Raw genomic sequence first — 115,343 nt, 5'->3', positions numbered from 1 at the left:
GCCGCCGGTACTTAGCGAGCTGGCACATATTGCGGCCATGAGTGAGACCAAACTAAAAGGGCTTTTTAAGCAAACTTTTGGCGATACCATCTACAATTATTATCAGAAAGCCCGTATGGAAGAAGCGGCCTTCCTGCTAAAACAAGGAAAGCGATCTGTTGCCGAGGTTGGTTACGAATTGGGCTTTACAAACCTCAGTCATTTCAGTCGGCTCTTTGAAAAACATTATGGCCTTACTCCTAAACGCTTTTCTTCTGTCGGATAGGACTGATTTTGCGACTTCTTGCGCTATTATCAGCTGTTGATTAGGCGCAACTTTGCTATGTCAATCAAAACATAGCAAAATGAAAAAGTTATTCCAGCCGTATAATAACGGCACACTGCAATTAAAAAATCATATCGTGATGGCCCCCATGACCCGTAGCCGGGCACTGGGCAATGTTCCCAATGAACTTATGGCCACCTATTACAAACAACGTTCAGGCGCCGGGTTAATTATCACTGAAGGCACTTCACCCAGCCCAGAAGGTTTAGGTTATCCGCGCATACCTGGCATCTTTACACAAGGCCAGGTTCAAGGATGGAAACTTGTTACTAATGCGGTACACGAAGGTGGCTCCAAAATATTTCTGCAATTAATGCACACCGGCAGGATAGCTCATATCTCTAATCTTCCTGAAGGACATAAGGTGGTGGGATTATCCAACATTAAAGCAATAGGCGAGATTTACACCGATACCGGTATGCAGGAATATTCATTACCTGTTGCTCTGGATGAAAAAGGCATCACACGTGTAATACAAGATCATGTTGATGCAGCAAAAAACGCAATAGCCGCCGGCTTTGACGGTATAGAACTGCATGGCGCCCATGGTTACCTGCTTGAACAATCCTTAAATCCGCACGTAAATAATCGGACTGATAATTACGGTGGAACAATAGTAAATCGTAGCCGGTTAACATTGGAGATCGCCAATAAGGTTGCCGAAACCATTGGTGCAAACAAGATCGGCATACGTATTTCGCCATTCCTGACATCTAACGACATGCCTGCATATAATGAAACCGAAGTACACGAAACCTATGTTTATTTGGCTACTGAATTAAATCGCCTGGGTATTGCTTACCTGCACATTTCCGACAACCCGGGTATACCTGAAAAGACACATCAAAGTATCCGTACAGCCTTTTCTAATACCATCATCTATTGTAATGGGCTAACCGCAGAAACCGCAGAAACAAAACTACAATCAGGCTCAGCAGATTTGGTAGCGTTTGGCAGAAGTTTTTTAGCTAACCCTGACTTTATAAGGAGGATAGAAAAAAATGTCCCCCTCAATGAGCCGGATTATAATACACTTTATACTCCCGGCGAGCAAGGTTATACTGACTATCCTGAATTCAATTAATTACTTATTATTAAAACATATAAGATGAAAATCACAACAACAGGCTCATTAGGAAATGTAGCCAAACCATTAGTAAAAAAGTTAATCGCTGCAGGCCATAAGGTAACCGTAATAACCACCAAGTCCGAACGTAGAGAAGAGATTGAAGCGCTGGGCGCAACAGCAGCAGTAGGTTCAATTAGTGACACTGCATTTTTAACCAGAGCATTTAAAAATGCAGACGCGGTGTACACCATGATGCCGCCATCAATGGGCGCAACAAATCTGATACAAAATATTGCAAATGCAGGGCAAGCTTATGCACAGGCAATTAAAAATGCAGGTGTGCGTAGGGTGGTAATGCTGAGCAGCGTTGGTGCAGATGCACCTAAAGGGACCGGCCCGGTACAAGGGGTACATCAGGTAGAGCAAATATTGAGGCAATTGGATGGGGTTAATGTCACCATTGTGAGGTCAGGGTTTTTCTACGTTAATTTTTTAAGAGATATTCCATCAATCAAGAGCCGGGGCATTTTCGGCAACAATTACAGCGGCGATTACCGGTTAGCCCTTACACATCCTGGAGACCTTTCGTCAGCAATTGCGGAAGAGTTGCAGGCTCAAGGAAATGGCTTCGAGGTGAAGTACATTGTAAGTGATGTATCAACCGGAAATGAAATCGCGGCTTTATTTGGCGAGGCAATAAGTAAGCCGGAGTTAGCCTGGACAAATATTCCGGATGAACAGCTTAAACAAGGTATGCTATCTGCCGGCCTACCGCCTGAATTGGTTGGGCTGATCGTGGAAATGGGGCAAGGTGTAAGGGCAGGCATCATTACCGAAGATTTTTTTAAGAAAGGCGCAAAAGTAACCGGCAAAACCAAACTGGAAGAATTTGCAAAAGAGTTTCAAATAGCTTATTCAAGTTAACAGCTATGAAAGGTAATTTTTAAAACTAACCGCCGGGGTGCTGGAAACCATCAACATTCCAATCGGGGTTGCATTGAATATATTCAGCCAAAGTAATAAGGGGAATTTTTAACTGACTTTCAAAGTATGCTGGAACAAGCGATGCGAATAAGTAAAAACCATCTGGGGGCCGTTGCCGATGCATAGGGCGGTAAAATATTTTACTTCGATAGTATAAATATGATTTAACCCCTTGCCTCTACAAAAAAGGTCTTGCAATTGCAAGGCCTTCTTTATTTAATTGACTTTAGTAATGATGATCACGAAACGAAGTCACAATTTTCAGAAAATTTTCGCTTCCTTAATATATGGTTGATCAATAATTTAAGTGTTAAGCTTAAGCTTTAACATTATTTTAATGGCTGCTAAACATCTCAAGCATTATAGCTAATGAATGTTCTGAGTGCATTTTTTCGCCATTTTCAAGTGATTCCTGCGCTGCTATTGCTGCCCGCTTACGCATTTCAACTTCATATGCGGCAATGGCCTCTTGCAATGTTTGATGTGTTCCATCCGTCAAGCATTCACTTAATTTAAGTGCATCAAGCATTGCCATGTTTGCGCCTTCACCCGCAAAGGGAGGCATTACATGCGCGGCATCACCAATCATTGTCAGGTTAGGTAAAGCTGTCCATGTTTGATTTAACGGCATACAATATATCGGACGTGGAATAAATGGTGCTCCGGCATTTTTAAACAGTTCATACCAAATGGTGCTCCATTCAGAATATTCTTGTTTAAACCAAGCCAATATTTGTGATTTATCGGCATAGTTGAGTTCGTTAGTTGCCGACCACTCTTCACCAGCTTTAAAGCTTGCATAAAAGCCGAGATCACCGTTGCCTTTTTGACCCATCAGTAGGTTTTTTTGATTGCCAAATGCCATGATCTTTCCGCCTTTTATTAAGGCATCAATACTTGGTGCTGACTTTTTTGAATTATATACATTGCCCTCAAGCATTGTAATGCCTGAATAAAAAGGTTTGATATCAGTAATGTATGGGCGGATTTTTGAATTCGCGCCATCAGCAGCTATAACAATATCTGCATAGGCAGAAAACCCGTTCTTAAAATGTAGCAGCCAACCCTCACCTTGTTTTTCCATCGAAATAAAGTGGCTATCCCACACAACAGTACCGGATTTCAGCGATTTTAGTAATATCTTTCTTAGTGTGCCGCGATCTATTTCGGGCCGAAAATATTCGTGACCAAAATTTTCCTCGGGTTTGTCATGATCGCTAAAAAATATTTCAGCATGTTCATTCATAATTAGCTTCTTATCAGCGCCGGGAAGAAAATTTTTTCTGAATTCATCTAACAGATTAGCTTTACGTAAAGCTGCTAATCCTGATCCTTCATGCATATCAAGAGGGGAACCCTGCACGCGGGCGTCTTTATTAAAATCCCTTTCGTATAACTTTACATTAACGCCTTTAAGCTGCAAAAGCCTGGCTAATGTTAAGCCGCCCGGGCCGCCGCCTACTATTGCTACTTGTTTATCTGTTAATAACATACCGTATAATATTTAAATACGGTACAAAACTATTTGTGCTTCAATACGGATAATAGTAAAAATCGGTCATTCGTATTTTTAACCAGTTCTTTGGGTACTACGCCCGAAAACTTTTTTACGGCTTTTATAAAATGCGCCTGATCTGTAAAGTTCAATTCAGGGAAAAGTTTTCCATGGGCCAAGTGTTCCAATGATGCCCTGAAGCGGAGGATATTACAATAGGCTTTTAGTGAAAGTCCGTACTGCTGATTAAAATACCGGTTGATCTGTCTGCTGCTCCATGCTGACTTTTCAGCAAGTTCGGCTACGCTCATTTCGCCGTTTGATGAATAGATCAGTTCAAAAAGCTTTTGCTTTCTTCTATCTGTTTCTTTCGGAAGTAGTGATGTAATAGTTTTAACGGCCTTCCGGTAAAATGAATCAAAATTATTAAGGTCATCAGCATTGAAATTCCAAAAATCATCAGGAAGGTTTTTAGCACTGTTGATGATATCTGCAATAGGTTCTTTTAGGATATACTCTACTGCTATGGGTTTAAAGCTGATTACAAAAGCAAGTGTATGAGGAGGGACAAATCTTTGTTCAGGAAGTGTTTCCAGCCCAATCAATAATACTTGTGAAGATTGTGACGCCGGTTTCCAGAAAAACAGATCGATACGCCCGTCGGGTATTACCACAACCTCTTTCTCGGTTTCCAGTTGATTGTGAAACATGCCGATGCTTTCTACATAGTCGGCAATTGTTTTATCCGGTTCAATAAATTTCAGCCTAAAGCCATTGTCCATTGTCTTATATCTATGAGGCTTAAATTAGATACTCAAATGCTTATAATCAAAAAAGCCGCGTAAAGCGGCTTTCTATAAGTAAGTTTTGATTTATTCTTCAACTACCTCGCTGTTCGGACTTGCCGGCTCGGGTTCTTCTGTTTTAAAATAACGTTTTTGAAATATCAGTATCAATATAACACCAACCGATATGGCCGCGTCGGCAAGGTTAAATACTGGCCTGAAGAATATAAATTCTTCGCCTGCCCATATCGGGAACCATTGCGGAAAGTGGCCTTGTAAAAGCGGAAAGTAGAACATGTCCACCACACGGCCGTGAAAGATTGGCGCATATTTAAATATTACGCCATAAAACGTCGAGTCGATAATATTACCTACAGCGCCGGCTAAAATAAGCGCTACGTTCATGATAAGACCGCGGTGGTATTTGTGCCTTATCAGATGAACCAAACCCCAGCCAATAGCAATTACAGCGACTATACGGAATAGCGTTAAAGCCAGTTTACCCAGTTCGCCGCCCAGTTCCATGCCGAAAGCCATGCCATTATTTTCGGTATAGTGAAGCATGCCATATTTGCCTAAAAACCTTATTTCTTCCTGGGGCAACATGTTGGTACGCACCCATATCTTAATGATCTGGTCGACCAGGATAATAAACGCCGCTACAAGGAACGGCTTAACGTACGAAGCCTTCATTTATTAGTTTTGGCGCATTTTGGCTTCCATGCTCAGCGTAGTATGCGGAACAGCGCGTAAACGCTCTTTTTGTATCAGTTTACCGGTTTCACGGCAAACGCCATAGGTTTTGTTTTCAATACGCACCAAAGCGGCGTCAAGCTGCTCAATAAACTTTTTCTGCCTTGCAGCCAGCTGATTGATCTGCTCTTTTTCTAAAGTAGCCGATCCGTCTTCCAAAGTTTTATATGTACCTGCAGTATCGTCGGTACCATTTGCGTTTGGCGAGCTTAATGATGAAGCCAGCGCGTTCAGTTCTTCTTTAGCTGTGCGCAGTTTTTCAAGTATGATCTCTTTAAATTCCTGCAGCTCCGCGTCAGAATATCTTGTTTTTACAGTTTCGTTTGCCATTATACTTTTCTTATAGATATCAATAGTTCAGTGTCGTCTATTACCACTTTTTCGCCTTCCGTTAATGCGCTGTCAAACACTACATTGTCGGCTAAAATTTCGGCGCAAATATAGGATAAATTATTTTCTATAGCTTTTACGATTAGTTGACTATCAGTTTTATAGCTAACGCTGATCTTGTCAGTTACCTCAAAGCCTTTGTCTTTACGGATATTTTGTACGCGGTTGATAAACTCACGTGATAATCCTTCCTGTTTTAACTCTTCGGTAACGGTAACATCTAAAGCCACGGTTAGTTTGCCTAAATTTGCAACTTGCCATCCCGGAACGTCCTCGGCTATAATTTCAACGTCGGATATTACTACCTCAAAACGTGAATCGCCTATTTCAAATACCGTACTGCCTGTTTCCTCTAACTGGCTAAGCACCTGCTGGTCCATATTGGTTATTGCCTCGGCAACAGCCTTCATGTTTTTGCCGGCTTTTGGTCCCAATGCCTTAAAGTTTGGTTTCACTTTTTTCTTGATGAAACCGGCAGCGTCTGTAATGTACTCAATATTTTTGATATTCGTTTCAGACAGTATCAATTCCTTCACCAGTTCAACCTGATGTTCAAAGTCTTTGTTCAATACCGGTAACAATATCTTGCTTAATGGCTGACGCACATTGATGCTCACTTTTTTACGAAGCGACAGCACCAGCGACGATATATCCTGTGCCAGTTGCATACGCTCTTCAAGCGATTTGTCAACCAAATCAGTATGGTATTCAGGGAAGAAGCTCAGGTGTACAGATTCAAACTCCTCTTTATTGGTAACGCTGTTTAAATCTTTATACAAACGCTCTGCAAAGAAAGGCGCTACCGGTGATATCAGTTTCGACAGGGTTACCAGGCAGGTATAAAGCGTTTGGTAGGCCGAAAGTTTATCTTCTGAGTTCTCTGATTTCCAGAAACGGCGGCGGCCTAAACGGATATACCAATTGCTGAAATGCTCGTCAACAAACTCCTGTATTGCACGTGTAGCTTTTGTTGGCTCAAAATCCGCATAAAACTCATCAACTTCTTTGGTTAATGTATTTAATAAAGATATGATCCAGCGGTCAAGCTCAGGACGGTTCTCAATTGCTATTTCTGCCTCGCTGTAAGTGAACCTATCGATATTGGCATACAGCGCGAAAAACGAGTAAGTATTATATAGTGTACCGAAGAATTTACGGCGCACCTCGTCCAGCCCTTCAATATTAAATTTTAGGTTATCCCATGGCGAGGCGTTGCTGATCATGTACCAGCGGGTAGCATCGGCACTGTATTGCTCAATGGTTTCGAACGGATCGGTAGCATTGCCCAAACGTTTCGACATTTTGTTGCCGTTCTTATCAAGCACCAAGCCGTTTGATACCACGTTTTTAAACGATATACCGCCGTTGCCAATGGCTTCGTTTATTGATTTTATCTCGTCGCTGGTTTCGCTAAGCAAAACAGCTATTGCATGCAGGGTAAAGAACCATCCGCGTGTTTGGTCAACACCTTCGGCAATAAAATCTGCCGGATAGGCATTTTTAAATTCTTCCTTGTTTTCAAACGGAAAATGCCATTGCGCGTAAGGCATGGCGCCGCTGTCAAACCAAACGTCAATCAGGTCGGGTTCGCGTAGCATGCGGTTGCCACTAGTTGATGTCAGTATCACATCATCCACATATGGGCGGTGTAAATCGTCAATATCAAAACCGGCAGGCATGTGTCCCGCGGCTATCGATATTTCTATTTCTTTTTTCAGGTCAGCAATAGAGCCTATGCATTTCTCTTCGCTGCCGTTCTCCTCGCGCCATATAGGCAGCGGAGTGCCCCAATAGCGTGAACGCGACAGGTTCCAGTCAACCAAATTTTCCAGCCAGTTACCAAAACGACCGGTACCGGTTGCTTCAGGTTTCCAGTTAATGGTTTTGTTAAGAGCTACCAGCTTGTCTTTTACAGCGGTGGTTTTTATAAACCAGCTATCAAGCGGGTAGTATAATATCGGCTCATCGGTACGCCACGAGTGCGGGTAACTGTGCTCATATTTACGTACATCAAACGCTTTGTTATCCTCTTTCAGTTTGATAGCGATAAGCACATCGGTAGGTTTAAAACCTGCTGCTTCACGTTCCTCTTTGGTGTAGTATTCTTCTTTTACGTAAAGTCCCGCAAAATCGGTAACCTCATCAACAAAGCGGCCTTGCTTGTTTACCAAAGGCACATCTTTGCCGGCTTCGTCTTTCACCATTACGGCCGTTACACCGCTTTCTTTGGCAACCCTAAAGTCGTCCGCGCCAAAAGTAGGCGCAATGTGTACTATACCGGTACCATCTTCGGTAGTCACAAAATCGCCTGCAATTACACGGAAACCATTTTGCTCCAAATCGGCATTGGTTACGTATGGCAGTAGCTGGTGGTATTTTATGCCAACCAATTGTGCGCCTTTAAACTCCCCGGCAACTGTCCATGGTATCAGTTTATCGCCGCCTTTGTAATCAGTAAATGAAATATTTTCTGCTTCAGCCTTAAAATGTTTTTTAACAAGGTCTTTAGCCAAAACTACACTTACAGGAGTATAGGTATATTGATTAAAAGTGTTTATTTGTACGTAATCAACGTTTTCTCCAACGGCTAACGCGCTGTTTGATGGCAGTGTCCAGGGGGTAGTCGTCCAGGCGAGTATGGTTAGGTCGCCGGTAGCGTTGGCAAACAATTGTTGAGCAACCTCATGCTGCTGCTCTTTTTTTACATGGAACTGTGCAATAATAGTAGTATCCTTCACCATTTTATAGGTGCCCGGCTGGTTCAGCTCGTGCGAACTAAGCCCCGTGCCCGATTTTGGTGAATATGGCTGTATGGTATATCCTTTATATAAAAAGCCTTTCTGATAAAGTTGTTTCAGTATCCACCAAAGGCTTTCTATGTATTCGTTCTCATAAGTAATGTACGGGTTTTCAAGGTCGACCCAGTAACCCATTTTTTCGGTAAGGTCGTTCCATACATCAGTATAGCGCATCACCTCGCTGCGGCAGGCATCGTTATAATCTTTTACAGAAATCTTTTTGCCGATGTCGTCTTTAGTAATACCCAGCGATTTTTCAACCGCCAGTTCAATAGGCAGTCCGTGGGTATCCCAGCCGCCTTTACGTTTAACGCGGTAACCTTTTAATGTTTTATAACGGCAAAAAATATCCTTAATAGCGCGCGCCATTACGTGGTGTATGCCGGGCATGCCATTGGCGCTTGGCGGCCCTTCGTAAAAAGTGTACGGGTTACTTGCCGGACGGCTTGTAATACTTTTTTCAAAAATGTTGTTCTGTTTCCAGAACTCCAGTACCTCTTTGCCTGTTTTAGATAAATTTAACTGCTTATATTCGTTGTACATCAGTGTATTCCGCCTCAATTTTTAGAGTTCGCAAAAATACGGATTTTTACTTTAGAATGGGTATGTTAAGGCATTAAAATGCACCTCAAAAGCCAGCAAGACACATGAAGAAGATACTTCGCAGTTTCGGTTACGCGTTCAAAGGCGTACGATATGCTTACACAACACAGCTTAATTTTAAGGTTCATGCTGCAGGGGTTGTAATTGCGGTAGCATGTGGTATATGGTTGCATGTGAGCGTTTACGGCTGCTAATTGCTATAATGCTGGTTATAACTGCCGAAATGATAAATACCGCTATGGAGATACTTACTGACCTGGTTTCCCCTGAATGGAATGAAAAAGCAGGCCGTGTAAAAGACCTAAGCGCCGGCGCGGTTGTAATTGCCGCTATTTTTGCATTAATAACGGGTTGTATCTTATTTTTACCCAGGATATACCAGTTACTTACCCATGGTGCATAAAACCCGCGGAATTATATTTAAAACTACCGACTATAGCGAAAGCAGCGTAATTGTACAGGTATTCACCGAAAAGTTTGGTATGCAATCGTATATTATAAACGGAGTGAAAAAGCCGAAGGCCAAAATACCGCGTAATATGCTGCAGCCGCTGCATTTGGTTGATATGGTAGTGTATCATAAAAACGCCGGATCGGTACAGCGCATATCTGAGTTGAAAAATTCGCCTGTATTGCAAACTATTCCTTATGATGTGATAAAAAGCTGCATCGCTATATTTTTGAATGAGGTGCTGTACAAAGCGGTGCGGCAGCAATCGGCTGATGAACAATTGTTTGATTTTGTATTTAACGCGATTGAATGGCTCGATCATCAAAACGACGGCCTGGCAAATTTTCACCTATTGTTTTTACTTCAGCTAACGCGATACCTTGGTTTTTATCCTGATAAAGCCGGCGCTAAAGACGCAGCCTATTTTGATATGAAAAATGGTGTGTTCAGCAATTATAAGCCCGATGGGGTGTTGTACCTGTCGCCGCCACACACTCAAAATTTAATTAAACTGCTGCAAAGTGGTTTTGGCGCTTCTGCACAAATCAGGCTATCAAACGACGAGCGCCGGTACATGATCAATAAACTGCTTGAGTATTACGCGCTGCACATTGAGGGATTTGGCAGTATTCGCTCACACGAGGTGCTTGAAGATGTTTTGAATTAATGGCAGCGCGGAAATCACCGCGCTACCGTGAGCCATTATACCTGGTGGCCTAATATCTGTTTTTTAATATAGTCAATAGTTGATGGCGGTATAGGTGCACCCTCTGTTTGCGTGATACTTCCATCGTTATTTATAACCAGCTCGGCATGTAAAGTTTTATCAATGGTTACATGCAGCTTATTCTGTTCTTTCTCTACGTAGCAGGTAAGTTCCCTTTCAGAATAGGAAATCGTAAATTCATATTTGCCGTCTTTTTCGGCTGGTGTGATATCAGTCATAACGTTGTTGTTTTTAGGCATAACACGTGAAACAAAAGTTATGTTTAAAATTCAGGGAGAATTATTGTATATAGATGGTATTAAACAAAAAAAGAGAAAGCGTCTGCCTTCTCTTTTCTATATTAACTGACCTCATAAAATTTATCATAAAGAACGACTTGTTTTAGGACGATAAATTGTACTCTGCAAATATATATTCCCACTTTTAAAAAAACTAATTTTTTAACCTATTTTAACATAAAATTTAATAAAAATTATTTGAAATCACTGTTTTTGGTTAAAAATTTATTGAAACGGGAATTTTGTAGTGTTTTTGAGTCGTTTTTTTGATGATTTGCTAAAATTCGGTGTCGAAACTTTTAAATAGTCATTGATATTTTTAAAAAAGCAAGTCATTTTAAGGTGAAATACATTCACATTATTTCACAACTTACCTCTCTCATGTGTTCAATGCAAATTCAATATAAAAGATAAATCTTAACTAAAATTTAATAATGGTTAAATAAAATGTCGCTATTGTTAAATTTTAAAAACAAATTGACAAGTGGTTGAGTAATTAATAGGTAATTATTATTGATCAAAATGATATGACCTATGAAAGCGATAATTTCAACACGCATGCACGCCTGGCTTGATTACATTGGCGGCATACTCATCACTTTTTCACCATGGATATTCGGCTTTGCCGATTTAGGCGGCGCACCTGTTTTTATACCGGTTTGTATAGGAGCTATGCAGCTAACAATGGCAATATTCAGCAAACATGAGCTTGGGTTATTTAAAGTATTCCCTATGCAACTGCATTTGGTGATTGACATGTTTGCCGGATTTATACTGATTGTATTGCCGTTTGTATATGGCTTTTACCATATGGTATACCTGCCGCATGTTTTACTGGGCGCTTTGTCATTCTTCGCCGGGTTGCTCACAAGGCATTCACCTGCATACGGACTGGAAATGACAGACCCGCGAGGCTTTAACCGTTAATTTTCACATCTAAAACTAAATACATCTATGAAAAAAGTATTGTTAATAACATGCATGTGCGCCGGTATGGCATTTGCATCATGCGGAGGAAATAAGACAGAGGGTACCACGGACAGCACGCCAATGGATACCTCAAACATGGGTAGCGATACAGCAACTGATGTGCCGCAAACCGGGACAGGTACGGATACATCAGGTGTTGGCGCCGGACGAGGTGCTGCTGGTGATTCAGCAAGTGCCGACAGCGCCCAGCAATAACAAATAATGGAGCCGACTCTAAAAGTAGAGACGGCTCCATTATTTGTTATTGATTATTTTCGTGCAGCAATTCGTGATGAAGACATACCACACCAGAGCTAAAAACATGCGTTTGTAAAAGCTTTAACAGCTGTTTTTCTTTTAAGTCCCTGAATACAGGAATACCTTCGCCCAGCAATACCGGATTAACAAAAAGCCAGCAGTCATCAATCAGGTTTTCTGCAAAAAGGGCGTGCGCTGTTGTGGGGCTTCCAAATAACAAAATTTCCCCTGTTGTCTCATTCTTTAATTTACGAATGGCAGTAGCGTAGTCCTTTCCAATTACAGTAGTATTTTTGAGCGCTGTTTCGTCTAATGTGTTTGACAACACCACCTTACGCGCGCTCGCGTACCAAGCGGCATGTTCCCTGTCATGTTTACTTGCCCCGGGCTGGTCGGCTGCTGTTGGCCAGTAGCTTTCCATCATTTCAAAAGTGACTCGGCCATATAATGCGGTATTGGTTTTCGTAATTCTTTTCCCTATATAATCAAAAATCTCCTCATCTACGTGTACCCAGTTTAATTCGCCTTGCGTACCGGCAGCAAAACCATCAAGCGAGGAATGCATAAACAAAACAATATTTCCCATATCGGTTATAATTTGGACTCAACGTACTTTTTGAAATTATTCATGATAGCCTGCCATCCGGCCTGCTGCATTTCAACAGGGTTTTGCGTTTCAGCATCAAATTGCTCTACAATTATAGTTTGATTGCCTTCTTCTGTAAAAAATATCTGCACTTGGCGGCCATCTGCCATATGATATTCAATGTATTCATGATCTTTTACCAGGTCATAAATACCCTCAAAATCAAACCCCATACTTCCATCCTTTGCTTCCATACGTGAAGAAAACTTGCCGCCTGTACGCAGGTCGTTTTCTGCCTTAGGTGTATACCAATCTTCAGAAGCACTATTCCATTTGGTAATGTGCTCTGGTTCTGACCAATATTGCCCGGCTTTGGCTACAGGTACATTAACTGTAGTTTGCACAGTGATAACAGTTGCTTTATTTTCCATTTGACGTTATTTTTATGATCAATTGTTTGTAATGTAAATTTGAGAAATATGCGATAAATCAGGATTGGGTAAAACAGACAAATAGCGGGGCATTTACGACCAATTTACTTTGACGGGAGTGTTAAGACGAAATAATAAAGGCCGCTTTAGTTATTTAAGCGGCCCCTATACTTTTATTACAGGTAGGTTAAACACCTAAATCCTGCATAATTGTATTGATTTTTGCATCAAGCTGCGCGTCGGTTTCATTATAAGATTCTTTGCTTTCAAGTTTGCCGTTAACGCTGCAATAAAATTTGATCTTGGGTTCGGTACCTGAAGGGCGCGCCGAAATAATGCTGCCATCCTCAGTAATAAATTGCAATACGTCTGAAACAGGTAGTTCAATAGGTTTAGTAGTATTGCTGTTTAGGTCAGTTTCTACGCTTTTCTCGTAATCTTTTAGGGTAACTACCTTTGAGCCGCCAAGTGTTGCAGGCGGATTGGTACGGAACCTTTCCATCATGGCCTTTATCTCTTCAGCACCGCTTTTTCCTTTTTTAGTGATAGAGATCAGTTTTTCTTTATAAAAGCCATACTGGATGTAAGTTTCTAATAACGCTTCAAACAGGCTGCTGCCTTTATCTTTATAGTAAGCGGTCATTTCGGCAATAAACGCCGCTGAAACTACCGCATCTTTATCACGAACAAACTCGCCAACTAAGTAACCGTAGCTTTCTTCGCCGCCGCCAATAAAGGTTTGTTTGCCTTCAAACTCTGTCATTAGCTCACCTATATATTTAAAGCCGGTAAGCGTGTTATAGTAAGTAACATTTTTTGCTTTGGCAATGGCTTCAATAAGGTTCGAAGTAACGATAGTTTTAACAATGTACTCTTTACCGGTAAGCTTGCCACTTTCTTCCCAAGCCGATAGCAAGTAATTGATGAGCATACTGCCAGTTTGGTTACCGTTGAATAGAATAAATTCGCCATCGGTGTTTTTTACAGCAATACCTACACGGTCGGCGTCAGGGTCGGTGGCTAATACCAAATCAGCATCGGTTTCCTGCGCCTTTTTAAGGGCAAGGGTTAATGCTTCTTTCTCTTCAGGATTCGGATAAACCACTGTAGGGAAGTTGCCATCAGGTGTCGATTGTTCATCAACCAGTATCACGTTTTCAAAACCAAACAGTTCGAGCGCTTTTGGTACAAGGGTAATACCGGTTCCGTGTATAGGCGAATAAACTATTTTCAGGTCTTTTTGACGCTGGATAGCATCTTTTGATACCGAAAGTGTAACGATCTTATTTAAATACTGTTGATCAATCTCCTCACCTATAAGTTCAACGTTTTCTTCAACGCGGTCAAATTTTACTTCGTCAATGCTTTTTATGGCTGCTACTTCATCCATTACAGCCTTATCATGCGGGGCAACAAACTGTCCGCCGTCGGCGCCGTAAGCTTTATAACCGTTGTATTCTTTCGGGTTATGCGATGCGGTAAGCATTACACCGCTTTTGCATCCTAACTGGCGTATGGCAAACGAAAGCTCAGGTGTAGGACGAAGCGCTTTAAAGAAATATACATGAATACCATTTGCTGAAAAAACGTCCGCAGTAATACTTGCAAACAGGTCTGAATTATTACGGCTGTCATGCGCTATAGCTACTTTTATCTTTTCGCCCGGGTAGGTTTTTTTAAGATAATTTGCCAAACCCTGAGTTGCCGAACCAATAGTATACTTATTAACGCGGTTCGAGCCCGGGCCCATGGTGCCGCGTAAACCGCCGGTGCCAAACTCAAGGTCTTTATAAAACGAATCGGTTAACTCGGTATAGGCTTTGTCATCAAGTAGTTTTTGTATTTCCTGTTTTACCTGATCGTCATAATTGCCATTGAGCCAAACATTAACTTTTTCGAGAATTGAAGGATCTATTTCTTGCATGATGTTGATTTGATTGTGTTCAATATTAAACAAATTTCTCTTAAATAGTTATCACATTTATGTTATTAATTAGGCATTATTTGCTAATATCCAATCATTACTTAACCCCATGTTTGTAACATGGTTGTGGCAGGTGCATAAGTGTATAGTTAAATAACAGTTATATGTATATTGCGTTTGTTTTCATTTCATTCCATGTGTTATGAAACACGCGGCAATCGATTGTAATCGAAGTCTTAAACCATTTATTACCAGTATGAAACCGAAAAAAAGTGAAGGTCAGCCTTCTTCCCGAAGAAGTATGATAAAAAAAATCGCAGCCACATCAGCAGCCGCTTTTTTAAGCGAGAGCCTGTTTGCCAATATTTCAACAGCCGAAGCATTGCTTGATGACAAGCTAAAAGGCCGTATCAATCACTCGGTATGCAGATGGTGTTATTCGGGTATTTCACTTGATGACCTGTGCATTGCTGCGAAGAAGATCGGGCTTACAGCAATTGATCTGATAGCACCTGCGGAGTTTCCTATTCTGCAAAAGCATGGCCTGAAATGCGCCATTGCCGAAGGTGCAGGCAAGGGCATTGGCGAAGGATTTAATAATCCGGCCTTGCACGATGAATTAGTAAAAAGCTACGAGGAAGTGATACCAAAAGTTGCAGCAGCCGGTTATAAACAGATCATTTGTTTCTCAGGCAACCGCAACGGACTTCCTGATGACCAGGGTATAAAAAACTGCGCCATCGGTTTAAAAAGATTGATACCAACCGCCGAAAAGTATAAAGTAACTTTAGTAATGGAGTTACTGAACAGCAAGGTTAATCATCCTGATTATCAATGCGATCATACCGAATGGGGAGTAGCGCTATGCAAAGAGATAGGTTCAGAGTGGTTTAAGTTGTTGTATGATATTTATCACATGCAGATTATGGAAGGCGACGTAATTGCTACGATCCGTAAGCACCATAAATATATATCGCACTATCACACAGGAGGGGTACCGGGCCGTAACGAGATAGACGAAACACAGGAGCTTTACTACCCAGCAATTATGCAGGCAATATTGGATACCGGTTACAAAGGCTATGTAGCTCAGGAGTTTATTCCAAAACGCCCTGATAAAATAGCATCGCTTAAGCAAGGCGTTACTATTTGTGATGTTTAATTTTAATGCAACTAACACCAATAATCGCAAATGAGGACTGAATTATACCGTAAATTCTTTTATTTACTATTAATAACAGCCGGCATATCCGTAATTTTTTATGCCTGTAAAACAGTAAAGCCGCAAACGGCAGCAGTTAAAACACCACGGGTACTGGTATTCAGCAAAACAAAAGGCTGGTACCATGGCTCGATACCAAGTGGTATAGCTGCACTGCAAAAGCTTGGTAGGGAAAATAACTTTATAGTAGATACTACCAAGAATGCCGCTTATTTCAACGATGACAGCCTGAAAAATTACAGCGCTGTAATTTTCATGAGTACTACCATGAATGTGCTTAATAGCAAGCAACAGGTAGCTTTTGAACGTTATATAGAAGCAGGCGGCGGCTACGTGGGTGTACATGCCGCGGCAGATACAGAATACGACTGGCCATGGTATAACAAACTGGTGGGCGCATATTTTAGCAGCCACCCAAATTATCCTAATGTGCGTAAGGCTACAATAGACGTTATCGATACAACGCATATCTCAACTAAAGGCTTACCAAAAAGGTGGGAACGTACCGACGAATGGTACAATTACCGTAACATACAGCCCGACCTGAAGGTATTGGCTACACTTGATGAAGATACTTATGAAGGCGGTACTAACGGCAACGTACATCCGATAGCCTGGTATCATGAGTATGATGGCGGTCGTGCATTTTACACTGGTGGTGGCCATACCGACGAAAGCTTTAGCGAGCCATTATTTTTACAGCATTTACTGGGCGGTATACGCTATGCAATTGGTTCAAATGTCGGCCTTGATTATTCAAAGTCGTATGCGGTTGAAAAACCGGAAGATAACCGCTTTACTAAAACCGTACTGTCAAATGACCTTAACGAACCGATGGAACTTTCTGTAGCGCCTGACGGCCGTGTGTTTTTTATTGAACGGGCAGGAAATTTCTATGTGTACGATCCATCAACCCAAAAAACTACTTTGGTGTACAAATTTCCGGTTAAGGCGGTTGATAAATACTTGAACGGTTTATTGGGAATGAGCATTGACCCTGATTTTGCTACAAATAACTTTCTTTACTTTTTTAATACTGCCGAAGCCGGCGGTAAATACAAGCAGCATATATCGCGGTTTGTTATAAGCAAAGACAATCAGCTCGACCTGAAATCAGAAAAAGTTATCATCGAAATACCTATTGACCTGGAGGTTAGTGCCCATACCGGCGGCTCAATATCATGGGACAAGTATAAAAACATGTATATCTCTACGGGTGATAATACTGTTCCTTTTGAGTCGGAAGGTTATGCCCCGATAGACAGGCGTCCTGACAGATTGACCTTTGATGCTGAGCGCTCAGCAGGTAATACTAATGATCTTCGCGGCAAAATACTTCGTATACATCCTGAAGCCAATGGTACTTACACTATTCCGGACGGGAACCTTTTTGCTAAAGGCACTGCGAACACACGCCCCGAAATTTACGTAATGGGCTGCCGTAACCCTTACCGCATGTCGGTTGATACGGCTACTTCTTACGTGTACTGGGGTGAGGTTGGTCCTGACGCGGGTACGGATGGAGCCCAGGGCCCGAGTGGGTACGATGAATTTAATCAGGCTAAAAAGCCGGGGAACTATGGCTGGCCATACTTTGTAGGCGATAGCAAACCTTATAAAGAATTCGACTTTGCAACAAGAACGATAGGCAACAATTTTGATCCTGCAGGCCCGGCAAATTTATCGCCATACAGTACAGGGTTGAAAAAGCTTCCGCCTGTGCAAAAGCCAATGGTTTGGTATCCTTATGCCATGTCGGCAGAGTTTCCATTTCTTGGACAGGGGGGCAGGTGCGCAATGGGTGGCCCGGTTTATCATTATAACGCTAACCTGCCATCGGCATCAAAACTGCCTGCTTATTATGACAAGGCGCTTTTTGTGTACGATTGGATGCGTAACTGGGTATATGCCCTGCGCCTGGATGAAAACTACAACTACAAACGCATGGAACCGTTTATGGAAACAAACGGCGATTTCAGAAGGCCGGTTGATATTGAGATCGGTCCGGATGGGGTAATGTACATGCTGGAATATGGTACTGTGTACGGTATTGATAATGTTGATGCCCGTTTAGTACGGATTGATTACAACGGTGGCAACCGCGCGCCAATAGCCAGGATAAATGCCCAGGACACTATCGGTATAGCGCCATATAAATCAGCGTTTTATCAAAATAGTTTCGATTATGACGACGAGGACAAACTAACTTATGAGTGGCGTATCAATAACGAGGTGTCATCTGCGGAGCAAAACTTTACCCATACTTTTGATAAGAATGGTGTTTATCACGTTACCCTGAAAGTTACCGATGAGGCAGGTAAAAGCAGTATTGATTCGGTACGGGTAGTGGTAGGAAACACCCGTCCGCAAATAGCCATCACTACAACCGAAAATGGTACCTTCTTTTCACCCAAAGCACGAAAGCTAAATTACAAGGTAGATGTAAAGGATGCGGAGGATAAAGCTGTTGACAAAAAGCAGCTTGCCATTATGCTTAATTACATCGCCAAGGTTGAAAGTAACAAAGCGCTTATAGGCCACCAAAACATTACGCCTACCTATAATTATGGTAAAGAGCTAATTGCTAACAGCGATTGCAAGGCCTGTCACCAAATTAATGCCATGTCGGTAGGGCCGGCTTTTATGGCGGTATCTAAAAAATACGCAGGTAAAAAAGAGGAGATTAATCGCCTGGCCGATAAGATCATTAAAGGTGGCGGTGGTGTATGGGGCGAACATGCCATGAGCGCGCACCCGCAGTTAACCAAGCAAAACGCTACCGAAATGGTGAATTACATTTTGTCGTTGAGTACCAAACGTAATGATGTGATATTACCGCAGCAAGGTGTAGCTACGCTGGATAAACATGCCGGCAACCCTGATGAAGGCAGGTATATCATATCGGCTACCTATACTGATAAGGGAGGTGTTAACGCACCTGCGCTTACCGGAACAAGCAGTTTAATATTGCGCCCGGTAAAAGTGCATGCCGAAGATGCCGACGTTTACAGCAGTGTAAATATGCAGGATGGTGTTGTAGGATTAACCGGCAACAGGTCGTACTTTGTGCTCAAAAATGTCGATTTAAAAAATATAAGCGAATTAACCTGCCGTTACGCGTCACGAAGCGAAAATGGTACTCTGGAAGTGCATATTGATGCACTAAAAGGTCCGCTGGTAAGCAGCCTGAACTTCACTGCTACAGGCGGCTTTGATAAATTCGCCGAAATAACCGCGCCGGTAAATATCCCGCAAGACCGGCACGACCTGTATTTTGTTTACCCTAAAAAGAACAGCCTCAATAAAAACCTTGTGGTTATTGACTGGGTGAAGTTTGGCTTGCAATAATTGAATTAAGTACTAAAAGCCGGAACGGATGTACTTCTGTTCCGGCTTTGTTTTTTATAAGGTTTACCATTTAACCACTACCTTACCTACAGTGCGGCCGCTTTCTATCTGCTGGTGAGCCTTAGCTATCTCACTAAAGTTAAATACTTGTGATACATGTGCTTTCAATACACCGCTTTCAAGTAGTTTGGCTATTTTATTCATGTCTTCACCGTTTGAACTTACCAGAAAGAAATAACCGTTTATACCTAAAGCTTTTGCTTTTTCGGTTACGGTTTCATTTAATCCGGAAGGGATACTGATCAATGTGCCGCCTTTTTTTATTAAAGGTAACGAGCGGTCGATATTATCACCACCTACAGCATCCAGGCAAAAATCTACATCGTGTACCTTTTCTTCCAGTTCATTGCCGTGGTAATCTGCATGCTCATCAGCGCCCAGGCTAAGCACAAAATTTTTGTTTTTAGGCGAGGATGTGCCAATAACATAAGCGCCCACATTTTTGGCTAACTGAACGGCGAAATGACCAACGCCACCGGCAGCGGCGTGTATCAGTACTTTATCGCCCGGCTTAACCTTAGCCTTTTGGTATATCGCCTGGTAAGCAGTTAACGCGGCTAATGTTGCTGCAGCAGCTTCTTCAAAACTGATATTGGCCGGCTTGAGCGCAAACTGATCGGCAGGAGCCGCTACATACTCTGCATATGCTTTACCATGGCCTGGAAAGTTTACCATGCCAAATACCTCATCGCCTTCTTTAAAATTGCTTACACCGGTACCAACTTTAGTAACAACGCCGGCAATATCCCAACCTATTATTAATGGTTGGATATCTTTTAAACGACCATAAACGCCTTTACCCGCTCGTGTTTTTACATCAACAGGGTTTATGCTAACTGCCTTAATCTGCACTAAAATCTCGCTTTCAGAAATTTCGGGTATTGGCAGTTCTTCAATCATTAAATTACCCGTATCGCCGGGTGTATGTAATTCAATAGCTTTCATTGTGAATTTTTTTTTGTCAAAAATATACTTATAAATAGATGTAAGTGTTGTAAATGTTTGCCATAATGCGGTATTTTAGTGCTATGACAAGAGAGCACTTGTACGAGCCATATTCGGTAAGCTTTGAAACGCTCGATACTTTTCCAAAACGGGAGCATCGGCATACATTTTTTGAACTGGTTCACATCATTGAAGGTACGGGCAGGCAATGCATCAATAAACATACGTTTGATTACATCGCGGGCCACATGTTTTTGCTAACGCCGCAGGACTGCCATATGTTTGAAATTGAAACAACTACGCGATTCTTTTTTCTGAGGTTTAATAACATCTATATCCGGTCGGAGAACCTGCAAACCGAATCTATACGTCACCTTGAATATATCTTACAAAATGCCAGTCACGAACCGGGCTGCATTTTAAGAAATCAAACAGATAAAACATTGGTTAAACCGGTTGTTGACGCTTTGCTGCGTGAAACATCCGGCCGTGATTTGTTCGATAAAGAGATTACCCGTCAACTAGTTAATACACTTATTGTAGTAGTAGCCCGTAACATCGCCAAATACCTGCCACAACATATTGATATGGCAAGCGATAAAAAGATAGTTAATATACTAAACTATCTGCAGCAGCATATCTATCAGCCTGAAATGCTCCGTGCGGAAAATGTGAGCAAGCATTTCGGCTTATCCGAACATTATTTGGGTAAGTTTTTCAAAAAACATGTCGGACAAACGCTGCAATCATACATTAACACCTGCCGGATATCGTTAATTGAACATCGCCTTAAGCATAGCGACAAGCGTATGAACGAGATTGTCAGCGAATTGGGCTTTACCGACGAAAGCCATCTTAATAAATTTTTTCGCAGCCATAAAGGCATTAGTCCGAAGGCATATCGAGATAGTTTTAAAAACGCAGCATAATTTAAATCAGCACTTGTCTGTTTTAAATGTATTACATAATCTTGTGAAAATTTAATTAACTGTAAATGAGACGGATTTTGGCCGGATGCAAATTTTTACAAAAAAGTATGTGTGTGCCGGCGGGATACAGGCTCTTTGTGGTTAACCATTATTAGTACCGTATTTATTTTATTGTGCTGAAACTTTCGTACCGATGCAGTATTACGCGTTTATCGCCGCCCTGAAACGGCTAAAGCGTTATGCATTTCTATGTTTTTTTTAAACGACCTTACATTAACTATGAAACTTTTTACCACCTGCTTACTGTCAACTTTATTATGCGTCGGTGCTTACGCACAAACTGACGTTAACACTAACCCGGTTGACCTTGTTAATCCGCTAATGGGTACCGATTCGGAACCTGCGCTTTCAAATGGTAATACTTACCCGGCGGTGGCTGTGCCATGGGGAATGAATTTCTGGACAGCACAAACCGGAGCTATGGGCGACGGTTGGGCTTATACTTATAATGGTAAAAAAATAAGGGGCTTTAAGCAAACACACCAGCCATCACCATGGATGAATGATTATGGTCAGTTTTCGATAATGCCCATCACCGGCAGCATTAAAGTTGACCAAAACAGCCGTGCAAGCTGGTTTTCGCACAAAGCTGAGGTAGCAAAACCATATTATTACAGCGTTTACCTTGCCGATCATGATGTAACTACCGAGATTACACCTACCGAGCGCGGCGCCCAGTTCAGGTTTACCTATCCGGAAACAGACAGCGCTTATATTGTAGTGGATGCATTCGACAAGGGGTCATATATCAAGGTAATACCTGCAGAAGGTAAAATAATAGGCTATTCAACACGATACTCACGCGGGCCGCTGAAAAACTTCAAGAACTACTTTGTTATTTATGCTGATAAGCAGATTACGCTTTCGCAAACCTACAGCGGTAATCAATTGCAAAACGGACTTGAGTTTACCGGTGACCATGCCCTTGCGGTTATCGGATTCAAAACAAAAAAGGGTGAAAAGGTAAACCTGAAAGTAGCTTCATCATTTATCAGTGTTGAGCAAGCGGAATTGAATCTGAAAAGAGAACTTTCTGCCGACAGTTTCGACGTTACCTGCCAGAAAGCAAAAACAATATGGAACAATACGCTTGGCCGTATAAAGGTTGAAAGCGATGATATTGATCAGCTGCGTACATTTTACTCATGCTACTACCGTATGGTGTTCTTCCCGAACAAGTTGTATGAGTTTGATGCAAATAACAAAATAGTACACTACAGTCCTTACACAGGTGAAACCCTGCCAGGATACATGTTTGCAGGCACCGGTTTTTGGGATACCTTCAGGGCGCTTTATCCGTTCCTTAATCTGGTTTACCCGTCGATAAATAAAGAAATGCAGGAAGGGCTTATCAACGACTATAAAGAAGGCGGCTGGCTGCCCGAATGGTCGAGCCCGGGTTATGCCGATATCATGATCGGTAATAATTCAGCTTCTGTGGTGGCAGATGCCTATATAAAAAGTCTGCGAGGATATGATATTAACAAATTGTACGAAGCGCTGATACATGGCGCTAACAACGAAGGCCCTATGCAGGCGGTAGGCAGGGCCGGGGTAAAATATTACAACAAGCTTGGTTATGTTCCTTACGATGTTGATATAAAAGAAAATGCCGCCCGTACGCTGGAGTACGCATATGATGACTTTGCCATATACCAACTGGCTAAAGCATTGAACCGTCCGAAAAGTGAGATAGAGCTATACCGCAAACGTAGCCAGAACTACCGTAACCTGTTTGATAAAAGCATCGGCTTTATGCGTGGTAAAAATCAGGACGGCAAATTTCAGTCGCCGTTTAATCCATACAAATGGGGCGACGCCTTTACCGAAGGGAACAGCTGGCATTATACCTGGAGCGTTTTTCATGATATCAAAGGCCTGATAAACTTGTATGGCGGCAACAATAACTTTGTTACCAAGCTTGATTCGGTATTTACCCTGCCGCCAATTTTTGATTACAGCTATTATGGCAGCGTAATACATGAAATACGCGAAATGCAGATAGTGAACATGGGCCAATATGCGCACGGTAACCAGCCTATACAGCACATGACCTACCTGTACAACTATGCCGGCCAACCGTGGAAAACACAGTATCATGTACGTGATATCATGACCAAGCTTTACAAAGCAACGCCTGATGGCTACTGCGGTGATGAGGATAACGGGCAAACATCAGCATGGTATGTATTCTCGGCAATGGGCTTTTATCCGGTGTGCCCGGCAACTGATGAGTATGTAATTGGGTCGCCATTATTTAAAAAAGTAACAGTTTCGTTAGAGAACGGAAAAACCATAGTTATCAACGCAGCCAACAATTCGGCAGATAACGTGTATATAAGCAATATCAATTTTAATGGTAAAGCCCATAATGGTAATTGGTTTAACCATTCAGCCTTATTAAAAGGTAGTGTAATAGATTTTAATATGTCGGCGCAGCCAAATACAAAAAGGGGCATACAGCCTCAGGACGCGCCATTTTCATTGTCGAAATAATATAATAGCAGGTATTAAAGGCGCAATATTGTGTGTTTAATTAAATATATATTATATAATTTTACTTGAGCTGATTATGCCATCTACCCAATTATCAGACCAGGAACTGTGGGAAGCCATTGTAAATGACGACCATGCAGCATTCACTATGCTGTTTGACAGGTATTGGTCAAAAGTTTACACAACGGCTTACCACTACCTGAAAGACAGGGAAGCCAGTACTGAGATTGCTCATGATATTTTCCTGAGCATATGGCTCAAGCGTGATCATCTTGAGATTGATTGTTTTGAAGCTTATCTGCGTACGGCTTCAAGATATCATGTATATAAATATATCAAGGCGCATAAAAATACTCCTGTAGAATATGTTGAAGATTGCGCCAGTTACAGCACAAACCGCGCTTACAATACCGGCGAAACAAATATCCGCTACCTTGAGTTGGAAAGCCGTCTTGATGATTACCTGAAAATTTTACCTAAGCGCTGCCGCGATATTTTTATACTTAGCCGCAGGCAGCAATTATCAAACGACCAGATAGCCGGTTTGCTTGGCATTTCAAAAAGAACGGTAGAGAACCAGCTTACACATGCGCTGCATCATATTCGCGCGTCACTCAAAGACATGTCGGCCATTATTGTACTAATAATGGTGCTCATTAAAAGTTAATTCAACAACCGCATTCCTGATAATTTTAAGTAAAAGTAAATTTTTATGTGTGTGCCTTGCTTTTTAAGGCTCTTACTGATATAAACCTCCCGTAAACCCCTTGCATGGATAAAGACAGATACATATCGCTTTATGAAAAATGGCTTGCCGGCGAATGCTCTGAACAGGAGAAAGAGCAATTGCTGCACTACCGCGATAATTTCGGTTATAAAGAATATCCCTGGGAAGAAGGTATGGGCGATCCGCACGAGATAAAGGCACAAATACACTACATGCTGCAAAGAAGCACCCGCAGGAGCGGTTATGGACTTTTGGGTGCCATTATAAAATGGTCGGTTGCTGCATCAATAGTTGTAGGTTTGTTAACGGTACTCTACAAATTTAGTCAGGGCCCGATTCAGGATGAACAAAATAAGATTGTTGTTAAGAAAAACCTTGTTAAGCCGGGCACAAACAAGGCTACCCTAACATTGGCAGATGGAACAGTAATAGCGCTTGACAATAGCGCCCGCGGCTTAATTACCAATCATGACGGAATTAACGTGCAGCAGCGGGTAAAAGGGCAGCTGATATATGAAACAGCTGCCAATACCGATGATAATGCTTCTGTATTGAATACCATATCAACACCATTTGGCGGCCAGTATCAGATCATTTTACAGGACGGTACAAAAGTATGGCTTAATGCCGCATCCTCATTGAAGTTTCCTGCCGTTTTTAACGGTAACGACCGCCAGGTTGAAATAACCGGTGAAGTATATTTTGAAGTTGCCAAAAATCCTGCTAAACCTTTCCGGGTAAAGTTCAACGGAAATACCATTACTGTTTTAGGTACTCACTTTGATGTTATGGCTTATCCTGACGAGGCTGGAAGTAAAGTTACATTGGTTGAAGGCGCCGTAAACCTTGCTAATACCACAGGTACCACGCAGCTTAAACCGGGCATGCAGGCAATGATTCAAAATCATAACAGTACCATTACTACCCATAATGTTGACGTTGAAGAAGCGATAGCCTGGAAAAAGGGTTATTTTCTGTTTAATAATGAAAATATACAAAGCATTATGCGCAAAATTTCAAGGTGGTACAATGTTGATATCAGCTACGAAGGCAATATGCGCGGTAAAGAATTTTCAGGAAGTGTATCAAGGTTTAAAAATGTAAACGAAGTGCTTGATATGCTTGAACTAACAGAAAGCATTCGTTTTAAAATTGAAGGAAGGAGGATAAAAGTTATGCCGTGAATTTACGCTACTAAATTCGGGGTGTAAAGATATCCGGAGGCGTTGCAGCGCCCCCGGAAGAATGTCGGGGCACCCATGGATATCAGCTCATTTTACTAACTACCAATTTGTAAAACCCAAACAATCAAATGTATGCAATTATACCTAAATTTTAAATGGGGGCAGAAACTCTGTATCCCGTTAAAATTCTTACTGGCTATGAAAATTACTTTTGTTATTTTATTAGTAACCTTTATGCAGGTTAGTGCGGCAAGCTTTGCGCAAAAAATAACACTGTCAGAAAAGAACGCGCCTTTTGAAAAGATATTAAATGAAATAAGAAGGCAAAGCGGATACAACTTTTTATACAACACGCCCTTATTGGCCGAAGCTAAACCGGTAACTATTAAGGTTACCGATGTTGAGCTTAATGAAGTTTTAAAGTTGGCCTTTAAAGGCCAGCCGTTAGATTATACCGTAAAAAACAACACCATTGTTATAAAGCATAAAACTGAAGCTCCGGCACCTGTTGTAACAAAACAGGAGCAGGCAGTAACCGTAAAAGGCCGTGTGGTTGATGAGCAAAATTTGCCTTTACCTGGTGTAAGTGTTTTGATAAAAGGCACAAGCAACGGTACCACAACCGATGTTAACGGTAATTTCAGCATTGATGTACCAACCGGCACCGAAACACTTGTTTTCAGGTTTGTGGGTTATACTACCAAAGAAGTTCCAGTAAATAATCAAACAACGCTTAATGTACAACTAACTGCCCAGGCACAGGCGCTTAACGAGGTTGTGGTTGTTGGTTACGGTACACAGTCAAGAGTTACTGTTACAGGTGCGGTTTCTCAAATCAAAAATGACGAGATAGTAACTACTAAAAACGAAAACATACAAAATGCCATAACCGGTAAAATAGCCGGTGTGCGTGTTGTGCAGGGTACATCAGAACCGGGTACTTTTAACAATACCTTTGATATACGTGGCCTTGGTAATCCGTTGGTGGTTATTGATGGTGTGCCGCGTGATAACATTACACGTTTAGATCCTAACGATGTTGAAACCATTTCTGTATTGAAAGACGCGTCGGCAGCTGTGTATGGTGTGCGTGCTGCAAACGGTGTTGTGCTGGTTACCACAAAAAGAGGTAAAAAAGGCACTACAGAGTTTAACTATACAGGTAACGTTACGTGGCAGGTACCTTCAGGATTACCACAAGGACAGGATGCTATCGCTTACATGACATTGCGTAATGAAGCCGCAAAACATAATATCGACCCGCGCGATATTCCGTTTTCTGATGCATCTTTTGAACCGTACCTTAATGGTACAAGAACCAGTACCGATTGGTATTCGCCTGTTATAAAAGATGCTGCCTTACAGCAGCAGCACAACCTAAGTGCACAGGGTGGTAATGATGCGATAAATTACTTTGTAAGCCTTGGTTACACCAGCCAGGATGGTTTTCTTCGTACAGGAGACCTTAACTATAAACGTTATAACCTGCGCTCAAACATCACCAGCAAGGTAACAAAAGACCTTACGCTTGATTTCAATATCAACGGGATTCTGGATGTAAAAAATCAGCCGTATAACGATGCCTGGTGGATAATCAGGTCATTCTGGAGGCAAAATCCACTTGATAACATTTATGCTAATAACAATCCTGACTACCTGTTTAATCCATCGGTTGACGGTACTAACCCTATAGCCTTAGCAAGCGCTGATGTTACCGGTTATAAAAAGTTTACCAACAGGTGGTTCCAGTCGTCTATCGGTTTAACATACAATATGCCTTTCATCCCTGGCTTAAAGGCTAAAGGCTTATTCAGTTATGATTATAACACTGCTGAAGGTGATGTATATCGTAAAGCATATACGCAGTACACTTACAATTCAGCTACTGACTTTTATGAACCGCATTCGCAAGGTTCGCCAAGCCAGGTTTACCGTGATTACTATTCAAGGCCGATGATGTTAACGCAATTATCGTTAAACTACGACCGCGTTTTTGCAAAAGACCACAGTATAACAGCATTATTGTTACTGGAAAGCACAAACCGCCAAAGCAATAACTTCAACGCACAACGTGATCTTTCATTACCGGTACCATATCTTTTTGCCGGTAATAGCGAGGGGCAGATAGGTTCAATGGCGTCGCTTATTAGGGATTTATACAATTTTAATACAAACGGTTTAGTAGGTAGGGTAAACTATGCTTATAAAGGCAAGTATTTGGCCGAGTTTAGTTTCAGAAATGATGGTTCATCAATTAACTCACCTTTATCTCAATACGGTTTTTTCCCAGGAGGGTCAATAGGCTGGCGATTATCCGAAGAAGGCTTCTTCAAAAATAATCAGGCACTTTCTTTTATCGAAAATCTGAAATTGCGTGCATCGTATGGTTTATTAGGTGACGATACTGGCCAGGCATATCAGTGGATAACCGGGTTTACCTACCCCGCTGCAGGTGAATACAACCGCAGGCCGGGCGGTTATGTTTTTGATGGTAATTATGTAAACGCTATTGAAAATGCAGGTTTAAGTAACATGTATTACACTTGGTGGAAATCAAAAATGTTTAACGTAGGTATTGACTTTGAAGCATGGCGCGGCCTGTTTGGCTTTACTCTTGATTATTTCAGGCGTGAGCGTACAGGTATGGATGCAACACGTGCGTTAAGTTTACCAGATGTTGTAGGTGTTGCATTACCTATTGAAAACCTGAACAGCGATTTAGCTCGTGGTTTTGATCTTGAAATAAACCACCGTAATAAAATTGGTGCATTCAACTATTTTGTGAAGGGCATCCTGTCATATACCCGCATTAAAAATCTTTATAGAGAGCGTGCAAAAGAAGGTAACTCATACTTAAACTGGCGTAACAATGACAATCAAAGATACAGCAACATATTTTGGGGTTATGGTTCGGCAGGGCAATACCAAAACTATGGTTCAATAGCCAATAGCCCGGTAGCCATCGGCCCGAACACTGTAGTAGGTGATTATGCTTACCAGGATTGGAACGGCGACGGTATCATCAGCGATCTGGATTACCATCCGATTGGTTACACCGGCGCGCCGCTTATGAACTTCGGTTTAACGCTGGGCGGTTCATATAAAGGGTTCGACTTTAATGTATTGTTACAAGGCGCTACAATGGCCAATGTATCATACATTGAGCAATTACGTGAAGCGCAATGGGGTGGCGGCAGCGGCTTGTCGCAATTTACTGACAGGTGGCACCCGGCCGATCCGAACGCATATCCTTATGACCCAAACACCGTGTGGATACCAGGGCATTTTGCCTACACCGGTTCTACACCTGATGTTAACTCTGAATTTAACCTGCAGGACGCTACTTACCTAAGGCTTAAGAGCGCTGAGATAGGTTATACATTTCCAACAAAGTGGATGTCAACTATCGGTATTAAAGGCGCCCGTTTATATGTTAACGGCTATAACCTGCTTACTTTATCCGACATAAAGTATGTGGATCCTGAGCACCCTTCAGATACCTATGGTTATATATACCCGCTTAACAAAACATACTCAATTGGTTTGAATGTTAAATTTTAATCCGAAGGAATCATGAAACTAAAAAAATATATACTGTTTGCGGTGTTAACTATTTGTTTTACGGCTTGCCGGAAACTTGACCTGCCGCCGCCAAACGTAGTGCAAGACCCAGACGTTTTTACAACCGAACCGGGTATACGTGCTTACATGGCACGTGTTTATAGTGGTTTACCTGTTGAAGATTTCAGGTATTCGCCGCGCGGAATGAACGATTTCTGGCTGGTTAACCCTATGCCTGCAAATACAGGCGAAGCGTTAAGCCGTGACCTGAACGGTGCTACCTCTGAGAACTTTGAATATTTCCAGATGGCATATCCTCAAATTCGTGATATCAATTACTTTATACAAACGCTACCGCAGTATGCAAATAACTATACCGAAGACCAGGTTAAGAACTGGCTTGGTGAGGCGCATTTTTTACGCGCCTTTACTTACTACGCGCTGGTAAAACGCTATGGAGGCGTTCCACTTGTTGATAGAGTGCTTAACTATCCTGATGAAACAATTGAAGATCTTCAGTTACCACGTGAATCAGAAGAAGCTATCTGGGATTTCATTGCAACTGACCTTGACTTCGCTATTGAAAATATGGGTGAAGAAAACCAGGTTGGCCGTGCTAACAAGTGGGTAGCAGCCGCCTTAAAATCACGCGCTATGTTGCATGCCGGTTCAATAGCTAAATACAACCAGGTAAGTTTGTTTGATGGTCAGAAACGCGTATGCGGTGTGCCTGCAGCAAAGGCAAATACCTATTTTAAAGCTGCATATGATGCTGCAAAAATGCTTGATGGCAAATATTCATTGTATAAAGAAAGCTGGTCGGCTACTGATAAAGAAGCGCAGTATCAAAACTTTGTCGACCTGTTTTTTGATGAGGATAGCCCGGAAAACATTTTTGTGCGTCAATATCACTACCCTGAGTCGGCGCATGGTTATGACGCTTATAACGTTCCGCGCCAGTTAATGGGTGCTAACGGTTACTCGGCCGAGGTAAATCCTACGCTTAACTTTGTAGAACTGTTTGACGGCTTCCCTAAAAATGCAAACGGCACTATTAAAACGCTTGACAATAATGGCGACTATGTGTTATATGATAATACTATGGAAATTTTTGCCGATGCCGAGCCAAGGCTTAGGGCATCAGTAGTATTACCGGGCGATATCATGAAAGGCCAAAGCATTGAGATACGCCGTGGCATTTATACCGGTGCTGTTGCCGGTGGTATAAGCAAGCTTGTTCCTGAAAGCTCCACGTCTCCATATCCAACAACTAATATTGTATCGGCATCAAATCTTGCCGAAAACCTGGCAAACCCATACACTCTTCCTAATGGTGATAAAATGACACCTGCAGGTTTAAGCGGTTATTTTACAGCCGACGGTACAGGTGCGGTATCAGGTTTTTCTGTTCGTAAATACATTGACCCGGACAGGGCAACTGCCGATGTGCTTGAAAACCGATCAGACCAAACCTGGATCGAAATCCGTTACGCTGAGGTATTGCTTAATCTGGCAGAAGCCGCTTATGAGCTTGATGCAGCCGGTCAAAATGATAACAACTATCTGCAGGACGCCTTCACAGCTATAAACCAGATACGCGAAAGGGCGGGTGCTACACTGCTGGCTACTGCTGCCGATTTAAACAATGTTGACATTGTGCGTAACGAGCGCCGGAAGGAGCTTGCGTTTGAAAATAAGATATGGTGGGATTTAAAACGCTGGAGAATTCTTGATAAAGAACAAAACGGAACAGTTTACCGTGTACTGATGCCGTTTTATGCTGCTCAGGCTGGGAAATACTTCCTTGATGCAAGGCTTGATCAGCGTAACAGCCGCTATACCTTTGATGTTAGGTGGTATTATCAGCAAATACCTAACTCAGTTATTTCGAGAGATCCTAAAATCATTCAAAATCCGGGTTATTAATTAAGATGATGAATATGAAAAAATTAATATATGCAGGATTAGCTTTGGCTTTATTTGCTGTAACATCCTGCTCAAAAGACTATGACAATTATCCTGAGCCTGAAGAAACCCTAACGGGCAGTGTAGTTGATTCAGAAACCGGTGAAGGGATACAAACCGAAGCCGGTGGTAATGGTACACGCATACGTTTAGATGAATTAAGCTACAGCGATAATCCGACACCGTATTACTTTTACTCGATGCAGGACGGTACTTTTAACAATAACAAAATATTTAAAGGACATTATCGCGTATCGGTAGAGGGGCCGTTTGTGCCACTCCTGCAAACTGATGCTTCAGGAAACGTTACTGTTGATAATCGTAAAGAACTTGACATAAACGGTACAACAAATGTGCAGTTTGAAGTTGAGCCTTTTTTAAATGTTGAGTGGGTGGGCGAACCGGTATACAACGCTGCCGATAGTACTGTTACTGTACAGGCACGTTTTACCCGTGGTACTTCAAATCCCAACTTTCAGCAGAATATTACTGATGTTTATTTATATGTGAATTTCCTGCCTTATGTTGGTAATAACTACCGTGTTGACAGGTTGTCAACTCAGGTTAGTTACTCGGGCGATACTGCGCCTGTTGGTGAAACCATTACACTTACATCAAGTAATAAACTTGACCAACACCGCGATTACTATTTACGTGTAGGCGCAAGAATATCATACGGACAAAACTGGTATAATTATACAACCGTAAAAAAACTTACCATTCCGTAAGCTATAATTGTAAGGATAGCCAGGCCGGCTATCCTTACTTTGATCTTTTCCATCTATATTAAAAATTCCTACCATGAAAAAAGCGATATTACTTTTTCATAGCCTTTTTATTGCCTTAACCGTAGCAGCGCAGGAAAAAACGGCCTTTCAAACCAGCAGCAAATGGATACCTGAAATCGACGTACGATCGGACATCGCTATTGTTTATGGCGCCGACGACCGTGGCGGGCTGACGTTTGAAGAGCGTGTCAAAACCTGGCGCGACAAGGGATACAAAACCCATTTTATGACGGGTATTGCCTGGGGTCAGTACCAGGATTACTTTTTAGGTAAATGGGATGGCAAAAACCACCTTGGCGAAGGGCAGGTGCAAATGAACGGCGATACTATCTGGCATGGAAGATATATACCTTATATAGTGCCTGTACCATCGTTTGTTGAGTACATGAAAACTGCTGTTATCAAAAAAGTAATTGATGCAGGAATTACATCCATTTACCTGGAAGAACCTGAATTTTGGGCACGTGCCGGTTACAGTACTGCTTTTAAGGATGAATGGCAAAAGTTTTATGGCTTTCCATGGCGTCCTCAGGATGCTTCACCGGAGAATACTTATCTGTCCAGTAAGCTGAAGTATCAGTTGTATTATAACGCTATAAAGGAAGTTTCTACTTATGGTAAGGAATACGGTAAAAGCAAAGGGTTGGATGTGAAATTTTACATACCTACACACTCGCTGGTTAACTATTCATCATGGAAAATAGTAAGTCCTGAAGCCAGCCTGGCGTCGTTGCCAAGTATTGATGGGTACATAGCGCAGGTGTGGACTGGCACTTCGCGCGAACCGGTGTATTATAACGGTAAACCGGCAGAACGTGTATTTGAGAACGCTTTTCTGGAGTACGGATCAATGGTATCAATGACAGCGCCTACCAACCGTAAAGTATTCTTTTTGACTGACCCGATTGAGGACTGGCCTCGCGATTGGGGCGATTATAAACAGAACTACGAGGCAACGTTTACAGCCAAGCTGCTGTACCCAATGGTTGCTGATTACGAGGTAATGCCGTGGCCCGAGCGTATCTACACCCGTCCGTACAAATTGGCTAACAGCGACAGCGCGGTGCTTATTCCGAAGTATTACTCAACCCAAATGCAGGTGATGGTAAACGCGCTTAACAGCATGCCGGTATCCGCCAACCGTGTTTCGGGGGTAAATGGTATAGGTGTGCTGATGGGTAATTCGCTGATGTTTCAACGTTTTCCAACTCATTACGGTTATGATGATCCGCAGTTCTCAAATTTCTACGGGCAAACTATGCCGTTGTTGAAACGCGGCGTACCGGTACAAACCGTGCACATGGAAAATTTGGCCTATCCTAATACTTTAAAGGATATAAAGGTGCTGGTAATGAGTTATTCAAACATGAAGCCGATGTCGCCCGAGGCGCATGAGCACCTGGCTAAATGGGTAAAAAACGGCGGTGTGCTTGTATATTGCGGCCGCGATGATGACCCGTATCAAAGCGTTATGGAATGGTGGAACACAAAAGGCAATAATTTCAAAGCGCCGTCTGAACACCTGTTTAAACTTCTTGGTATCAAGCCTGATTCTGCGCATACTAAATTCAGTGTAGGCAAAGGTACTGTGCACATCATCAAAAGGAACCCTAAAGAATTTGTGATGGATTCGCAGTACACTCCTGCGTACATTGGTATTATCAAACAAGCATACGAGAATGATGCAAAAGCGGGCGAACTGCAGTTTAAAAACAGCCTGACAGTTGAGCGCGGCCCTTATGATATTATATCGGTTATGGATGAAAGCGTTAGCCGCAAGCCATATGTGGTAAAAGGCCCGGTTATCGATCTGTTCGACCCGCAGTTACCGGTACTTGCGCAAAAAACGGTAAATCCCGGCAGGCAGGCATTTCTGTATGCGGTTAATCGCGTTGACAATAAGAAAAAGCCGCAGGTGCTGGCATCGGCATCACGCATTTATGATGAAAAAGCAACAGGAAATAGTTATCAATTTACTGCAAAAAGCCCGTTGAAAACCATTAACAGCGCACGTGTACTTCTTCCGGCGAAGCCGAAGAACATTTCTGTTACAACCGCAAACGGACAAAAAATAACCGATGTAAAAACATCATGGGATGTTTCTTCATCAACAGCATACTTGAGTTTTGACAATAGCCCTGACGGCATTTTAGTGAACATAATGTGGTAATAAAACAAATTTTGACCCTACATCTACCTATGAAAATTAAAATTGTAATTACCACTTTTTTGCTTTGCACGCGGGCTATTGTTTTTGCTCAGTCGCCTGATTTGGTGAAATATGTAAACACCCTGCAAGGCACAAACTCTAAGTTTGAGCTTACACGGGGCAATACATACCCAACAACTGCGCTTCCTTTTGGCATGCATACCTGGACGCCGCAAACCGGAAAGAACGGCGATGGCTGGAAGTATCAGTATGAAAAAGATTCAATACGCGGTTTTCAGCAGGCGCATCAATGCAGCTCATGGTCAAACGATTATTGCGTGTTCTCTTTAATGCCGGTAAGCGGCAATTTAGTTGTGAACGAGGATGAGCGTGCTGCCAAATTCAGTCATGCCAACGAGGTGGCTAAACCAAACTATTACAGTGTGAAGCTTAACAACGGCATATCAACCGAAATTTCACCAACCGAGCGCGGCGCACATTTACGCTTTACTTTCCCGAAAGGAAAAAACAGCTACCTGGTACTTGACGGATACACCGGCGTTGCTCAGGTAACCATTATACCTGCCGAACGAAAAATAACCGGGTATGTTCACAATGGCCGGGGCCTTACCGACAGCCTGAAAAGCTATTTTGAGATAGTGTTTGATAAACCATTTATCTCATGGGGGACGTGGAAAAACAGCGGCAACAAGGTAATGGTGTCAACACAAAACATAATGGGCCGCAAAGTTGGTGCGTATATCCAGTTCAAAGCAGGCGAGAAGGTGCAAGCCCGGGTGGCATCATCTTATATTAGTCCGGAACAAGCATCATTAACATTGAAAAAAGAGCTTGGTAGTTTCAAAAATCTTGAAGACACCAAAGCCGCTGCCGCAAAAGTTTGGAATACACATTTAGGCCGCATTTTAGTTGAAGGTGGTACCGAACAGAACAAAGCCACTTTTTATTCGTGCTTTTTCAGGGCGAGCCTGTTCTCGCGCCAGTTTTTTGAGTATGATGCCAATGGCCAGCCTTATTATTATAGTCCGTACGATGGGCAGGTGCATAAAGGATACATGTATACCGATACCGGCTTTTGGGATACTTTCAGGGCGCAGTTTCCGCTTAATGTGCTGATGTACCCAAAAATGCATGGACAGTATATGCAGGCCATGCTTGATGCGCAGCAGCAATGCGGCTGGCTGCCGTCATGGTCTTTCCCGGGGGAAGGTGGCAGCATGATAGGCAATCATGCCATATCATTGCTCACCGATGCCTGGGTGAAAGGTGTACGCACTTTTGACCCTGAACAGGCACTTAAGGCATACTTGCACGAGGCTACGGATAAAGGCCCGTGGGGACCGGCTAATGGCCGCCATGGCTGGAAAGAATATTATCAACTCGGTTATGTGCCATATCCGCAATACCCTGAAGCTACGGCTAAAACGCTGGAGTATGCGTATGATGATTTTTGCGGTTACCAGTTGGCAAAGCTTACCGGAAATACTTTTTACCAAAAGATATTTGAGCGGCAAATGTATAATTACCGTAACGTGTTCGACCCATCATCACGTTTTATGCGTGGTAGGGATAAAAGCGGGCAGTGGTCGCCAAATTTCGACCCTATTGAGTGGGGCGGGCCATTTACTGAAGGTAACGCCTGGCACTGGCAGTGGTCGGTTTTCCAGGATATAAACGGATTAATAGGACTGATGGGTGGTGAAAAAGCATTTGTAACAAGACTTGATTCCGTATTCAGCTCGCCAAATACTTACAAGGTTGGCACCTACGGCCGCCCGATACACGAAATGACCGAAATGGTAATGATCAATATGGGGCAATATGCCCATGGTAATCAGCCTATACAGCATATGCCATACCTTTATAATTATGCAGGGCAGCCATGGAAAAGCCAGTACCACGTGCGTGAGGTAATGAGCAAATTATATAATGCCACCGAGAATGGTTACCCGGGCGATGAAGACCAGGGGCAAACATCATCTTGGTATGTGCTGAGCGCGCTTGGTATATACAGCGTATGCCCTGGTACCGATCAGTATGTTATTGGCAGCCCGATGTTTACTAAAGCCACCATCTCGCTTGAAAATGGTAAAAAGTTTATCATTGAAGCAAAAAATAACCGCCGGGAAAATGTGTATATCCAATCAGGAAAACTGAACGGAAGCACTTACCAACACAATTATATTACCTATGCCGATATTATGAATGGCGGTACTTTAAGCTATGAGATGGGAAGTAAACCAAATGAAAACAGAGGCATAACGCAGGAAGACAGGCCTTTCTCACTTTCAAAGCCATAAGATATCTTTTCTCAACCTATATTAACATCTTCACACAAAACAGGGGCTTTATGCCCCTGTTTTGGTTTAATGAAAATGCAGGACCACTTACTCTAATTAAATTAAAAATTTAATTTTTTTCTATTAGCTAAAACCTGTAGGCGTAGTGGTTGTTAAAATTACACATTGCGGGTGACAGCCGTTTTTGATGATCCTTTAAACGCTTTCTGCGTTTCTTTTTTAGTTGCCGGTCCGCTACTCACCCCGGAATAATGCTGATTTGCTTTGCAACAGCTAAGATTATCAATGTTTAAATAAAAGTTAATAAGAAATTATAACAATGGAACCATCAAAAGAAAATGTTGCTCCGGGTCAGCAAAATTACCCAACAGGCAACCCTGACGAGGATAATAAGCTTGCACATCCTGAGGAAGAAATAACCAGAGGTGCACGCCAGGAAGATCAACTGGATAAAATGAAAGAGGCAGCACCTGAAGGTGACGAGGGTAAAGAGCATGGAGCTGAACCTAATGTTTATCAGTACAAAAGGCAGGAAACAAACGATAGCGATGAATAATATAACAATGCATGCAGTTGCAAATCGAGTTACTGCAAACAGATCGGTAATAAAGTATAAAATGCATTCACGCAAGCGAAAGCGGAGATGGACAACTTATGCATACCAAAGGCCTGCAAAATTACAGAGCTTTATTTATAGCGTGATAGTTTTGCTTGTTTTAATGCTGATTATTCAGCGCCTAAATGGATAATGATAATTAATTGAATTAATCCCCCAAGCTATCAGTAGCAAATGAAAAAAGAAGAGATCCATTTAGAAGATATATGGCGCATATTGTTTGGGCAGGCGCCACCAATATTCCTTCTGGAAGTAGTGTTTCGAACGGTTATTACCTATGTATTGCTGTTGTTTATTGTAAGCTGGCTTGGTAAACGCATGAGCGGGCAGCTCACTATCATGGAAATGGCTGTGTTACTTACCCTCGGTGCCATTGTATCGGTACCCATGCAAACACCCGACAGGGGTATTTTACAGGGCCTGATACTTTTGCTGTGTGCTGTAGGTTTCCAAAGGGGAATCAGTTTAATTGGATTTAATAACCATAAGATAGAAAACATCACACAGGGTAAGCCGACTACTTTAGTAAAAGACGGCGTTATGGACCTGGAAAAGATGGCAAACGAGCGTATTTCACGCCAGCAAATATTTGCCCAGTTACGTGGCCAAAACATCTTTAACCTTGGTATGGTTGACCGTGTGTACCTCGAAGCGGCCGGCATGCTTAGTATATATACCGCAAGCAAACCTCGTCCGGGCCTGCCTCTTTATCCACCTGATGATTCACCTTTTTATAACGGGGAGTTATTAGCGACCGAAAATACCGAGGGTATAAAAGTATGCGTAAGCTGTGGCAAAGTGTTAAAAAGTACTGAAGCTGGCAGATGCCCGAATTGTGAACACGATGAATTTACCCATGCAGTTTGCTAATTATTTATGAAACCTGAAGAGATAAAAATAGGCGACTGGATGCGCTGGCTTGTGGGCCAGGTGCCGGGTGATTTTTACATAGAGCTTTTTATAAGGGCGGTGTTTATTTACCTGCTGTTAATGATAGCAATGCGCGTACTGGGCAAGCGCATGTCATCGCAAATTGGCCGCAATGATATGGTTGCAATGGTTACCCTTGCGGCAACTATTGGTATACCATTGCAGGCGCCAGACAGAGGGCTTTTACCCGCTGTGGTTATAACCATTTTGGTGGTTTGGATAAGCCGGTGGATAGCTAAAAAGGCATTTTACGACCAAAAATTTGAAAGGTTTTCGCAGGGTAATATTTCGGTATTGGTAAAAAACGCCGTGATGGATATACCTGAAATGAAACGGGTACGCCTTACAAAGGAACGCCTTGTTGCTGAACTGCGCTTTAATGGTGTAAAACAATTGGGGCAGGTAAAGCGTCTGTATATGGAAGCTAACGGCAAGTTTACCATTATAAGAGAAGAGGAGCCTAAACCCGGACTTTTTATAATACCGCGTTTAGACCATGAACTTTATGAGCGGTTTGAACGGTCGGACTCGCTACTGGCTTGTGAAAATTGCGGTTTTACCAAAGAAAAACCTTTTGAACCTGAACAAACAGCCTGTCCAAGCTGCGGCTATAAAATATGGACGCCGGCAGTAATGCAGGATAGCTGATAAAATTAAATCTATAATCTATCATATAATATGTCGAACGGAACTTCTATTTGGGCACTTGCTGCCGCTAACCAATTAACTGATATTAGCAAGGAGCCTTTACATCAGTACACAACTCAGAAATTCGAGTTTGAAATTGTTGATTTAGATGACTCGCTTTGGGTAATAGCCAGATTTGGTAAAAACGCTAAAATGGCTTTCCGCACAGCATACTCTCCCGAAGGTTTTACCGATATTGATGTAAAGCCGGGAGATGATAACGGAGTCGATATTTCACTTAAGTCGCCGGCGGGGAATTTTGAAGTTAATGTTAAATGGCCCGAAAGCGCTCAGGCGGTTGTGCGTTATACCGTATCCTTTACTCCGGCTAATGAGCTTTTCGTGCCATTTAGTCCCAGAGATGTGATCATTTTAAGTGATAGTGAGGATCCTGATAAAACTGATGGTGAAATTCATATTTCACAAACCGGCGGGCGCTCAGGGCTTATTTATGCATCATTTAAAAAACCAAAAGCCGGTTCGTTCCTCTATTTTCAGAACCTGACAGCTTTGGAAGATTATAATCAGGACACGCAAACATCGGCTGCAGGTATTGTAGGCGGACAATGGCCCGAAATTGGTTTAAGTTTGCCGCCTGCGGTTGAAAAGCCCCTGCAAGGCGGTAAAACGTACATTTTCTCAGATGCTTTTGTTGCTCTGAGTGAACATATACCCACCGACCAGTTTGAGATATCAAAAGGCTTTTTGAATTTACTGGCCGAGATATATCTGCTATTGCCGCGCCCCGAAACTGAATATCATAATTATCAGGAGATATTAAAAAATGCCCTTATAGATATTCAGAATAATAAAGGTTGCTGGTCGTACCACAGCGGGCACCCATACTTGAATGCATACGTATGCGATTATGCAAACCCACCCGAAATTATGGTTCAACTTGCGGTACTGCTGCCTATACAAGACTATATGCGCTGGAGCGGCGAAACCTGCGGGATGGAAGAGGAAGTAAAGGCCGGCCTTCCTGCCTTTTATAACGAACAGTTGGGTACTGTAATGCGCTGGCTGCCTGCACAGGAGCAAATGCTCGACTACTCAGAAGAGCATAAAAAGCCGTTGGTAATGGATTCATGGTACCTGCACCACCCATTGTTGAACCTTGCGAGGATGGCATCAGCCGGCGATGATCTGGCAAAAGATCTTCTGCTGAAATCAATTGACTATGCTATAAAAGTAGCGCATCACTTTAACTACGTATGGCCTGTATTTTATAAAATGGATACGCTGGAGGTAATTAAAGCGGAAACAGCGGAAGGTAAAGGCGGCGAAAAAGATGTGGCTGGTTTATATGCGCATGTTATGCTGCAGGTTTGGGAAATTACCGGCGACAAAAAATACTTTAAGGAAGCTGAGAAGGCCGCGCAATCAATGGTGCAGCATGGCTTTGATGTTTTCTATCAGGCCAATAATACTGTGTTCTCAGCTAAGGCCATGATATTATTGTATAAGGAAACCAAAAATGAACTATACCTCAATTTAAGCTATTTGTTCCTGGCTAACGTGTTTAAAAATATAGCACTGTGGGAATGTAATTATGGCTACGGCAAAAATTTCCCGAGCTTTTTTGAACTGTTCCCGTTAAATGATGCGCCATATGTGGCGGTTTATGAGGAGCAGGAAGCCTACTCTGGTGTACATGAATACCTATCATTCACTGAAGGGGTAGAAATATTAGCATCAGTAAGGCTGCTGCTTGCCGAGTTTGTAAAGTATGTGGTACACCGCGCGGTGTATTATTATCCGCCATTACTGCCTGAGGAGATGCTGGTTAAGGAACCAACTACTGGAGAGATAGATCCGAAATTGTGGGTGGCGCTCGAGGATATACACGATGGTTGGGAGCAATCGGGTACAGTTGGACAAGAAGTGTATGGCGCCGGCTTGGCATTTGGTATAGTACCACGTCAATATATTCGGGTACCTGATGAAGACTTTATGGTTTTTATTGATTATCCGTTTTCAAATAAAACAGTTAAAAAGAATGCCGTACAATTCCAGGTGCTTGGCGATAGTGCGCTGGCCTGCCGCTTATGTATTATTAAAATAGGTGAGAAAAAAGCACCGGAATTTAAGGTATTAGCAGGAGATGGGAAAAAAGGAGAAGAAATAGAACAAATGGGAAAAGCCGGTCAGCTCGAATACAGGGTTCAAGGCAATCAGCAAATAACAATTACGTGGACTAAAAAATGAAATCATGAATGTAAACTCATTTCAACAGAGGATTGAACGTATCAACGGATTATCAGTTGTAATTACCGGCGGTACAACAGGGATTGGGCGCGCCACGGCAATTTTGCTGGCCTCGCTTGGGGCAAATGTACTTATTGCAGGGCGCAATGAGCAGCATCTTGAAGATACGCTTGAAAGTGTAAAAGGCGAAGAGTTAAAAGGACAGCTAAATGGTATTATAGCTGACCTAGCAACTGAAGAAGGTATCAGCAAGTTATTTACGGAGGCCGACAGCCAATTAGGAAGGCTGGATGTAATGATAAACAATGCCGCGCTTGCCTTTCAGGGTGTAGCCGATGGCAGCTACACTGACTGGGAAGAGATAGTGCACACAAATGTACTGGGCTACATCGCCTGTTCGCGCATGGCGCTTGATCGTATGAAAGAAAATGGCAAAGGGCATATTGTAAACATAGGCTCGATGAGTGCCGATGTACGTGAAAAAGATAGCTCGGTTTATGTTGCAACAAAATCGGCAATTCAGGGTTTTTCAGAAAGCTTCCGTAAGGAAGTAAATGAATTGGGAATTAAGGTTAGCCTGATAGAGCCGGGGGCTGTAGGAACGGATATGCAGCCGGTATCAGTAGAAGACCAACGGAAAAATGAAGAAAAAGGCGAAATGATGATTGCTGAAGATATTGCAGAAGCAGTTTTATATACTTTAATACAGGCCGACAGGTGTGATGTGGTGGAGCTGAAGTTACGGCCGCATTTGCAGCTGATATAAATGGGTAAATTAAAAGACGAGTATAATTTTTTTTGCAGTCAACCCCGGCCAATGCGTATGCTGTTGCTTACCAATATGGTATACGCTTTTGCATTGCCGGTTATTGAATTATTTATAGGCGCTTACATCATTCGAAAATCAAATGATGTAAGCCTTGTTATGGTGTATCAGCTTGCCCAGGGTACAGGTATACCCATAACTTTCATGATGAACGGTTACCTGCTTCGGCGGTTCCCAATATCTCGATTGTATGCTTTGGGCATGATAATCAGCGGTATTGATATGGGTGTAATGATGCTCTTCAATAACCTTAATCTCTTTGGGGTAGGGCTTATCGGCCTGATCATGGGACTGTCGTACGGCTTCTTTTGGGCCAACCGTGTTTTCCTGGCGCTTAACAGTACCCGGGATGATAACCGCAACTATTATTACGGGCTCGAAACTTTCTTTTTTACCGTAGCATCTATCATTATGCCGCTTGTGGCCGGTTATTTTATTGCTTCAACGCAAAAACTTGGCTGGTTTGGTGGCCACGCTACTACCGCCTATCACTTTCTTACCGTGTTGGTGATTCTGCTTACTATAACCGCTTCAGTTATTGTACATAAAGGCAGGTTCCAAAATCCCGTTAACGCGAAATTTCTGTACTGGAAATTTCATCATTTATGGGATAAAATGCTTGCACTGGCAGCTTTGAAAGGTGTAGCGCAGGGCTTTATAATTGCTGCCCCGGTAATGCTTATTATGAAACTTGTTGGTGAAGAAGGGTCGGTAGGGTCAATACAGTCAACAGGCTCATTACTTTCTGCAGTTATGCTTTATATACTTGGCCGTAAAGCAAACCCATCTCACAGGGTAAAAATATTTGCCGCAGGCTTATTATTGTTTGTGGTGGGCGCGGCTGTCAATATGTTCAGGTTCGATGCTTTAGGCGCCATTATATTTGTTGGCTGCCTGGTATTTGCACGTCCGCTGCTTGATCTGGCTTATTTCCCGATACAGTTAGGGGTAATTGAATGCGTAGCCTCCAAGGAAAAGCGTAACCAGTTTGCCTATATCTTCAGTCATGAAGTTGGCATTTATGTTGGCCGCTTGTTTGGCTGTTTGCTGTTTATCATGGTAGCGCGTTATATAAGTGAAGACGCCGCTTTGCGCTATGCGCTTATTGCGGTAGCATTGGTACAGGCATTATCCATATTTGTTGCCCGTGCTATTATTAACGATAACGAATGGTGTGAAATGTCTAAAAAACAACCACTCGCACCAACTGCCCTTAAAGAACCTGTTGAGCTTTCGTAAAAGCTCAACAGATATATTGTTATAATGCGGTTACTGAGATGTTATCGGCACTGGCAAGGGCATTATAAGCTCGTAAACCAATACTGCCGGTTTTGTATTCACTATCTTTAGCGCTGATAACCGCTTTCTTTTCGTCGTTTATAAAAACATCAAATTTATCATTTACCGCTTTTATGGTAACCTTATAGCTTTTATTCATTTCAAGTGGATATTTTGCAGAACTGATAACTACCCACTTACTATTTGACGCTTTGCCGAATTGAATTGTACCTGTTTCGGCATTTAGTCCGACGTAATATCCTTTATAAGCATCACTACCTATAGCTGCCTCGGTGACCCTAAAAACAAGACCGGCATCGCCTGTAGAGTTTACACTAACATCAGCAGTATAAGTTAAATTGGAGAACCGGGTTCCGGTCGCGATCACCTTGGTACCGCGTCCTGATTTCCCATCTTCGTTTGCAGCGGTGTGGATAGCTTTATCCTTACAAAACCATCCGCCGCCATAAAATACAAGGCTTTGCGGCATCGAGTTATTATCAAAAGTTTCCTTGTAAGATGAGGTTATATACTGTGGCTTACCGATAGTAGGGAAGATGGTAACGCGCAAGTTTTCTGAACCAAAGGGAACAAGCGTAACTTCTTCCGTTTTTTCCGCAGAAGCAACCGGACTAAACGGTACATCAAGCGCGGCTATTTTATTATCGTCAATCGTCCACGAGGGAATGCGCTTTGCTTTAAGTTTGAGGATAACCGGTGTAACATTCTGCACAAACGGGTTTTCAGGCATCGGGCCTTTTACAACTATGATATTTTTTTCAAGAGATGTTTTATCTAACAACAAACCGTAGTTCCAAGCTGATGCTGGAGATATTTCAGTTTCAAAAAATCCTTTAACCGGAAACTCTTTAACGTTTTTTACGGATTCCTGAATCTTTAAGGCATATACCAAAGGTCCACGCTCAATGCTCACCGCATTGTTAACCTGCGGCTTAACGGCCAAATGCATCGGGAAGTTTAGTACTATCTTGTCGTTACTATTCCATTTGCGGTTTACAACAAGCATTTGGCCCGGTTTAACTCCCGCAATCTCTTTTCCATTAACCAAAACCTGCGGTTTTGTGCACCATCCGGGTATCCGTAAATGCAATGGAAACAACGCCGGTTGTTGAAGCGTTAGCTTAAGCCTTATCTGCTCTTCAAACGGATAATTAGTGTCTTCTTGTATTTTGATCCGGGTATTTTGTACTGGTGCTGTTACCTCCATCGGCGCGTAAATACTTACCGCCAAACCACCGTCGGGCGTAGCCGACCAACTATTCTTAACAAAATATGGCCAGCCCATATGCATGTTATACCTGCAGCACGGGTAACCCGAGTAAGGGCTGGGCACTATTCCGTTCGCATAATCCTGGTTAAAACCATGCGGCCCGGGTAATGCCTGTACCTGATTAGGTAGAGTGTAATAGGTATGGTTTTTAAAGTCTTTGCTAAACTGTGCCGGTAACGCGTTAAAAGCAATCTTTTCAAGCTGATCCCCTAATGAAGCATCAGGTGTTATCCTGAAAGCAGTTTCCAGGCTTTGCATCCATTCAACCACCGTACAAGTTTCAACTCCCTGTACAGAGCTTCTGCCTGCCAAAAATTCGGTACCCGAACTTAAGCCTTGTGGCAGGCCATGATCACGCATAATATTATTGATACCATTCTGCATGGCATTGGCGTAGTATGGTGAAGTATCTATCTGCGAATACACAACCGGGAACTTCAGCGCTTGTGCAACACTCACCATATGCCGAGGATGAAAATCGCGCCCGAAGTAAAAGAACTCATTGTTATTGTGAATATCCGCCCATGGATACGCTTGCGACTGCAGCTTTTTAACTAGATCAACTAAATATGCATCCCCTGTCTTATTATAAAGCCATAAGGCAATTTCCATATTATCACCAGCGCGTGCCTTACCCCAGTCTCTTAAAGGATCTGCATCAAGATTAGCCAGTTCATACTTTAAATATTTTGACAGGAAAGGAATAACCCGGGCATCATTTGTAGCCTCGTAATAGCTTTGCAAAGCATACATAAACGGCATTCTTGGCCACCAATCTTTCATTTTCGGTGAGCCAAATAAACCGTTTTCCTGCTGATGATTCAGCGTATAGTCTATCCACTTTTGCGCTTTTGCCTTTAGTTCTGCATCATCGAGTGTATAAGCCAAGGCAACCAACCCTTTTAAATAGTAAGGCGCTTTTTCCCAGCTGTTACCGGTGCCGCCAAGCCAGTCGGCATCTGGACCAAGGTCATCCTTACCAGGGTAAAGTTCTTCAGCATGACCGGTTGCGCCACTTTTTTGAAGTTCAAGCTGCTTTAATAACCAGCCTTTGGCTTTTATACTGCCCAGCGGTAGCTGTATATAAACATCCTGTTTCAACGGTGCGCGGTTAAAGTTTAGCCGGCTTTGGCAAAGGCTTGGTAAAGTAATTGATTGCGCAACAAAAAATAAAATTATAAAAGAGCTTGTTTTTTTAGGTTTCATAGGCAAACGTAGAAATAATGGTTTTTGCAGATAGTTGTAATGATCTTTTTCGGGATAACCCAAAAGCTCATTGAGGCTAAAGATACCGAATTAATGTTAAGAATACAGTAATTCAGAATCTGCGGGTTAATTTATTTATAAGAGATGGTATGAAACGCTTTAATTACAAAATATTATGACTATTACCCCTAAAATGCGCCAATTTTATCTGGAACATTTCAGCCATTTTATTAGCCCGCCATTTTGCTTCAGTCGCTTTATCGCCTATGAAAAGTTCATCAACGGTTTGGTTAAACAATTGCAGCCATGCTTCAAAGTGGATAGCATCAACAGGTAGTTGCGCGTGCGGCGGGAAAGGCCTGCCAAAATAGGTATATTCTTCAAGCAGAATGGTTTGCCAAAAGCTGTACATTTTTTCCAGATGTTGAGGCCATTTATCCTTTATGCGCTCATTAAAAACAGGCGATAGTACCGGGTGCAGTTGTACCTTGGTATAAAAAGTATCTACCAGATTTTTGACGTCCTCAAGGCTGATGATGTCTGTTTGCTTATCCATAGCTGCTTAAGCAAATTTCGCAAAATTATTCAGATGATTGCTACCAGTACTTTCGTTTCCAAATCATGTACCAATGTTTATTGGCCGGATAATTACGATGAGGAGTAGCATTGTTAAATATTATGGCCACCAGTAGTAATATCAGTACACCGGTAAGTACCGGCGTAAAAATATACAAGTAACCCAACGCCTGTATTTTAGGCGAGCCAATATTGGCTATTAATGCGGTTGCACCACCGGGCGGATGAAGCGTTTTAGTTATCTGCATCAACACTATTGATAACGAAACTGATATCGCAGCAGATAGCCAAAGCTCAGTTGGGAGTAGTTTGTGAATAGTTACGCCTACAAACGCACATATTAAATGCCCGCCGATAAGGTTGCGGGGTTGTGCCAGCGGACTATTGATGATTCCATATATTAAAACGGAAGAGGCACCGAATGATCCGATCAGAAAAAGATTATCATTGACGGTATAATGTACAGAGTTTACAAAGCCAATAATTCCTATACCGAAAAAAGAACCTAAAAATGTCCAGAGATGCTCGCGCCGATCAACCAGTGTTTCTTTATAAACTACAACTTTTGCCAGCCGCCAGACCTTTTTTAATCGTTGTTTCATTAAAGCCGCAAAAATAGGATTTGCTTAGCGAAAACAAAAGGTATTCATTTCCTGTCAGAATGCCCCAGGCTTTTATCCGGATTCACAATGTCACGCACCAATTGCTTTAGTTCTTTAACCTCCGGAAAGCGCCCGTTTTGTTTTCTGTCGAAAATAATCCGGTCATCAATATAAACGCCGTAGCTTCCTGCCGTCTCGCTTGGTTTTAACAACACACCATAAATATCATCGGTAAAGGTAGTCAGCAACTCCTGAGCCATGTAAGCAGCCCGTAACATCCATCCGCATTTAGGGCAATATTCAATTATTATTGTTGATTTACCGGTTTGCATAAATATTAATGATTGTTATTATCAACGTAAATTGTTTGCAAGTTGGCATATTCAACAGTAAGATTTCTGCTATGTTTATCTTTAGGCCGTGTACAGTGCGCAACGCCCTTTGGTATGGTCACTACAGTTCCAGGAGTAAGTTCGATTAACTCATCCCTGGTCTCAATAATTACTGTTCCTTCTATACCAATAAAAGTTTCGTCAGAGTCGGGATGATAATGCCATGGATAAGGCGCTGTCATGATACTTATACGCACCACATGGTCATTTACATTACTGATTACCCTGTTCAGATATGATTGCTCATCCGGTTTTAAAAGCTTTATGAAATCGGTTTTTTCCATGTATGTTTATCAAATACTAAAGTACAAATGCATTTTTGATAAGATAAACAAGGCCAGAAATAAAAAACGGTATTAACTGGCGGAATGTATAAGGCTATGTCGCTTATATTTAAATCTCATATTCAGCGATTTATTTATATCAATCATCTGTTAGCCGTTATGTTAACCGAATGATTTGCATATAAGAAATTTTTGATAGAATACAGAATTCGTTGGCGTCAACAAATCCCTAAGTTTTATTTCTGTCATCAGGGCTCAAGTTTTTTGAAATCTACCATTCCTTTCAAACGAATATCACTGCCTCATTAGGATATCATTTATTGAAGAAGGAAAGCTCCGGCAGTTACGCAGCTTTCCTGAATCGTACACTTTACTTTCGATTTTTTTTAGTGCATAAAACGATAACTGCACTAGTCACCAAAAGACCTGTTAATGCATTTTTGATAAATCCGGCCCGGTTGTATTTCCATTCGGCAGACCAGCCGCGTTCTTCAAAAAAGTTGGGTATCGTACCATGTTTTAAATCATCGATAATGCCTTCTACCGAATTTACACGGTCTGCTAGTATCAATCCCATCCAGTGAGCGGTCGTAGCTTCACTATATTTGTAAGCCCAGCGCCTGATGCTGCCGCTAAGTCCTTTCGGCGGCGTTGAGGTACCAAAAACCCTGGTGATACCGGGACGTTCAATGGAATGTAACACCTCCATTTTAACCCTTTGCTGCGGAGGCTTTTCATAATTTATCCGTTGGTAATCAGCACCGTTCCAGATTTTCATTGGATAAGTAGGGTCATTTTCGGGATCTGCGTCTATGCCCCAACCAGGAATATGATCTTTTGGCATCTCGGCGATCTTTCTGTCGATGCCGGATATTTGATCCGGCTCTTTTTTATTCTTAGTTTCCATAAGTGTATTTTTAAGCCAGGTTGGCTCTGGGTGGAATTAATAATGGTTTAATGCAGTTGTCTCTCTTGGCTGAGAATATATGATAGGCATCCGATATTTCCTCCAATGGCAAACGGTGCGTAATGATGCCTTTAGGATTTAGTCGTCCTGACATCACATGATCAATCAGTTTCGGCAGCAATCTTTTGACGGATGCCTGATTGGTGCGCAGGGTAATGCCTTTATTCATAATACTACCCATAGGTACCATGTTAAACGGCGGGCCATATACGCCTATAACCGAAACAATGCCGCCTTTTTTTACAGAATTCACCGCCCAATGCAATGCGGTAGCTGAGCCTGCCTGTAAGAGCAGTTTCTTACCCGTAATGGTCTGCAGGGCACTGCCCGACGCATCACAGCCTACTGCATCAATACAAACATCGGCTCCGAACCAGTCTGTTTGTTTTTTCAGAAATACCACCGGATCATCCATTTCCTTAAAATTGTAAGCTTCACAGTAGGCGTAGTTTTTAACAAACTCCAGCCGGTAATCCAAATGGTCAATTACAATTACCCGTCCGGCGCCAAACAGCCAGGCACACCTTGCTGCCATGATGCCCACAGGACCAGCACCAAACACAACCACGGTATCACCTTTACGGATACCGCCCATTTCGGCGGCCTGGTAACCTGTTGGTACAACATCTGTCAGTAAAACAGCATCTTCAATGTCCATGCCTTCCGGGATAACAGTCGGGCTCACATCTGCAAACGGTACACGAACGTATTCTGCCTGCCCGCCATCATATCCGCCTGCAATATGCGCATAACCGAAAAAGCCACCTACTGCCGTAGCCTCGGGGTTAGACTCATGACAGTTGCCATACAGTTCCTGTTTGCAGAATGGGCAGGTGCCGCAGGCAATGTTGAACGGTACCAGTACGCGGTCCCCAACCTTAAGCTTTTGTACGCCTGAACCCACTTCTTCTACCACGCCGGTAAACTCGTGGCCAAATGTCATTCCTACGCGGGTATCCGGCACCATCCCGTGATACAAGTGCAGATCCGACCCGCAGATAAGCGACCTCGTGACGCGCACAATGGCGTCATAAGGATGTTCAATTTGCGGGACGGGTTTGTCACGGTCGGCCCTGATCCTGAAAGGGCCCCTATAATTCATAGCTAACATGATTACCTCCTTCTTTTAATTAAAAACATTTATAAAGTGCTGCCTTTTAGCTCAATACGATATGAAAATCAACATAACTTATCCGGCAGGAGCAAATACCGAACGCATGTTATTATTTGTTTTTTCCTTGAACATCATGTACCCTTCCTGTCCCATATCCAATGACAATTTATGGGTGAGCAAATAAGCCGGGTCTACCTCGCCCTTGGCTACGATGTCCAGCAGTTTAGGAATGTATCTTTGGCCGAATTGCTGGCCCATACGGAAAGTCAAGCCTTTGTTCATCGCCGCTCCCATTGGGAATTTATCAATGAATCCACCGTATACTCCGATAATAGATACCGTTCCGCCTTTGCGGCAGGCCATGATTGCCTGACGGAGTACGGCTGGCCTGTCGTTTTGCAGCCTGGCATACTGCTTGGCATAATCATAGATCCTCTCAATCCCTGTGCTATTAGCCTCCATACCAACGCAATCTATACAGCGGTCAGGGCCACGGCCACCGGTCATTTCTTTTAACGCCTGCAATACATCCACTTCTCTAAAGTTGAGTACTTCGGCGTTGGCCCTGGAACGTGCTTGTTCCAGCCGGTAAGGGTACTGGTCAATAGCAATCACCCGGCCGGCTCCCAGCAACCAGGCACTATGCATGGCCATCAAGCCAACACCGCCGGCACCCCATACCACTACAGTGTCACCAGGTTCAATGCCTGCGAAGTCGGCTGCCATATATCCGGTAGGGAAAGCATCAGAAGTAAACAAGGCGGATTCGTTACTTACCCCGTCAGGTACCTTGAAACAGGTATTTTCGGCAAAGGGAATACGTGTGTATTCTGCATGACTGCCGGCATATCCTCCTAAAGCATGAGAATAACCGAAAATGCCTGCTACCGGATAACCATATGCTTTTTCGGTCCATTCAGGTTCAGCATTGGAGTTATCACACAGCGAATACTCCTCTCGCTGACAGTATTCACAGCCGCCACACGCTAAAACAGAGCACACTACTACCCGGTCACCTTTCTTAAATTTTTTCACTTCCGGGCCTACCTCTACTATTTCACCCATAAACTCATGCCCGATAATATCGCCTGAACGCATGGCGGGTATATAGCCACCCAGCAGATGCAGATCAGAGCCGCATACCGATGATAAAAGAACACGTACAATGGCATCCCGAGGATTCAGAATAGTGGGGTCGGGCACGCGTTCGGTGCTTACTTTATTGATTCCTTCCCAGCAAATTGCTTTCATAACTCAGTTTTTTAATAGTATAAAACAGATTTAGTAGTTCTCGTCTTTGCGGCCGGAGGGCTGGCCAATAATGGTTGGAATTTCTCCTGCTTCCAGCAGTCGCTTGAAACGGCGCAGATCCTGTTTGACCAGTTCTTTAAATGCCGGGTTAAGTAATTTCGCCGCCAGCTCACCGGCAACCCCAAACGGCGGATGGTAAGATATGGTAGCTTGCACGACGGTCCCGCGGTTAGCCGGTGCATCCGTAAAACGTACTTCACCGGAGTTTTCAACTTCAGAGTTGGGCTCGGAACGCCAGACTATCCGGTTATTTTCTTCTTCCTGCTCAATTTTCGCATCCCACGCTACTGTACTAAGTGTTTCTTTGGAGATTATGTTCTTGGGAACCTTTGCTACCCAGTGTGAGCGCTTGTCGTCTATCTGTTTTACCGATTTTAGGTACTCCATGAATTTAGGCAGGTTTTCAAGCTGGCGCCAAAATTGATATACCTCGTTACGTGGCTTAAGTATAGTAACGCTTGAAGTGACTTCAAACCCTTCGAAATCAGCATGAGCCGTATCTATTTGCAAAGCCTTATTAACCGGGCAAAAACCTGAAACTCCTCTTAACAGGAGGTAAGCGCCTGCTGTAGTTAGGCTTTTTCCAAGAGAAGAATCTTTTTTCTTCCAACCGTAATACGCGAGTGCAGTACCACCCAAAAGCGAAAAAATTCTGCCCGGGGTTCCTACATTGGTAAAGTTTTCCGTTGGCTCTTGGTTTTCGGATCTTTTTGAGCTTGGAGGAGTAAAAGTTTTCGATGTATTTGCCATAATAGTAAAATTTGATTTCAGACTAGTTTAGAAGGCGAATGAAAAGGCATAGCAATAGCTCAGGCATGCATATATATTTAATAACCATTGTGATACCTGTGTAAGTCAAGAATAAGGGTTGATGAAGTAACCCATACGGTAAACAGGCTGTAATTTTTTGGTAAACATATATTCCTCCCTTTTAACATTATCACATTGTTAATTTCAATGACCTACCTGACCTCTCAATACAAGATTCAGATTCTGTAAAATATGGAATATCGGCCTGATACCGGAAGGATATGAAAGCTAAAAAGCTCGGTCGATACGTAACGGAAAAGAATTCAATTACAACATATATGAGTGCAACATATAAAATTTCTTTTTGTTTAATTTTTTTTCAATTAGCGAAACCCAGCGCAATATAGTTCTGAAAGTTGGGTTAAAAATGTTTTAGTAAGTCCATACCAATCCGTAACAGCACTACTGTACTACTGAAGTAGTGAATAATATTGAATAACAAAGGCGAAAAGGTTCCGGAAAGATTGTAAGGTGAACTGCGTTATTGAAGGCAGCATACTGTTTTCTTAGCCTTTTTATTCAGCCCCAACAGCACTTAGTAAAATCAGCACACTGCCTCTTAGCACATAATCCGCAAAGCCGTTTACTTTTGGCAATACGGGGTTTATGTTGATATCCCTTATTGTTAGGGTAATTTAATCTTATAGACTTTGTAAGGCTGGCTGCGTTTATTAACGCCATCATTATAGGCCGGCTGCTTGTTTATCTGCGAAGTGGTTACATAAATATAGCCCTCTTTAGATACGGAGTAGGTATCGGGCCAAATCAGATCGGCACTTTTGATCCATGTACGGGGTTTGTGATCCGGACCAACCTGCAACAACTCATAGGTGGTTGGGTCGCCCAGATATAGAGTGCCTTTCCAGTCGAACTCCATGCCATCCGTATGGGCTACGTCGCCCAGTTCTTCCACCGCACCGGCCAGTTGCTGACCGGTCAGGGTAGTATCTAAGAGAGCACTTGTCCTTATCCGGTTAAGCTTCTTGTCTGTGATTGTTTTGTAATAAAGATAACTGCCGTTATGGGTTAGCGCGATTCCGTCTGATTGGAATGTCACCGGCTGACCTTGCTTCTTCAATTCGTGACCATCAATGATGAATTTGGCATAAGGATCTGGATGCACCGAACGATGATTTTGCAGAACCTGCCGTGACTTGCCGGTAGTGAGATCCAGGATGACAATTCCTCCTGTACCGGAATTAGTCAGGTAAGCCATCTGCTTTTGGGTATCAACGCGGATGTCATTGAGATAGCTGTGGTTGTCGATCGTCTGCGGAAAGTTATATACCCGGTCTATTTTATTGGTCTGCAGATTGAACTTAACCACTTTAGCAGCATTGTTAACATCAACCACTTTTTCCAGTTTTGGCGCCGCCGGATCAACTATATACAGAAAGTCGTTATCATCAATATAAGCTGTCTGCACGCAAACCCATTTGTTTCGGCCGTCCTCGCCGGGCATCCATTCGTTCATTGCTTCATCCGGGAAAGGCTTTGCAGAGCCATCCTTCATAACTTCAACAACAGCATATTTATACGGACCTTCCCATCGCGGGTACGTAACAAACAGCCTGCCTTTTGCTGATATGGCTACACCGGTAAACTGGTAGGTATTATCGCTGTAAACCTGTTCCAGTTTGGGTTGGGCAATAGCGGCAACCGTAGTTGCCACCAGTGAAAAAATTAATGTTATTTTTTTCATATGTTAATGCTTAAAGCCTTTAAATTATGAACGCAGTGAATGCAAAATAGTTGCTTAATAGTAAAATAATTTACACCAATTATTAACTATCTTTAAGGTGGGTTATATTTATTAAAAGAGAGATTTCGATTCCTGGTTCAATACAACTAATGTGTCATCGGTACAGACAGTTCTATGGCAACGGATATCAATCAAAGAAATAACTTCCACCTTCATTAATACGAATAAAGTTTTCCGTTACCTAATTTATAAAAATGCGAACGGAGCTTTAATTTGTATAATTATGCAGATTGAATGTGCAGTGAACTTATTCAGGAGTATCAACGATAACCCGCAGGCCACTGGTTATAGTAACATTAAATGTAGTGCAGCCGTATAACGTTGCGGTTGTCTTAAGGAAAATGTTGACTGCGGGGATTTAGGGATTTATACTATGGTGTGTCTTGAAGAAATAGAACTATTATACAATTCCATACCTACACCGTGTATTATCTTAAAGCCGGATAAACCAGCCTACACAATAGCCGCTGTAAATAAGGCATTTCTTCAAGCAACATTTACCGGTCGGTTTATGCTGATAGGAAAACCTTTTTTTGAGGCTTTTCCTGCAAATGCCGATGACGACGGTAGCAGGACATTGAACATTGTTAACGCGTTCGATCATGTTTTACGGTCTAAAAAAACTTGTCTGATCAACCGGCACCGCTACGACTCGCCGAGTTCAAGTAACACGGATGAATATGTACGGTACTGGAACATCGAAACCTATCCGTTGCTGGACATCGACGGAAATGTCTCTTATATTGTTCAAAGTTCGACCGACGTGACAGCCCTTGTGGAGGCAGAGCAAAAATTGGAAGCAAGCAACGAAAAGGTCAAGATTGAACTTGGGGAACGTGAACAAGCCCAGCATGCCCTCCGCTTAAGTAATGAACGGCATTATTATGTCAATAAGGCGACTGACGATGCCATATATGACTGGGACATGGAGAATGACCATATTCATTGGGGTGAGGCATTCTATAGACTATTCGGATATCCGAACGAAGAAGAATTCCCGCTCAGCAAATGGGCAGCTATGGTACATCCTGAAGATATCCTCGCCCTGGAGGATAGCCTGAACGCGGCAATAGTTAAACCTGCAAACAACAACTGGATGGCTTCCTACCGTTTAAAAAAACGGGACGGACATTACTTGCATGTTGAAGAAAACGGCTATATTTTAAGAGATGAACAAGGGACAGCCATAAGGATGATTGGCGTACTTAGGGATATTTCCGGACGGAAAGTAGCGGAAACGGAGTTAAAATCACTGAAAGATACCTACAGCGATTTGTTTCAGCTAAGCCCCTTGCCAATGTGGGTTTACGATACTGCCTCATTGATGTTTCTGGATGTAAATGAAGCGGCAGTTGACCATTACGGTTATTCTAAGGAAGAGTTCCTGTCCATGTCCATTCTGGATATCCGGCCAAAGGAGGATGCGGAGCATTTGGTAAACATTATCAGGAGTGAAACAAAACCTCGGGTTAAGCACATGACCCAAGCGCGTCATTTGAAAAAGTCTGGTGAACTCATCATTGTTAGCACCAAGGGTAATTCCATACGGTACGGTGCATACGATGCAAGGATGGTTGTAGTTGCCGACATTACTGAAAAGATCAAAGCTGAACAGGAACTGCTGAAGAGTGAACGACGCTTTAAAAAATTAATACAGGAAGGAGCAGACCTTATTGCCATAGTGGATGCAGAGGGCAACTATATTTATGTAAGCAGTACTGCAAAGCCCATTTTAGGTATGGAGCCCAGAGCCTTTGTTGGCAAAAATGCTTTTGCTTTTGTGCATGAAGAGGATAGACAGGCCGTTATGCAACAATTTGAGGCGTTAAACCACATGAAACGTCTTGAACTAAAACCGTTCAGATTTATTGACAGCAACAACAGAACGCACTGGATAGAAACCGTTGTTACAGATATGCGTGACGACGATGCTATTGAAGGTATTGTTTGCAACTCAAGGGTGGTTACTGAACGTGTAGAAAAAGAAATGAAATTAAAAGAGCACCTTGATCGCTACAATGCTGTTTCAAAAGCAACGAGCGATTCGATATGGGACGTAGATATGTCTACGGGACGAATTTTATGGAATCATGGGATAAAAGGCATTTTTGGCTACGATGATGTTCATTATGATTTACAATGGTGGCGTGACCGCGTTCATCCGGATGATGTGGATAGGGTAGTACAAACCGTTGATCAACATATGAACGATAAAACACCCAGGTGGACGAGCGAGTATCGGTTCCGCTGCGCCGACGGCAATTATAAATATGTCTTAGACCGCGGCTTCCTGATATTTGATGAACGCCATCACCAGCCAGTACGAATGATCGGCGCTATGCAGGACGTAAGCGAAAGGATGGCCTACACAAAAGCAATCGAAGAACACAATATCCGGCTGAGGGAAATTGCATGGACACAGTCACATCTGGTGCGCGCTCCGCTTGCACGGATTTTAGGGTTGGTGCAACTGCTAAAAGACCCGAAAATTGATGATTGTTCAAGGCAAATTATGCTGTCATATTTAAACACCTCCGCTGCAGACCTTGATAAAATCATTGAAAGCATTATCAAACAAAGTTATGACGCGCTGAACAACTGTTAACTTCCTCTCGAAAATTAAGCAAGCTGCTATCTAGGTTAGCCGGATTGCGCTTATAATCTGAAACTGTGTTAATCAAAAGCAGCGTAACAATAAGAGTATGAAGCACATCATAGCTTCTAAATATAACCAACTTTGTAGTACGCGATTATTTTTTTGTAACAGAATAGTTACATTCCACACAAGCAATGTAAATGGCTGTACCTGAGCAAAGTAAAAAACCAATTATTTATAAAAAGTTAATATTTTTTTTACTTAAACAACAAATTATCCTTATTAGACATTTCAAGGGGCTATTTTTTTAAGTTTGTATCTGACCTTATGAGAAAATTAAAAGTTGCTATTTTGGGAACTCGCGGGATCCCTAATCACTATGGTGGGTTTGAACAATGTGCTGAATATCTTGCTCGCGGTTTTAATAAAAGAGGTTATGAGGTAATTGTTTATAATTCACATAACCATCCTTATAAAGAAAGCACCTGGAATGGGGTGCAGATAATACATTGCTATGATCCGGAATTTAAAATAGGTACGGCCGGACAATTTGTGTACGATTTGAATTGCATTTTAGATGTAAGAAAGCGTAGGGATGTTGATGTTATATTACAACTGGGGTATACAAGCAGTTCGGTTTGGGGCAGACTACTGAAGAACCACGGCGCCGTAATAACTAATATGGATGGCCTTGAATGGCTGCGTACCAAATATTCCAAATCTGTAAAAAGATTTTTAAAATACGCCGAGTATCTTGGTGTGAAGTTTGCCGATCATTTAATAGCCGATTCGGTAGGCATACAGGAGTACCTGAAAGAAAATTACAATGCAGTATCAACGTATATTCCATATGGCGCATATAATTTCAAAGCGCCTAATCCCAAAATTCTTGATCAGTATGAACTGCAGCCATACAGCTTTGACATATTGATTGCAAGGCTTGAACCGGAAAATAGCATCGAAACCATATTAGCCGGAAAAGCCTCGTCAAATACTAACCGTAAACTATTGGTTATAGGTAATCATAATACACCATACGGCGAATACCTTAAATCGAAATTTAATGATAAAAGTATAATATACCTTGGTAGCATTTATGATATTAATAAACTTAATAACTTAAGGTACTACTCAAACATATATTTTCATGGGCACACGGTAGGTGGCACAAATCCGTCGCTATTAGAAGCAATGGCATCAAACAGCTTAATTTGCGCTAATGATAACCCGTTTAACAAGTATATTTTAAAGGAGAATGGCTTGTACTTTACCGACGCAGCCGATGTAACCCGGGTGTTGGATTCTCATGTAAAAACCGACGAGAAATTTAAGCCCTTGCTTGCCAATAACCGCGACAATATTGGTGAGTATTATTCATGGGATACAATTGTAGACCAATACGCAGAGCTATGCGAAAAGGCTTTCGATTTGAAAAAAAACAGGCTTAAATAATAAACTTTTCAAGTTTTTATACAATAAAGTCGGGTTTTGTTTATATTGAGAACATCTACCCGCGATATTTTTAATGGAGAATTTTACAAAAGCTCATTGGATATTTTATGCTTATGTGCTGATACTATTTTGTAGTGCGGCAGCTGAAAAACTGGGCCATTTCTATCCTTCTTTAGTATTTCCTTCATTTTCAAATGCGCCTGATATCAGGCACAAAGCCGAATTTCCTGTAGCCGGTATTTTCGGCATTACCAGCAATGGTAGTAAAGTTAAGCTTGACGAAGAGCAACTCTTTTACAATCTATATCCAAAGCATAAATATTATGTATTGAAAACTATCGCTTCAAAAATTAATAATAATGAATACAGTGAGAAAGAAATCGCCGATTTAAAAAAATATCTTACTAAATGTCTAAACCGCCAGGGGCTAAATAATTTCAAATCACTGATTATAGTTCAGGGCAACCGTACATACAATATGATCAGTTCCAAAGTAGATCATGATTTTAGCAATCCTGTTTACACAAATATAGTCTTGTTTTGAAGCCATGCGGTTACAATTAGTTGATGTAAAGGGTTACCATATTGCGCCGCAATACCTTTCGCTGTACCGTATTTTATATTGCGTTTGTGTAGTTGTATTTGTAGGGCTTCCATCTTATACCTGGTTGAGCAGCGATCTAAATTTTCTTTTTAACCCACCTCAGTATAGCCTTGCGGGTTTGTTCAACGGTTTTCCATCAGCTTTATTTTTCAAGATTTTAACGCTACTTAATCTGATATTTTTTGCCATGATGTTTTTAGGCATGTATTGCCGCGTAACATCAATAGCGTTTGCTGTTACAGCTATTTTAGGCCATAACTATTGCTACTCATTTGGTAAAATAGATCATTTATTAATGTGGCTTATCGCGCCTATATTTTTATCGCTTGCAGGATGGGGCGATTACCTGGCAATAAACCGTGTTAAAAACAAAAACGGGCTGACTGATAGTGACAATTCATTATACATTATTATGTTAGCCGCGGCTATAGCCTTTTCTATGTTTACCTCGGGCTTTCAAAAGTTTTTGGGTGGCTGGCAAAACTGGGAGGCCGAAGCTGTACGGTTTCACTTAATTAAAAAATACTACTCCTTAGGAGATCTTAATGTAGTTGCCGATTACCTTATGACTGTTAAAAACCATTTGGTATGGAAACTTTTTGATTACTCGGCTTTAATTCTGGAAATAGGTTTTCTTTTCAGCATTATGCGAAGGAACTGGTTTCAATTATTTTTAGCAGGTGGCACAGTTTTCCATATTCTGGTGCTGCTTATGTTCAATATAGCTTTTTATTCAAACATCATAGTATACCTGGTGTTTATAAACTGGAATGCAATATTCAAGCTATTTAATTATGACTTTGTTGCCAATAGTGCTAAGCGAATAAAATTTATATTGTGCTTAACAGCAGCAAGCATTTGTGTTGTATTGTACTGGGTATACCTGTTTTTTACAGCAGGTGAAATAATGAAATTCCCAAATGCCATAGATATACTGACAGGCCAGCAGGCATTGCAAGCACCATCTAAAACATCAATGTACCTGCTATTTTTAAGCTCATTAATTGTATTGGTTTTCTGCCTTTTTGTAACTTTAATAAACAGACTCAGAGCAAGGCGAGTTTATAACAGATGAAAATTATTATTTCCCGATCCATCCGAACATTAGCAATAATATTATTATGTTTTCCTTTAAGCGGGGGATGCCAGCAATCAGTTATAAATATTTCGTTAGATGCGGTTAATTCAGCCACCTCACCTTTTAAGCTTACAACCGGAGGTAATATTTCTCATTATGGTAATAGGATAAACAAGTGGGGCGCGGGTACCTTCAATGCTGTGAAAGATGTAGGCATTAATGAGATCAGAACTCATGATATAAAATCTATGGATTGGGATCTTATATTCAAAGATTGGAATGCAGACCCACTTAACGCCCAAAACTATGATTTTACTGCGGCCGACTCAGTAATGCAAGGCTTGGTTACCCAAAATTTTGTGCCATTTTTGCGATTAGGCGTAAGCTTTGCTGCATCAAAAAGCAGACGTTTGCCCGGCACTAACCCGCCCGATGCAAAAAAATGGGCAATTATAGCCGAACGTATTGTAGCCCACTATGTTGACGGATGGGCATCGGGGTTTAAATACCCGGTTAAATACGTTGAAATATGGAATGAGCCCGATCTTAATTTTTATACAGGCACACCCGATAAATTCAGAGATCTTTTTCGGGAAAGCTTAATTTATATAAAGAAATGCCACCCAAACCTGAAAGTAGGTGGCTGCGGCATTGCAAACTTTGCTCTGCATAATAATTATGGCGATTTGCTGATAGCTTATTTAGCCGACCCTAATAGCGATGGAAACTTTTCGGACAGGACGCCATTAGATTTTTATTCGTGGCATGTTTATGAGCAAAAGAAGGGCAGCGATGTTTTTGTAAAATTTGCGGGGCTGGTTAAAAACAGTTTAACTAAATATGGATATATCAATACCGAAAGTTTATGTACCGAATGGAACAGTGCATTACCGTCGCCTTATTTAAAAACAGTTGATGCCGGAGTTGACGTTGGCGCTACTCTTATTGCTGCCGAAAACTTTGGTGTAACACGTATTTATTTCTATCCGCTGATTGAAACATGGGGAATGTTCAACATAGCAAACATGGGCACCGCTCAGTTCGCAAAAAACAAGGTCAATCTTAAATGGAACAGTATGGCCTGGGCACACAAGGCCTACAGCGACCTCAGGAGTCAAGCACCATTGCGTTTACCCCTTGTTATTAACAACAACAATGTAATGGCTATAGCAGGCAAAACAGCCAATAATAAAACTATCAGGATGATGCTATGCAGCAAGCAGCAAAAAAAACAACTGCAAGTAAATATCAAAGCCTTGCCGGCTACTAATTACGATGTTACCTGGAAAGTACTTACATCTGATGGAATAAACACTACAAAAACTCAGTCGGTAAAAAGCACCGCAGATGGCAGTATCTCACTCAGTTATAACCGCAGTTCGGTGGGTTTAATGTTAATTGAGCTGCAGGCAAATTAACCCCAACCGTTTATAGTGCAGGTTATTTATTCTTGCTTATTACCTTGGTTAAAACGTCAAGGGTTTCGGTAGTTTTATACTCCCATGAATGAAACTCAGGTAGTTCGATTTCCTTATTTTGTTTTAGCGCATTATTAATGTTATCAGAAAAATTCTGCTTGTTTGTTGATATATAAATGAGTGACGACATATCGGCCATTCCGGCTCCTGATGTACCTACTACATTTAAACCACTTGCCAAATACTCGTACATTTTAATGCTATCAGCGCCATGCTCTAAATGATCTGTTACATAAGGGATAATTCCCAAGTTAAAATTAGTTATGTAAGAAACATACTGATCATATGGTTTATCACCCAGATAGTAAACGTTTTTAGCTTTATTTATTTGTTTAAATACAGACTTATCCAGTATTTGCCCCACTATTACAAAGGATTTATCAGGATGCTGGGTTACAGCATAATTAAAAAAATCATAGTTAAACAAATGGGTGATCTTTCCACCAAAGCCTATAATTGGCGATGGGATGTTTTTAAGATCAGAAGGAACAGGGTATTTTTTGGCGAACCGCTCTATATCAACGCCATTCTTAATTAAAACACACTCCTTAGGCGCATAATGCTTTTGATAGTAATCAATATTTTTAACCGAATTAGTAGTCCATACTTCAGCATACTTTGCTAATTCGGCATAAGCATTAAAAAACAGGCCCTCAAACTTCTTATTCTGCGGGAATAATATAAAGTTATCCCATGCATCAAACACACTTGGTAATGATAGTTTTTTAACAAATAAGCTGGCAAAGATATTCTGGTTATAAACCACATCTACAGTTATACCTAAAAAAGCTATAGCCTTATTATAGGCCTCAATAAATTCTTTATTCTCAAAGCTGTTAAAAAACCACTTTTTACCATTCAAAACAGGACCCAAAAAATCACCTGAGAAAAAGTCAAAAACATACATATTGTTTTTAATCTTATACAAAGCACCCGATTTGTATGAGAATACTTTTTCGCCGGAGATCTTCTTGTTCTTTTTCTTAATTAAAAGTTCGAATATTGTGATAGGCCTGTTAACAATTATTAAATTATTTACAGCTTTATTACCAGCCAGGTGGGAGATAATATGCGAATCGCGGGTTCTAAACCCCTCTGTCTCAATTTTCCTCCAGTCGTGGTATGGTATACAAACTATATTCATATTCTTTTAGATTAGATATTAAATAAGGCGAATCCTTTAAAATAAAAAAGGCAAATACAATGTTAAAGGCAAGGTCGCTTAGTGTATTGGTGAAGAATGAATAAATAACTATTAGTACCAGGAAGATTATCCTGTAATTTTTTAATTTATAGTTAGCAAGGTATAATGATACGTAATAAAAGATCACACCTATTACACCTAAAATGCCTAAGTCGTTATAAAACCATATATACTGACTAAAATTGGCAAAGGTTCTGAATTCGCCTTTTACAGGATCAAAATAATCGTAAGGGCCTTTACCTATAACACTAATATCCTGGGCCAGATAAAACATAACAATATCGCCCCTCTCAGCTTCGCTTAAATCTCTCTTCTCGGCATCAAATTCGTCATCCTTATTTATGGCCTTTCGCTCAAGATGTTCATACTTATCGCCTACTATTTCCTGCAGGAATGATATTGTAGTGACGGCCCCATATAGTAACAGTAAAACCAATGCCGACAATATTATACGTTTAACATTCAGCCTGCCTAAAAAGTAAAAGCCATACACCATAATTAATAGCAAAAAGGATATGTATGAATTTGATAAAGCAATAGTAACGCTGTAATATATAATCAAGAATGTTTTTTGCACTTTAGATACATATAGTTCAGTATCATACAGCAAATAAATTATCATGCATAATAAAAAGAAACATAAGCCATGGTCGTTTTTAAAAAAAAATGTACCAAAGCCCACATCAACAACGCTAAGCGTTTTGGCCGCCATGTAGGTAAGTTGCAATGCAAAGATTCGCTGAAATAGCAGCACCGGTAATTGAATCAATCCAACCAGTATAAAAAAGCGGAATAATTTTCGGCGATTTATGCGGTTTATTACTCTTGCAGCTATAAACCGGTATATAAAAAATGGTACCAGTATAAAATTAAACATATACATAATGGTTAAAACAGGAGATACTGAGTTAACCAAGGCAGATATTAAGGTTAAGATTATCAAATAGAATACGGGCAAATGATTAGCCGGCACTTTCACTTTATTTCCAACCAACATTGCTATAATAACCAACCCTATGGCCATTGTGGATATGGTATTGCTTATAATACCTAAAAACTGCATGGCTCCTCCCACAAGAAAAACAAATGCCAATATCCAGTAAAATATGGTTAAGTATCTGAGCATTTTTATTCCCGGTTAGGCCTTTTCCCGAATGATATTTTTATTTCTTCAGCAGAACGGATAAGATTCAGTTTATACCTTATCAGAAATAGTTTTGCCCGCTCAGTCACATTTAGGTCACTGCCATGCAATAACGTGTTTACGGGTGGAATGATATACTTAAGTAACCTTTTAAGAGCTAAACCTCTGTTATTACCTATCCAGCCGGCACGCCTTATCTCTTTTTTATACAGTTCGGCCATTTGGTGCCTTGCCGGGTGCATAATGATAACATCTTCTGCAAAGCTGATCTTATAACCCGCAGCTTCCGCCCTTTTTGACCATTCAAAATCTCCGCCCGATAATAGGTTTTCATCAAACAGTCCTACCGAATCAAAAATATGTTTATATGCAAACATATTACCTGTTACGCTAACACCTTCTGCTGCCGATTTTTCTTGCTTAAACGCATATACTTTTTCATAAATTTCAGCGAACGTAAGTTTGTCTGTTTGATAGAACAGCTTAATGTTTCCGGCTATCCTGGTAATGTCGGTATTAACTGTAAAAAAACGTATGGCGTTACTTATCCATGATGCATGGGGTATACAGTCTGAGTCGGTAAAAGCAAGCACATCACCCTTAGCAATCTTCACAGCAGCATTACGTGCAGCGTACGACCCAGGCTTATACTCATCAATGGCCACACAATTAGCAGGCATAAGGTAATTATCAGGAATTTTATCTCCGGGATTGTTATTGATTATGATGATCTCAAATTGATTGTTGGGGTAATCCTGCTCATTTAATGCCGTAAGACATTTACTCAATCTACTCCAATCCCGGTAAGTCGGAATGATAACAGACACAAATGGTAAGCTGTTGGCCATTCTATCTTAGAATTTTTAAACGTGTAAAACTATACAAGTGGTTTTCCTGCATATCACTTTTTAAACTTTGTGATATGTATTAGTTTTTCTTTTTAAAAAACCTATCCCAAAATCCTGGCGTCTCATCGTCAGTATAATACCCGTAGCCATAACCGTACCCATAGCCGTAGCCGTAACTCGAGTATTTTGAAATTTGTATACCATTGACAACTATGGCAATTTTTGCCATTTTTTTGTTTACATGGATATCCTGTGGTATTTGAAGCTGCTTTAAAAGCGTAGTCTTATGCCGTACAACATATATAGTCAGATCGGCGTAATCACTTAAGATTTGCGCATCTGAAACTATACCTATCGGCGGGGCATCAATAATAACATAATCAAACATTTCCTGATATCTTTTGATCAGTCTGTCTGCTTTCTCATTTATTATTGTTTCGGTAGGATTTGGTGGAATTGGCCCTGAACTTACTACAAACAGGTTCTCGTTGATATTACTATTTATTAATATTTCTTCAGGGGTTATATTATTCGAAACAATGTAATTAGTAAAACCTGTACCGCTTGGTAAATTCATCTTCTGCATTAGCGTAGGTTTTCTTAAATCCATCTCCATTAACAGCACCTTTTTACCTGAAAAGGCCAGGGCCGCCGCTAAGTTTACAGCCAGAAATGACTTTCCTTCGCCCGACATACCTGAGGTAAGCATAAGTGTGTGCTTCTTGTCAGACGGCAGCAGGAAATTAAGATTAGTCCGCAACGACCGAAACTGCTCTGATATAGCTGATCTCGAATCTTTTTGGACAATAACGGCTGCTGAATCTTTAGCCTGGCTTATTTCACCTATAACAGGCACATCAGTATGTTTTTGTATATCCTCTTTAGAGTCTATTTTATTATTTAAGAGCGATAATACATATATCCAAACTACCGGCAGGATGAAAGCTGCCAGTATAGCTAATGAAAAAACAACCAGCTTTTTGGGATAAAAAGGCCAATAGTCGGATTTTGGCGGTTCAACCACCCGGGTATTGGGGATGTTTGACTTTTTTGATATCGCTGTTTCTTCCCGTTTTTGAAGCAGATATAAATACAGTTGCTGCTTTATTTGCTGCTGTCTTGACAGGTCAAGGTATATTCTTTCTTGCGAAGGTACCCGCTCTATTAACGACTCATATTGCGAACTATTGGCTCTAAGATTCTTTCTGCTTATCTCCATAGTACGGCGGATGTTAACCAAATTGTTCAGCACGTCCTGTCGCAAAGTAACCAACTGTTGGTTTATATTTTGCACAATGGGATGATCTTCGGTTGTCGCCAAAAGTTGCCTGTCGCGCTGTATAACTAAAGAATTGTAACGCTCTATCAGCCCAACAAAAACTGGGTCTTGCGGTAACACCGACGGTGGTACAATCTTCTCGTTTTTAGATTTATCTTTTAAATAACCTTCCAGAGCTTCGAGTATACTTATCTGGTTTTCAATAGTTGACAGCTCTTTAGCTGATTCACTGCGGCTATTTACCAAAAGCTCCGACTGTTTATCTATGTTGGCAAGTTTACTATTCTGTCTAAACTGTTGTATGTTGCCTTCTATTCCGCCAAGTTCATCTCCAACCAACACAAGTCTGTTATCAATAAATGATATGGTGCTGTCAGCTACACGGTTTTTGTCTTCAATAGTTTGACGGGCGTATTGAAGCAGTAACCTGTTCAATATATCTTCTCCCATTTTAGGGATAGGGTGCTGTAAATTAAGTTGTATTGTTGTTGATGTTTTACTTGTTCTTGAAGCTTCAAGCTTATCTTTTAAAGATGCAACCTCCTGATCAACAGACATAACCAAAAATCTATATTTTCTGGTTATAGGCGTACGTGCAGCCTGTGTTATTTTAATAACCCCTACACCATCAACAGCGAAACCCTGGCCGTATTTAACATTCTTTTCAATATGATCTCCTGATAACTCATCGGTATAAGAAATAGTAACCGAACGTGCATCGGCAGGGGCTATATCAAAAAAGGTAGTAAGCACCGTGTCTGCCTGCTGCACCAAGTCAACTTTAAACGGCGCCGAATATATTTGCACAGATTTTAGCGCCATAACATCGTAGTACTGAATGTTCAGGTTCATTTGCTTAACTACTTCCCCTAAAAGGTATTTAGTAGTTAATATTCCTACCTCATTATCAACATTACTTGGCACACTTAAAAGGTCAGTTAAACTTCCCAGCCCTCCGGCATCGCCCATTTTGCTGTTTTTGTCATCCTCAACAACAATTTGCGCATTTATATTATATAAAGGTGTAGCAACCTCGGTATAAACATATGCTGCAAGCAAACAAATTACAAAACTTATAAAAAGCACCCAACCATTTTGTAATAACTTATTGGCAAGTGCCTGTACATCAAACCCTTCATCCCCTTTAGGTGAAACGGTATTAGCCAACACCTTATCTCTGTTAATTTCCATCAAGTTTTTTAAGTTTATAGAACGCGAATAAGTACTACCAACAAAGCTGAAAATAATGAAGCTGCTATAGTTATGTTTCTGGTTTTAGCCGCGTCTGTTGATGTAATTTTAGCTTCATTTGGTTCAATGTATATTACATCATTTTGTTTGAGATAAAAATAAGGTGAGTTAAACGTTGAAGATGAGTTCAAATCAATCCGCGCGTAAGTTTTTTGTCCATCTATTTCCCTTATAAGCAACACGTTTTCACGTTTACCGTAAATAGTAAGATCACCTGCCAAACCGATAGCATCAAGTAACGAAACTTTTTCGTTTGGTAATGTGTATGTGGCAGGTTTAGCTACTTCGCCAATAACCGTTATTTTGAAATTTGCAAATCTTACCTGTACAGCCGGATTTTTGTAATAAACAGAGGCTTTTACACGTATCAATTCACGTGCTTCACTTGTGGTTAGTCCTGCAACCATTAACTTACCAAGCAATGGCACCTCTATATTTCCTTCTTTATCAACAAGATATCCAGATATTTGCTGTGAGCCAATAGGCGAGGCTGAGCTTGAACCTATTGATTGAACTAAGGCACTCTGGTTAACTATGGCAGTGTTACTGGGGTCAATGGTTTGAATAACAATGCTTATTATATCATCTTTTTGAATAACAGGATCTTTAAACGGAACGGTGCTTATTGCACCATATTTTACAGAATCAGGCAGGTCCTGGAAATATTTGACTTTCTTGTTGACTGTGCATGAGCACATTGTCAAAATAATAAAACCTATCAATAAAACGCAACTATTTTGTTTAATAAGACTTGTATTTATGTTATTCATGCAGGGGTAAAAAGTAAATTCAAAATTAAATAAATAGATTCATAACTTGAATATATTTTCTTGTACAACACGCCTTTAACCCTTGTTTTTGTATAACACATTAACACTGTTTGAGTTGTGTTTTAGTTAAAATTGATTATTAAACGATATTTAAATACGATTTAATTACTTATAAAGTAAATTAACAAGTGCCTAAACACTAGATTAATGTGAACAGAAAACCTGTATAACTGCATTGTTAGCTGCGTATAAACAACCGCGTTGTTGATCTTTTTTATACTTTTGAACGCGAAATGTATTAGCAATCAGGAGCACCGACGGTGACTATCAATGTGTCGGCCAATACCGTTTCTGAAGCTGGTATAAATTAACATCAATGAAAAACATCATTTTCTTTAAACCCGGTGCACAAATTGAAAACACCGGTGATCTACTTATCAATAAATCTGAAATAGACGTATTACGGCATTACGGCGACATAATTGTTGATGACTCAAACACACCTGAGTGGTTTATTAATGCGATATCAAATACCCTGGTTGATAAGAAGCTCTCTGAAGTTTCTAAAAGCTCATTAAACTCAACATTTTTAAAAAATCTTTTATCCGGTAATAAAGGCGGCATAAAAACACGCTTTTATTATGTTATTGCCCCCGGTCACCGATCAGCAAAAGGGTTTAAATCAGCCCAACGATCTTTATTTGCCGGTTTAAAGAACCTTACCTTTAAGCTTTTAGGCGGGCGGGTAATGCGTATGGGTTTTTCCATTGGTCCGTTTGATAAATTAAATGGGTGGGCTGATTCGTTAATATCAGGCACTTATTATTATTTCGGACTCCGGGATAATAAGGCGATAACACTGGCGCAGCAGTTAAACTTCAGCAAACCGCAATACTTTCCTGACCTTGCATGGTGCTACACTCCCTATCCTGAAAATTCAGACATAGCCCGTAAGGACAGTGGTTACGTAGTGTTAAGCTTCCGTTCAAACGAATACGGCACATCGCATAATGAAAATTATTTGGTGCCAATAGTGAATAAAATTAAAGATCTGTTAAGGTCAGTAGAGGGTGTAAAAAAAATTGTATTAGCCTATCAAGTTCAATATGACCGCGATGCAGCAGTATACATGCAGCAGCAACTTAATGATAATTTTGAAACCGAATTGGTTGACCACAAACTTCTTTTACCTGAAGCCGAGGCGCTATACCGCAACGCCACATTTGTTTTAAGCAACAGGCTGCACGTATTGATGCTGGCATTTCAGTGTAACACCGTGGCAATACCATTGATTAAACTTGAAGACAACAAGAAGATAGTAGGCATCTATACCGACAACGGTTTGGGGGATATAATTCTGGATGCCGAGCAAGAATCATTAATATTACACGCATCATTAAACAGTACACTTGCATCAAAAGAAAGATTTATCGAAATATTCAAATATGCATCAGAACGTAACACCCAACTAATCAGACAAAAGCTTGATACCATTTTCAACGCTTAATGCATTGAAGAATATAAACTCCGGTAACCAAATGAACACTTCAAAAGCATTGCAAAAGAATTTGCTGTCTAACTTAAGCCTGCTAATATTAAATGGCGTTATTGGCTTCTGGCTACCGCATTACCTTATTAGCAAGCTTAGCGTTAGTATATATGGGCTTATACCGCTGGCAACTACTATTATTGGTTATTCGGCACTTATAACAGTTGGCATTAACGGTGCTTTGTCTCGCTTTATGGCCCTTAACCTTGCCGATGAAGACGAGCAGGGGGCCAGCCATACCTTTAATACCGCATTTACGGCAATGGGTGCGCTTATGCTAATTTTGCTTCCATTGCTTATTGCATTTTCATTTAACGTATCCTCATTTATATCCATACCGGCCGAAGCTGAGGCCGACTCGGTGTGGCTATTCCTGGGGGCAAGCATAGCGTTTATTATAACTTCGTTTACGGCAATATTCAGTAGTTCGGCATATGTTGCCAACCGGCTCGATTTAGTTAATCAGGCAACTGTATTAAATACTTTAGTACGGGTTATCATAGTTGTCTTTGTATTTCTTTTCATAACAACCTCTATTTCCTGGTATGGCTTTGCTTTATTTGCAGGCGGCCTTGCAGGCAGTATATACAGTTATTACCTATTTAGAAAATTTACACCATTTATCCGTATAAACCTCAGGCAATTTCAATGGAGCGGTTTATCAAGCCTGTTGTCAATGGGGGGGTGGCTTATAGTTATTCAATTAGGCAGCATTTTGTTTCTACAGATAGACCTACTTGTAATTAATAAACTGCTGGGTGCCGATGAGGCAGGAAAATATAGTGTTATACTACAATGGAGTAACATGATCAGACAGTTTTCGATGTCTGTTGCGGGTGCACTCGCGCCTCTTGTACTTACACTATACTCTAAAAAAGAGTATGAGCAAACTATCAAGATATCAAAACTATCTAACAAGGTATTAACGTTGTTTATTGCATGCGTTGTAGGGGTACTTTGCGTTGTTTCGGAAGATCTGCTGCGCTTATGGGTAGGCAGCCAGTTTGCCAGTATGAAATGGTTGTTTATTGTGGTTTTACTTCCACTACCAATAAATTTAGGGGTACAGCCGTTGTTTTCTCTTAACCGGGCTTTTAATAAAGTAAAGGTACCGGGCTTATTTACTTTAGGGATGGGACTGTTAAACTTACCCCTTGCAATATCACTGGTAAAATACACTACTCTTGGTTTATGGGGCGTTGCCATAGCCAGTGGCATTGTATTAACGCTTAAAAACTTTGTTTTTATGCCTTTATATGTTGCATCAAATATGAAGATACCTCGCTTAACCTTCTTTAAGGCTTCATTAAGTTCATTGCTTATTACCGGCATTGCGTTGGTGTTAACAGTAGTTTACCCGAAAATATTTAGTATAACCAACTGGCCTGCTTTAATTACGCATAGCGCGGTATTGTTTGCACTGTTTGCATGCATTGCTTACGTATTGCTGAGTACAGAAGAAAGAAGCGCTGTATTTACAAAACTGCTTAAAAGACAACGTAAATGATATCGCTTTCGAGGCGTGAACTATGATATAATCTTCGAACCAATCAGTACCTGCGCTTAATCAAAATCGTAGCGTTCACTTAATTTGATCATACGGTTTAACCCATCTCTCGCTACCCAAAAGTACTCATAATATTATTTTCATCTGGTTGGAATGGCTCTTTTCGGAGGAGAGGCAAATGTGTCATCATAGAATTACCGCCGTATTGTGGATTGGTAAACTGGCTTCCCCGACCTGGTGCGGTCCGTCAGTGCTATAGCCCAAGGTCGGTGGCTGAATAGGGCCTTGCAACTTGCCGGAGATGTGGTATCCTGGTCATTGTTCTTGCTGCAGGCGGTGATCAAAACACACACCGCTATCATTTTATCCTCTGGCTTCAGGGCTGGTCCCTTTGATAAAACCGGTTTGAGCATCCCATTTAGCAAGATGCACTCGTCTTTTAAGCGAAATCTCGGCGCGTTTTCCTAAATAAGCGATCCTTTCATACAGCGGTACCATACCCGCCACATCTGTTTCCATTTGTCAGCCCAGATAAGGACTGAGAACCTTTGGGTTGTTTTCATAACACATTAATTTTAAATTACTTAATCACATTAACTTTGAGTTCAGATGAGCTGTTTTAAGCTAAAAAATCAATGCAAGTGCTTTAAAATCAAACTATTACAAGCTAATTCGATGGCCTAAATTGCTAAATCAAATAGGTCACCGAATAGGTCACCGAATGAGTCATAAATGGTGGTATGAAATGAGCGTGATTGACATAAAAAAACCGCTTAAATCATTGATTTAAGCGGTTATAAACGGTTTTGATACCTTTTTAGCGGAATGGACGGGACCGTTAATTGTTCCGCAATGGCTTTATTATCAATAATTTGATGTTTCTGAAAATTGAAAGGTAACCGATTAGGTAACCGAACAATTTGATTTGTTTTAATTGAGTTTGAAAGAACTTAAACAAATATACAAACGTTATATAAAATACCAAAAGGGTTGAACCTCTTTTAAAGGATCATAAATCCGTTGTTGGAAACTCTATATTGACGTATTCAATGGGGTTTTTAAACTTTTAATGCCTACCAGCCGTTAATTAATAAACGGATATTACTTGGAGGAAAGAATCAGGCTTTTTAGGGAAAAGATACTTGCATGGTTTGCTAATCATAAGCGGGTTTTTCCCTGGCGCCAAGACAATTTAAGTCCTTATGAATTGATAATAGCCGAAATCCTGTTACAAAGGACGAAGGCCGAAACCGTCTCGACATTTTATACTCAATTTCTTGCGGAATTTCCAAACTGGCAGGCTTTAGTAAATGCTGATTCAATAACAATCGAAAATTATTTAATTCCCATTGGGTTATATAGGCAAAGGGCGCAAAGATTAAAAAAACTGGCAATTTATTTAGTTGACAACAATGGAGTACTTCCATTAGATCGTACCGAATTAGAAAATGTGCCATTCATGGGGCAATACATAGCCAATGCTGTAGAGCTATTAGTTTTTAATAAACGAAAACCCTTGCTAGATGTTAATATGGCTAGGGTGCTTGAACGGTATTTTGGCCCCCGTAAATTAAGCGATATTAGGTACGACCCTTACCTGCAACAATTGGCAAAGGACTTTGTTGATCATCCTGATTCAAAGTTTTTAAACTGGGCAATACTAGATTTTGCAGCGCTGGTTTGTAAAGCCAGGAAACCATCCTGCTTGAGCTGCTTGCTTAATAGCACCTGTAAATTTTTTAGTGATGTTGTGCAAATTCATGATGCTGGAATACATTTTGAATGATAAATTAATTATAAATGTATGTCGTTTTAGTGCCTTTTACATGACACTCACTTTTTTTATTTATCCAACCATCTGATTAACAGTAGTTTGTATTTTAGCGTCTTTCTGAAATGTTAATTATATTAGCGATAGGGTGAACTGCCTTATTATGCAAACAGAAAAAGACCTTTATTACATAGATTTATTTGCGGGATGCGGGGGGTTATCGCTTGGCCTACACCATGCCGGCTGGAAAGGTCTTTTCGCAATCGAAAAAAGCCCTTTCGCTTTTAAAACTCTCGAACACAACCTAATTAACAAGAAAAAACATTTCTCTTGGCCGGTTTGGTTGCCGCAACAGCCACACGACATCAATAAAATTTTAAAATACCACTCAGCCGACCTGATTAAACTTCGGGGAACTGTTGATATGATAACTGGCGGACCACCATGCCAGGGGTTTTCGACAGCCGGTAGACGTGTAGAAAGTGATAACAGGAATAAGCTAATTAATTCTTACATCCGCTTTGTCGAGCTTGTTCAACCCACGGTATTATTTTTTGAAAACGTGAAAGGGTTCACTTTAGAGTTCGATAAAAATAGCACCAGGGGCAAAAAATATTCTGACTATGTAATAAATAAGTTGGATGGCCTCGACTATGATGTACATGCCGAACTGGTTAACTTTTCTGATTACGGGATACCACAGAAAAGATGCCGATTCATATTGGTAGGTGTTAAGAGAAATAAAAATGGCAATACACCTGTAAAAGCGGAATCGTTTTTTCACAAAATAAAAAAAAACCGGCAAGAATTTCTTGTAAATAAGGGACTGGAGATTTCTGTTTCTCTTGAATCGGCAATCTCTGATTTATTATTTGCCAATGGTACCCGCCAATTAGAAATATTTAAAAGCTTTAAATTTGGCAAGTATTCGTCCCCAACAAATAAATATCAAGAGTATTTAAGAAAAGACATTCCTATTGGTAACGAGATACCGGATAGCCACAGATTTGCAAATCATTCTCCGGCTATTATTGATAGGTTAAATTTGATACTTGGCAATGCTCCAAAAGGGAAATCGCTCGATAAAGAATTCAAGAAAAAATACGGCTTAAAAAAGCATACCTTAATACCACTTAACGGTGCTGACCAAGCTCCAACTATTACTACCCTTCCAGACGATTATGTCCATTATTGTGAGCCGCGAATACTCACCGTTCGGGAATACGCGCGCTTACAAAGTTTTCCCGATTCATATGAAATACAAGGGAAATACACGACCGGCGGTAAAGCAAGGGTGCTAGAGGTACCCCGGTACACACAAATAGGCAATGCCATTCCCCCTCTTTTTGGTGAACAAAGTGGCGTAGTTTTACGCAAAATTTTGTTGGGATGAATGAAGAATTCTTTAGAATAAGTTCAGGTTTAAAAAATCTGATCGGCTCGGAATTAATTACTGATAATTTCGTTGCGGTATTTGAGCTGGTCAAAAATTCCTTTGATGCAAAAGCACATGAAGTCGTTATTCGTTTCGAAAATTTAGAATCTGATAACGGCAAAATTGTGATCCTGGACAATGGCAAAGGAATGGATTATGATGATCTTTTAAATAAGTGGCTATTCGTTGCATACTCTGCAAAAAAAGACAAGTCAGAAGATGCAGACGATTACCGGAACCGTATAGACCTAGAGCGTTTCTATGCAGGCGCAAAGGGCGTTGGGCGTTTTTCTTGTGACCGTTTAGGCCGGTATCTCAACCTAATCTCTATCAAGAATGAGCCCAATGCCAAAATAGAAAATTTAAATATTGACTGGCACCTTTTTGAAAATGACCAAAAAGAGGAGTTTATCAATATTCCCATTCAACACCAAGTTTTAACTACCTGTCCATATCCGATTTCACACGGTACCATATTGGAAATAAGCGGCATTCATAAAGACGAGTGGACCAGGGATAATTTAAAACGTTTAAAAGACAAATTATCCAAGCTTGTTCGCCCAGACTTAAATAAAACCGTAAAAGAAAAAAACTTCAAAATAAAGCTAGAGGTTCCTGGAGAATTGGGGCGTGACCGGGAAGAAAAGATCAAACGAGAGAAAAAAGGCGAAAGCGAAGGTTCTATTTATTACAACACTGTCAACGGTGAAATAGAAAATTTCATATTTGAGGCACTGAATATTCGCACTACAAAAATTACAAGTTCGGTTTCGGTTAATGGTGACAAGGTAATTACAACATTAAACGACAGGGAAACATTTATCTACGAGATTGAAGAAGTTAATAGGTTTAATGAACTTAAGAACACTTCAATAACACTCTATTTTCTCAATAAGTCATCGAAAGACGTATTCAAGCGAAGGATGGGAATTAGGGCGGTTGATTATGGAAGTGTATTCGTTTATAAAAATGGATTTCGGATTTATCCTTATGGCGAAAGAGGTGACGACTCACTTGGTATTGATAATCGTGCCGTACAGGGGTATAACAGGTATATAGGTTTGAGAAACCTCATTGGTCAGCTGGATATACAGGGAAATGATTCTGACCTTAAGGAAGCAACCAGTAGGGATGCCGGGCTTGTGAAAACAAAAGCGTATTACCAACTGGCTGATGCCAGCCCATACGCAGACAGTTTGTTGATTGATACTTTAAAAAGGCTAGAAAAGTATGTTGTCGAGGTTACAGAATGGGGCCTTAATGATGATAATTATGATGTTAAAGATAGTGAGAAAGCAAAGGAAAACTTGGTTAAGCTCATATCTAATATTGTAGATGATAAATCGCTTTTGAGAATAGACTATAATAAGGACATTATAAACATTCTTAATCAGCAAGAAGAAAAGAGTGCTAAAAAACTTGTTGCCAATTTCAAAAGGGTTGCTGCCGAGTCACAAGACCAACAATTGTTAAATGACGCTAAGGCTTTAGAAGCGCGAATTAATAGGCAATCAAATGCATTAAACTCCGCGAGTACTGAATTAAAGGAAGTCAAGGAGAAAGGGAGAAAACTTCAGGAAGAGCTTGAACTGCAAATTGCAGAGACGCTATTTGCAAAAGCTGATAGGGGGACCGATAAAACCGACCTTTTAAGCGTTCAGCATCATATTTATAGGCATTCCGCACAGCACATTACAGGCTACATTGACCAACTTGTTAAATTAATTAACGAAGGGGCATCTAAAGATGATCTTTTGAAAATGGCCAGTCGCATATCTTTTGAGAACAAGAAAATTATTACGCTTTCAAGATTTGTAACTAAAGCACAATTCGATACCACCGTAACTAAGATAGAAGCGGACATCGTTAGCTTTATTAACGAATATGTCGTAAACGTTTACCAGCAGTATAAGCATTTGATAATGAATAACCAGAACCTTAAAATCACTGCGAGTGCACCAAAAGGACTTAAGTTTACGATGTCTTTCAGGCCAATAGAGGTGATAATAATTTTAGACAACCTGCTTAGTAATGCCTTTAAAGCAAATGCCAAAAATGTTTCGGTATCTTGGAGCCAGTTGTCAAATAACGAAGTCGAAGTTCGCATAAAAGATGATGGTGTCGGTATTCCTGATGCTAATTTATCTAGGGTATTTGATCCACGCTTTACAACAACTAACGGGTCTGGACTCGGTCTATACCACACGAAAGATGTGGTCGAAAAGATGAAAGGAACAATATCCGTTAGCAACAACCTAAAAGGAGCTGAATTCACAATTAGATTTAAAAAATGAAGTTACATTACCGGATCTTATGGATTGACGACCAGATAGAAGACTATATCGACTTGGGGATTAAATCTGAATTTGAAGCCTATCTAAGTAGTTTGGGCTTTAAACCAACCGTTCAAACATTTGAGAACGGCAAGAAAGCGGAAGAAGCAATTCAGACGGTAAACTTTGATTTGATATTGTCGGACTATAACATCCAGGGTGGGGATGACCAGGGTGATGTTCTTATACAAAAAATTAGGGACGGCGGTGTATTTACCGAGGTGTTATTTTATTCCGCTCAAAGTAATTTCGAGGAAATTGCAAAAAGTCTCTATCGAGATCGAGTATCGTTTTTTAGCTTAATTAATGATGAAGGTATGCGCGAGTTTCGTGAGCGAGTCTTTAGGTTAATAAGGCTTACTATCGCAAAACTGCAAGAGTTGAATAGTATTCGTGGTTTAGTAATGGCCGAGACAAGCGAGCTAGACAATACAGTTGTTGATATTTTGACTACATTCTTCTCTGAGCAAAGCGATGAGGCTGCTTCCTTGCGCACTTATATTATAAAGGCGATTAAGGAGTCTACCAAGGGAAATCAGGATCGTGCAGCAAAATTGGATGATTTTGAAAGCGCTACAATTTTAAAGGAGCGCATTTTCGATGCCGACAAAAAAGCTAGGGCTATTGGTAAATTACTTAATATAAAAAAATTAGATCAGCAAGACCCGTTTAAAAACTTCTATGATAACTATAAAACTGACGTAATCGATAAGCGTAATGATCTAGCCCATGCCAAAAGCGATACAATAGACGGCGTTGAATACTTAATACTATCAAGAAAGGACGGCGAACATCCTGAAAAATTTGATCAGGAAAAATGTATTGAGATTCGTAAAAATTTGCAAAAACATGCAGATATTTTAAAAAAGATTAGGGAAGTCACATTGCCGCTTCCAAGCTAATAAATTTACAATAAGGCAACTGGAGCCTTATCTCACTGGACTTGCATTTAAGTATTTTAGAATTTAGCCATTGAGCAGTAATGAAAACTCAACATTTTAGCATCATATGCTATAAATAAAAATGATGAACCTTTTGGTAATTGCATATAACCTTGTATTGCCTCATTAAAATAGTTACCTAAAAATTGCAGTTCACGTAAATTCTTAATTGTAAATATCATTAAACGACATTCGGCATTTGTTACTAAAAGCTTTTGAAAGTCATATTTAATTCCGCTAAAAGGTGTTTTTCCATCACCCGTCCTCCTTGGATTCCATTCACATTCTACCGCAAGTGGTAATGATCGAACTGTATAGGGGTTATCAGCATCTAAATACCAATGTATGTCAAATAGCCACTCTCGGTTTACGAATTCAACGCCAATCTCTTTTAAATCTTGTTCGTTCAAACCATTAGCGTAAACCTTATATCCTAAATGATGTCCTAATTTAATTAATTCTTTCTTTATAAAACGAGTTCGTTCCGGCCGTGTAAGACATTTGAAATATGACTCCATCGAATCCCCTAAGTGATAAACAATGATATCGGTGTTTAAAGTTAGGACTCCAGAATAGGCAACAGAATTATAATTTTTCCAAGTAATAGTCATTTTTTAGCAATCAGGCGTTTAATTATAAAAATTTATTTTGTAAAGTTTCATTCCCTGATTAAATCACTTGTTAAATATGAAATTCTGTAACAACTTCAGACATAAGAGCTTCTGTTAATTGATTTATTGACTCTAATTTTTTTATGGTTATTTGGTGGTTTACCCCAATGGCGTGTAATAAACGATATTCATGGACAAGTTTATTTCTAAGGTCATAAAAAAGTTCTGTTAAAGTCATTAAAGAATTTTTTATTAAATCAGTGTAATCCGGGTGATTTGTGTGAACGAAAAATTCTAAAATTTCTGTTTTAACTGCTTGCTCTAAAATATGCGATGGTTGTGCATAAACATTAAATAAAGATTGAATCAAGCTTTTTTGCTTTTGCATATCATTCAATATTTCCTTCAATCTAAAGCTGTTTAAGTTATTCAATTGGCTGCAAACCTTGTTTGAAATTTCGTAAGGAAATATTTTCGACATGTAAATCTCAACAACTTGATACAGCATCAAAAACCTTGCTACCGGGTCGTTTTTCTTTTGAACTAACCTCTTAAATAAGTGCGTGACAAAGGATTCTCCTGAAAGTACCGCATTTGCCTCCTTTAATCTTAATACATAAACACCGTCTGGACGAACAACTGGTTTGATTTTTAGATATTGGTCTTCTAAATATGAGTGGGTATTTGTTATTTCAATAAGATTTTCTTTGCCAAATACAACGAATCCAGAATGAAATAAATTTCCTAGATAATTATCTATGTTGAAGTTTGGGATTCCCGCACAGTATTGATCGCACAAAACCAAAATCATCGTATCGTTGTCGAAAAAGTCGGTGATTTTATAAGCACCTGAATTTATTTCTACATCTTTAGTTTGTAACAGACTATTGTTGGAAAAAATATATTCAAGAGCAAAATATGCATAACAATATGTATGCTGATTTAAATCCAAAGTACCGGCGTCAAACAAAGCGTCAAGCCTAAAAAAGTAACCAACCTTTCCAGCATTTGCCGCGAGACCATCAATGCGAACATCAATTATTTCGGATTGTAAATGAAATGCATTTTTAAATAAATGAACAGTTGCAGTATAGCCCTGAGGAAGTCGCTGTTGGGGATAAGGGGAAGTTAAGGGAATTGTCAGCCCGTTATAGGTAGGACTTGTGAGCTCAAACGTAACAGAAGTTGGTAAATTAACAATATTAGATACCGTGAAATTATGTGTCAAGTTAATTGAATTGGCCTCGCTAAGTACTAACATATTCTACTTATATTCTTTTTCTACTCTTAAGTTATCATATGCGAATAATGCAGCTTTTGAGAAATTGAGATACTCATCAGCTTCAGGATTTAACAAGGACCGAAAAAAATATTTAAAATAATAACGCTGGTCATTACCTATTTTCTTTGACTTTTCCTTAATTAAATCGAACTGTTTTAATAGCTGACGGAAGGCCGTGTCCCAGTCGTCGCCGTCTGTAGAAATTGCAGAAACCGCCACTCGAACATCTGATAAGCTAATATTCTTCGCTTGTTTCAGAAATCCGACAGCAGCTCCAAAACCAGTAATAGCTTGCGATTTTTTAAATATATCCAACGGAGTTTTTCCAAATGGTTGTGAATTTAGGCGAAAGGCAGATTCTTCCTTATCAATAGTAAATGCCCATTGGTTAGATTTCGTAAGTATAGTCTCCAAAAATACTTTATGGGTTAAAAGAAACTCTTTAAATAAATCTTTGTCATCACGTTCTAATTTAAGAGCATCTAGACTTCGTATATTATCTAGAATTTCAACACGTTCAATGATAGCTTCGTTTTTTTCTATATAAGAGTTTAATCCGTCAAGTATAGTTTTAAAATTGAAAGATGTAGTATTGTTCTCGACAAGGTTTTCGTCTTTGTCTTTGACGATGTTTATGCCTTCAATGCCAATCCTAGAATAATCAATATATAAAATCTCCATTAAATGGCGAGTTGACATAGTAGTTTGGCCAGTATTTAGTGTAATCATTCTATAAAGTAGTCCGATACGATTTAACCCAAGATATATTTCCGCGCGTATCCTATGGGCATAAAAGTTTTCCAATACACTACCTGCTTGTTTTTTTAGGTCTTCTGCAAGCCCCATCATCACGAAAGTTCTTTGTAATCCATCGATAATTAGGATATCCTTAATCTGAACAGCTTTATTTATCAACCTTTCCGCGCCAATGAAATCGTCCTCGTCGTTGATTGTCCCAGCTTTTTCATCAGGTATAGCTAACACAATAGAGGGAATCAGACAGCTTCTTAGCAAATCTTCTTGTAGAATTTCTTTAATTTTTGATCGGATTACTCTTTTACGTTGAAATTCATTTTTGTCAATTATATCTTCTGCAAAAGAAAGATATTCACCAATAGAGATTTCCACAAGAGCATTGTAAGCTGTTATTCTTTGGTCATATAGAATAGATCGTATTTTCATTTGTTAAAATTGAATTTCAATCTAAAGATAATTAGTTTGAAGACAGTGTATGATAAATAATTTGAACATAGTGATTTAAGCAAGCCATGTTTTCGCCATGCGAAAACTAAGCTTGTCGGGACACCCGAACCCGAAATACTTCACTTTGTTCAGCACTCAGAAACGGCGGTTAGGCGACATCAATTGACGTGTGCTAGAAACGTAAACTGAGTCGCCTGTGGTAAAACCGCCTCTGCTGTCGTAACCCTCCGGGAACAATAAGGCCTTTGGTACGAACCCGAGCAGAATGGTGGCGCAGTGATTTAAAATACTGCCGCCATCAATCGCAGGGGGTTGCAACTCTTTGAAGTTGACGATCAAGTTTCAAAAAGCGGATCGGGACGATTAATGATTAACTGATCTCACCGTCACCGATTACCGCTTAGAGGGGCGTGCCAACCTCGGTATCTTTCATTGATGCTTTACAACTGTTCTATGATAAATCAACCATACAGCTGAGTAAACCTTTAACATCATTCTATGAACTTTCCTTATTTCTTTATAGTGAAGTTCATCGTTACCGCCCTTAACATAAAGTGCAGCATAAAGCCATTCATGCAGTTGATCCCTGTATTGATCTATGCCTGTTTTTTTAAAGACATCTCGCATTGTCTTTAAAGGGTTCAGCAATTCCTTTTTTGTTAAATTTTTAGGGTACCAGTCTAATTCAAGTTTTTCCTTTTCAACTTCGGTTGCGGTAATAACGATATTGCCGGTTGTATCAGCATGGTAAAGCAAGTAGCAACTTTCTAATAGCCGAATATTCAAATCATAAGTAAATAGCAGGCTTCCCGCGCCGTGATTTTTATCACAATAACTTTTGTCGTGCGTCACAAAATATCGCCACTTTTTCAGCTTTTTTTTGTGACCGTAGACCCAATCAACGACAAAGATCTCATTTATAACTAATAGCGGATTTACCACCTCTCGGTATTTAAGTTGCTTAATACTGCTTTCCCAAGGTAAACGATCCGCTTTTTTCATTTCAGATTCTCATTTAGCTCCTTAACTCGTTTCTGATACAAATTAAATAGCTGCGAAGCGTGTACCGAACCATCAATAGTTGTATTTTACAATGATGCGGTTGTTTCGTACATTTACGTTTTAAAATACATTTGAGTTATGGCAGAAGCAGCTTTACATATCGGTAGGAAAATTGGACGTATCCGAGAATTGCGAGGCATGAAGCAGGAAGCTTTAGCAGCGGAGTTAGGTATCAGTCAACAAGCAATTTCCAAGATCGAGCAAAGTGCTGATGTTGATGATAGTGCTTTAAAAAAAATAGCCAAGGTATTAGGTATAACTAAGGAGGCTATTAAGAACTTTAATGAAGAGGGTGTAATAAACTATTTCAATACATTTAATGATAATAGTTTCAATAACGGCGCTTACAATGCGTTCGGCTGCACATTCAATCCATTAGAAAAATTAATGGAGGCTATAGATAACAACAAAAAGCTTTACGAAGAAAAGGTTGCTTTACTTGAGCGCTTGTTAGCCAGCGAAAAAGAAAAAAACGAGCTACTAAAGGGCAAATAGGTTCATAGGGGATATGGCGGACAAGCGGAATCGTCATCGGCCTTTAACCGGTCATTATTGCTGAATAACCGGTGCAAAAGCTTCTCCACCCGGTCAACTGACATTTCCAATGGCGCTTCCAGGTCGGTATCCTCCAATGACCTGTACCAGTTATGCAGTTCCTGTAACTCTTCGGGTGTTAACATCTGGAGCCGCCACTTTTGAGCCAGTAAAAGAATGTGGGTTTTATAGTTCTCTAATTCCATATATTCAGGTAGCTTAAAAGTACTTAAACTGTTCCAGCCTGTCAACGACGATCACCACCAGGATCTCCATTACCTTCGGTTTGTTCTTGGTTTATGCTGCCTGTGGCGGTTGCGACCATGAATCGCTTCGTCGTCGATGTCATCGCTTATTTGAATGTCAATATCATTAAAGCCGCTATCGCCATCAGGAATGGTAAGAGAATAAGGAATACCAGCATCCTGATCTGTTTCCAGTGATCTTTCTCTATCTGGCTGATCTTCTGTTCCAGTTTGGTCAGCTGCTGTTGGTTCAGTACCGTTATATCCAGTACCTTTTGAACCGCCTGTATAAAGTTCATTACTTCTTTCTCCGTTGCTTCCTGCTGCGGTGAGTTCTCCGTAGATTTTTCTTGTCCTGCTGTTTGCTTCGCTAACTGCTTTGCTGTCTCTAATTTGCTCATAATCTAATTTCTTGATGATCTCTGCCCACTTGAAGCTGTTGCCTAATGTCTGACCCTTTATTTTGAAGCCCTGATGAAAGTAAGTGATGCCGGTAATGCGTCCGGTGGATGCCTGGTTAAACAGAAAGCTGATGCCCGCTCGTTCGCCCATTTTAATAAAGTCGGCGAGGGAGAGGCCGCGGTGTTTTAAAAGGTTCTTCAACATCTCCTGCATAACCATCTTTTCGGATGGCTTACCCGTTCGTAACACCATTTCAATTTCGTCCTTCTTAGCGGCTCTTTCAGGCGTTCTCTGGCTTGATTGCACCGTGGTCAGCCCGAATTGTTGTTCGATGTGCCGTAGGATCGCTTCACTCTTCTTGTAATTGTTGCTATCCGATACGACCTCGCCGTCAAACGTTATCCTGTTTGCCAGTAAATGGATGTGCGGATGCTCTGCATCATGGTGCCTGAAGATAAAATACTGGTTATTGGTAAAGCCATTGGCTTGCAGGTAACGGTTTGCTATTTCCAGCAGCTTATCATTAGACAGCACATCATCTTTATGAAAATTAAGGCTGGTATGATAAACGTACCTGTTAAGGTTTGGCCGCTGCTCCCTTACCATCGCGATCTCGCGTTTGATCATATCTTTTTCAAGGCTGCTGAAGTTCGTTTCCAGTAATTCCGCGCGCTGGTTTGAATCAGGGTGGTAAAGCTTTTTCAGATTGTAGGTCAACGCTCCCATAAAGCTTTTACCAATTTTCTGGCTCGCTATCATCGAGTAATAGTTTAATGATGGTTTCCTGCTGCCTTTGCAGCACTGCGATCAAACTCAATATCCCGGTGGGCATGATGTTGGCATTTGCTTTTCTGGCCAGCTGGTTAAGGTTGACACCTATCTTTTTCAATTCGAAATACGTGTTGCTGTCAATCTTCGGCATTTTAGGGTGAGGAAAACGGCCTTTGAAAAATCTTTCCCTCATCAGTGTACCCGGCGCTTTACCACACAGCGCAGCTACGCTTTCCAGCTTTCTTAGTTCGGCAGGTGTAAGCCTGACCGTAAAGTTGATCGAGCGGCGGTTGTCTTCACTAAGTGATGGTCTTGCCATTGCGGACGGTTAATTGATGAATCAGACATGAGTACCGCAGTCACAAAATTAGCACCGCCCGAAAACCGTCAAGGGTATATAAACAGCGCAATCTTTCATTTTTTGGAGGTGCGCTGCCCTTGACCGTTTTAAGGCTTGCTGCTACCAGCTGTTTAAGTGGTACAATGGTCTGGTGTGTATTAAGTGTTGGTTGGTTTTAATTGGGCGGTTAACGGCCACCCTTTGTTCTTTCTTTTGCCGGATCAAATATCTTCATGATATCCTCGTACTTGTAGTAGATAATCCCGCCTACCTTGGTGAAGGGCAGGGTGCCGTTCACCCGGAGGTTTTGTAAAGTCCCCGGCGAAATCTTCAACAGGTTTTTAACCTGGTAGCTCTTCAATAACTTCTTTTGTTCTTCGCCTGTTCCATTGGTTTTTCTGATCTCGCTGATCAATCTTTCCTCTAATTCGATCAGGTCTTGTTTGGTCACAATCTCTATTCCTGCCATGATTAATAAATTTTGCTTGAATACCTTTTTGATTACTTCATTATGGCAGCAAAAGAACTTATTTGGCAAAGTCAAAAACAGTGAAAGGGGGTGAAGATTTTTCTTCACCCCCTCCTTATAGCTATTACAATTTTCAACTTTTGACTGTAGCTATTTTAATGCACGATCAATCTGTTTATACTAAACAGAAGTGTCGTTAACTAATTTTGAGCGTAAAGCTTTCATATCTGTACTCACCTTTTGTTCCCGCACACGTGCATAGATTTGCGTTGTGGTAATTTTTGTATGACCAAGCATCCTGCTTACAGATTCGATCGGAACACCGTTGCCAAGCGTTATTGTTGTGGCAAAAGTGTGCCTTGCCATATGGGTAGTCAAATTTTTGCTTATGCCACATAGGTCAGCAATTTCTTTTAAGTAAGCATTCATTTTTTGATTGCTTTTCATTGGTAAGATGCGCCCGGAGTAGATACATTCTTCGTGGTTCTTGTATTTTCTAATTATATCGATAGCTTGTGGCAGCAAAGGAACGTTGGCGGCAATCTCCGTCTTAGTTCTGCTTGTTTTGACCCACATTTCACCATCCTTACCGGCAACAATATTGGCCAAAGACAACTTTGATGCGTCTATGAAGGCATATCCTGTGTAACAGCTGAAAAGGAAACAATCCCTGACCTCTTCCAGTCGTTTTACAGTGAAAGTTTTTTCAGCCAACCTTTTAACCTCGTCCTCAGTAAGCTCTTCCCTCTCAACTTTTCGGGTCGTGCACTTGAAGGCGGCAAACGGATTTGACTCCAGCCAGTGATTGTCGACAGCGATAGAAACTATTCTTTTAAGCCTTTTGATGTAAGCCATAACAGTGTTATGATTGATATTGCATTCGATCTTCAAATACTTCTCAAAACCTGTTACAAAGCCATATTCAAGAGTGTCGAGGTAAATATCATTCTTTTTGTACTTATGATGTATAAATTCAGCCACCTTGCCACGTATTGTCTTATACTTCGTTAGGGTTGCCTTTACATAGTCTTTGCCAATCAGTCGTTCAATATCCTTATTGTGATCGTCGAAAACTTGCAGAAGTGTTCGCCGCTCATCAGGCACACCAGTAAATTTATTTTTAATCTCTTCGGCAGATATATAATCGCTGTTCTTTTGCAATTCGCTGTAGATCCTGAAGATTTCTTCCGAGACTTGATGGATGTGATTGTTGACAGTACGTACTTCATTGCCGCTTCCTTTCATGAAGCCGGTCTTAGCATCCCATTTTTGTGGATTAACTTTCTTTTTTAGTGAGATCTCCGCTCGCTTGCCCATTACCGTAACTCTTGCGTACAGTGGAATAAGGCCATTAACATCTGACTTAGCTTTGTTCGCCCAGATCAGGATCGAAAAGCTGTTGGAATTTTTCATAAAACACCCCTTTTTTAGGTAACCGAATTAATAATTTTTGAACTGTTTTGATGCTGTTTGCATCTACTTAATTCATTAAAAATCAATTAATTAAATCTGTATTCGGTTACCTAAATTAGGTGATTCAAACAGGTAACCGAATAGGTAACCGAGAGAATCATAAAACTTAGTCTGAAACGAGCGCTTTTGACATAAAAAAAGCGCCTAAATCGTTGATTTAAGCGCTTTCGGTGGGTTTTGACACCCTTTTAGCGGAATGGACGGGACTCGAACCCGCGACCCCATGCGTGACAGGCATGTATTCTAACCAGCTGAACTACCACTCCGTTTTTGGGTCTGCAAATATAGCTACCTTTTTGTATTAGGCAATACATTTTTTAAAAAAATATCGCTTTAAGCAGTGATATAAACTTAAGTGCTTATAAATGTGCTGGTTTATTTTTAATAAATCGTTACAAACACCATGTATATTAATTTTAATTTGGCCGGCAGTATTTTTCAGGCCGATTTATAAACTATATTGTAGCACTATGATTGACAATTTAATTCAGACCTTTCGTTGGTTTGGCCCTTCTGATCCTGTTACGTTAAAGGCCATCAGGCAAACTGGAGCAATCGGTATTGTTACGGCCTTATATCATGTGCCCGTTGGCGAAGTGTGGCAGCTTGAAGAGATACAGCAGCGTAAAACAATGATAGAAGACGCCGGCCTTACCTGGAACGTGGTAGAAAGCGTTAACGTGCACGAAAGCATTAAAATGGCAGGTGCAGAGCGTGATGGGTATATTCAAAATTATGTCTATACGCTTCAAAACTTATCCGCCGCGGGTATTAATGTGGTGTGCTACAATTTTATGCCGGTGCTCGACTGGACACGCACAGACCTTGACTACCGCCTGCCTAATCATGCCTCAGCTTTGCGATTTGACACGAGGGCGCTTGCAGCTTTTGATCTGTTTATCCTGGAGCGTACAAGCGCCAATGGTGATTACAATGCGCAACAGCAGGAGGCAGCAAAAAAATATCTTGATCAACTAAGCAGTGAGGAGATAAATCAACTTACCAACAACATATTGGCCGGACTGCCCGGAACAAATAAAATTTATACCATTCCTGAATTCAAAGAGTATTTAAAAAGTTATGCGGATACCAATGCTAACGCATTGCGTAATAACCTTGAGTATTTTTTGAAAGCGGTGATCCCTGAAGCGGAGCAGGCAGGAGTGAAAATGTGCATTCACCCTGATGATCCACCATATCCGATTTTAGGCTTGCCACGCGTAGTTTCTACTGAGAGTGATTTGAGTAATCTAATTAATGTTTGTCCATCTTCGTCAAATGGCTTAACATTCTGCACCGGTTCGCTTGGTGCACGTCCTGATAACGACCTGCCCGGTATGGTTGAAAGGCTCGGTAAACATATTCACTTTTTACACCTCCGGAATGTTAAGCTTGAAGCAGACGGCAGCTTTTATGAGGCCGATCACTTAGGAGGCAGTACAGACATGTATGCTGTAATGCGAAACATCATCTTGGAACAAAAAAAACGTACAGATGCCGGTCGTGATGATGTGGCCATACCCATGCGGCCTGATCATGGACATAAACTGCTCGACGATTTTAACTATAACACCTATCATGGGTATTCGGCAATTGGCCGCTTAAAAGGACTTGCTGAGCTACGTGGTTTGGAAATGGGTATAAAAAGAGCGTTATTTGACAGGTAACCAATTAAGTCGCCGCTACTGATGAAAAGCTTTCTGGATGATAATTTTTTACTGCAAACCAAAACTGCGCAAAGGCTTTATCATGAGTTTGCGGCGGGAATGCCGATTATCGATTATCATTCGCACTTACCACCCGACCAGATAGCTGGTGACATACACTTTAATAATCTTACCCACCTATGGCTTGGCGACGACCATTATAAGTGGCGGGCAATGCGTGCCAATGGGGTTAATGAAGACTATATAACCGGAAGTAAGGGCGATTACGAAAAGTTTGAAAAGTGGGCCGAGACGATTCCTTACACATTGCGAAACCCGCTTTACCACTGGACACATCTTGAACTGCGGCGGTATTTTGATGTTTATGACCTCTTATCCGCGGCTACGGCAAAAAAAATATATGATGATTGCACCGCGAAACTGCAATCTCCTGAGTTTAGTGTTCGGAAGTTAATAACAAAGAGTAGGGTAGAGGTTATTTGTACTACTGATGATCCGCTTGACAGTCTTGATCGTCACAGGCAAATCCGTGAAAGCGGGTTTGATGTTAAAGTTCTCCCCACTTTCAGGCCCGATAATGCATTAAATGCAGATAACCTCAAAATTTTAAATGCGTATATCGATAAGCTTGAAGAAGTTACCGGCATCTCAGTAACTAATTATGATGATTATCTCAAAGCCCTTAAATCGCGGCACGATTATTTTGCAGCAAATGGCTGTAAAGTTGCCGACCACGGATTGGAGCACTTATACGCCGAAGATTATTCAGAAGAAGAAATACGGCTGATTTTTAAAAAGATCAAGGAACGAAAAGGCATTTCTGCCATTGAAGCAGCCAAATTCAAATCGGCACTGTTGTATGAGTTTGCCCTTTGGAATCATGAAAAAGGCTGGGTGCAGCAGTATCATTTAGGCGCATTGCGTAATAATAACAGTCGTGCCCTCCGGCAGCTTGGCCCTGATACCGGCTGGGATTCTATAGGCGATTTTTCACAGGGAAGAAATTTATCAAAATTTTTAAACAAGCTTGATAGTACCAATCATCTTGCAAAAACCATATTATATAATTTGAATCCGGCAGATAATGAACTGTTTGCAGCCATGACGGGAAATTTCAATGATGGCTCGATAGCGGGGAAAGTTCAGTTTGGTTCGGCATGGTGGTTTCTGGATCAGAAGGACGGCATGACACGCCAGCTTAACGCCTTGTCGAACATCGGCCTGCTTAGTCGGATGGTGGGTATGCTTACCGATTCGCGCAGCTTCCTGTCATTTCCACGGCACGAATACTTCCGCAGGATACTATGTAACTTATTAGGTAATGACATCGAAAACGGCGAACTGCCTGATGATATTAACTGGACGGGAAAAATTGTGCAGAATATTTGTTATGACAACGCTATAAACTACTTTCAATTCGATTAAATGAACGGTAAAGTATTAACCTTTGGAGAATTGCTGCTCAGGCTAACGCCTGATGCAAATGGCGAATGGATGTATCATAATAGTCTGCCTGTATTTGTTGGCGGTGCCGAATTAAATGTAGCCACAGCCTTAGCTTTATGGGGACTGCCTGCCTCATATTGTACAGCTTTGCCTGATAACGGAATGAGCGAACAGGTTATCACCTATTTAAAAGAAAGAAACATTGATACAACGCCGGCGCATTTAGGCGAGGGGCGTATCGGCTTATATTTTCTTACCAAAGGAAAAGATTTAAAGAACGACGCGCTGATATACGATCGTGCAGATTCGGCCTTTGCCAAACTTAAACCAGGTACCATAAACTGGGATGAGCTACTTGAGGGTGTAAGCTGGTTTCATTTCAGTGCTATTTCTCCGGCGGTTAGCCAAAACGCGGCTAATGTATGCCTTGAAGCGCTAAAAGCTGCTTCAGCAAAGGGAATTACTATCTCTGTCGATTTAAATTACCGCGCAAAATTATGGCAGTACGGACGCTCTCCGCAGGAGATCATGACGCAGTTGCTTCCTTATTGTAATGTAGTAATGGGTAACATCTGGGCTGCTGAAACTATGCTGGGTATTCAAGTAATGCCGGATGTGCACGAAAGCGGGCAAAAAAGCATTTACCTGAAAGAAGCGCAGAAAAGCTCAGAAGCAATTATGGCTCGTTATCCTTCATGTAAGCAGGTAGCCAATACTTTCAGGTTTGGCAGTGAGGGTGAAATAACTTATTACACCGCTTTGCATACAGGTAACAAGTTTTTGACTTCGCATGAATACTGGGTAAATGATGTAATCAGCAAGGTAGGTAGCGGCGATTGCTTCATGGCCGGACTCATTTATGGTTTTTACAACGAGTGGCATCCTGCAGAAGTACTTGAATATGCTACTGCCTCTGCAATAACAAAATTATATGTTGTAAGTGATGCTACCGATAAAAGTGTTAACGAAATAAAAAAAGCCATCAGTTATGAGTAAGAAAGAGCAGGTACTCGACGGTATTATAGCACAAGGCATGCTGCCGTTGTTTTTTTATGAAGATGAGCAGGTTAGCTTAGAGGTAGTCAGGACACTATACAAGGCCGGTGTACGGGTAATTGAGTATACCAATAGGGGTGAAGCTGCTCTCGACAATTTTACAGTAATAAAAAAAGCACAGCAGATTGAATTGCCTGGCTTATACATAGGTGCCGGTACGGTAAAAACAGTTACCGAAGCCGAAGCTTTTATGGCGGCAGGCGCCGATTTTATTGTATCGCCTATAATAAATGCTGAAGTGGGTAAAACAGTGCACAGGCATAACCTGCTTTGGGTACCTGGTTGTATGACTCCCACCGAGATATTCAACGCTCAGCAAAACGATGCGGCACTTATCAAGATATTCCCTGCTTCAATACTGGGATTGAAGTTTCTGAATGCTATAAAAGAGCTGTTTCCGGGTCAGTGCTTCGTACCAACCGGCGGTGTGGAGCTTACTACCGAAAGTATTTCTGCCTGGTTTAATGCCGGGGTTTGCGCTGTAGGTTTTGGCAGTCAGCTAATTAGTAAAGAGGTGTTGGATAATAAATTATACGATCAACTATATAATGATACCATACTTGCTACCGAAATAATACAAAGCTGCAAATAACCTGAATTGTCATGACGCAACCTAAAATCGGCAACTATAGATGGGTAGTGGTTGCCCTGCTTTTTTTTGCTACTACCATTAATTACCTCGACAGGCAGGTACTAAGTTTCCTTAAGCCTACGCTGGAAAAAGAATTTGGTTGGGATAATACCACATATGGTTACATAAATAGTGTTTTTACCATGCTTTATGCCGCCGGTCTGCTGCTTTCGGGCAGAATAATTGACAGGGTTGGCACCAAAATAGGCTACATTTTTTCGATAACTATATGGAGTATCGCCGCTATGCTGCATTCTCTTGCCAAAGGCTCAATAGGTTTTATGGCAGCCCGCGGACTTTTAGGTTTGGGCGAAGCAGGTAACTTTCCTGCCGCTATACGCAGCATTGCCGAGTGGTTCCCTAAAAAAGAGCGGGCTTTTGCAACCGGTGTGATGAATTCAGGTACAAACATAGGCGCTGTAGTAGCTCCTGTGATTATACCGTTACTATTGGGCTTGTATGGTTGGCAGTCGGCTTTTATTGTAACAGGCGCCATTGGTTTTATTTGGTTAATATTCTGGGTGAAATTTTATGATATCCCATCAAGAAAGAAAAATATTGATCCAGCTGAATATGCTTTAATAAATAACGATGCCGCTACCGAAATAGCAGCAGATGCCAAAATAAGCTGGGGAAAACTTTTTGGCTATAAGCAAACATGGGCATTCTTCACCGGTAAGTTTTTAACCGACCCAATATGGTACTTCTTTTTAACATGGCTGCCTGATTATTTTGCAAAAACTTTCCAGCTCGACCTTAAAAAGCCAACTGTACCATTGATCGTTATTTACACAGCTACAACCATAGGCAGTGTTGGCGGGGGATATTTGTCATCCTACCTGATTAAAAAAGGCTGGAAACCGCTTAGAGCGCGTAAAATTTCTATGCTGATATTTGCCCTATGCGTATTGCCAATCATCACTGCAAGGTACACTACTAACATTTGGCAGGCTGTGGCGCTGATAAGTTTGGCAGCGGCTGCTCATCAGGCCTGGAGCGCCAACCTGTACACTTCTGTGTCTGATCACTTTCCTAAAAGTTCGGTTAGCTCTGTTATTGGTATAGGGGGAATGGCCGGTTGTTTAAGCGGGATGGCTTTTCCCATTATTATAGGCCATATTTTAGATTACTATATCGCACTTGGTAACGTTACCTCAGGCTATAACCTGGTGTTTACTTTTTGCGGTTTGGCATATATTCTTGCATGGTTAATTACGCATTTTCTGTTGCGCAAATCGAAGCCGTCACTTACTATCAGAAGCTAATCATATATTTTCAATAAAATCCTGAACACTTGCAGGTGGTATTTGTTAGATTTTGAAAAAACTACAATGAATACCTCAGCCATACAATTAATTCCACTGCAAACGCAAGGCGAGCACAATGATGTTGAGCGTACTATTACATGTGCCACGGCCGAAGAAGCACATAATCTGTATCAATTGGTAAAAGACAGATTGAAAAACATAAGTGGATGGCATGAATTTGTAGGGCATTTGGGGTCAGAATTCGGCATAACTGATACCCAAGGCAACGAAACCTATAAAATTGCTGAAGAAGGTGACCTGTTCTATATAGATATGCCCGGGCCCGGTAGTATTGCCGGTGGTGGATATGATTGGGTGAGGATTGAAATATTAGCTGAACACAGCAGTGAAGATACAGAATATATTGTGATAACAGTGCGCCCGGTAGATAACCCTAAAAACCAGGAAGCCGGTACGGCGCATTTCTTTGGACATGTGTCAACCAATACCTTTATTGCGGAACGTTACCAAAATCACGTTAGCGCAGGTGTATTTGGCCGTAACGAAACTCCTAATACTGAAGGTAACCTTATAGATAAAGTACGCAATGTAGCTGTAGGCCTTGCCGCGCGACACGGCTTATCGGGCCCTCACTGGAAAGTATTTGCCGAAAATATTTTGAAGAAAGAATAACAAAAAAGGCTTGCCGTTTGGCAAGCCTTTAACATTTAGCTTTTAAGCTATTAGTTCAATTTGCGTTTCACTTCAACATTTTCGTAGGCTTCTACAATGTCGCCAACTTCAATGTTATTGAAATTTTGAATGTTCAAACCACACTCGTAGCCTTGGTTCACTTCTTTAACATCATCTTTAAAGCGTTTTAATGATGCCAGTTCACCGGTGTAAATAACTACGCCATCACGGATGATACGTATCTTGCTGTTACGGGTGATCTTACCATCAAGCACCATACAACCGGCAATAGTACCAACTTTACTGATCTTAAAGGTTTCGCGTATCTCAACATTAGCAACAATCTTCTCTTCAAAGGTAGGCGCAAGCATGCCTTCCATCGCAGCTTTAATTTCATTGATAGCATCGTATATGATCGAGTACAACCTGATGTCTATCTGTTCCTGCTCGGCCAGTTTACGCGCTCCGCTTGACGGGCGTACCTGGAAACCGATGATAATCGCGTCAGAAGCGGTTGCAAGCAACACATCTGATTCAGAGATCTGACCTACACCTTTTGAAATGATGTTAACCTGTATCTGCTCGGTAGATAGTTTCAGCAACGAGTCAGAAAGCGCCTCAATTGAACCGTCCACGTCACCTTTAACAATAATGTTAAGCTCTTTAAAGTTACCAACTGCCAAACGGCGGCCAATCTCATCAAGCGTAATATGTTTTTGAGTACGCAAGCCCTGTTCGCGTTGCAGCTGCAGGCGTTTGTTAGCTATTTCACGGGCTTCAACTTCACTGTCAAGCGCGTTAAAACGGTCGCCTGCTGTTGGGGCGCCCTGCATACCCAGCACCTGTACCGGTGTAGACGGGCCTGCCTTATCAACACGCTGACCACGTTCGTTGCTTAACGCTTTTACACGTCCGCTATAACAACCTGCAAGTATCGGGTCGCCTACTTTAAGCGTACCGGCCTGTACAAGCACCGTAGTTACAATACCGCGGCCTTTATCTAAAGCGGCCTCAATAACCGTACCTACGGCACGTTTATTCGGGTTGGCTTTTAGTTCAAGCAACTCAGCCTCAAGCAATACTTTTTCAAGTAATTTATCAATGTTCAGGCCTGATTTTGCAGAAATTTCCTGCGATTGATATTTACCGCCCCACTCTTCAACCAGGATGTTCATACCGGCCAATTGCTCACGCACTTTATCCGCATTAGCGCCCGGCTTATCAATTTTGTTAAAAGCGAAGATGATAGGCGCGCCAGCAGCCTGCGCGTGGTTTATAGCCTCGCGGGTTTGCGGCATAACGCTATCGTCAGCAGCGATAACAATAATTACGATATCGGTTACCTGAGCACCACGTGCACGCATGGCGGTAAACGCCTCGTGACCCGGTGTATCCAGGAAGGTAATTTTTCCTTTATCTTCAGGAAGGGTTACTTCATACGCGCCAATGTGCTGGGTTATACCGCCGGCCTCACCTGCAATAACGTTTGATTTACGTATAAAGTCGAGCAATGATGTTTTACCGTGGTCAACGTGGCCCATTATGGTCACAATTGGCGAACGCGGTACCAGATCTGCTTCGTTATCTTCTTCCTCAAGGTTTGCTTCTTCGTCTTCAGGTTTTACAAATTCAACCTGATAACCAAATTCTTCAGCCACTATTGAAAGTGTTTCAGCATCAAGCCTCTGGTTGATAGATACGAACATGCCCAGGCTCATACAGGTAGAAATGATCTGCGTTACCTGTACGTCCATCATCGAGGCAAGCTCGTTTGCGGTAACAAACTCGGTAACTTTAAGCACTCTTGATTGTGCCTCCTGTTCCATTGCCAGTTCTTCCGCACTTGCAGCAACATCATCACGTTTCTGACGGCGGAATTTTGCGCGCTGGGCAAATTTGCCCGACTTACCTGCGCCGCTTAAGCGTGCAAGTGTAGCCTTAATTTGATCCTGTATATCTTTTTCTGAAGGTTCTTCCTTCGGAGTTTGCGGAGCGTTACGGTTGTTGCCAAACCTGTTATCAGGTCGGCCACCGCCTTGACCGGGACGATTATTCCTGAAATCAGGCCGCCCGCCCTGGCCGCCTTGCTGGCCGCCACCTTGTTGCTGGCCGCCCTGGCCACCGCCTTGCTGCGGGTTAGGGCCACCTTCCTTGCGTTTGCGCTTGCGGCGCTGATCAGCACTGTTGGCGTTTGATGACGAGGCGACCGGATTACGGCGCGGCTCTTCTACCGGCAATTGTATCTTGCCTACAATATTTGGTCCGCTAAGGCGGTTTGCTCTTGCACGGATAACTTCATTTTCCTCGTGCGGAGCTGCTGACTCTGCCGGTGGTTGTGGCGCTGCAGCCGGTTTTTCAACAGGCTTTTCGGCTATCGGCGCTGCAGGTTGTTGTGGCGTTGGTTCCGGCGCAGGAACTGGTGCCGCAGCAGGCTTTTCAGCTACCGGTGCAGCAGGTTCGGGTTTTGGTTCCGGTTTCTTCTCTTCAACAGATTTTGCCTGCTGTGGTTTGTTAAGGCTGTCAAGGTCTATCTTGCCAACAACCTTTACGCCCGGTAAATCACCACTGCGTTCTTCCTGCTTGTTTTCAGCAGCAGGTTCAGCAGGGCGCTGCTTTGGCTGTGCAGAAGAAGCGAACTGACCCGCATTTTTGATCAGAATTTCTTCATTCTCAAAATCGCGTGAACGCCTTGGCTCGGCCGGCTTCTCAGCCGCCGGAGCCTGCCCAACTTCATCTTTGCGTATCTTTCCGATACTGATTTGTTTTGCTTCTTCCTTAATGATCTTATCAGCGGCAAATTCTTTCAGCAAAGTAGTGTACATGTCGTTATCCAGCTTTGCCATAGGTTGCTTTTCAACTTTATACCCTTTGCTAGCAAGGAAATCGACAATGGTACCCATACCAATGTTGAGCTCTTTTACCGCTTTTATTAATTTTATGCTTTTGTCTTCTGACATTTATTATTACTTTCTCTGCTATGCTTTTTGCAAAAATACGATTTTAATTCCGGTTAATTGATTTTATTCAAATTCGGCCTGTAAAATCGATAGTACTTCCTTAATAGTCTCCTCCTCAAGGTCGGTACGTTTTACAAGTTCGTTAACGCTAAGGGCCAATACCGATTTAGCGGTATCTAAACCAACGCGCTTGAATTCATCAAGAATCCAGCTGTCAATCTCGTCTGAAAATTCTTCAATATCCACATCCTCATCCAGTTCATCAGCTTCACGGTAAACATCAATTTCATAACCGGTTAATTTACCGGCCAGTTTAATGTTGTGTCCGCCACGACCGATTGCCAATGATACCTGATCAGGTTTCAGATACACCGCCGCTGTTTTCTTTTCATCATCAAGCTTGATCGACATGATTTTGGCAGGCGACAGCGCACGCTGAATATATAACTGGATATTGTTGGTAAAGTTTATTACGTCGATGTTTTCATTCTTCAATTCACGAACGATACCATGAATACGTGAACCTTTCATACCAACGCAGGCACCTACAGGGTCAATACGGTCGTCGTATGATTCAACCGCTACTTTAGCCCTTTCACCCGGTTCGCGGACGATCTTTTTGATGGTGATCAAACCGTCAAAAATCTCCGGTACTTCCTGCTCGAACAGGCGCTGTAAAAACTCAGGAGCAGTACGCGAAATAATGATCTTCGGGTTGCTGTTCATCATATCAACTTTTGATACCACCGCTTTGACATTATCACCTTTTTTGAAGTAGTCGGCAGGTATCTGCTCGGTTTTTGGCAGTAAAAGCTCGTTGCCTTCATCATCAAGTACCAAAGTTTCTTTTTTCCAAACCTGGTAAACCTCACCGGTTACAATTTCGCCTACGCGGTCTTTATATTTCTTGAATATCTCGTCTTTTTCAAGCTCTAATATTTTTGATACAAGTGTTTGGCGTGCAGCTAATATAGCGCGGCGGCCAAAGCTTTCAAGCGTTATCTGCTCAACGTGCTCGTCGCCAACTTCATAATCTTCATCTATTGTTTTCGCTTCGGCTAATTCAATCTCCAGGTCATCATCTTCACTAAAACCGTCTTCAACAACCTGGCGTGTGCGCCATATTTCAAGGTCACCGTTATCGGTGTTCACAATAACGTCGCAATTTTCGTCGGTGCCATATTTTTTTCTGATCATGCTGCGGAATACGTCTTCCAGCACGCTCATCATGGTAGGGCGGTCAATGTTTTTGAAATCTTTGAATTCCTGAAAAGAATCAATTAAATTAATATTGCTCATTTCTTTACTTAAATGATATTACAACTTTTGTTTCTGTTATCTGATTTAACGGGATAACGCTTTCTACAACCTGCGCCTTTTTCCCTTTTTCTCTTATAGTTTCTTCAATAGTTATGGCATCGTTGCCTACTGCCAGTAATTTGCCTTCTCTTTTGTTACCCTCACCGGTTTTGATGGACAGCGTACGGCCAACATTTTTAGTGTACTGCCGCGGCAAACTCAATGGGGTATCAATACCCGGTGATGATACTTCAAGGTTGTATGCCGTTTCAATAACGTTCTCTTCTTCCAGATGAAAGCCTACGTGGCGGCTTATAGCTACCACATTGTCAATACCGATACCGTTGTCGCCATCAACCAGTACTACCAGTTTACCACCCGGATTATATTTTACACTTACCAGGAACAGGTCGGGTTTGTCGGCAATTTTTTCCTCAACCAGTTCGGTAACCCTTTGCTCAACATTCATGTATTCTGTCTTCCGTTTTGATTGGTAACTAAAAGAGGGGGCAAATGGCCCCCTCTTTTTTATTAATAATGCAAATATAAGTATTTTTATTTGTTATTCAAGTACTTCAGGGTGTAAAAATCACGTCGGTATACTGGTGCATGCCCGGACGCGTGCTGTTTGATTTCAGCATATCCCAAACAGAACCGCCCTTGTTTATACGGTAAAAGCGAAGAAAATACTTTTGATCTTTTACAAAAGCGGTATCAGGTTTAAACAGCACAATACTTCCTGAAACTGTATAAGTGCCTCGCTGTTCGGGCTGGTCATCTTTCAGTGTGGTATCGGCAGGCAATTTGTAAACAGGCATCAGGGTGTACCACCTTTCCACTATGGTGTCGTGACTTAGGCGGTATAACATTTCGTCTTCCAAGCCGCTTATTTGCAGCGTGCCATTCACCGGTATTACATTTACCTGTGACCCTTCATTCCTTCTGGCGCAGCCGAAGCAAAATAGCAGCAGTATGAACAGTAGCTGTTTCACGTCAATTGATCACTTTACCGGTTATGTCAACCCGGCGGGCAAAGGGGTTTAAAAACTTATTAGCAAGGGCAGCAAACTCGTAACGGGTAACAGGCCTGTTAAGGTCAAACTCGGTAGTAAACTTATACTGCGTTTTCCACCCTTTTTGTACTGATATGGTGAAAACTTCCGGATCATTAAGCGTGATCTCGCTGATAAACGACAGCAGATTGCCAACGGTAAATTTTTCGCCGGGTTTAGTTTTGTTAAACCATAAGAACGCACGGGTGTAAAGTTCAGTCAATACGGGTTTTATTTCATCGGTGTTAACAGTTGAATCGGGTTGAAAAATAATACTTACCTTTTTACCCTCATTTTTTTGAAAACATTTTAACAGGCCTGTTGCCGTTACCTGCTGCACAGCCCGCCAGTAAGGATCGGAAAACGGGACGTCACTCACAGGGAAAATGTATCCTTTGAAATCCAAAATCTCCCCCTGCACTATGCGCGGGTGTAGGTTTTTTGTAGTTGTCTTAAAAAATGCCAAAAACGCTGCCGTCGCGCCTGCACCCTGGCCAAGTGTCATCTGCACGGCAGGGTCAGCAAGGTTGATATTTGCTTCACGTTCAATTGACAACGCCTTTTCGGTTACAATCAGGTTTTCGACATCCTTTGCCACAATTGCGCCCAGCGGAATACCAAAGGCAGGTGTTTGCGCGTCGGTAACGGCTATAGTAGTACGATATAATTTTGATGAACGGTCGTATGGTTTAGCCACATCTTCGTTAATAACACGCAGTAAACCATTCACTGCCTTGTATTCCCGTACGTATGGAATATAAGGCAGATGATCAGGCGTTGGGTATTCTTCAACGCTAAAATTTTTGTAACCCAATGCCGTTTGCAGGTAATAAATCAATCCAAGTGTGTGTAGCCTTGCCTTTCGGAACGTGGCAACCCGGTTTTGAGTGCTTAAGTCAGCAAATGTTACCGGATATTCATTGGCTTTCCAGTTAATCAGGTACTTGTCATTCACTATCCGGCTCTCTTTAAGCAGCTGTTTTACCTCATCAGCCTTAAGCGAGCTGTACAATGATGCATCATAACCTTCGGGCTTTTTAATGGTACGGTCGGCAGCGCGGCCGTTATCTTTAACAATAGCAGCAAAAGTAATGGGCTGCAATTGACGATTGTCATTTAAACTATCAGTACTAAATTTAGCCCCTGCCAGTGTGGCCATGTCGGCCAGTTCAGTGCCGTCAACTAATACCTTTGCTTTTATAGTGACTTTTTCCTTGTCAACTGTTATCTCTGCTTCCCAGCCTGTGCCGTCTTTTTTTAAGGTCAGAATGGGAGTGTTTAACTTAACTGTAAGGTTTTTCACCGTATCAGTCATCTTTTTTAATATAGCCGCGCCGGTATAAGGCTCAAACCGCAGTACGGCATTTTGAGTGGTGTCGTATCCTGGCGTCTTTTTATAAAAGTTAGTTATATTTTGGCGGAACTCAGCCAGTATGCCTGTGTTAAAATCGCGATTTGCGTTTAGTATGCAAATACCGCCTGAGGTCATGCTGCCGCCCAGCCAGGGGCCTTGTTCAATCAATAATGTTTTTAATTTGCTGCGCGAACTTTGTATAGCTGCCGCCACGCCGCTTGCACCGCCGCCAATAACCAGCACATCGGTTTTAATGGTTTCAGCAAAGCTGATGGTACTTTTAAGAATAACTAACAGCAGCAGTAATTTTTTTATCATCGGTTTTTATAACAATCAACAAAACGCTATTTTGGGCAAAAGCTTATAGCTGCAAAATAATATAAAATATCTGATATGCTTACCGACGAACAAATGCGTTACCCTATCGGCAAATTTGAGGTGCCGGTATCGTACACTGTTGATGACATGCGCAAATGGATCAATAACATACGTATGCTGCCGGGACTGGTTCGCCAGGCGGTTATCGGGCTCAGCGAAGAAGAACTGGATACGCCATACCGCACGGGCGGCTGGTCGTTAAGGCAGGTGGTGCATCACCTGGCCGATAGTCACATGAATTCCATAATGCGCTTCAAACTTGCACTTACTGAAGACAATCCGGTAATAAAGCCATACCAAGAAGCATATTGGGCCTTACAGCCCGACTATCGCCTGCCGGTTGAACCTTCGCTGAAAATGCTTGAGGGCATACACCAGCACATGGTAGCCCTGTTTGAAAGCTTTACTGAAAAGGAGTGGGAGCGTACCTTTTTTCATCCCGAAAACAATGCCAGCCAAACATTGAAACGTACGCTGGCTACTTATTCGTGGCATGGTAAACATCATTTAGCGCATATCACGGAGACTAAGAAAAGGTTTGCCTTATAAACGAAAACGTCATGCTGAACTTGTTTCAGCATCTCATCAAACAATAAAAGCTTTGCATGTGGGATGCCGAAACAAGTTCGGCATGAAGGCAATGTAAATCACTCGTTTTACAAACCAAAAATATTGTACTCCAACCTCACCAAATACATATTCTTACTATTGCGTAGCATATCATTGTACAATGGTGTGCGATAGGAGAGATCTACCCTGAAAACACTGTTAAATATAAACTGTAGTGCAGGGGCGATATCCAGATAACTTTGCCCGTAACCGGGATTTGTTTTGCCCAGCAGTTCGGCGTATATGTTAACGTTTACCTGCTCGTAATTAGTATATGTTTTCGGGAAAAGCAGATACCCTGCTGACAGGCTGTAACCTACGCCATCCCTGGCATTGCCAGCCGGAACTTCATACCCGCCACTGTTATTATATGCATGTAAGTAACTTGCTGAACCTGATAAAGCCAGCTTATGCAGCAATTGGGTAAATACTACGCCCGTCTGCACCGCGCTGTTATCGCCTTCAAGTGATATCTCCTGGTTTAATACAGGGTTTTTTATGGCCGATACCTTGGCAAATACCGCTCCCCTGAAATGCCGCTGCACGGTGTCAACCGAGAGGAAACGATATTTGGCATATACGCTGCCACCTTCAAAGCGCTGGTTGGGCTGGTAAAAGTTTGACACGTATGCCGAGCCATGTACCATAAGGTACTTGCTTGCGCCGTACATCAGTTCAAGCGTGGTGCGGTTTTTATATGGATTAAAGAATCCCTGGTTTTCCAGCCTTATGCCCAGCGACCGCGCCGCCATATTGCTGGCCGGTTCGGTGTTGACATACAGTTCCTGGGCTTGTATGGTATAGCCTATCGCCGCCAATAGGGCGGTTAATAATAGTTTTTTCATGTGGATGGGATAGCTGTCATTTCGATTCGCCGAAGGCGGAGAAATCTTCTGCGCCTTGCATAACAGACTTGCAAGGCATAGAAGATATCTCACTATCATTCGATATGACAGTGGGTGGTGAAAACATTTATATCACTACACAGTACACCTTTTTAGCACCAGGTGATGCTGGTTTCATGCCGCTGTATTTTTTTGCTACCGTCGCAGGCGCAAAACCTTTGTCAACAAAAGTGAGGGCCACCGGCCCGTTAAGGGATTTGTTGCCTGCGTTAACCAAATGGAAACTATACCCTGAATAATTAAACATGTCGTTATTCAGCGTGGTATTGTTAAAATTATAAGTGGCTTTCAGGATGTTTACCGAGAAGCCCGCGGTCTGTACCTTATTGTTCAGCTTTTCAAAGTTTACCGGTACGTTGTTTTTAAAGGTGATGTTAAAAATGTTGCGGTTAAGATCGGGTTTGATATCGCTGATGAAATCAAGCGTGCGCAGCGACTTTTCAGTAGCTTTCGAGCACATGGAGCAGGTAAGGCCGCTTACCTGTAATTCAGCTTTAATAAACTGCGCGTTTGCCTTAGTGAAGGCGAATGTAAATGCCGCTATGGCTAAAAATATTTTTAGGCTTTTCATATCGTTATTATCAAAAAATTCAAATAAATAAATGAACCGGTACGCCAAAGTGTACGGTTATAACTCATTAATTAAATGATTTGACTTAACGCCGCAGGTTGCGGTTTTGAATGAAGATAGGCGTTTTGGATGCAGGGTCGGGCTGCTGAGGCGGCGGACGGCTTTCAAACTTTTCAAGAAGCGCACGCTGTGCCGAAAAAAGAAAGTCTTCAAAAGGCAACGCAGGCAAATCAATAGCAAACAGCTTACCGAACAGCGATTGTACTTCCTGGCCCTGGTGTGCGTCTTTTACTTTTACGTCAACTTGCTTGTCTTTGCAGCATTTCATTTTTTGCGGTTCGCCGGCATAGCATTTTTTGGCTGCCGAGGCGATTTTTACCGATGCTATCTTGTTTCCGCAATAATGAATGTTCAGGGCAAAACCACATACTGTACTCAAATACAGTAGTATAATGGTTAATATCCCTGATTTTTTTAGCATGCTCAAATTTAAATCATTAATAAATTAATTACAAGGCATTTAACACATAATAACAAAATCACCCTGAGGGGGTGATTTTCGCATATTTTTAAATAACAAAGCCCCGCTTTTGGCAGGGCTTCACTAATATATAAAACTATTAATCCACTTGCGCTTAGTTGCTTGCCTGTTGCTTAGCTTCCTGTTTCATGGCCTCGTTAGCCACAATAACAATCTCTACACGACGGTTTTGTAAACGGCCATCGGCGGTAGTGTTATCGGCAATTGGCTCCGACTCACCCTTACCCACTGTGCTTAAGCGTGAAGCCGCAACACCTTGTGCAACAATGTATGATTTTACTGAGGCAGCCCTTCTTTCAGATAAACCCTGGTTGTAAGTATCAGAACCGGTATTGTCTGTATGGCCTACAATTGAAATATTGGTTTGCGGGTTGTTTTGCAGCGAAGTTGCTAAGTTTTGCAGGTTGGTTTGCGCTGCCGCTTTCAGATCGGTTTTATCAACATCGAACAATATACCTGAATCAAATTTTACAATGATACCCTCACCTTCGCGGGTTACGGTAGCGCCCGGAACGGTTTGTTTAATTTCGGCAGCTTGTCTGTCCATTTTACGTCCGATAAAAGCACCGGCTGTACCACCAACAGCACCGCCAATAACAGCGCCCAAAGCAGTGTTACCAGCTGCTTTACCAATAAAAGCTCCTATTGTGCCACCGGCACCTGCGCCTATAACCGCGCCTTTTTGTGTTTTTGTCATTGAGTCGCAACCCGAGGCCAATACACCTAAAGTTGCTATAGCTATACTGTAAGTAGCTATTTTCATTTTTAAAGTTTTCATCGCGTTAGTATGTAATATATGATACTGGTTGTAATTTGTTTAGGATATTGACAAAGCAGGTGCCAAAAAGGTTTAAAATATTTTTATGACTATAAAAAATACCCTCGCAATAATTTTTTAATATGTACGAAAATATTTAGTTGATTTTCGTCAATCAGCGAAAAAACTGCACAACTAGGTGAGCAATTTTCAGGACAAAAAGTCACAACTTATGGTTTTAAGGCGTCGGCGGGAATAATGAGACGGAACGTACTGCCGGTATTTTTTACTGATTCTACTTCAATTTGTATCTGGTGAAAATCCGCAATTGATTTTACGATGGGAAGCCCAAGGCCAAAGCTATCCTGCTTAAGTGAGCGTTTAAATTTTTTGAAGCGGTTGAATATGTAAGGAAGCTCTTCATCAGAAATACCAATACCCGTATCACGCACACTGATCGTTAGACCCTCGGGTGCAGATTTCTGGCTGATAAATATTTCGCCACCTTCCTTATTGTACTTTATAGCGTTGTTGATGAGATTGAAGAACAGATTAAACAGCAGAAATTTATTTACTCTGTACAGCACCGTATCGGCAGGCACATCAATATGGCAGGTGATTTCTTTTTCCTCCAACCTGATGGAAATCTCATCATAAACTTCCGTTAATAGTTCACTTAAGCTTACCTCATCTTCCTTAATAAACTGATCGTTTTCAATTTGTGATATTAGCAGAAGCGTTTTTGTAATGCTTTTAAGACGGTTTAATATCCGCTGCATTTCCAGCAGTTTTATCTTTAGGTCGTCGGATATATCTTCCTCATCAAACATGTTCTCGATCTTCGATTGCAGAATGGATATCGGTGTCATTAACTCATGCGAGGCATTGCTGATAAACTCCCGTTCTTTTTGAAATTTATCGGCAATGGTTTCAATCATGCGGTGTATGCTGATGTCGAGATAACGGAAGTCGGTAGTAGTGGTGCGCACCCGCTTAAACTTACCGAATGACGGGAAGCGGCTGCCAACCAGCTTGGTTTTGATGATCTGCCGTAAAGGGCGTAGCACATAGTTGCTGTATAATTGATCAGCAAGTATGGTAAGCAATATCATGCTCACCAGCACCTGGAAGGCGATGCTTTGCAGCGGGCCGCTGGTATCGTCAAGCGTATCAACGCTTTTACCCACTTCAAGCAGGTAATTTTTATTTTTTACTTTAAACGTATGGCTTAATATGCGGTATTGTATGGTGTCGCCCTCAACAATACGCCGCTCGTTCATAATTGTATCCAAAAATACCGAGGGCTCAACCTCATCAAGGCTGACGTATTCTTCCTTAAGCAGGGTGTAGCTGCCGTAACTTTCGCCATCAGTAATGTAGTTGCCAATACCCAGCGAGCGTATTATCTGCAACACCTTTTCTTTTTGCTTAACCAGCTTGCTGTCGGTATAATTAAGGTTGATTTTGCTGATTAATAGCGGAAGCAGCAACACAAAAAGCACCACTATCACCAGTTTCGAAATGGTGTTAAACAGGGTGAGTTTGGTATTGAGCTTCAAGTCAGCTTATGCGTTTACAGTTATTTTATAGCCCAGGCCGCGCACGGTTTCCAGCCAGTTTGGCGCGGCGTAGGCATTAAGTTTTTTTCGAATGTTTTTGATATGCGCGTCTATATAGTTCGAATCGTAATCATCATTCACCACGCTGCCCCAAATGTGCTCGCTAAGCTGTGTGCGGGTTAGCGTACGGTTTTTATGCAGCAGCATATAAGCAATCAGGTCGAACTCTTTTTTGGTGATGGTATTTACAATAGCTCCGTTAAAACTGATGGTACGCTCGGTAAGGTTAATCAGGAAATCGCCTAAGGTAATCGTATTTTGCTTCAGTCCAAATTTACGGCGAAGTATAGCCTGCATGCGGCTTTGTAGTTCGGGCAGCGAAAAAGGCTTAGGCAGGTAATCATCGGCACCAAGATCGAGGCCTTTTATACGGTCGGTAACCTCGGCGCGGGCTGTCAAAATAATACATGCCGCCTCAGGGTTACTGCTTTTTGCTTCGCGAAGCAAGTCGAGACCCTCATAATCGGGCAGGCCCAGATCGATCAGGATGAAATCGTACAGGTTAACGGCAATTTTTTCAGAAGCCGAGCGGCCGGTATAGCATACCTCGCAAACGTAATTATAATTGGTAAGAAATATATCTATTTCCCTGGCCAGCGACCGTTCATCTTCTATAATCAATACGTTCATCGGCTTTAGTAAAAAAGGTAATAAAACGTCAGGTTAAAAAATGAGGCATGCTTGTTTTGAAGTACATTTTCAACGTTTACAGGTATTGAATAACGGTATGAAGCTTCGAGTGTAAAATGCGGCATATTGTAAGCAACAGGCACTTTAAAATAATAATTAAGCACTGTAAATCTGCGATTGTTACGATCCATGCGGGCACTGTAAATGTAATCGCCCATTTTACGGATATCCCTGTCTTCGGTGTAAGTATTTACAAAATTCTGTGTGCCAAAAATCACGTTCGCTGACGGATTTATAGTAAGGTAATCATCATCAGTAAAGATGCTCCACGATGGCTCGATCAGTTTCGACTGGCTGAAGGTGACAAAGAAATCGTTTGATTTTCCAAAAAGAAAATCCATTACAACACTTGATTTAGTCACCTTCCAGTCGAACGAGTTTTTGAAGTTAATATCGTTTGACGAAGCCGACTTAATGATCTTGGCATCGTTATTAAAAATGAACCTGGTATAGCTGATAGCGCCTGAAAACTTCTTGCTGAACTTATAAAAGTAACCACCGCCAACATCAACTTCATCAAAAACAGGGTCGTAGCCTAATACTTTTAATCCCGAACCATATATAAAGAGGCCGCTTTTATCATTATATACAACATCAGTAGTTACAAACGGATATTTAACCGGGCCAACACGACCAAAAAATATCGCATCGTTACCATAGCTAACGCCTACTGATAATGAGCGCTTGCGAATAATGGTATCGGTATCGGCAGTTGTTTTCAGGCGTTCGGCATAAAACAAGCGGGGTGGTACCGCAGCAAATGCGGCAGCATGTGAAAAAAGTATGATAAACAGGCCTAAGTATCTCATTTAATAAAGTAAAGTTAAAACTATCCGCCGTTTCTCCGAATGATCTCGGGTGGGCGCTCCATGCCTTCGGGCCGTTGATGACGGCGTTTTTTGGCCGGTTCGCCTACCTTTTCTGGCTTGTATTGCTTTTTAGCTTTGGCGATCTCTTTTATCTTGTTTGCCTCGTCTTCTTCACGCTGTTTTTGGAAGCGTTTATTAATAATAGTATCGCGCTGTGTTTGCGAATATCGGGGCAAACCTAAGGTATATCTGTTTAAAAACGCATAACGTTCACTTTTTTTAACAGATGCAACAGACAAAAGGGGCACCAATGCCAGCAATAAAAATATATAGCAGAGCCACTTTATCATTCAGAATTGAGGAAGTAAATATAGTTTCAAATATCGTCTTTTATATAACATACGCTATAAACAACAAACGCCACAAAATAAACTTTATGGCGGTTAATTGTTAATTATGGTTGGGTTGAATGCGCTAAATGAAATCGCGCGGATCAAATTGCCGCACTTATTCCTTTTGAAGTAAATGAACGGCCGCTATCGTCAATTATTACACAGCCAATTTGATTTAACTTGTTAATTAAATACAAGGCATTATTAACACCAAGGCTCAGGATAGGGGCAGCAAGCGCGTCGGCAAGCTCAGCTGTAGGGCTTAACACGCTTGCGCTGTGTACAGCGCTAACTTCAAATCCGCCGTTTGAATGTATTGCGCCCGGCAACTTATTGTCGGCAATACAAGCATTTGTGTTTACTGATGTCGCTAAAGCCATGTTGCTGATGTTCAGCCGGGCATACGGCATGCTTTTTTGTTCAGGGTCGGCCGCGGCAACAATCCATGGCTGTTCATCAGGCTGAAGGCCCCAGGCCAGCAGGTCGCCGCCGGCGTTAATAACACCACTGCTAACCCCGTCCATTTGCAGGATGTATTTGGCCCTGTCGGCAGCATAACCTTTGCTGTGCGAAGCGAAACTGATACGCATGCCCTCTTTTTGCAGGTATACGGTTAATTTATTCACGTCGAGCACAACATCTTTATAGCTAACTGCTTTGTTTCCTGCTGTATAAGTAATATCAAAAGCGCCGTAAGTTAATGCTGATAATTCAATCGCGCGCTCAACCAGGCGGAACAATTCGCCGCTTACCTTTACGGGTTCAACACCGGCGTTACGGTTAATCTGGTTAATGCTGCTGTCGTCGCCAAAAGCGCTAAGTAGTTTTTCAACACGGTTAATTTCTTTTATAGCATTGTCTATACGTTGCTGCGCCCAAACAGGGTTTTCGCCAACAACACTTATCTCAAACCGCGTGCCCATTGACATGGCTGAGTGCCTGTAAACGGGTAGTTTTTCTGTTAGGGTTTTAATAGCCAGCATACGCTAAAAGTTATTGTATCAACAAAGTGTGGTTTGGCAACGGGCACAAAATGGCACACAAATACCAAATTCTGAAAGCTAAAGTAGGCGGGGTTCATGAAAATAAAATGAAATGGATTGGGGTGATTTCACGGTATTTATGCTCGTAGCGATGCGGAAAATGCATATATTAGCCTCAACCTCATAAAATTTTACATGAAAAGGCATACTGCATTATTAGGCATTGGCGTATTATTGTGCGGCTACGGCCACGCGCAAAACATGACGACGATTAAAACACTACCATATCCCCAAACAAAAAAAGGAACCGTTACTGATATTTATTTTGGCACCACCGTGGCCGACCCATACCGTTGGCTGGAAGACGACCGTGCCGACGATACTAAAGCATGGGTACAGGAGCAAAATAAGGTAACGCAGAATTATCTTGGCCAAATACCTTTTCGTGAAGCCATACGCGAACGCCTTACCAAATTGTGGAATTACGAGCGTTATGGCGCGCCATTCAATGAAGGCGAGTACACGTATTTTTATAAGAACGACGGCCTTCAAAGCCAGTCGGTACTTTGGCGGCAGAAAGGCGAGAATGGCAAACCGGAAGTGTTTCTTGATCCAAATAAGTTTTCTGCCGATGGAACAACCTCGTTGCAGGGTATAAACTTTACAAAAGACGGCAGCCTTGCGGCATACCAGATATCAGAAGGCGGTTCAGACTGGCGGAAAGTGATCATTATAAAAACAGCCGACAAAAGTGTGGTAGGCGATACCTTGATAGATGTGAAATTTTCAGGACTTGCCTGGCACGGTAACGACGGCTTTTACTATAGCAGTTATGATAAGCCGAAAGAAGGAAGCCAGCTAGCAGGGTTAACACAATATCATAAACTGTACTACCACAAATTGGGTACGCCGCAGAGCAGCGATAAACTGGTATTTGGCGGAGAAAAAACACCGCGCAGGTATATCGGTGCAGGCTTAACTGAAGATGAGCGTTTCCTGATCATCAGCGCGTCTACCACTACAACAGGTAATGAGCTGTACATTCAGGACCTGAGCAAGTCCGGAAGCCCGATTGTTACCGTTGTAGGTAACTTTGATAATGAGCATAACGTAATTGACAATGTTGGTGATAAGCTATATATCCTTACCAACCTTAACGCGCCGAATAACAGGATAGTAACTGTCGATTTCAATAATGGCAAACCATCAGCATATAAAGACCTTATACCTGAAACAGATAATGTTTTAAGCGCCGGTACAGGCGGCGGAAAGATATTTGCCGAATACCTGAAAGATGCAACCTCACTGGTACAGCAATATGATATGAATGGCAAGCTGGAGCGCAGTATCACACTGCCATCAGTAGGTTCGGCAGGCGGCTTTGGCGCCAAAAAACATGAAAAAGTGCTGTATTACACTTTTACTTCATATGTTTATCCGCCAAGTATTTTTAAGTACGATATCGCTACGGGAAAATCTACCCTGTATAAAAAAGCGGGTGTTGATTTTAACCCCGATCTGTACGAGTCGAAGCAAATATTTTATAACTCGAAAGATGGTACCCGTGTGCCAATGATCATCACCTATAAAAAAGGTACGGTGCTTAACGGAAAAAATCCTACGTTGCTTTATGCTTATGGCGGTTTCAATGTGAACCTTACGCCGGGCTTCAGCACCTCAAACATTGTATTGCTTGAGCAAGGGGGCATTTACGCGGTGCCTAATCTGCGTGGCGGCGGCGAATATGGCGAGAAATGGCACCTGGCCGGCACTAAGCTAAACAAGCAGAATGTGTTTGACGACTTTATCGCGGCAGCCGAGTATCTTATTCAAAATAAATATACCTCCAAAGATTATCTGGCCATAGCAGGCGGCTCGAACGGAGGTTTGCTGGTTGGCGCAACTATAGCCCAGCGCCCTGATCTGTGTATGGTGGCTTTCCCTGCCGTGGGCGTAATGGATATGCTGCGTTATAACAAATTTACCGCAGGCGCAGGTTGGGCGTATGATTACGGCACCGCTGAAGACAGTAAGGAAATGTTTGAGTACTTGTATAAATATTCGCCGGTGCATGCGCTTAAACCTGCCGATTATCCTGCAACACTGGTAACTACCGCCGACCACGACGACCGTGTGGTACCTGCACACTCGTTTAAGTTTGCCGCGCGTTTGCAAGAAGTACAAAGAGGACAGCTTCCGGTGCTGATACGTATTGAAACCAAGGCGGGCCACGGTGCAGGCAAATCAACCGCGCAGGTAATTAGCGAGCAGGCCGATAAGTGGAGCTTTATGTTCCAGAATATGGGGCTGTGGTGGAAGTAGACGCGTGGGAAAAGTTCATCATCCCGAATTTGTTTCGGGATTACCCAGGATAGTTTGTCGGATTAGCATGAGAGATGCTGAACAGGTTCAGCATGACTTTGGATTGAGTCATTATTCTGAACCTACTTCTATTCCAATCCTCTTCAGTAACAATGACGCATTAAAGGTTTTGCACTCGCCATGCTTGAGTTTATAATCGAAAAGCATTTCACCGTCAATTACCTGTATGTCGAAGTAATAGTTACGTACGTAACCGGGATATTTCTTTTCCAGTTGGGCAATCTGCAAATCGTGCGTAGCAACCATGCCGACAGCATTTTTAGCAATCAACTGTTCAATAACCGCTTTTGAGCCAAGGTACTTATCAACCGAATTAGTTCCGCGCAGCATTTCGTCTATCAAGAAGAATACCTTCGGTACCGTTTCAACGGCGCCCAGCAGCATTTGCAGGCGATCAAGTTCAGCTTTAAAGGTTGATGTGCTTTCATTCAGCGAATCTTTTATACGCATATAACTGATGATATTGATCACCGACACTTCCATAGCTTTTGCGCAAACCGGCGCACCACTAAGGGCAAGCACCGTATTGATTCCGATAGTACGTAAAAAGGTGCTCTTTCCCGCCATGTTCGATCCGGTGATAATATCAATTTTATGCGTGTCAATAAGCTGATAACTATTGGCCACGCGCTTCTCTGCAGAAATAAGCGGGTGGGCAATTTGTGTAGCTGTAAAGGTGTAACCATCGCCATCGGCTATGTGCGGTATTGTCCATTCAGGATAGTTAATATGCAGCCCTGCAATACTTATCAAGGCCTCTAAACCGGCTATTACCTCAAACGCGTCTTCAAGGTTTTGGCGGTTGCTGCGTTTCCAGTCTTCAATAGCGATGATCTGCTTTAAATCCCACAGAAAAAACAAATTAAGCACCGTGCCTACTAACATGTTCAGCCGGGCATTAAAGTTATTTACCAGTCGCGATAACTCTTTTATTTGTGCCGAAGTTTGCTTTTCTTTTAGCTGTACCGATATGTTCTGGCAATAGGCCGATTGCCATTGCTCGTCTTCAGCTTTTTTAAAAGTACGGGCGTAAGCTGCAAGCGTAGCGCCTATTTTTCCTACGATGAGTTCGGCTTTACGTACATGTTTTTGGCGCGATAGCACAAACTGACCGTGTAAGACGCCAATTAACAAAGCCACAATTTTAAATTCACCTACAAAGAAAGCCAGCGTAACCGCGGCAGCCATAATAAATGGCGCAATGTTAAAATACTTTTTAAGCCACTTTTCACCCGGAATATCAACCGGATTATTCAAGTAGGTAATCAGCCTTGAAAGTTCGTTAGCATCTGCAGTATTAGCAAAAAGCAACAAGGTTTGCATTTCGGCCTTCCAGTTTTTCTTAACTGAAAGTTCTTTTACCGCTTCCTGCCTTAACAAAATAGTTTCTTTATCTGCCGGACTGCTCAGCCATGCTGCAAGTTTACGGTTACCGGGTACAGTTGCGGCGCGGTTCATCAGTTGAAACAGCGAAGCATTACCAAATATGTCAAGGTCTGACGTATAAAAGTGCTTCTCATCCTGAAATTGAACGCCATTGCTATATAGGTTCCCCTTATGGCTTATGCTCGCAATCTCGTTTTGATTAACTTTAGATAAACCTAAATAATAATCGCGCTCACGTTCGAAACCGCTTTGCTGAGATACCAGCCAGGCAAATATTGCAAGACATAAAATGGTTACAAGCGCTATCAGCGTAAAGCTGTTTCCCATTATACCTACGCAAATCCCGGCTATCAGCAGCGCGAAAACCGCCAGGCGCATTAGTGAATAGGTATCGGCTTTCTTTTTGAAATTTGCGGCTTCGGCTGCAGCCTGTGAAGCGGCTTGTTGATAATGGCTTAGTATATGTTGGTTCATCAATGCTAAAACAAAGGCGTAAATGTAAAGGCTAATGTTTAAAATAACGTTATTTGTATCGATTTATGAAAATTACGCTGTTAACCGTTGGCAAAACCGAGGACGCTTATCTTAAAGAAGGCATAGAAAAATATATAAAGCGCCTTAAGCATTATATCAAATTTGAAATTGCCGACCTGCCCGAACTCAAAAACACCAAATCGTTATCAGAAGATCAGCAGAAAAGCAAAGAGGCTGAACTAATACTAAAAAAACTTACTCCCCTTGATCATGTGGTTTTACTTGACGAGAAAGGTATGGAACTTACATCTTCGCAATTCAGCGGTTACATAAATAAACAGATGGTAGGTTCGGCATCCCACGTGGTATTTATTGTAGGCGGACCTTATGGTTTTGATGCCAGTGTACACCAGCGGGCTAATGATAAACTTTCGCTGTCGCGGATGACTTTTTCGCACCAAATGGTGCGGCTGTTTTTCATTGAACAATTGTACCGTGCTTTTACCATAATTAAGGGTGAACCGTACCATCATCAATAATAAAGCGTTAATTTAGTACTATGGCAGGCCATAACCACGATCATTCTCATCACCACCACGATCACGCTGTAAAGATCGACCACTTAAACCGCGCCTTTATTTGGGGCATTGTATTAAATATAACTTTTGTAGTAGTTGAAGCCGCTGCCGGATTGTTAAGCGGTTCGCTTGCCTTGCTTACCGACGCCGGACACAACCTTAGCGACGTAGCCAGCCTTGCACTGGCCTTGCTTGCGTTTAAGCTTACCAAAGCTTCGTCAAACCGTAGCTACACATACGGTTATAAACGGTCAACCATACTGGTATCCTTCTTCAACGCGGTAGTATTATTTGCCGCCATTGGATTTATTGTTTATGAGGCCATTGAGCGGATGATTACCCGTCCCGAGCCTGTACCCGGAGGTACCATTATCTGGGTAGCCTTGACAGGGATAGCTATAAACGGATTTACCGCCTGGCTTTTTATGAAAGACAAGGAAAAAGACCTGAATGTAAAAGGCGCCTACCTGCATATGGCGGTCGACGCGTTGGTATCATTGGGTGTAGTAATTTCAGGAGCAGTAATATATTATACCGGCTGGTACTGGCTGGATAGCGTGGTTAGTTTAGCTATCGCCGTAGTTATACTTATAGGTACCTGGGGATTATTTAAAGACAGCCTCCGGCTGGAAATGGACGGCGTACCAAAAGATATGGATATTGAAAAAATTCGTACTGAATTGCTTAAATCTGATGGCGTTATAGATGTACATCACGTTCACGTGTGGGCCTTAAGCACAACAGAGAACGCGCTTACGGCGCATTTAGTGATAGCGCCTTCAGCAATTGATTCGTTTGACAAGATCAAACACGATCTGCGTCATCGTTTAGAACATCTGGAGATTAGCCACAGCACTTTTGAGCCTGAATTCAGCCTTACAAAGTGCGAGGTACCTGAGTGTTAAAATTCACGCGTCATTGCGAGCGATTGCGCGGCAATCTCTAAACATTTCATGTGGACTTGCATATTCAGAGATTGCTTAGTTCCTCGCAATGACGTGCTATCGTTACGCCACCGTTCCTTCTTTCAACTTTTCAGCGTTTTCAGCAAACTGCAACGCTTCCATAATGTCCTGAATATCACCGTTCATTACACCTGGAAGGTTGTAAATGGTGAGGCCGATACGGTGCTCAGTTAAACGACCTTGCGGGAAGTTATAGGTGCGAACTTTTGCCGACCTGTCGCCTGTTGACACCATGGTTTTACGCTTTTTCGACGTTTCTTCAAGGTGCTTTTGTAACTCCATTTCGTAAACGCGTGAACGCAGTACCTGTAAGGCTTTATCGTAGTTTTTTAATTGTGATTTCTGATCCTGGCACTGGGCAACAATACCTGTAGGGATGTGGGTAAGCCTTACCGCCGAGTACGTAGTGTTAACCGATTGCCCGCCCGGTCCTGAAGCACAAAACAGATCCTTACGAATATCAGACACGTTTAGTTCGATATCAAATTCGTCAACTTCAGGCAGTACCACAACAGACGCTGCAGAGGTATGCACACGGCCCTGTGTTTCGGTATCCGGCACGCGCTGTACACGGTGTACACCTGATTCAAATTTTAGCGTACCGTAAGCATCATCAGCCAGTACGTTAAACACGATCTCTTTATACCCGCCTGATGTACCTTCGGTATAGTCAACCAGTTCGGTACGCCAGCCACGTTTTTCGCAGTAGCGCATGTACATGCGGTAAAGATCACCTGCAAACAGGGCAGCCTCGTCACCACCGGTACCGCCACGAATTTCCACGATAGCGTGTTTACTGTCCTCAGGGTCTTTCGGTATCAGCATCAGGCGTATCTGCTCTTCTTTTTCTTCTTGCTGTACAAGCAGAGTATCAAGCTCTTCCTTAGCCATTTCACGGAACTCCTGATCTTTTTCGGTAGCCAGAATTTCCTTATTGGTTTCAATATTGCTCATGATGTTGCGGTAAACATTATACTCGTCAACTATCTTGGCAAGGTCTTTATATTCTTTATTCAGCTGGGCAAAACGCTTCATATCAGCCATGGCATCAGGACTGCTCAGTTCATTTTCCACTGTTTTCCAGCGTTGGTATATTGCTTCTAACTTATCTAACATATTGTATATATGGCCGCAAGGCCGCTAAAAAGTGCACAAAAGTAAGGTTTTTCGGGTAATTATTTTTCAGGCGTAAGTAAAGAGATAGCGCTAAGGCTGCGGTTGTTTTTCAAAGTATTCCAGCTTAAGCTGTTGGCCGTCAAACACGGCGTAGGTATTGTAATTGAACCACTCGCCAAGGTTAACATACAGGCTATCAGAAGCCAGCTGTAATTCAGCAGGGAAATGCTGATGGCCGTAGATGAAGTAGTCGTAATGCTCGGTATTTAAAACCTCACGGCTAAACTCGGGCAGCCACGCAAATTGGCCGGCTTTCAAATGTGGTTTTTTCTCGTTTGTATCACGGCTTTTTTGCGACCATGAACCGGCTATGCCCATGCCAAAATTTGGGTGTAAACGCGCGAACAGCCACTGGCACAGCTTACTGCGGAACACCTTTTTAAGCAGCTTGTACATCTTGTCGTGCGGACCAAGGCCGTCGCCGTGGTGCAGGAAAAAGCGCTTGCCGTTACGCTCAATCACCAGCTCATTGTCAACTATGGTAGCGCCCAGTTCTTCAGTAAAGTAGCTGAACATCCACATATCATGATTGCCTTTGAAGAGGTACAGCTTTACACCGGCGTCAACCAGTTCGGCAAGCTTGCCAAGGAAACGGATGTATCCTTTTGGCACCACCGTTTTATATTCGAACCAAAACTCAAACACATCACCCATCAGGAAAACTTCGGCCGCATCATGCTTAATACTGTCGAGCCAGCGCACAAGGCGTGCCTCGCGGTCGCGGCTTTTGCCGTAGCTATCGGTACCTAAATGAAAATCGGATGCGAAATAAAGTTTTGTGCGTTCGGCCATGTGTGCCGCAAAAGTACGGATTTAGATTTTAGATGTGAGATATTAGATTTGAGACAGTAAAGTGTAGGTGTTGACGTCAACAGAGTCAACACGGTAAACAGCGTCAACACCCGTCAACACCGTCAACAGCGTCAACACCCGTCAACAGGGTCAACACCCGTCAACACCTGTTGTTATAATGCTTTTTTAATAACAGCTGCGGTAACCAGGCCGCCAAGCAGGTACCAGGCAACGGTAAGTGCCTTAGTGGTATTGGTGCGGGTAACCGGCGCGTCGCTTAAGCCCATAGGTTTTGGCAATGTAAGCGCGCCAACACCGGCCGCCAAGCCGTATGCAGCGCCGCGTGTTAGAAGGTGCCGTTTTTTGCCGTAACCAACAATGCTGTAATACACCGCATTGCTTACTACATCAGCAGCGAGCGTAGCCAGGTATAGCTTGGTGCCCGACGGTGGGTTTACGCCTGCTTTTCTTAAACCTTTGCTCAATGCTTCTTTACCCAGTAAATCAACACGTGGTGCAGTGTTTACTAAATGCCTTACTGTTTCGTGTACTATGTTGAGCGCAGCCGCGCCTGCCAGTCCGCCAACCAAATTTCTTAATGTTTTCATATTGAGATAAGTTATGGCAGGTGGGATTGTTTTTTCTAATTGAAAATTCAGAGTTGATGGTGGCTATACATCTATGAAAGGCGTTGTGCTTTATCAGCGTTAGTGGATGTTACTTTCTTTTGCCGGAAAAGATTTCTATGATAAAAGCAAGATTAAGCTGCTATTTTTGAATGATAGGTTTTGTTGTTTTTTACAACAGAGACAATGCGCTGGAGCATTTTATTTCGTAAGGCGTTGATAACGCTCATTTTGT

General features: G+C 41.7%; 98 protein-coding genes, 1 tRNA gene and 1 pseudogene (1 of these 100 running past the window's edge). 46 read left to right on the top strand and 54 right to left on the bottom strand.

The annotated features are described in order from the left end of the window. The 3 genes from EOD41_RS12715 to EOD41_RS12705 all read left to right on the top strand — a co-directional run. Window positions 1-265 carry the end of a helix-turn-helix transcriptional regulator gene (locus tag EOD41_RS12715; protein ID WP_127705468.1) on the top strand. It extends 719 nt beyond the left edge of the window, so the window shows 265 of its 984 coding nt (coding positions 720-984); the start codon falls outside the window, past its left edge; its stop codon occupies window positions 263-265. Between the two features lie 79 nt (window positions 266-344). Continuing rightward, window positions 345-1,409: an alkene reductase gene (locus EOD41_RS12710; RefSeq protein ID WP_127705466.1), complete on the top strand. Its 1,065-nt coding sequence runs from the start codon at window positions 345-347 to the stop codon at window positions 1,407-1,409. Window positions 1,410-1,433: 24 nt separating this feature from the next. Further along, on the top strand, window positions 1,434-2,318 hold the full coding sequence (locus EOD41_RS12705) for an NAD(P)H-binding protein (protein ID WP_127705463.1): 885 nt from the start codon (window positions 1,434-1,436) through the stop codon (window positions 2,316-2,318). Between the two features lie 394 nt (window positions 2,319-2,712). On the opposite strand, the gene EOD41_RS12700 is transcribed toward EOD41_RS12705, so the two are convergent. The 5 genes from EOD41_RS12700 to ileS form a co-directional block, all read right to left on the bottom strand. Further along, the gene (locus EOD41_RS12700) at window positions 2,713-3,870 is read right to left on the bottom strand and encodes an FAD-dependent oxidoreductase (protein WP_127705461.1); all 1,158 of its coding nucleotides are present in this window, start codon (window positions 3,868-3,870) and stop codon (window positions 2,713-2,715) included. 29 nt (window positions 3,871-3,899) lie between these two features. Further along, the gene (locus EOD41_RS12695) at window positions 3,900-4,655 is read right to left on the bottom strand and encodes a helix-turn-helix domain-containing protein (protein WP_127705459.1); all 756 of its coding nucleotides are present in this window, start codon (window positions 4,653-4,655) and stop codon (window positions 3,900-3,902) included. 90 nt (window positions 4,656-4,745) lie between these two features. Beyond that, window positions 4,746-5,351, bottom strand: a complete 606-nt coding sequence (locus EOD41_RS12690) for a lipoprotein signal peptidase (protein ID WP_127705457.1) — start codon at window positions 5,349-5,351, stop codon at window positions 4,746-4,748. 3 nt (window positions 5,352-5,354) lie between these two features. Beyond that, window positions 5,355-5,741 carry a TraR/DksA family transcriptional regulator gene (locus tag EOD41_RS12685; protein WP_127705454.1) on the bottom strand — a complete coding sequence of 129 codons (387 nt, stop codon included), beginning with the start codon at window positions 5,739-5,741 and terminating at the stop codon, window positions 5,355-5,357. Then, window positions 5,741-9,142 (bottom strand): isoleucine--tRNA ligase, encoded by a 3,402-nt coding sequence (ileS, locus tag EOD41_RS12680; RefSeq protein WP_127705452.1) that lies wholly within the window; start codon window positions 9,140-9,142, stop codon window positions 5,741-5,743. The genes EOD41_RS12685 and ileS overlap by 1 nt, the downstream gene beginning before the upstream one ends. Window positions 9,143-9,246: 104 nt before the next feature. Here ileS and EOD41_RS21260 point away from each other — a divergent pair. Next, window positions 9,247-9,605 (top strand): annotated as a pseudogene (locus EOD41_RS21260) (diacylglycerol kinase family protein). Further along, window positions 9,595-10,320, top strand: coding sequence for a DNA repair protein RecO (recO, locus tag EOD41_RS12670; RefSeq protein WP_127705450.1), 726 nt, complete (start codon window positions 9,595-9,597; stop codon window positions 10,318-10,320). The pseudogene EOD41_RS21260 and the gene recO overlap by 11 nt, the downstream one beginning before the upstream one ends. Before the next feature lie 35 nt (window positions 10,321-10,355). Here the strand turns inward: recO and EOD41_RS12665 are convergent, their stop codons facing one another. Then, window positions 10,356-10,598, bottom strand: coding sequence for a hypothetical protein (locus EOD41_RS12665; RefSeq protein ID WP_127705448.1), 243 nt, complete (start codon window positions 10,596-10,598; stop codon window positions 10,356-10,358). Between the two features lie 594 nt (window positions 10,599-11,192). Here EOD41_RS12665 and EOD41_RS12660 point away from each other — a divergent pair. Together EOD41_RS12660 and EOD41_RS12655 are read left to right on the top strand one after the other, a co-directional pair. Continuing rightward, window positions 11,193-11,585: an SPW repeat domain-containing protein gene (locus tag EOD41_RS12660; RefSeq protein WP_127705446.1), complete on the top strand. Its 393-nt coding sequence runs from the start codon at window positions 11,193-11,195 to the stop codon at window positions 11,583-11,585. Window positions 11,586-11,612: 27 nt separating this feature from the next. After that, window positions 11,613-11,843 carry a hypothetical protein gene (locus tag EOD41_RS12655; RefSeq protein ID WP_127705444.1) on the top strand — a complete coding sequence of 77 codons (231 nt, stop codon included), beginning with the start codon at window positions 11,613-11,615 and terminating at the stop codon, window positions 11,841-11,843. 46 nt (window positions 11,844-11,889) lie between these two features. Here EOD41_RS12655 and EOD41_RS12650 read toward each other — a convergent pair whose 3' ends face one another. The 3 genes from EOD41_RS12650 to EOD41_RS12640 form a co-directional block, all read right to left on the bottom strand. After that, the gene (locus EOD41_RS12650) at window positions 11,890-12,471 is read right to left on the bottom strand and encodes a dihydrofolate reductase family protein (RefSeq protein WP_127705442.1); all 582 of its coding nucleotides are present in this window, start codon (window positions 12,469-12,471) and stop codon (window positions 11,890-11,892) included. A gap of 5 nt (window positions 12,472-12,476) precedes the next feature. Continuing rightward, window positions 12,477-12,902, bottom strand: a complete 426-nt coding sequence (locus EOD41_RS12645) for an SRPBCC family protein (RefSeq protein ID WP_127705440.1) — start codon at window positions 12,900-12,902, stop codon at window positions 12,477-12,479. Between the two features lie 187 nt (window positions 12,903-13,089). Beyond that, entirely contained in the window at window positions 13,090-14,826 is a 1,737-nt protein-coding gene (locus EOD41_RS12640; RefSeq protein WP_127705438.1) for a phospho-sugar mutase, read from the bottom strand. A 301-nt stretch (window positions 14,827-15,127) separates the two neighbouring features. Between EOD41_RS12640 and EOD41_RS12635 the strand changes: the two genes are divergently transcribed. Beyond that, window positions 15,128-15,988, top strand: coding sequence for a hydroxypyruvate isomerase family protein (locus EOD41_RS12635; protein ID WP_240663387.1), 861 nt, complete (start codon window positions 15,128-15,130; stop codon window positions 15,986-15,988). A gap of 30 nt (window positions 15,989-16,018) precedes the next feature. After that, window positions 16,019-19,396, top strand: a complete 3,378-nt coding sequence (locus EOD41_RS12630; protein WP_127705434.1) for a ThuA domain-containing protein — start codon at window positions 16,019-16,021, stop codon at window positions 19,394-19,396. A gap of 63 nt (window positions 19,397-19,459) precedes the next feature. Here the strand turns inward: EOD41_RS12630 and EOD41_RS12625 are convergent, their stop codons facing one another. Beyond that, on the bottom strand, window positions 19,460-20,401 hold the full coding sequence (locus EOD41_RS12625) for an NADP-dependent oxidoreductase (protein ID WP_127705432.1): 942 nt from the start codon (window positions 20,399-20,401) through the stop codon (window positions 19,460-19,462). Window positions 20,402-20,484: 83 nt separating this feature from the next. On the opposite strand from EOD41_RS12625, the gene EOD41_RS12620 reads away from it, so the two are divergent. The 15 genes from EOD41_RS12620 (at window position 20,485) to EOD41_RS12550 (ending at window position 43,087) form a co-directional block, all read left to right on the top strand. After that, window positions 20,485-21,330 carry an AraC family transcriptional regulator gene (locus EOD41_RS12620; RefSeq protein ID WP_127705430.1) on the top strand — a complete coding sequence of 282 codons (846 nt, stop codon included), beginning with the start codon at window positions 20,485-20,487 and terminating at the stop codon, window positions 21,328-21,330. Window positions 21,331-21,609: 279 nt separating this feature from the next. After that, entirely contained in the window at window positions 21,610-23,886 is a 2,277-nt protein-coding gene (locus EOD41_RS12615) for a GH92 family glycosyl hydrolase (protein ID WP_127705428.1), read from the top strand. Between the two features lie 76 nt (window positions 23,887-23,962). Beyond that, window positions 23,963-24,553 carry an RNA polymerase sigma factor gene (locus EOD41_RS12610; protein WP_127705426.1) on the top strand — a complete coding sequence of 197 codons (591 nt, stop codon included), beginning with the start codon at window positions 23,963-23,965 and terminating at the stop codon, window positions 24,551-24,553. Window positions 24,554-24,657: 104 nt separating this feature from the next. Further along, window positions 24,658-25,797 (top strand): FecR family protein, encoded by a 1,140-nt coding sequence (locus tag EOD41_RS12605; RefSeq protein WP_127705424.1) that lies wholly within the window; start codon window positions 24,658-24,660, stop codon window positions 25,795-25,797. A gap of 198 nt (window positions 25,798-25,995) precedes the next feature. Then, window positions 25,996-29,358 (top strand): TonB-dependent receptor, encoded by a 3,363-nt coding sequence (locus EOD41_RS12600; RefSeq protein ID WP_205780555.1) that lies wholly within the window; start codon window positions 25,996-25,998, stop codon window positions 29,356-29,358. Between the two features lie 12 nt (window positions 29,359-29,370). Further along, the gene (locus tag EOD41_RS12595) at window positions 29,371-31,284 is read left to right on the top strand and encodes a RagB/SusD family nutrient uptake outer membrane protein (protein WP_127705420.1); all 1,914 of its coding nucleotides are present in this window, start codon (window positions 29,371-29,373) and stop codon (window positions 31,282-31,284) included. A 14-nt stretch (window positions 31,285-31,298) separates the two neighbouring features. Then, window positions 31,299-32,051, top strand: a complete 753-nt coding sequence (locus tag EOD41_RS12590) for a DUF3823 domain-containing protein (RefSeq protein WP_164849934.1) — start codon at window positions 31,299-31,301, stop codon at window positions 32,049-32,051. 73 nt (window positions 32,052-32,124) lie between these two features. Beyond that, window positions 32,125-34,281: a hypothetical protein gene (locus EOD41_RS12585; protein ID WP_127705416.1), complete on the top strand. Its 2,157-nt coding sequence runs from the start codon at window positions 32,125-32,127 to the stop codon at window positions 34,279-34,281. After that, window positions 34,275-36,581: a GH92 family glycosyl hydrolase gene (locus EOD41_RS12580; protein ID WP_262707670.1), complete on the top strand. Its 2,307-nt coding sequence runs from the start codon at window positions 34,275-34,277 to the stop codon at window positions 36,579-36,581. The genes EOD41_RS12585 and EOD41_RS12580 overlap by 7 nt, the downstream gene beginning before the upstream one ends. A gap of 319 nt (window positions 36,582-36,900) precedes the next feature. Continuing rightward, window positions 36,901-37,137 (top strand): hypothetical protein, encoded by a 237-nt coding sequence (locus EOD41_RS12575; RefSeq protein WP_127705412.1) that lies wholly within the window; start codon window positions 36,901-36,903, stop codon window positions 37,135-37,137. A 234-nt stretch (window positions 37,138-37,371) separates the two neighbouring features. Further along, a complete protein-coding gene (locus EOD41_RS12570) occupies window positions 37,372-38,067 on the top strand; it encodes a DUF421 domain-containing protein (protein WP_127705410.1) in 696 nt (231 codons plus the stop codon). A gap of 6 nt (window positions 38,068-38,073) precedes the next feature. Then, window positions 38,074-38,775 (top strand): YetF domain-containing protein, encoded by a 702-nt coding sequence (locus tag EOD41_RS12565; RefSeq protein WP_127705408.1) that lies wholly within the window; start codon window positions 38,074-38,076, stop codon window positions 38,773-38,775. Window positions 38,776-38,805: 30 nt separating this feature from the next. Then, window positions 38,806-41,022: a hypothetical protein gene (locus EOD41_RS12560; protein WP_127705406.1), complete on the top strand. Its 2,217-nt coding sequence runs from the start codon at window positions 38,806-38,808 to the stop codon at window positions 41,020-41,022. A 4-nt stretch (window positions 41,023-41,026) separates the two neighbouring features. Continuing rightward, complete coding sequence (locus tag EOD41_RS12555) at window positions 41,027-41,788, top strand: SDR family oxidoreductase (RefSeq protein WP_127705404.1); 762 nt, start codon at window positions 41,027-41,029, stop codon at window positions 41,786-41,788. Then, a complete protein-coding gene (locus EOD41_RS12550; RefSeq protein ID WP_127705402.1) occupies window positions 41,789-43,087 on the top strand; it encodes an MFS transporter in 1,299 nt (432 codons plus the stop codon). A gap of 19 nt (window positions 43,088-43,106) precedes the next feature. On the opposite strand, the gene EOD41_RS12545 is transcribed toward EOD41_RS12550, so the two are convergent. The 10 genes from EOD41_RS12545 to EOD41_RS12500 form a co-directional block, all read right to left on the bottom strand. Continuing rightward, on the bottom strand, window positions 43,107-45,623 hold the full coding sequence (locus EOD41_RS12545) for a beta-L-arabinofuranosidase domain-containing protein (protein ID WP_127705400.1): 2,517 nt from the start codon (window positions 45,621-45,623) through the stop codon (window positions 43,107-43,109). A gap of 163 nt (window positions 45,624-45,786) precedes the next feature. Continuing rightward, window positions 45,787-46,179, bottom strand: coding sequence for a group III truncated hemoglobin (locus EOD41_RS12540; protein ID WP_127705398.1), 393 nt, complete (start codon window positions 46,177-46,179; stop codon window positions 45,787-45,789). 40 nt (window positions 46,180-46,219) lie between these two features. Further along, entirely contained in the window at window positions 46,220-46,801 is a 582-nt protein-coding gene (locus tag EOD41_RS12535; RefSeq protein ID WP_127705396.1) for an HPP family protein, read from the bottom strand. 44 nt (window positions 46,802-46,845) lie between these two features. Next, window positions 46,846-47,133, bottom strand: a complete 288-nt coding sequence (locus EOD41_RS12530) for a SelT/SelW/SelH family protein (RefSeq protein WP_127705394.1) — start codon at window positions 47,131-47,133, stop codon at window positions 46,846-46,848. 5 nt (window positions 47,134-47,138) lie between these two features. Beyond that, window positions 47,139-47,477, bottom strand: a complete 339-nt coding sequence (locus tag EOD41_RS12525) for a cupin domain-containing protein (protein ID WP_127705392.1) — start codon at window positions 47,475-47,477, stop codon at window positions 47,139-47,141. 370 nt (window positions 47,478-47,847) lie between these two features. Continuing rightward, window positions 47,848-48,384 (bottom strand): hypothetical protein, encoded by a 537-nt coding sequence (locus EOD41_RS12520; RefSeq protein WP_240663384.1) that lies wholly within the window; start codon window positions 48,382-48,384, stop codon window positions 47,848-47,850. A 10-nt stretch (window positions 48,385-48,394) separates the two neighbouring features. After that, window positions 48,395-49,546 carry a zinc-dependent alcohol dehydrogenase gene (locus tag EOD41_RS12515; RefSeq protein ID WP_240663382.1) on the bottom strand — a complete coding sequence of 384 codons (1,152 nt, stop codon included), beginning with the start codon at window positions 49,544-49,546 and terminating at the stop codon, window positions 48,395-48,397. Window positions 49,547-49,633: 87 nt separating this feature from the next. Then, a complete protein-coding gene (locus tag EOD41_RS12510; RefSeq protein WP_127705388.1) occupies window positions 49,634-50,809 on the bottom strand; it encodes a zinc-dependent alcohol dehydrogenase in 1,176 nt (391 codons plus the stop codon). Between the two features lie 30 nt (window positions 50,810-50,839). Then, window positions 50,840-51,619 (bottom strand): SRPBCC family protein, encoded by a 780-nt coding sequence (locus EOD41_RS12505; protein WP_127705386.1) that lies wholly within the window; start codon window positions 51,617-51,619, stop codon window positions 50,840-50,842. 685 nt (window positions 51,620-52,304) lie between these two features. Beyond that, complete coding sequence (locus tag EOD41_RS12500; RefSeq protein WP_127705384.1) at window positions 52,305-53,381, bottom strand: L-dopachrome tautomerase-related protein; 1,077 nt, start codon at window positions 53,379-53,381, stop codon at window positions 52,305-52,307. A 433-nt stretch (window positions 53,382-53,814) separates the two neighbouring features. On the opposite strand from EOD41_RS12500, the gene EOD41_RS12495 reads away from it, so the two are divergent. The 5 genes from EOD41_RS12495 to EOD41_RS12475 all read left to right on the top strand — a co-directional run bounded on the left by EOD41_RS12495 (window position 53,815) and on the right by EOD41_RS12475 (window position 60,589). After that, window positions 53,815-56,046 (top strand): PAS domain-containing protein, encoded by a 2,232-nt coding sequence (locus EOD41_RS12495; protein WP_127705382.1) that lies wholly within the window; start codon window positions 53,815-53,817, stop codon window positions 56,044-56,046. A gap of 318 nt (window positions 56,047-56,364) precedes the next feature. After that, window positions 56,365-57,489, top strand: a complete 1,125-nt coding sequence (locus EOD41_RS12490; RefSeq protein WP_127705380.1) for a DUF1972 domain-containing protein — start codon at window positions 56,365-56,367, stop codon at window positions 57,487-57,489. A gap of 73 nt (window positions 57,490-57,562) precedes the next feature. Then, entirely contained in the window at window positions 57,563-58,033 is a 471-nt protein-coding gene (locus EOD41_RS12485) for a hypothetical protein (protein ID WP_127705378.1), read from the top strand. Window positions 58,034-58,037: 4 nt separating this feature from the next. After that, window positions 58,038-59,168 (top strand): hypothetical protein, encoded by a 1,131-nt coding sequence (locus EOD41_RS12480; protein WP_127705376.1) that lies wholly within the window; start codon window positions 58,038-58,040, stop codon window positions 59,166-59,168. Beyond that, window positions 59,165-60,589, top strand: coding sequence for a GH39 family glycosyl hydrolase (locus EOD41_RS12475; protein ID WP_127705374.1), 1,425 nt, complete (start codon window positions 59,165-59,167; stop codon window positions 60,587-60,589). The genes EOD41_RS12480 and EOD41_RS12475 overlap by 4 nt, the downstream gene beginning before the upstream one ends. Window positions 60,590-60,611: 22 nt before the next feature. Here EOD41_RS12475 and EOD41_RS12470 read toward each other — a convergent pair whose 3' ends face one another. The 5 genes from EOD41_RS12470 to EOD41_RS12450 form a co-directional block, all read right to left on the bottom strand. Further along, window positions 60,612-61,793, bottom strand: a complete 1,182-nt coding sequence (locus EOD41_RS12470; RefSeq protein ID WP_127705372.1) for a glycosyltransferase family protein — start codon at window positions 61,791-61,793, stop codon at window positions 60,612-60,614. Then, the gene (locus tag EOD41_RS12465) at window positions 61,750-62,979 is read right to left on the bottom strand and encodes a hypothetical protein (protein WP_127705370.1); all 1,230 of its coding nucleotides are present in this window, start codon (window positions 62,977-62,979) and stop codon (window positions 61,750-61,752) included. Before EOD41_RS12465 ends, EOD41_RS12470 begins: the two co-directional genes overlap by 44 nt. 2 nt (window positions 62,980-62,981) lie before the next feature. Further along, on the bottom strand, window positions 62,982-63,845 hold the full coding sequence (locus tag EOD41_RS12460; RefSeq protein WP_127705368.1) for a glycosyltransferase: 864 nt from the start codon (window positions 63,843-63,845) through the stop codon (window positions 62,982-62,984). Window positions 63,846-63,924: 79 nt separating this feature from the next. Then, window positions 63,925-66,315, bottom strand: a complete 2,391-nt coding sequence (locus EOD41_RS12455) for a GumC family protein (protein ID WP_127705366.1) — start codon at window positions 66,313-66,315, stop codon at window positions 63,925-63,927. Between the two features lie 14 nt (window positions 66,316-66,329). Further along, the gene (locus tag EOD41_RS12450; RefSeq protein ID WP_240663380.1) at window positions 66,330-67,073 is read right to left on the bottom strand and encodes a polysaccharide biosynthesis/export family protein; all 744 of its coding nucleotides are present in this window, start codon (window positions 67,071-67,073) and stop codon (window positions 66,330-66,332) included. A gap of 448 nt (window positions 67,074-67,521) precedes the next feature. Between EOD41_RS12450 and EOD41_RS12445 the strand changes: the two genes are divergently transcribed. Both EOD41_RS12445 and EOD41_RS12440 read left to right on the top strand, forming a co-directional pair. Beyond that, on the top strand, window positions 67,522-68,652 hold the full coding sequence (locus EOD41_RS12445; protein ID WP_127705362.1) for a polysaccharide pyruvyl transferase family protein: 1,131 nt from the start codon (window positions 67,522-67,524) through the stop codon (window positions 68,650-68,652). Window positions 68,653-68,683: 31 nt separating this feature from the next. After that, window positions 68,684-70,201: a lipopolysaccharide biosynthesis protein gene (locus EOD41_RS12440; RefSeq protein ID WP_127705360.1), complete on the top strand. Its 1,518-nt coding sequence runs from the start codon at window positions 68,684-68,686 to the stop codon at window positions 70,199-70,201. 363 nt (window positions 70,202-70,564) lie between these two features. Here EOD41_RS12440 and EOD41_RS12435 read toward each other — a convergent pair whose 3' ends face one another. Next, on the bottom strand, window positions 70,565-70,720 hold the full coding sequence (locus EOD41_RS12435; protein ID WP_127705358.1) for an Arm DNA-binding domain-containing protein: 156 nt from the start codon (window positions 70,718-70,720) through the stop codon (window positions 70,565-70,567). 586 nt (window positions 70,721-71,306) lie between these two features. Between EOD41_RS12435 and EOD41_RS12430 the strand changes: the two genes are divergently transcribed. The 4 genes from EOD41_RS12430 to EOD41_RS12415 all read left to right on the top strand — a co-directional run bounded on the left by EOD41_RS12430 (window position 71,307) and on the right by EOD41_RS12415 (window position 76,642). Beyond that, entirely contained in the window at window positions 71,307-71,987 is a 681-nt protein-coding gene (locus EOD41_RS12430; RefSeq protein WP_164849933.1) for an HhH-GPD family protein, read from the top strand. A gap of 148 nt (window positions 71,988-72,135) precedes the next feature. Further along, complete coding sequence (locus tag EOD41_RS12425) at window positions 72,136-73,365, top strand: DNA cytosine methyltransferase (protein ID WP_127705354.1); 1,230 nt, start codon at window positions 72,136-72,138, stop codon at window positions 73,363-73,365. Beyond that, the gene (locus EOD41_RS12420) at window positions 73,362-75,701 is read left to right on the top strand and encodes an ATP-binding protein (protein ID WP_127705352.1); all 2,340 of its coding nucleotides are present in this window, start codon (window positions 73,362-73,364) and stop codon (window positions 75,699-75,701) included. The genes EOD41_RS12425 and EOD41_RS12420 overlap by 4 nt, the downstream gene beginning before the upstream one ends. Then, window positions 75,698-76,642: a DNA-binding transcriptional response regulator gene (locus EOD41_RS12415; RefSeq protein WP_127705350.1), complete on the top strand. Its 945-nt coding sequence runs from the start codon at window positions 75,698-75,700 to the stop codon at window positions 76,640-76,642. The genes EOD41_RS12420 and EOD41_RS12415 overlap by 4 nt, the downstream gene beginning before the upstream one ends. Window positions 76,643-76,698: 56 nt before the next feature. On the opposite strand, the gene EOD41_RS12410 is transcribed toward EOD41_RS12415, so the two are convergent. From EOD41_RS12410 to EOD41_RS12395, 4 genes are all read right to left on the bottom strand, one after another. Then, complete coding sequence (locus tag EOD41_RS12410) at window positions 76,699-77,292, bottom strand: P-loop NTPase family protein (RefSeq protein ID WP_127705348.1); 594 nt, start codon at window positions 77,290-77,292, stop codon at window positions 76,699-76,701. Window positions 77,293-77,362: 70 nt separating this feature from the next. Then, window positions 77,363-78,520, bottom strand: a complete 1,158-nt coding sequence (locus tag EOD41_RS12405; RefSeq protein ID WP_164849932.1) for a hypothetical protein — start codon at window positions 78,518-78,520, stop codon at window positions 77,363-77,365. Window positions 78,521-78,556: 36 nt separating this feature from the next. Next, a complete protein-coding gene (locus tag EOD41_RS12400; RefSeq protein ID WP_127705344.1) occupies window positions 78,557-79,756 on the bottom strand; it encodes a hypothetical protein in 1,200 nt (399 codons plus the stop codon). Between the two features lie 450 nt (window positions 79,757-80,206). Then, a complete protein-coding gene (locus EOD41_RS12395) occupies window positions 80,207-80,779 on the bottom strand; it encodes a hypothetical protein (protein WP_127705342.1) in 573 nt (190 codons plus the stop codon). Window positions 80,780-80,917: 138 nt separating this feature from the next. On the opposite strand from EOD41_RS12395, the gene EOD41_RS12390 reads away from it, so the two are divergent. Further along, window positions 80,918-81,334, top strand: coding sequence for a helix-turn-helix domain-containing protein (locus tag EOD41_RS12390; protein ID WP_127705340.1), 417 nt, complete (start codon window positions 80,918-80,920; stop codon window positions 81,332-81,334). A gap of 2 nt (window positions 81,335-81,336) precedes the next feature. Here the strand turns inward: EOD41_RS12390 and EOD41_RS12385 are convergent, their stop codons facing one another. The 6 genes from EOD41_RS12385 to EOD41_RS12360 form a co-directional block, all read right to left on the bottom strand. Further along, the gene (locus EOD41_RS12385) at window positions 81,337-81,579 is read right to left on the bottom strand and encodes a hypothetical protein (RefSeq protein ID WP_127705338.1); all 243 of its coding nucleotides are present in this window, start codon (window positions 81,577-81,579) and stop codon (window positions 81,337-81,339) included. Between the two features lie 69 nt (window positions 81,580-81,648). Further along, window positions 81,649-82,779 (bottom strand): relaxase/mobilization nuclease domain-containing protein, encoded by a 1,131-nt coding sequence (locus EOD41_RS12380; protein ID WP_127705336.1) that lies wholly within the window; start codon window positions 82,777-82,779, stop codon window positions 81,649-81,651. Further along, window positions 82,754-83,110, bottom strand: a complete 357-nt coding sequence (locus EOD41_RS12375; RefSeq protein ID WP_127705334.1) for a plasmid mobilization protein — start codon at window positions 83,108-83,110, stop codon at window positions 82,754-82,756. Before EOD41_RS12375 ends, EOD41_RS12380 begins: the two co-directional genes overlap by 26 nt. Before the next feature lie 208 nt (window positions 83,111-83,318). Beyond that, complete coding sequence (locus EOD41_RS12370; RefSeq protein ID WP_127705331.1) at window positions 83,319-83,600, bottom strand: helix-turn-helix domain-containing protein; 282 nt, start codon at window positions 83,598-83,600, stop codon at window positions 83,319-83,321. Between the two features lie 180 nt (window positions 83,601-83,780). Then, window positions 83,781-85,013, bottom strand: a complete 1,233-nt coding sequence (locus EOD41_RS12365) for a site-specific integrase (protein WP_127705329.1) — start codon at window positions 85,011-85,013, stop codon at window positions 83,781-83,783. A gap of 252 nt (window positions 85,014-85,265) precedes the next feature. Beyond that, window positions 85,266-85,339 (bottom strand) — tRNA-Asp (locus tag EOD41_RS12360). A 204-nt stretch (window positions 85,340-85,543) separates the two neighbouring features. Between EOD41_RS12360 and uxuA the strand changes: the two genes are divergently transcribed. The 6 genes from uxuA to EOD41_RS12330 all read left to right on the top strand — a co-directional run bounded on the left by uxuA (window position 85,544) and on the right by EOD41_RS12330 (window position 91,813). Next, window positions 85,544-86,740, top strand: a complete 1,197-nt coding sequence (uxuA, locus tag EOD41_RS12355; RefSeq protein WP_127705327.1) for a mannonate dehydratase — start codon at window positions 85,544-85,546, stop codon at window positions 86,738-86,740. Between the two features lie 21 nt (window positions 86,741-86,761). After that, complete coding sequence (gene uxaC / locus EOD41_RS12350) at window positions 86,762-88,165, top strand: glucuronate isomerase (RefSeq protein ID WP_127705325.1); 1,404 nt, start codon at window positions 86,762-86,764, stop codon at window positions 88,163-88,165. Further along, window positions 88,166-89,182, top strand: a complete 1,017-nt coding sequence (locus EOD41_RS12345) for a sugar kinase (RefSeq protein ID WP_127705323.1) — start codon at window positions 88,166-88,168, stop codon at window positions 89,180-89,182. Continuing rightward, complete coding sequence (locus EOD41_RS12340; protein WP_127705321.1) at window positions 89,175-89,834, top strand: bifunctional 4-hydroxy-2-oxoglutarate aldolase/2-dehydro-3-deoxy-phosphogluconate aldolase; 660 nt, start codon at window positions 89,175-89,177, stop codon at window positions 89,832-89,834. Before EOD41_RS12345 ends, EOD41_RS12340 begins: the two co-directional genes overlap by 8 nt. A gap of 11 nt (window positions 89,835-89,845) precedes the next feature. Continuing rightward, entirely contained in the window at window positions 89,846-91,138 is a 1,293-nt protein-coding gene (locus EOD41_RS12335; protein ID WP_127705319.1) for an MFS transporter, read from the top strand. A gap of 66 nt (window positions 91,139-91,204) precedes the next feature. Further along, window positions 91,205-91,813 (top strand): hypothetical protein, encoded by a 609-nt coding sequence (locus EOD41_RS12330; RefSeq protein ID WP_127705317.1) that lies wholly within the window; start codon window positions 91,205-91,207, stop codon window positions 91,811-91,813. 50 nt (window positions 91,814-91,863) lie between these two features. On the opposite strand, the gene infB is transcribed toward EOD41_RS12330, so the two are convergent. The 5 genes from infB to EOD41_RS12305 form a co-directional block, all read right to left on the bottom strand. Further along, window positions 91,864-94,770, bottom strand: a complete 2,907-nt coding sequence (gene infB, locus EOD41_RS12325; protein WP_127705315.1) for a translation initiation factor IF-2 — start codon at window positions 94,768-94,770, stop codon at window positions 91,864-91,866. 63 nt (window positions 94,771-94,833) lie between these two features. After that, the gene (gene nusA, locus EOD41_RS12320) at window positions 94,834-96,069 is read right to left on the bottom strand and encodes a transcription termination factor NusA (protein WP_127705313.1); all 1,236 of its coding nucleotides are present in this window, start codon (window positions 96,067-96,069) and stop codon (window positions 94,834-94,836) included. Between the two features lie 4 nt (window positions 96,070-96,073). Beyond that, window positions 96,074-96,538: a ribosome assembly cofactor RimP gene (gene rimP, locus EOD41_RS12315; protein ID WP_127705311.1), complete on the bottom strand. Its 465-nt coding sequence runs from the start codon at window positions 96,536-96,538 to the stop codon at window positions 96,074-96,076. A 106-nt stretch (window positions 96,539-96,644) separates the two neighbouring features. Continuing rightward, window positions 96,645-97,061 carry a hypothetical protein gene (locus tag EOD41_RS12310; RefSeq protein WP_127705309.1) on the bottom strand — a complete coding sequence of 139 codons (417 nt, stop codon included), beginning with the start codon at window positions 97,059-97,061 and terminating at the stop codon, window positions 96,645-96,647. 1 nt (window position 97,062) lies between these two features. Next, window positions 97,063-98,793 carry an FAD-dependent oxidoreductase gene (locus tag EOD41_RS12305; RefSeq protein ID WP_127705307.1) on the bottom strand — a complete coding sequence of 577 codons (1,731 nt, stop codon included), beginning with the start codon at window positions 98,791-98,793 and terminating at the stop codon, window positions 97,063-97,065. A gap of 75 nt (window positions 98,794-98,868) precedes the next feature. Here EOD41_RS12305 and EOD41_RS12300 point away from each other — a divergent pair, with 75 nt between their 5' ends. Further along, window positions 98,869-99,402 (top strand): YfiT family bacillithiol transferase, encoded by a 534-nt coding sequence (locus EOD41_RS12300; RefSeq protein ID WP_127705304.1) that lies wholly within the window; start codon window positions 98,869-98,871, stop codon window positions 99,400-99,402. Window positions 99,403-99,509: 107 nt separating this feature from the next. Here the strand turns inward: EOD41_RS12300 and EOD41_RS12295 are convergent, their stop codons facing one another. The 9 genes from EOD41_RS12295 to EOD41_RS12255 all read right to left on the bottom strand — a co-directional run bounded on the left by EOD41_RS12295 (window position 99,510) and on the right by EOD41_RS12255 (window position 106,729). After that, window positions 99,510-100,307 (bottom strand): hypothetical protein, encoded by a 798-nt coding sequence (locus tag EOD41_RS12295; protein WP_127705302.1) that lies wholly within the window; start codon window positions 100,305-100,307, stop codon window positions 99,510-99,512. Between the two features lie 127 nt (window positions 100,308-100,434). Then, window positions 100,435-100,938, bottom strand: coding sequence for a heavy-metal-associated domain-containing protein (locus EOD41_RS12290; RefSeq protein ID WP_127705300.1), 504 nt, complete (start codon window positions 100,936-100,938; stop codon window positions 100,435-100,437). Between the two features lie 85 nt (window positions 100,939-101,023). Next, window positions 101,024-101,419, bottom strand: coding sequence for an HYC_CC_PP family protein (locus EOD41_RS12285; protein WP_127705298.1), 396 nt, complete (start codon window positions 101,417-101,419; stop codon window positions 101,024-101,026). Between the two features lie 154 nt (window positions 101,420-101,573). Then, window positions 101,574-102,257, bottom strand: a complete 684-nt coding sequence (locus EOD41_RS12280; RefSeq protein WP_127705296.1) for an OmpA family protein — start codon at window positions 102,255-102,257, stop codon at window positions 101,574-101,576. A gap of 209 nt (window positions 102,258-102,466) precedes the next feature. Then, window positions 102,467-103,795 (bottom strand): sensor histidine kinase, encoded by a 1,329-nt coding sequence (locus tag EOD41_RS12275; protein ID WP_127705293.1) that lies wholly within the window; start codon window positions 103,793-103,795, stop codon window positions 102,467-102,469. A gap of 6 nt (window positions 103,796-103,801) precedes the next feature. Further along, window positions 103,802-104,485, bottom strand: a complete 684-nt coding sequence (locus EOD41_RS12270) for a response regulator transcription factor (RefSeq protein WP_127705290.1) — start codon at window positions 104,483-104,485, stop codon at window positions 103,802-103,804. A 5-nt stretch (window positions 104,486-104,490) separates the two neighbouring features. Next, window positions 104,491-105,354, bottom strand: a complete 864-nt coding sequence (locus EOD41_RS12265) for a hypothetical protein (RefSeq protein ID WP_127705287.1) — start codon at window positions 105,352-105,354, stop codon at window positions 104,491-104,493. A 20-nt stretch (window positions 105,355-105,374) separates the two neighbouring features. Further along, a complete protein-coding gene (locus tag EOD41_RS12260; protein WP_127705285.1) occupies window positions 105,375-105,704 on the bottom strand; it encodes a hypothetical protein in 330 nt (109 codons plus the stop codon). A gap of 143 nt (window positions 105,705-105,847) precedes the next feature. After that, a complete protein-coding gene (locus EOD41_RS12255) occupies window positions 105,848-106,729 on the bottom strand; it encodes an FAD:protein FMN transferase (RefSeq protein ID WP_127705283.1) in 882 nt (293 codons plus the stop codon). A 261-nt stretch (window positions 106,730-106,990) separates the two neighbouring features. Here EOD41_RS12255 and EOD41_RS12250 point away from each other — a divergent pair, with 261 nt between their 5' ends. Then, entirely contained in the window at window positions 106,991-109,051 is a 2,061-nt protein-coding gene (locus tag EOD41_RS12250; RefSeq protein WP_240663398.1) for a prolyl oligopeptidase family serine peptidase, read from the top strand. Window positions 109,052-109,162: 111 nt separating this feature from the next. Here EOD41_RS12250 and EOD41_RS12245 read toward each other — a convergent pair whose 3' ends face one another. Further along, the gene (locus EOD41_RS12245) at window positions 109,163-110,971 is read right to left on the bottom strand and encodes a MutS-related protein (RefSeq protein ID WP_127705277.1); all 1,809 of its coding nucleotides are present in this window, start codon (window positions 110,969-110,971) and stop codon (window positions 109,163-109,165) included. A gap of 65 nt (window positions 110,972-111,036) precedes the next feature. Here EOD41_RS12245 and rlmH point away from each other — a divergent pair, with 65 nt between their 5' ends. Then, window positions 111,037-111,510 (top strand): 23S rRNA (pseudouridine(1915)-N(3))-methyltransferase RlmH, encoded by a 474-nt coding sequence (gene rlmH, locus EOD41_RS12240; RefSeq protein ID WP_127705275.1) that lies wholly within the window; start codon window positions 111,037-111,039, stop codon window positions 111,508-111,510. A gap of 20 nt (window positions 111,511-111,530) precedes the next feature. Continuing rightward, a complete protein-coding gene (locus tag EOD41_RS12235) occupies window positions 111,531-112,454 on the top strand; it encodes a cation diffusion facilitator family transporter (RefSeq protein WP_127705273.1) in 924 nt (307 codons plus the stop codon). Between the two features lie 102 nt (window positions 112,455-112,556). Here EOD41_RS12235 and prfA read toward each other — a convergent pair whose 3' ends face one another. The 3 genes from prfA to EOD41_RS12220 all read right to left on the bottom strand — a co-directional run bounded on the left by prfA (window position 112,557) and on the right by EOD41_RS12220 (window position 115,090). Continuing rightward, the gene (gene prfA, locus EOD41_RS12230) at window positions 112,557-113,630 is read right to left on the bottom strand and encodes a peptide chain release factor 1 (protein WP_127705270.1); all 1,074 of its coding nucleotides are present in this window, start codon (window positions 113,628-113,630) and stop codon (window positions 112,557-112,559) included. Between the two features lie 90 nt (window positions 113,631-113,720). Continuing rightward, window positions 113,721-114,482 carry a UDP-2,3-diacylglucosamine diphosphatase gene (locus EOD41_RS12225; protein ID WP_127705268.1) on the bottom strand — a complete coding sequence of 254 codons (762 nt, stop codon included), beginning with the start codon at window positions 114,480-114,482 and terminating at the stop codon, window positions 113,721-113,723. 173 nt (window positions 114,483-114,655) lie between these two features. Next, window positions 114,656-115,090, bottom strand: coding sequence for a hypothetical protein (locus EOD41_RS12220; protein WP_127705266.1), 435 nt, complete (start codon window positions 115,088-115,090; stop codon window positions 114,656-114,658). Between the last annotated feature and the right edge of the window lie 253 nt (window positions 115,091-115,343).

This window comes from Mucilaginibacter limnophilus (assembly GCF_004005815.1).
Taxonomy (GTDB): Bacteria; Bacteroidota; Bacteroidia; order Sphingobacteriales; family Sphingobacteriaceae; genus Mucilaginibacter; species Mucilaginibacter limnophilus.
This window is presented reverse-complemented; position numbering and strand designations above follow the sequence as displayed.

Excerpts from the sequence above, each read along its gene's own strand:
- EOD41_RS12620 (WP_127705430.1), top strand. The coding sequence starts at position 20,485 with ATGACAAGAGAGCACTTGTACGAGCCATATTCGGTAAGCTTTGAAACG.
- EOD41_RS12495 (WP_127705382.1), top strand. The coding sequence starts at position 53,815 with ATGGTGTGTCTTGAAGAAATAGAACTATTATACAATTCCATACCTACA.
- EOD41_RS12390 (WP_127705340.1), top strand. The coding sequence starts at position 80,918 with ATGGCAGAAGCAGCTTTACATATCGGTAGGAAAATTGGACGTATCCGA.
- EOD41_RS12510 (WP_127705388.1), bottom strand. The coding sequence starts at position 50,809 with ATGAAAGCAATTTGCTGGGAAGGAATCAATAAAGTAAGCACCGAACGC.
- EOD41_RS12610 (WP_127705426.1), top strand. The coding sequence starts at position 23,963 with ATGCCATCTACCCAATTATCAGACCAGGAACTGTGGGAAGCCATTGTA.
- EOD41_RS12660 (WP_127705446.1), top strand. The coding sequence starts at position 11,193 with ATGAAAGCGATAATTTCAACACGCATGCACGCCTGGCTTGATTACATT.
- EOD41_RS12485 (WP_127705378.1), top strand. The coding sequence starts at position 57,563 with ATGGAGAATTTTACAAAAGCTCATTGGATATTTTATGCTTATGTGCTG.
- EOD41_RS12245 (WP_127705277.1), bottom strand. The coding sequence starts at position 110,971 with ATGAACCAACATATACTAAGCCATTATCAACAAGCCGCTTCACAGGCT.
- EOD41_RS12525 (WP_127705392.1), bottom strand. The coding sequence starts at position 47,477 with ATGGAAAAAACCGATTTCATAAAGCTTTTAAAACCGGATGAGCAATCA.
- infB (WP_127705315.1), bottom strand. The coding sequence starts at position 94,770 with ATGTCAGAAGACAAAAGCATAAAATTAATAAAAGCGGTAAAAGAGCTC.
- EOD41_RS12565 (WP_127705408.1), top strand. The coding sequence starts at position 38,074 with ATGAAACCTGAAGAGATAAAAATAGGCGACTGGATGCGCTGGCTTGTG.
- uxaC (WP_127705325.1), top strand. The coding sequence starts at position 86,762 with ATGAAAAGCTTTCTGGATGATAATTTTTTACTGCAAACCAAAACTGCG.
- EOD41_RS12590 (WP_164849934.1), top strand. The coding sequence starts at position 31,299 with ATGAAAAAATTAATATATGCAGGATTAGCTTTGGCTTTATTTGCTGTA.
- EOD41_RS12555 (WP_127705404.1), top strand. The coding sequence starts at position 41,027 with ATGAATGTAAACTCATTTCAACAGAGGATTGAACGTATCAACGGATTA.
- EOD41_RS12375 (WP_127705334.1), bottom strand. The coding sequence starts at position 83,110 with ATGGCAAGACCATCACTTAGTGAAGACAACCGCCGCTCGATCAACTTT.
- EOD41_RS12595 (WP_127705420.1), top strand. The coding sequence starts at position 29,371 with ATGAAACTAAAAAAATATATACTGTTTGCGGTGTTAACTATTTGTTTT.
- EOD41_RS12615 (WP_127705428.1), top strand. The coding sequence starts at position 21,610 with ATGAAACTTTTTACCACCTGCTTACTGTCAACTTTATTATGCGTCGGT.
- EOD41_RS12380 (WP_127705336.1), bottom strand. The coding sequence starts at position 82,779 with ATGATAGCGAGCCAGAAAATTGGTAAAAGCTTTATGGGAGCGTTGACC.
- EOD41_RS12455 (WP_127705366.1), bottom strand. The coding sequence starts at position 66,315 with ATGGAAATTAACAGAGATAAGGTGTTGGCTAATACCGTTTCACCTAAA.
- EOD41_RS12710 (WP_127705466.1), top strand. The coding sequence starts at position 345 with ATGAAAAAGTTATTCCAGCCGTATAATAACGGCACACTGCAATTAAAA.
- rlmH (WP_127705275.1), top strand. The coding sequence starts at position 111,037 with ATGAAAATTACGCTGTTAACCGTTGGCAAAACCGAGGACGCTTATCTT.
- EOD41_RS12480 (WP_127705376.1), top strand. The coding sequence starts at position 58,038 with ATGCGGTTACAATTAGTTGATGTAAAGGGTTACCATATTGCGCCGCAA.
- EOD41_RS12690 (WP_127705457.1), bottom strand. The coding sequence starts at position 5,351 with ATGAAGGCTTCGTACGTTAAGCCGTTCCTTGTAGCGGCGTTTATTATC.
- EOD41_RS12345 (WP_127705323.1), top strand. The coding sequence starts at position 88,166 with ATGAACGGTAAAGTATTAACCTTTGGAGAATTGCTGCTCAGGCTAACG.
- prfA (WP_127705270.1), bottom strand. The coding sequence starts at position 113,630 with ATGTTAGATAAGTTAGAAGCAATATACCAACGCTGGAAAACAGTGGAA.
- EOD41_RS12220 (WP_127705266.1), bottom strand. The coding sequence starts at position 115,090 with ATGAAAACATTAAGAAATTTGGTTGGCGGACTGGCAGGCGCGGCTGCG.
- EOD41_RS12250 (WP_240663398.1), top strand. The coding sequence starts at position 106,991 with ATGACGACGATTAAAACACTACCATATCCCCAAACAAAAAAAGGAACC.
- EOD41_RS12505 (WP_127705386.1), bottom strand. The coding sequence starts at position 51,619 with ATGGCAAATACATCGAAAACTTTTACTCCTCCAAGCTCAAAAAGATCC.
- EOD41_RS12260 (WP_127705285.1), bottom strand. The coding sequence starts at position 105,704 with ATGATAAAGTGGCTCTGCTATATATTTTTATTGCTGGCATTGGTGCCC.
- EOD41_RS12465 (WP_127705370.1), bottom strand. The coding sequence starts at position 62,979 with ATGCTCAGATACTTAACCATATTTTACTGGATATTGGCATTTGTTTTT.
- EOD41_RS12255 (WP_127705283.1), bottom strand. The coding sequence starts at position 106,729 with ATGCTGGCTATTAAAACCCTAACAGAAAAACTACCCGTTTACAGGCAC.
- EOD41_RS12575 (WP_127705412.1), top strand. The coding sequence starts at position 36,901 with ATGGAACCATCAAAAGAAAATGTTGCTCCGGGTCAGCAAAATTACCCA.
- EOD41_RS12300 (WP_127705304.1), top strand. The coding sequence starts at position 98,869 with ATGCTTACCGACGAACAAATGCGTTACCCTATCGGCAAATTTGAGGTG.
- EOD41_RS12585 (WP_127705416.1), top strand. The coding sequence starts at position 32,125 with ATGAAAAAAGCGATATTACTTTTTCATAGCCTTTTTATTGCCTTAACC.
- EOD41_RS12270 (WP_127705290.1), bottom strand. The coding sequence starts at position 104,485 with ATGAACGTATTGATTATAGAAGATGAACGGTCGCTGGCCAGGGAAATA.
- nusA (WP_127705313.1), bottom strand. The coding sequence starts at position 96,069 with ATGAGCAATATTAATTTAATTGATTCTTTTCAGGAATTCAAAGATTTC.
- EOD41_RS12685 (WP_127705454.1), bottom strand. The coding sequence starts at position 5,741 with ATGGCAAACGAAACTGTAAAAACAAGATATTCTGACGCGGAGCTGCAG.
- EOD41_RS12385 (WP_127705338.1), bottom strand. The coding sequence starts at position 81,579 with ATGGAATTAGAGAACTATAAAACCCACATTCTTTTACTGGCTCAAAAG.
- EOD41_RS12700 (WP_127705461.1), bottom strand. The coding sequence starts at position 3,870 with ATGTTATTAACAGATAAACAAGTAGCAATAGTAGGCGGCGGCCCGGGC.
- EOD41_RS12450 (WP_240663380.1), bottom strand. The coding sequence starts at position 67,073 with ATGTGCTCATGCACAGTCAACAAGAAAGTCAAATATTTCCAGGACCTG.
- EOD41_RS12395 (WP_127705342.1), bottom strand. The coding sequence starts at position 80,779 with ATGAAAAAAGCGGATCGTTTACCTTGGGAAAGCAGTATTAAGCAACTT.
- EOD41_RS12425 (WP_127705354.1), top strand. The coding sequence starts at position 72,136 with ATGCAAACAGAAAAAGACCTTTATTACATAGATTTATTTGCGGGATGC.
- EOD41_RS12475 (WP_127705374.1), top strand. The coding sequence starts at position 59,165 with ATGAAAATTATTATTTCCCGATCCATCCGAACATTAGCAATAATATTA.
- EOD41_RS12530 (WP_127705394.1), bottom strand. The coding sequence starts at position 47,133 with ATGCAAACCGGTAAATCAACAATAATAATTGAATATTGCCCTAAATGC.
- EOD41_RS12335 (WP_127705319.1), top strand. The coding sequence starts at position 89,846 with ATGACGCAACCTAAAATCGGCAACTATAGATGGGTAGTGGTTGCCCTG.
- EOD41_RS12265 (WP_127705287.1), bottom strand. The coding sequence starts at position 105,354 with ATGAGATACTTAGGCCTGTTTATCATACTTTTTTCACATGCTGCCGCA.
- EOD41_RS12635 (WP_240663387.1), top strand. The coding sequence starts at position 15,128 with ATGATAAAAAAAATCGCAGCCACATCAGCAGCCGCTTTTTTAAGCGAG.
- EOD41_RS12445 (WP_127705362.1), top strand. The coding sequence starts at position 67,522 with ATGAAAAACATCATTTTCTTTAAACCCGGTGCACAAATTGAAAACACC.
- EOD41_RS12225 (WP_127705268.1), bottom strand. The coding sequence starts at position 114,482 with ATGGCCGAACGCACAAAACTTTATTTCGCATCCGATTTTCATTTAGGT.
- EOD41_RS12400 (WP_127705344.1), bottom strand. The coding sequence starts at position 79,756 with ATGAAAATACGATCTATTCTATATGACCAAAGAATAACAGCTTACAAT.
- EOD41_RS12415 (WP_127705350.1), top strand. The coding sequence starts at position 75,698 with ATGAAGTTACATTACCGGATCTTATGGATTGACGACCAGATAGAAGAC.
- EOD41_RS12370 (WP_127705331.1), bottom strand. The coding sequence starts at position 83,600 with ATGGCAGGAATAGAGATTGTGACCAAACAAGACCTGATCGAATTAGAG.
- EOD41_RS12665 (WP_127705448.1), bottom strand. The coding sequence starts at position 10,598 with ATGACTGATATCACACCAGCCGAAAAAGACGGCAAATATGAATTTACG.
- EOD41_RS12420 (WP_127705352.1), top strand. The coding sequence starts at position 73,362 with ATGAATGAAGAATTCTTTAGAATAAGTTCAGGTTTAAAAAATCTGATC.
- EOD41_RS12560 (WP_127705406.1), top strand. The coding sequence starts at position 38,806 with ATGTCGAACGGAACTTCTATTTGGGCACTTGCTGCCGCTAACCAATTA.
- EOD41_RS12540 (WP_127705398.1), bottom strand. The coding sequence starts at position 46,179 with ATGGATAAGCAAACAGACATCATCAGCCTTGAGGACGTCAAAAATCTG.
- rimP (WP_127705311.1), bottom strand. The coding sequence starts at position 96,538 with ATGAATGTTGAGCAAAGGGTTACCGAACTGGTTGAGGAAAAAATTGCC.
- EOD41_RS12650 (WP_127705442.1), bottom strand. The coding sequence starts at position 12,471 with ATGGGAAATATTGTTTTGTTTATGCATTCCTCGCTTGATGGTTTTGCT.
- EOD41_RS12410 (WP_127705348.1), bottom strand. The coding sequence starts at position 77,292 with ATGACTATTACTTGGAAAAATTATAATTCTGTTGCCTATTCTGGAGTC.
- EOD41_RS12645 (WP_127705440.1), bottom strand. The coding sequence starts at position 12,902 with ATGGAAAATAAAGCAACTGTTATCACTGTGCAAACTACAGTTAATGTA.
- EOD41_RS12695 (WP_127705459.1), bottom strand. The coding sequence starts at position 4,655 with ATGGACAATGGCTTTAGGCTGAAATTTATTGAACCGGATAAAACAATT.
- uxuA (WP_127705327.1), top strand. The coding sequence starts at position 85,544 with ATGATTGACAATTTAATTCAGACCTTTCGTTGGTTTGGCCCTTCTGAT.
- EOD41_RS12365 (WP_127705329.1), bottom strand. The coding sequence starts at position 85,013 with ATGAAAAATTCCAACAGCTTTTCGATCCTGATCTGGGCGAACAAAGCT.
- EOD41_RS12520 (WP_240663384.1), bottom strand. The coding sequence starts at position 48,384 with ATGGAAACTAAGAATAAAAAAGAGCCGGATCAAATATCCGGCATCGAC.
- EOD41_RS12655 (WP_127705444.1), top strand. The coding sequence starts at position 11,613 with ATGAAAAAAGTATTGTTAATAACATGCATGTGCGCCGGTATGGCATTT.
- EOD41_RS12515 (WP_240663382.1), bottom strand. The coding sequence starts at position 49,546 with ATGAATTATAGGGGCCCTTTCAGGATCAGGGCCGACCGTGACAAACCC.
- EOD41_RS12570 (WP_127705410.1), top strand. The coding sequence starts at position 37,372 with ATGAAAAAAGAAGAGATCCATTTAGAAGATATATGGCGCATATTGTTT.
- EOD41_RS12605 (WP_127705424.1), top strand. The coding sequence starts at position 24,658 with ATGGATAAAGACAGATACATATCGCTTTATGAAAAATGGCTTGCCGGC.
- EOD41_RS12630 (WP_127705434.1), top strand. The coding sequence starts at position 16,019 with ATGAGGACTGAATTATACCGTAAATTCTTTTATTTACTATTAATAACA.
- EOD41_RS12280 (WP_127705296.1), bottom strand. The coding sequence starts at position 102,257 with ATGAAAACTTTAAAAATGAAAATAGCTACTTACAGTATAGCTATAGCA.
- EOD41_RS12340 (WP_127705321.1), top strand. The coding sequence starts at position 89,175 with ATGAGTAAGAAAGAGCAGGTACTCGACGGTATTATAGCACAAGGCATG.
- EOD41_RS12470 (WP_127705372.1), bottom strand. The coding sequence starts at position 61,793 with ATGAATATAGTTTGTATACCATACCACGACTGGAGGAAAATTGAGACA.
- EOD41_RS12295 (WP_127705302.1), bottom strand. The coding sequence starts at position 100,307 with ATGAAAAAACTATTATTAACCGCCCTATTGGCGGCGATAGGCTATACC.
- EOD41_RS12460 (WP_127705368.1), bottom strand. The coding sequence starts at position 63,845 with ATGGCCAACAGCTTACCATTTGTGTCTGTTATCATTCCGACTTACCGG.
- EOD41_RS12330 (WP_127705317.1), top strand. The coding sequence starts at position 91,205 with ATGAATACCTCAGCCATACAATTAATTCCACTGCAAACGCAAGGCGAG.
- EOD41_RS12550 (WP_127705402.1), top strand. The coding sequence starts at position 41,789 with ATGGGTAAATTAAAAGACGAGTATAATTTTTTTTGCAGTCAACCCCGG.
- EOD41_RS12625 (WP_127705432.1), bottom strand. The coding sequence starts at position 20,401 with ATGAAAGCTATTGAATTACATACACCCGGCGATACGGGTAATTTAATG.
- EOD41_RS12285 (WP_127705298.1), bottom strand. The coding sequence starts at position 101,419 with ATGCTAAAAAAATCAGGGATATTAACCATTATACTACTGTATTTGAGT.
- EOD41_RS12500 (WP_127705384.1), bottom strand. The coding sequence starts at position 53,381 with ATGAAAAAAATAACATTAATTTTTTCACTGGTGGCAACTACGGTTGCC.
- EOD41_RS12305 (WP_127705307.1), bottom strand. The coding sequence starts at position 98,793 with ATGATAAAAAAATTACTGCTGCTGTTAGTTATTCTTAAAAGTACCATC.
- EOD41_RS12545 (WP_127705400.1), bottom strand. The coding sequence starts at position 45,623 with ATGAAACCTAAAAAAACAAGCTCTTTTATAATTTTATTTTTTGTTGCG.
- EOD41_RS12490 (WP_127705380.1), top strand. The coding sequence starts at position 56,365 with ATGAGAAAATTAAAAGTTGCTATTTTGGGAACTCGCGGGATCCCTAAT.
- EOD41_RS12235 (WP_127705273.1), top strand. The coding sequence starts at position 111,531 with ATGGCAGGCCATAACCACGATCATTCTCATCACCACCACGATCACGCT.
- EOD41_RS12535 (WP_127705396.1), bottom strand. The coding sequence starts at position 46,801 with ATGAAACAACGATTAAAAAAGGTCTGGCGGCTGGCAAAAGTTGTAGTT.
- ileS (WP_127705452.1), bottom strand. The coding sequence starts at position 9,142 with ATGTACAACGAATATAAGCAGTTAAATTTATCTAAAACAGGCAAAGAG.
- EOD41_RS12290 (WP_127705300.1), bottom strand. The coding sequence starts at position 100,938 with ATGAAAAGCCTAAAAATATTTTTAGCCATAGCGGCATTTACATTCGCC.
- recO (WP_127705450.1), top strand. The coding sequence starts at position 9,595 with ATGGTGCATAAAACCCGCGGAATTATATTTAAAACTACCGACTATAGC.
- EOD41_RS12640 (WP_127705438.1), bottom strand. The coding sequence starts at position 14,826 with ATGCAAGAAATAGATCCTTCAATTCTCGAAAAAGTTAATGTTTGGCTC.
- EOD41_RS12705 (WP_127705463.1), top strand. The coding sequence starts at position 1,434 with ATGAAAATCACAACAACAGGCTCATTAGGAAATGTAGCCAAACCATTA.
- EOD41_RS12440 (WP_127705360.1), top strand. The coding sequence starts at position 68,684 with ATGAACACTTCAAAAGCATTGCAAAAGAATTTGCTGTCTAACTTAAGC.
- EOD41_RS12600 (WP_205780555.1), top strand. The coding sequence starts at position 25,996 with ATGAAAATTACTTTTGTTATTTTATTAGTAACCTTTATGCAGGTTAGT.
- EOD41_RS12435 (WP_127705358.1), bottom strand. The coding sequence starts at position 70,720 with ATGGAAACAGATGTGGCGGGTATGGTACCGCTGTATGAAAGGATCGCT.